General features: G+C 68.4%; 105 protein-coding genes, 1 rRNA gene and 1 pseudogene (2 of these 107 running past the window's edge). 46 read left to right on the forward strand and 61 right to left on the reverse strand.

Features of this window, described 5'->3' with window-relative positions:
* The 4 genes from JL101_RS14935 to JL101_RS14950 all read right to left on the reverse strand — a co-directional run.
* Positions 1 to 112, reverse strand: a 16S ribosomal RNA gene (locus JL101_RS14935); it reaches 1375 nt to the left of the window's first position.
* A 368-nt stretch (positions 113 to 480) separates the two neighbouring features.
* Positions 481 to 4005, reverse strand: coding sequence for an ATP-binding protein (locus JL101_RS14940; RefSeq protein WP_203100379.1), 3525 nt, complete (start codon positions 4003 to 4005; stop codon positions 481 to 483).
* Complete coding sequence (locus JL101_RS14945) at positions 4002 to 5267, reverse strand: metallophosphoesterase family protein (protein ID WP_203100380.1); 1266 nt, start codon at positions 5265 to 5267, stop codon at positions 4002 to 4004. Before JL101_RS14945 ends, JL101_RS14940 begins: the two co-directional genes overlap by 4 nt.
* A gap of 145 nt (positions 5268 to 5412) precedes the next feature.
* A complete protein-coding gene (locus JL101_RS14950) occupies positions 5413 to 7395 on the reverse strand; it encodes a protein meaA (protein WP_203100381.1) in 1983 nt (660 codons plus the stop codon).
* 397 nt (positions 7396 to 7792) lie between these two features.
* On the opposite strand from JL101_RS14950, the gene ccrA reads away from it, so the two are divergent.
* Positions 7793 to 9076 carry a crotonyl-CoA carboxylase/reductase gene (gene ccrA / locus JL101_RS14955; RefSeq protein ID WP_203100385.1) on the forward strand — a complete coding sequence of 428 codons (1284 nt, stop codon included), beginning with the start codon at positions 7793 to 7795 and terminating at the stop codon, positions 9074 to 9076.
* A gap of 51 nt (positions 9077 to 9127) precedes the next feature.
* Here ccrA and JL101_RS14960 read toward each other — a convergent pair whose 3' ends face one another.
* Entirely contained in the window at positions 9128 to 10582 is a 1455-nt protein-coding gene (locus JL101_RS14960; protein WP_203100386.1) for a GH1 family beta-glucosidase, read from the reverse strand.
* A 111-nt stretch (positions 10583 to 10693) separates the two neighbouring features.
* On the opposite strand from JL101_RS14960, the gene JL101_RS14965 reads away from it, so the two are divergent.
* The 6 genes from JL101_RS14965 (at position 10694) to JL101_RS14990 (ending at position 16046) form a co-directional block, all read left to right on the forward strand.
* Positions 10694 to 12391, forward strand: coding sequence for an acyl-CoA dehydrogenase family protein (locus JL101_RS14965; RefSeq protein ID WP_203100387.1), 1698 nt, complete (start codon positions 10694 to 10696; stop codon positions 12389 to 12391).
* Between the two features lie 67 nt (positions 12392 to 12458).
* Positions 12459 to 12656, forward strand: a complete 198-nt coding sequence (locus tag JL101_RS14970) for a twin transmembrane helix small protein (protein WP_203100388.1) — start codon at positions 12459 to 12461, stop codon at positions 12654 to 12656.
* 49 nt (positions 12657 to 12705) lie between these two features.
* The gene (locus tag JL101_RS14975) at positions 12706 to 13275 is read left to right on the forward strand and encodes a cob(I)yrinic acid a,c-diamide adenosyltransferase (RefSeq protein WP_203100389.1); all 570 of its coding nucleotides are present in this window, start codon (positions 12706 to 12708) and stop codon (positions 13273 to 13275) included.
* Between the two features lie 172 nt (positions 13276 to 13447).
* On the forward strand, positions 13448 to 14197 hold the full coding sequence (locus JL101_RS14980; protein WP_201079738.1) for an electron transfer flavoprotein subunit beta/FixA family protein: 750 nt from the start codon (positions 13448 to 13450) through the stop codon (positions 14195 to 14197).
* A gap of 1 nt (position 14198) precedes the next feature.
* Positions 14199 to 15140 (forward strand): electron transfer flavoprotein subunit alpha/FixB family protein, encoded by a 942-nt coding sequence (locus JL101_RS14985; protein WP_203100390.1) that lies wholly within the window; start codon positions 14199 to 14201, stop codon positions 15138 to 15140.
* Between the two features lie 33 nt (positions 15141 to 15173).
* Positions 15174 to 16046: a 3-hydroxybutyryl-CoA dehydrogenase gene (locus JL101_RS14990; protein WP_203100392.1), complete on the forward strand. Its 873-nt coding sequence runs from the start codon at positions 15174 to 15176 to the stop codon at positions 16044 to 16046.
* Positions 16047 to 16166: 120 nt separating this feature from the next.
* On the opposite strand, the gene JL101_RS14995 is transcribed toward JL101_RS14990, so the two are convergent.
* The 9 genes from JL101_RS14995 to JL101_RS15035 form a co-directional block, all read right to left on the reverse strand.
* A complete protein-coding gene (locus JL101_RS14995; protein WP_203100395.1) occupies positions 16167 to 17801 on the reverse strand; it encodes an electron transfer flavoprotein-ubiquinone oxidoreductase in 1635 nt (544 codons plus the stop codon).
* A 22-nt stretch (positions 17802 to 17823) separates the two neighbouring features.
* Complete coding sequence (locus JL101_RS15000; protein WP_228434845.1) at positions 17824 to 18555, reverse strand: ABC transporter ATP-binding protein; 732 nt, start codon at positions 18553 to 18555, stop codon at positions 17824 to 17826.
* Positions 18548 to 19270: an ABC transporter ATP-binding protein gene (locus JL101_RS15005; RefSeq protein WP_203100397.1), complete on the reverse strand. Its 723-nt coding sequence runs from the start codon at positions 19268 to 19270 to the stop codon at positions 18548 to 18550. The genes JL101_RS15000 and JL101_RS15005 overlap by 8 nt, the downstream gene beginning before the upstream one ends.
* Positions 19254 to 20243, reverse strand: coding sequence for a branched-chain amino acid ABC transporter permease (locus tag JL101_RS15010; protein ID WP_203100399.1), 990 nt, complete (start codon positions 20241 to 20243; stop codon positions 19254 to 19256). The genes JL101_RS15005 and JL101_RS15010 overlap by 17 nt, the downstream gene beginning before the upstream one ends.
* A complete protein-coding gene (locus tag JL101_RS15015) occupies positions 20243 to 21118 on the reverse strand; it encodes a branched-chain amino acid ABC transporter permease (protein WP_202683403.1) in 876 nt (291 codons plus the stop codon). Before JL101_RS15015 ends, JL101_RS15010 begins: the two co-directional genes overlap by 1 nt.
* Before the next feature lie 28 nt (positions 21119 to 21146).
* Positions 21147 to 22346: an ABC transporter substrate-binding protein gene (locus JL101_RS15020; RefSeq protein ID WP_203100400.1), complete on the reverse strand. Its 1200-nt coding sequence runs from the start codon at positions 22344 to 22346 to the stop codon at positions 21147 to 21149.
* Between the two features lie 140 nt (positions 22347 to 22486).
* Positions 22487 to 24064, reverse strand: coding sequence for a class I adenylate-forming enzyme family protein (locus JL101_RS15025; protein WP_203100402.1), 1578 nt, complete (start codon positions 24062 to 24064; stop codon positions 22487 to 22489).
* Position 24065: 1 nt separating this feature from the next.
* Positions 24066 to 25217 carry an acyl-CoA dehydrogenase family protein gene (locus JL101_RS15030; protein WP_203100404.1) on the reverse strand — a complete coding sequence of 384 codons (1152 nt, stop codon included), beginning with the start codon at positions 25215 to 25217 and terminating at the stop codon, positions 24066 to 24068.
* 32 nt (positions 25218 to 25249) lie between these two features.
* On the reverse strand, positions 25250 to 26101 hold the full coding sequence (locus tag JL101_RS15035) for an IclR family transcriptional regulator (protein ID WP_203100406.1): 852 nt from the start codon (positions 26099 to 26101) through the stop codon (positions 25250 to 25252).
* Between the two features lie 138 nt (positions 26102 to 26239).
* Here JL101_RS15035 and JL101_RS15040 point away from each other — a divergent pair, with 138 nt between their 5' ends.
* The 5 genes and pseudogenes from JL101_RS15040 (at position 26240) to JL101_RS15055 (ending at position 29460) form a co-directional block, all read left to right on the forward strand.
* Positions 26240 to 27439: a 3-oxoadipyl-CoA thiolase gene (locus JL101_RS15040; RefSeq protein WP_203100408.1), complete on the forward strand. Its 1200-nt coding sequence runs from the start codon at positions 26240 to 26242 to the stop codon at positions 27437 to 27439.
* A gap of 5 nt (positions 27440 to 27444) precedes the next feature.
* Positions 27445 to 28665: an acyl-CoA dehydrogenase gene (locus JL101_RS15045; RefSeq protein WP_203100410.1), complete on the forward strand. Its 1221-nt coding sequence runs from the start codon at positions 27445 to 27447 to the stop codon at positions 28663 to 28665.
* Between the two features lie 114 nt (positions 28666 to 28779).
* Positions 28780 to 28842 (forward strand): annotated as a pseudogene (locus JL101_RS36895) (FitA-like ribbon-helix-helix domain-containing protein); the annotation flags it as partial.
* Between the two features lie 18 nt (positions 28843 to 28860).
* On the forward strand, positions 28861 to 29025 hold the full coding sequence (locus JL101_RS15050; protein WP_323374661.1) for a hypothetical protein: 165 nt from the start codon (positions 28861 to 28863) through the stop codon (positions 29023 to 29025).
* Positions 29026 to 29040: 15 nt separating this feature from the next.
* A complete protein-coding gene (locus JL101_RS15055) occupies positions 29041 to 29460 on the forward strand; it encodes a type II toxin-antitoxin system VapC family toxin (protein ID WP_203100413.1) in 420 nt (139 codons plus the stop codon).
* Positions 29461 to 29487: 27 nt separating this feature from the next.
* On the opposite strand, the gene JL101_RS15060 is transcribed toward JL101_RS15055, so the two are convergent.
* Genes JL101_RS15060 through coxB form a run of 4 tightly spaced genes read right to left on the reverse strand, consistent with a single transcriptional unit; the run spans position 29488 to position 34230 of the window.
* The gene (locus JL101_RS15060; RefSeq protein WP_203100414.1) at positions 29488 to 30543 is read right to left on the reverse strand and encodes an AI-2E family transporter; all 1056 of its coding nucleotides are present in this window, start codon (positions 30541 to 30543) and stop codon (positions 29488 to 29490) included.
* Positions 30544 to 30570: 27 nt separating this feature from the next.
* Entirely contained in the window at positions 30571 to 30918 is a 348-nt protein-coding gene (locus tag JL101_RS15065; RefSeq protein WP_203100415.1) for a hypothetical protein, read from the reverse strand.
* Entirely contained in the window at positions 30915 to 33500 is a 2586-nt protein-coding gene (gene ctaD, locus JL101_RS15070) for a cytochrome c oxidase subunit I (RefSeq protein WP_228434846.1), read from the reverse strand. Before ctaD ends, JL101_RS15065 begins: the two co-directional genes overlap by 4 nt.
* A complete protein-coding gene (gene coxB / locus JL101_RS15075) occupies positions 33493 to 34230 on the reverse strand; it encodes a cytochrome c oxidase subunit II (protein ID WP_203100416.1) in 738 nt (245 codons plus the stop codon). The genes ctaD and coxB overlap by 8 nt, the downstream gene beginning before the upstream one ends.
* A 21-nt stretch (positions 34231 to 34251) precedes the next feature.
* Here coxB and JL101_RS15080 point away from each other — a divergent pair, with 21 nt between their 5' ends.
* On the forward strand, positions 34252 to 34755 hold the full coding sequence (locus JL101_RS15080; protein ID WP_203100417.1) for a DUF2231 domain-containing protein: 504 nt from the start codon (positions 34252 to 34254) through the stop codon (positions 34753 to 34755).
* Here JL101_RS15080 and JL101_RS15085 read toward each other — a convergent pair.
* The 5 genes from JL101_RS15085 to JL101_RS15105 all read right to left on the reverse strand — a co-directional run bounded on the left by JL101_RS15085 (position 34733) and on the right by JL101_RS15105 (position 39458).
* On the reverse strand, positions 34733 to 35239 hold the full coding sequence (locus tag JL101_RS15085) for a CopD family protein (RefSeq protein ID WP_203100419.1): 507 nt from the start codon (positions 35237 to 35239) through the stop codon (positions 34733 to 34735). The two genes, JL101_RS15080 and JL101_RS15085, sit on opposite strands and share 23 nt — an antisense overlap.
* 183 nt (positions 35240 to 35422) lie before the next feature.
* Entirely contained in the window at positions 35423 to 36202 is a 780-nt protein-coding gene (locus JL101_RS15090; RefSeq protein ID WP_203100421.1) for an SDR family oxidoreductase, read from the reverse strand.
* 101 nt (positions 36203 to 36303) lie between these two features.
* Positions 36304 to 37485: an MFS transporter gene (locus JL101_RS15095; RefSeq protein WP_203100423.1), complete on the reverse strand. Its 1182-nt coding sequence runs from the start codon at positions 37483 to 37485 to the stop codon at positions 36304 to 36306.
* A gap of 125 nt (positions 37486 to 37610) precedes the next feature.
* Positions 37611 to 38531, reverse strand: a complete 921-nt coding sequence (locus tag JL101_RS15100) for a LysR family transcriptional regulator (protein WP_203100425.1) — start codon at positions 38529 to 38531, stop codon at positions 37611 to 37613.
* A 15-nt stretch (positions 38532 to 38546) separates the two neighbouring features.
* A complete protein-coding gene (locus JL101_RS15105; protein WP_203100427.1) occupies positions 38547 to 39458 on the reverse strand; it encodes a LysR family transcriptional regulator in 912 nt (303 codons plus the stop codon).
* Between the two features lie 121 nt (positions 39459 to 39579).
* Here JL101_RS15105 and JL101_RS15110 point away from each other — a divergent pair, with 121 nt between their 5' ends.
* Positions 39580 to 40575: an aldo/keto reductase gene (locus tag JL101_RS15110; RefSeq protein ID WP_203100429.1), complete on the forward strand. Its 996-nt coding sequence runs from the start codon at positions 39580 to 39582 to the stop codon at positions 40573 to 40575.
* Positions 40576 to 40656: 81 nt separating this feature from the next.
* Here JL101_RS15110 and JL101_RS15115 read toward each other — a convergent pair whose 3' ends face one another.
* The 3 genes from JL101_RS15115 to JL101_RS15125 form a co-directional block, all read right to left on the reverse strand.
* Complete coding sequence (locus JL101_RS15115) at positions 40657 to 40908, reverse strand: toxin-antitoxin system HicB family antitoxin (protein WP_203100432.1); 252 nt, start codon at positions 40906 to 40908, stop codon at positions 40657 to 40659.
* A 99-nt stretch (positions 40909 to 41007) separates the two neighbouring features.
* Entirely contained in the window at positions 41008 to 42408 is a 1401-nt protein-coding gene (gene ppsR / locus JL101_RS15120; RefSeq protein WP_203100434.1) for a transcriptional regulator PpsR, read from the reverse strand.
* Positions 42409 to 42655: 247 nt separating this feature from the next.
* On the reverse strand, positions 42656 to 43591 hold the full coding sequence (locus JL101_RS15125) for a cobalamin B12-binding domain-containing protein (RefSeq protein ID WP_203100436.1): 936 nt from the start codon (positions 43589 to 43591) through the stop codon (positions 42656 to 42658).
* A gap of 252 nt (positions 43592 to 43843) precedes the next feature.
* Here JL101_RS15125 and bchF point away from each other — a divergent pair, with 252 nt between their 5' ends.
* The 14 genes from bchF to hemA are packed head-to-tail and all read left to right on the forward strand — an operon-like array spanning position 43844 to position 59224.
* Complete coding sequence (gene bchF / locus JL101_RS15130; RefSeq protein WP_203100438.1) at positions 43844 to 44383, forward strand: 2-vinyl bacteriochlorophyllide hydratase; 540 nt, start codon at positions 43844 to 43846, stop codon at positions 44381 to 44383.
* Entirely contained in the window at positions 44380 to 45654 is a 1275-nt protein-coding gene (locus JL101_RS15135; protein ID WP_203100440.1) for a ferredoxin:protochlorophyllide reductase (ATP-dependent) subunit N, read from the forward strand. Before bchF ends, JL101_RS15135 begins: the two co-directional genes overlap by 4 nt.
* The gene (gene bchB / locus JL101_RS15140) at positions 45645 to 47171 is read left to right on the forward strand and encodes a ferredoxin:protochlorophyllide reductase (ATP-dependent) subunit B (RefSeq protein WP_203100442.1); all 1527 of its coding nucleotides are present in this window, start codon (positions 45645 to 45647) and stop codon (positions 47169 to 47171) included. Before JL101_RS15135 ends, bchB begins: the two co-directional genes overlap by 10 nt.
* The gene (locus JL101_RS15145; protein WP_203100444.1) at positions 47146 to 50838 is read left to right on the forward strand and encodes a magnesium chelatase subunit H; all 3693 of its coding nucleotides are present in this window, start codon (positions 47146 to 47148) and stop codon (positions 50836 to 50838) included. Before bchB ends, JL101_RS15145 begins: the two co-directional genes overlap by 26 nt.
* On the forward strand, positions 50835 to 51719 hold the full coding sequence (bchL, locus tag JL101_RS15150) for a ferredoxin:protochlorophyllide reductase (ATP-dependent) iron-sulfur ATP-binding protein (RefSeq protein ID WP_203100446.1): 885 nt from the start codon (positions 50835 to 50837) through the stop codon (positions 51717 to 51719). The genes JL101_RS15145 and bchL overlap by 4 nt, the downstream gene beginning before the upstream one ends.
* Positions 51719 to 52411, forward strand: a complete 693-nt coding sequence (bchM, locus tag JL101_RS15155) for a magnesium protoporphyrin IX methyltransferase (protein WP_203100448.1) — start codon at positions 51719 to 51721, stop codon at positions 52409 to 52411. The genes bchL and bchM overlap by 1 nt, the downstream gene beginning before the upstream one ends.
* Entirely contained in the window at positions 52401 to 53828 is a 1428-nt protein-coding gene (locus tag JL101_RS15160) for a BCD family MFS transporter (RefSeq protein ID WP_203100450.1), read from the forward strand. Before bchM ends, JL101_RS15160 begins: the two co-directional genes overlap by 11 nt.
* Before the next feature lie 39 nt (positions 53829 to 53867).
* A complete protein-coding gene (gene puhA / locus JL101_RS15165; protein WP_203100452.1) occupies positions 53868 to 54653 on the forward strand; it encodes a photosynthetic reaction center subunit H in 786 nt (261 codons plus the stop codon).
* On the forward strand, positions 54650 to 55339 hold the full coding sequence (gene puhB, locus JL101_RS15170; RefSeq protein ID WP_203100454.1) for a photosynthetic complex putative assembly protein PuhB: 690 nt from the start codon (positions 54650 to 54652) through the stop codon (positions 55337 to 55339). Before puhA ends, puhB begins: the two co-directional genes overlap by 4 nt.
* On the forward strand, positions 55336 to 55809 hold the full coding sequence (gene puhC, locus JL101_RS15175; RefSeq protein ID WP_203100456.1) for a photosynthetic complex assembly protein PuhC: 474 nt from the start codon (positions 55336 to 55338) through the stop codon (positions 55807 to 55809). The genes puhB and puhC overlap by 4 nt, the downstream gene beginning before the upstream one ends.
* Positions 55806 to 56108, forward strand: coding sequence for a hypothetical protein (locus JL101_RS15180; protein ID WP_203100458.1), 303 nt, complete (start codon positions 55806 to 55808; stop codon positions 56106 to 56108). Before puhC ends, JL101_RS15180 begins: the two co-directional genes overlap by 4 nt.
* Positions 56105 to 57169 carry a magnesium-protoporphyrin IX monomethyl ester (oxidative) cyclase gene (gene acsF / locus JL101_RS15185; RefSeq protein WP_228434847.1) on the forward strand — a complete coding sequence of 355 codons (1065 nt, stop codon included), beginning with the start codon at positions 56105 to 56107 and terminating at the stop codon, positions 57167 to 57169. The genes JL101_RS15180 and acsF overlap by 4 nt, the downstream gene beginning before the upstream one ends.
* 16 nt (positions 57170 to 57185) lie before the next feature.
* On the forward strand, positions 57186 to 58004 hold the full coding sequence (puhE, locus tag JL101_RS15190; protein ID WP_203100460.1) for a putative photosynthetic complex assembly protein PuhE: 819 nt from the start codon (positions 57186 to 57188) through the stop codon (positions 58002 to 58004).
* Positions 58001 to 59224, forward strand: a complete 1224-nt coding sequence (hemA, locus tag JL101_RS15195) for a 5-aminolevulinate synthase (protein ID WP_323374662.1) — start codon at positions 58001 to 58003, stop codon at positions 59222 to 59224. The genes puhE and hemA overlap by 4 nt, the downstream gene beginning before the upstream one ends.
* 120 nt (positions 59225 to 59344) lie before the next feature.
* Here the strand turns inward: hemA and JL101_RS15200 are convergent, their stop codons facing one another.
* Positions 59345 to 59668, reverse strand: a complete 324-nt coding sequence (locus tag JL101_RS15200) for a GxxExxY protein (protein ID WP_228434848.1) — start codon at positions 59666 to 59668, stop codon at positions 59345 to 59347.
* A 144-nt stretch (positions 59669 to 59812) separates the two neighbouring features.
* On the opposite strand from JL101_RS15200, the gene JL101_RS15205 reads away from it, so the two are divergent.
* The 3 genes from JL101_RS15205 to JL101_RS15215 all read left to right on the forward strand — a co-directional run bounded on the left by JL101_RS15205 (position 59813) and on the right by JL101_RS15215 (position 62622).
* Entirely contained in the window at positions 59813 to 61891 is a 2079-nt protein-coding gene (locus tag JL101_RS15205; protein ID WP_203100461.1) for a prolyl oligopeptidase family serine peptidase, read from the forward strand.
* A gap of 87 nt (positions 61892 to 61978) precedes the next feature.
* A complete protein-coding gene (locus tag JL101_RS15210; RefSeq protein WP_203100462.1) occupies positions 61979 to 62233 on the forward strand; it encodes a type II toxin-antitoxin system VapB family antitoxin in 255 nt (84 codons plus the stop codon).
* Positions 62233 to 62622, forward strand: a complete 390-nt coding sequence (locus JL101_RS15215) for a type II toxin-antitoxin system VapC family toxin (RefSeq protein WP_203100463.1) — start codon at positions 62233 to 62235, stop codon at positions 62620 to 62622. Before JL101_RS15210 ends, JL101_RS15215 begins: the two co-directional genes overlap by 1 nt.
* A gap of 60 nt (positions 62623 to 62682) precedes the next feature.
* Here JL101_RS15215 and pufC read toward each other — a convergent pair whose 3' ends face one another.
* The 11 genes from pufC to JL101_RS15270 form a co-directional block, all read right to left on the reverse strand.
* On the reverse strand, positions 62683 to 63831 hold the full coding sequence (pufC, locus tag JL101_RS15220; protein ID WP_203100464.1) for a photosynthetic reaction center cytochrome PufC: 1149 nt from the start codon (positions 63829 to 63831) through the stop codon (positions 62683 to 62685).
* On the reverse strand, positions 63828 to 64805 hold the full coding sequence (gene pufM / locus JL101_RS15225; protein ID WP_203100465.1) for a photosynthetic reaction center subunit M: 978 nt from the start codon (positions 64803 to 64805) through the stop codon (positions 63828 to 63830). Before pufM ends, pufC begins: the two co-directional genes overlap by 4 nt.
* A gap of 10 nt (positions 64806 to 64815) precedes the next feature.
* Positions 64816 to 65640 carry a photosynthetic reaction center subunit L gene (gene pufL / locus JL101_RS15230; protein WP_202683445.1) on the reverse strand — a complete coding sequence of 275 codons (825 nt, stop codon included), beginning with the start codon at positions 65638 to 65640 and terminating at the stop codon, positions 64816 to 64818.
* Positions 65641 to 65752: 112 nt separating this feature from the next.
* The gene (pufA, locus tag JL101_RS15235) at positions 65753 to 65941 is read right to left on the reverse strand and encodes a light-harvesting antenna LH1, alpha subunit (RefSeq protein WP_203100466.1); all 189 of its coding nucleotides are present in this window, start codon (positions 65939 to 65941) and stop codon (positions 65753 to 65755) included.
* Positions 65942 to 65950: 9 nt separating this feature from the next.
* Positions 65951 to 66229, reverse strand: a complete 279-nt coding sequence (gene pufB, locus JL101_RS15240) for a light-harvesting antenna LH1, beta subunit (protein WP_323374663.1) — start codon at positions 66227 to 66229, stop codon at positions 65951 to 65953.
* The gene (gene bchZ / locus JL101_RS15245; protein WP_203100467.1) at positions 66230 to 67807 is read right to left on the reverse strand and encodes a chlorophyllide a reductase subunit Z; all 1578 of its coding nucleotides are present in this window, start codon (positions 67805 to 67807) and stop codon (positions 66230 to 66232) included.
* On the reverse strand, positions 67801 to 69180 hold the full coding sequence (gene bchY / locus JL101_RS15250) for a chlorophyllide a reductase subunit Y (protein WP_203100469.1): 1380 nt from the start codon (positions 69178 to 69180) through the stop codon (positions 67801 to 67803). Before bchY ends, bchZ begins: the two co-directional genes overlap by 7 nt.
* A 138-nt stretch (positions 69181 to 69318) precedes the next feature.
* Positions 69319 to 70305 carry a chlorophyllide a reductase iron protein subunit X gene (locus tag JL101_RS15255; protein ID WP_203100471.1) on the reverse strand — a complete coding sequence of 329 codons (987 nt, stop codon included), beginning with the start codon at positions 70303 to 70305 and terminating at the stop codon, positions 69319 to 69321.
* Positions 70302 to 71237: a chlorophyll synthesis pathway protein BchC gene (gene bchC / locus JL101_RS15260; RefSeq protein ID WP_203100473.1), complete on the reverse strand. Its 936-nt coding sequence runs from the start codon at positions 71235 to 71237 to the stop codon at positions 70302 to 70304. The genes JL101_RS15255 and bchC overlap by 4 nt, the downstream gene beginning before the upstream one ends.
* Before the next feature lie 98 nt (positions 71238 to 71335).
* The gene (locus JL101_RS15265) at positions 71336 to 72556 is read right to left on the reverse strand and encodes an acetylserotonin O-methyltransferase (RefSeq protein ID WP_228434849.1); all 1221 of its coding nucleotides are present in this window, start codon (positions 72554 to 72556) and stop codon (positions 71336 to 71338) included.
* The gene (locus tag JL101_RS15270; protein WP_203100475.1) at positions 72553 to 73422 is read right to left on the reverse strand and encodes a polyprenyl synthetase family protein; all 870 of its coding nucleotides are present in this window, start codon (positions 73420 to 73422) and stop codon (positions 72553 to 72555) included. The genes JL101_RS15265 and JL101_RS15270 overlap by 4 nt, the downstream gene beginning before the upstream one ends.
* 125 nt (positions 73423 to 73547) lie before the next feature.
* Between JL101_RS15270 and crtD the strand changes: the two genes are divergently transcribed.
* Positions 73548 to 75104 (forward strand): 1-hydroxycarotenoid 3,4-desaturase CrtD, encoded by a 1557-nt coding sequence (gene crtD, locus JL101_RS15275; RefSeq protein ID WP_203100477.1) that lies wholly within the window; start codon positions 73548 to 73550, stop codon positions 75102 to 75104.
* A 26-nt stretch (positions 75105 to 75130) separates the two neighbouring features.
* The gene (locus tag JL101_RS15280) at positions 75131 to 75970 is read left to right on the forward strand and encodes a carotenoid 1,2-hydratase (RefSeq protein ID WP_228434850.1); all 840 of its coding nucleotides are present in this window, start codon (positions 75131 to 75133) and stop codon (positions 75968 to 75970) included.
* A 3-nt stretch (positions 75971 to 75973) separates the two neighbouring features.
* On the opposite strand, the gene JL101_RS15285 is transcribed toward JL101_RS15280, so the two are convergent.
* From JL101_RS15285 to chlG, 14 genes are all read right to left on the reverse strand, one after another.
* A complete protein-coding gene (locus JL101_RS15285) occupies positions 75974 to 76147 on the reverse strand; it encodes a hypothetical protein (protein ID WP_203100479.1) in 174 nt (57 codons plus the stop codon).
* A 235-nt stretch (positions 76148 to 76382) separates the two neighbouring features.
* Positions 76383 to 77432: a phytoene/squalene synthase family protein gene (locus JL101_RS15290; RefSeq protein WP_203100481.1), complete on the reverse strand. Its 1050-nt coding sequence runs from the start codon at positions 77430 to 77432 to the stop codon at positions 76383 to 76385.
* Complete coding sequence (locus JL101_RS15295) at positions 77413 to 78915, reverse strand: phytoene desaturase (RefSeq protein ID WP_228434851.1); 1503 nt, start codon at positions 78913 to 78915, stop codon at positions 77413 to 77415. The genes JL101_RS15290 and JL101_RS15295 overlap by 20 nt, the downstream gene beginning before the upstream one ends.
* A gap of 246 nt (positions 78916 to 79161) precedes the next feature.
* Positions 79162 to 80505 carry a PQQ-dependent sugar dehydrogenase gene (locus JL101_RS15300; RefSeq protein WP_203100486.1) on the reverse strand — a complete coding sequence of 448 codons (1344 nt, stop codon included), beginning with the start codon at positions 80503 to 80505 and terminating at the stop codon, positions 79162 to 79164.
* A complete protein-coding gene (locus tag JL101_RS15305) occupies positions 80502 to 80930 on the reverse strand; it encodes a DUF2231 domain-containing protein (protein WP_203100488.1) in 429 nt (142 codons plus the stop codon). The genes JL101_RS15300 and JL101_RS15305 overlap by 4 nt, the downstream gene beginning before the upstream one ends.
* A 267-nt stretch (positions 80931 to 81197) precedes the next feature.
* Positions 81198 to 82400 (reverse strand): MFS transporter, encoded by a 1203-nt coding sequence (locus tag JL101_RS15310; protein ID WP_203100490.1) that lies wholly within the window; start codon positions 82398 to 82400, stop codon positions 81198 to 81200.
* A 176-nt stretch (positions 82401 to 82576) separates the two neighbouring features.
* Entirely contained in the window at positions 82577 to 82798 is a 222-nt protein-coding gene (locus tag JL101_RS15315; protein WP_203100492.1) for a hypothetical protein, read from the reverse strand.
* Positions 82799 to 82807: 9 nt separating this feature from the next.
* Positions 82808 to 83833: a chymotrypsin family serine protease gene (locus JL101_RS15320; RefSeq protein ID WP_203100494.1), complete on the reverse strand. Its 1026-nt coding sequence runs from the start codon at positions 83831 to 83833 to the stop codon at positions 82808 to 82810.
* Positions 83834 to 83885: 52 nt separating this feature from the next.
* Positions 83886 to 84800: an alpha/beta fold hydrolase gene (locus JL101_RS15325; RefSeq protein ID WP_203100496.1), complete on the reverse strand. Its 915-nt coding sequence runs from the start codon at positions 84798 to 84800 to the stop codon at positions 83886 to 83888.
* Positions 84801 to 84910: 110 nt separating this feature from the next.
* Entirely contained in the window at positions 84911 to 85771 is an 861-nt protein-coding gene (gene bchO / locus JL101_RS15330) for an alpha/beta fold hydrolase BchO (protein ID WP_203100497.1), read from the reverse strand.
* Positions 85768 to 87513 carry a magnesium chelatase subunit D gene (locus JL101_RS15335; protein ID WP_203100498.1) on the reverse strand — a complete coding sequence of 582 codons (1746 nt, stop codon included), beginning with the start codon at positions 87511 to 87513 and terminating at the stop codon, positions 85768 to 85770. Before JL101_RS15335 ends, bchO begins: the two co-directional genes overlap by 4 nt.
* Positions 87510 to 88610 carry a magnesium chelatase ATPase subunit I gene (bchI, locus tag JL101_RS15340; RefSeq protein WP_203100499.1) on the reverse strand — a complete coding sequence of 367 codons (1101 nt, stop codon included), beginning with the start codon at positions 88608 to 88610 and terminating at the stop codon, positions 87510 to 87512. The genes JL101_RS15335 and bchI overlap by 4 nt, the downstream gene beginning before the upstream one ends.
* Positions 88611 to 88647: 37 nt before the next feature.
* Entirely contained in the window at positions 88648 to 89844 is a 1197-nt protein-coding gene (locus JL101_RS15345; protein ID WP_203100500.1) for a geranylgeranyl diphosphate reductase, read from the reverse strand.
* Positions 89841 to 90725, reverse strand: coding sequence for a chlorophyll synthase ChlG (chlG, locus tag JL101_RS15350; RefSeq protein ID WP_203100501.1), 885 nt, complete (start codon positions 90723 to 90725; stop codon positions 89841 to 89843). The genes JL101_RS15345 and chlG overlap by 4 nt, the downstream gene beginning before the upstream one ends.
* Positions 90726 to 91093: 368 nt before the next feature.
* Here chlG and JL101_RS15355 point away from each other — a divergent pair, with 368 nt between their 5' ends.
* From JL101_RS15355 to JL101_RS15370, 4 genes are all read left to right on the forward strand, one after another.
* Positions 91094 to 92545: a hypothetical protein gene (locus JL101_RS15355; protein ID WP_203100502.1), complete on the forward strand. Its 1452-nt coding sequence runs from the start codon at positions 91094 to 91096 to the stop codon at positions 92543 to 92545.
* A 205-nt stretch (positions 92546 to 92750) separates the two neighbouring features.
* Positions 92751 to 93035 carry a toxin-antitoxin system TumE family protein gene (locus JL101_RS15360; RefSeq protein WP_203100503.1) on the forward strand — a complete coding sequence of 95 codons (285 nt, stop codon included), beginning with the start codon at positions 92751 to 92753 and terminating at the stop codon, positions 93033 to 93035.
* A complete protein-coding gene (locus tag JL101_RS15365) occupies positions 93032 to 93376 on the forward strand; it encodes an HVO_A0114 family putative DNA-binding protein (protein WP_228434852.1) in 345 nt (114 codons plus the stop codon). Before JL101_RS15360 ends, JL101_RS15365 begins: the two co-directional genes overlap by 4 nt.
* Positions 93377 to 93657: 281 nt before the next feature.
* Positions 93658 to 94122, forward strand: coding sequence for a peroxiredoxin (locus JL101_RS15370; protein ID WP_203100507.1), 465 nt, complete (start codon positions 93658 to 93660; stop codon positions 94120 to 94122).
* Positions 94123 to 94132: 10 nt separating this feature from the next.
* On the opposite strand, the gene parA is transcribed toward JL101_RS15370, so the two are convergent.
* Positions 94133 to 94771 carry a ParA family partition ATPase gene (parA, locus tag JL101_RS15375; RefSeq protein ID WP_203100509.1) on the reverse strand — a complete coding sequence of 213 codons (639 nt, stop codon included), beginning with the start codon at positions 94769 to 94771 and terminating at the stop codon, positions 94133 to 94135.
* Positions 94772 to 94919: 148 nt separating this feature from the next.
* Here parA and JL101_RS15380 point away from each other — a divergent pair, with 148 nt between their 5' ends.
* Positions 94920 to 95975 (forward strand): L-threonylcarbamoyladenylate synthase, encoded by a 1056-nt coding sequence (locus JL101_RS15380; protein ID WP_203100511.1) that lies wholly within the window; start codon positions 94920 to 94922, stop codon positions 95973 to 95975.
* A 7-nt stretch (positions 95976 to 95982) separates the two neighbouring features.
* Positions 95983 to 97395 carry an FAD-binding oxidoreductase gene (locus JL101_RS15385; RefSeq protein WP_203100513.1) on the forward strand — a complete coding sequence of 471 codons (1413 nt, stop codon included), beginning with the start codon at positions 95983 to 95985 and terminating at the stop codon, positions 97393 to 97395.
* 27 nt (positions 97396 to 97422) lie between these two features.
* On the opposite strand, the gene JL101_RS15390 is transcribed toward JL101_RS15385, so the two are convergent.
* The gene (locus JL101_RS15390) at positions 97423 to 98931 is read right to left on the reverse strand and encodes a hypothetical protein (protein WP_203100515.1); all 1509 of its coding nucleotides are present in this window, start codon (positions 98929 to 98931) and stop codon (positions 97423 to 97425) included.
* 585 nt (positions 98932 to 99516) lie between these two features.
* Here JL101_RS15390 and JL101_RS15395 point away from each other — a divergent pair.
* The gene (locus JL101_RS15395) at positions 99517 to 101319 is read left to right on the forward strand and encodes a DUF7024 domain-containing protein (protein ID WP_203100517.1); all 1803 of its coding nucleotides are present in this window, start codon (positions 99517 to 99519) and stop codon (positions 101317 to 101319) included.
* A gap of 5 nt (positions 101320 to 101324) precedes the next feature.
* Here the strand turns inward: JL101_RS15395 and JL101_RS15400 are convergent, their stop codons facing one another.
* Together JL101_RS15400 and JL101_RS15405 are read right to left on the reverse strand one after the other, a co-directional pair.
* Positions 101325 to 101780 (reverse strand): GtrA family protein, encoded by a 456-nt coding sequence (locus tag JL101_RS15400; protein WP_203100519.1) that lies wholly within the window; start codon positions 101778 to 101780, stop codon positions 101325 to 101327.
* A gap of 2 nt (positions 101781 to 101782) precedes the next feature.
* Positions 101783 to 102490 (reverse strand): glycosyltransferase family 2 protein, encoded by a 708-nt coding sequence (locus tag JL101_RS15405; RefSeq protein WP_203100521.1) that lies wholly within the window; start codon positions 102488 to 102490, stop codon positions 101783 to 101785.
* Positions 102491 to 102834: 344 nt separating this feature from the next.
* Between JL101_RS15405 and JL101_RS15410 the strand changes: the two genes are divergently transcribed.
* Positions 102835 to 103146 carry a hypothetical protein gene (locus JL101_RS15410; protein WP_203100523.1) on the forward strand — a complete coding sequence of 104 codons (312 nt, stop codon included), beginning with the start codon at positions 102835 to 102837 and terminating at the stop codon, positions 103144 to 103146.
* A gap of 30 nt (positions 103147 to 103176) precedes the next feature.
* On the opposite strand, the gene JL101_RS15415 is transcribed toward JL101_RS15410, so the two are convergent.
* Positions 103177 to 103515, reverse strand: coding sequence for a DUF1491 family protein (locus JL101_RS15415; protein WP_203100525.1), 339 nt, complete (start codon positions 103513 to 103515; stop codon positions 103177 to 103179).
* A gap of 37 nt (positions 103516 to 103552) precedes the next feature.
* The gene (locus tag JL101_RS15420; RefSeq protein ID WP_203100526.1) at positions 103553 to 104470 is read right to left on the reverse strand and encodes a transglycosylase SLT domain-containing protein; all 918 of its coding nucleotides are present in this window, start codon (positions 104468 to 104470) and stop codon (positions 103553 to 103555) included.
* Positions 104471 to 104656: 186 nt separating this feature from the next.
* Here JL101_RS15420 and JL101_RS15425 point away from each other — a divergent pair, with 186 nt between their 5' ends.
* Positions 104657 to 106450 carry an acyl-CoA dehydrogenase gene (locus JL101_RS15425; RefSeq protein ID WP_203100527.1) on the forward strand — a complete coding sequence of 598 codons (1794 nt, stop codon included), beginning with the start codon at positions 104657 to 104659 and terminating at the stop codon, positions 106448 to 106450.
* Between the two features lie 184 nt (positions 106451 to 106634).
* Here JL101_RS15425 and JL101_RS15430 read toward each other — a convergent pair whose 3' ends face one another.
* Positions 106635 to 107882, reverse strand: coding sequence for an adenylate/guanylate cyclase domain-containing protein (locus JL101_RS15430; protein ID WP_203100528.1), 1248 nt, complete (start codon positions 107880 to 107882; stop codon positions 106635 to 106637).
* Positions 107883 to 107977: 95 nt separating this feature from the next.
* Between JL101_RS15430 and JL101_RS15435 the strand changes: the two genes are divergently transcribed.
* Complete coding sequence (locus JL101_RS15435; RefSeq protein ID WP_228434853.1) at positions 107978 to 109006, forward strand: serine hydrolase domain-containing protein; 1029 nt, start codon at positions 107978 to 107980, stop codon at positions 109004 to 109006.
* 21 nt (positions 109007 to 109027) lie between these two features.
* Here the strand turns inward: JL101_RS15435 and JL101_RS15440 are convergent, their stop codons facing one another.
* Both JL101_RS15440 and JL101_RS15445 read right to left on the reverse strand, forming a co-directional pair.
* The gene (locus JL101_RS15440) at positions 109028 to 110035 is read right to left on the reverse strand and encodes an alpha/beta fold hydrolase (RefSeq protein WP_228434854.1); all 1008 of its coding nucleotides are present in this window, start codon (positions 110033 to 110035) and stop codon (positions 109028 to 109030) included.
* 95 nt (positions 110036 to 110130) lie between these two features.
* Positions 110131 to 110730: a TlpA family protein disulfide reductase gene (locus JL101_RS15445; RefSeq protein ID WP_228434855.1), complete on the reverse strand. Its 600-nt coding sequence runs from the start codon at positions 110728 to 110730 to the stop codon at positions 110131 to 110133.
* 61 nt (positions 110731 to 110791) lie between these two features.
* On the opposite strand from JL101_RS15445, the gene argH reads away from it, so the two are divergent.
* The 3 genes in view from argH to lysA are tightly spaced (each overlapping or abutting the next) and all read left to right on the forward strand, a layout consistent with a single transcriptional unit that may run on beyond the window.
* Positions 110792 to 112207, forward strand: coding sequence for an argininosuccinate lyase (gene argH / locus JL101_RS15450; RefSeq protein WP_203100530.1), 1416 nt, complete (start codon positions 110792 to 110794; stop codon positions 112205 to 112207).
* Positions 112204 to 112422 carry a hypothetical protein gene (locus tag JL101_RS15455; protein WP_203100532.1) on the forward strand — a complete coding sequence of 73 codons (219 nt, stop codon included), beginning with the start codon at positions 112204 to 112206 and terminating at the stop codon, positions 112420 to 112422. Before argH ends, JL101_RS15455 begins: the two co-directional genes overlap by 4 nt.
* On the forward strand, positions 112419 to 113579 hold the 5' portion of the coding sequence (lysA, locus tag JL101_RS15460; RefSeq protein ID WP_203100535.1) for a diaminopimelate decarboxylase. 108 nt of this gene lie beyond the right edge of the window; only the first 1161 of its 1269 coding nucleotides appear in the window; it begins with the start codon at positions 112419 to 112421; its stop codon lies beyond the right edge, outside the window. Before JL101_RS15455 ends, lysA begins: the two co-directional genes overlap by 4 nt.

Consider the following 113579-nt stretch of genomic DNA (forward strand, 5'->3'; position numbering starts at 1 on the left):
TTCCCACGCGTTACTCACCCGTGCGCCACTAGGGCCGAAGCCCTCGTTCGACTTGCATGTGTTAGGCATGCCGCCAGCGTTCGTTCTGAGCCAGGATCAAACTCTCAGGTTGAAGTCACCACCACTGCCAGGACCGAAGCCCGGACACCGGCGATGATCAACGGGAACCGTCACCCAAGACAGTCCCGAGAACCTAAGCTTTGAACCATGTGATTCTCTGCGTAGCTTCCAGGATGTCAGACTGACAGTTCCGATTTGTGCCCCGAACCGGGCCAAACCGCGCCGCCGCCTGCGCATCCCTTCTCTCATACGATCAACTTGTCAAAGATCCGCGAAACCGAAGGCCGCGTGCAGGACACGCTGGCTTGATTTCTCACCGTTTTCTGGTGTCCCCGACCGCCTCAGCGCGTCGGGAGGCCGTATATAGGGCGGCGCGAGCACCCCTGTAAAGGGCCTTTTTCCGCCTCTTCGCATTTTTCTTCAGGCGGGCACGACCTGATCCAGCGCATGCACCTTGAGCGCCCCGGTGCCGAGCCGGCGCTTCGCCACGTCGCACAGATGGGAGTGGTGGGTGAAGAACAGCACCTGTGTCTGCCGGCTGAGGTCGTGCAGGACCGACAGGGCCGCGGCAGCCCGGTCGTCGTCGTAATTGACCAGCAGGTCGTCGGCGACGAACGGGATCGGTTCGGCCCCCGCCACATAGAGTTCGATCGCGGCCACCCGCAGGGCCAGGAAAAGCTGGTCCCGGGTACCGTCGCTCATGCCGGAGACATCGACCAGCGCGCCGGTCCGCCGCTCCCCCTTCAGGATCGCCTGGTCCCGGTCGTCGAACTCGACCTTGAGGCCGGTATAGTTGCCGAGCGTCAGCGTACCGAACAGCTCGGCAGCCCGGCGCAGCAGCGGCCCCTGCTGTTCCTGGCGGTATCGGTCCACCGCCCGGCGGAGCAGCAGGGCGGCGGTCCGCACGCGGGCGTAACTCTCCGCCGTTTCGCGCAGGTCGGCCAGTGCCTCCTGCGCCTCCTGGGCGGCCGTTCCGCCGCCCCTGCCCCGCTCCATCTCGCCGAGGCGCTGGCGCAGCCGCTGCTGCTCGCCGCCGAGTTCGGTTCCCTGGGTTTGAAGGTCGGCGATCTCGGCGGAAATGCGCTGGAGATCCCCGGCGAGCTGGTCGGGATCGCATTCCGCCACTTCGGCCATGAGCTGCGTGGCGCCCAATCCATCCCCGGCGGCGAGGAGCTGATGGCGGAGCTCCGCCAGGCGCCGCTCCGCGTCCCGCCGCTGGTTCGACCGCCGGATCGCCTCGGCAAGCGCGCCGTCGTCCGTGCTGCCGGCTTCCGCCCTGAGGCGCTCCAGCGCCGCCTCGGCATCCCGCACGGCCTGCTCGGCCGAGGCGACCTCGCCCCGCGCGTTCCCGAGCCGGGCCGCCAGATCCTGATGCCGCTCGAGATCACGCCGCGCCTGCTGGAGCTGGGCGAGCAGGATGCCCGCAAGCTCGATCGCATCACCGTCGGCCGCAAGACCCAGCGCGGCGGCGAGCCGGACGGCTTCGGCCTCGAACTGGCCGACATTGTCGCGGATCCGTTCGACGCGATGGGTCAGTTCCTTGATCGCGTCAAGCCGGCGTCCGAGTTCCTCCAAGGCGCCCAGGGTCTCCTCGATGCCGGCGGGGGTGGCGGTGGTCTCCCGCCCGAGCCGCTCGACCAGCTTTCCCCAACCCTGCTGCCAAACGCCGAAGGCCTGCGCGCAGGCGTCGGCCTGGCGTTCGGCCTCTGCCACCTTGACCCGCTGCTCGACGAGACGGTCCATGCATCCCCGACGCTGGAGCGCCGCCTCGGTCAGCCGCTGCGCCAAGCCGTCGGCCTGCCGCAGCAGGATGCCCAGGCCGGTCTGCGGCGACACGAGCGAGCCGTGGGCGGACAGCGCCGCCACCAGCTGCGCATGGGCGCCGGAGAGGTCCCGCTCCATGCGCCGGCAGCTCGCTTCCAGGTCACGGGCCGAGTCGGCGTCGCGGACCAGGGCGGCGACGCGGGCGAGCCAGGCCGACATCTCCCGCGGTGACGCAGGGGCAAGCCCGGCCGGCCGCCACGCCGCGGCCCAGGCCGCTTCCAGTTCCGCACGGCTCCGTTCGCAGGCCGAAGCCTCGTGTGCGGCGGAGGTCAGGCGCCGGACCGTATCCTGGTGGCGCGAGGTGAGCTGGACATAGTTGGCGACCCGGTGGGCCTCCGCCTCCTTGCGATCGACCAGATCGTCGGCGGCACGGACGGTCTGCTCGAAGAGACCCGGCAGGTCATGGGTCGAGTCGAACAGCTCGGCCTCGTCGGTGGACAGGGGCGGCGGGTCACGGTCGATGAAGGTCCGGCGAACGACCCGCCAGCCGGCATCACGCCGGCGGCGGGCCTCGGCGATGGCCTCGGCCGTGGGAATCTCGCTGGTTCCCTTGAGGGCCGCCAATTCCGCGTCGAGCTGGCTGAGCTGGCCCCGAAGCTCGTCGGCCTTCTCGCGCGCCCGCGTCGAGCGCGCTTCGAGGTCGGCGAATTCCTTCTCGAACCGGGTGACGGTGCTGTCGTCCGGCACCTTGGCCTGGAGCAGGCCATCGAGCGATCCCTGCCACAGGGGTAGTGCCGCGACCTGGGCGGCGATCCGTTCCTTGAGGCGGTGAAGCCGCGCCTGACCCTCGGCCAGGGTCTGTTCCAGGGTTCCGCGCGCCTTCACCTCGGCGATGGCGGCGGTCAGGACGGCGGCGTCGGCGGGCGAGCCGATCGCTTCGAGCTGCGCTTCCAAGCGGGCCGCCTCCACCCTGCATGTCGCGAGCTGGTCGGCGGCGGCGTCGGACCGGGCGCGCAGCCTGCCCTCCTCCGCGATCAGGGCGCGCACGTCGGCAAGCACGGATCTGGGCGGGATCGCTTCCGCCGCCCGGTCGATCGGCAGGGACGAACCGAGCCGGCGCAGCAGGTCGGCGACCTGGTCGCGCAACTGGCGCAGCTCGCTTTCCCGCTTGGGCAGGTCGGCGCGCTGGTCCCGGATCGCTCCCCGCTGCTCGTGCAGGGCCTCGATCGCGGCCCCGCTCGCCAGGATCGCCTCGGGGACGGTGAGGCCGTCCAATTCCTCGGCCAGCTTGGCGGCGACGGCGCCGCAGCGTTCGACGTCGCGGGAGGCCTCGTCGCGCTGCCGCAGGGCGGCCTGCCGCCGGTCGGCCGCATCCTCCGCCAGCACGAGGGCGTCGGCGAGCGCACCGAGGGAGTCCTCCAGCTCCGCGATCTGGCTGACCAGGTGGCGGGTGCGGCGGATGCGCTCCGCCTTGGCGCGGGCGGCTTCCAGGTGGTTGAGGCGTTCGCGGCAGTCGCGGATCCTAGCCTCGGCGGCCTCGGCGTCAGCGTGGACCTGGCGCCACTCGTCGCCGCTCACCGCGGCCTCGCGCAGCCGCTTGCGCGCGTCGGCGTGGCGGTCCAGCGCCTGATAGAACGGCTTCGACGCGACGCGGCGGGAGGAGAACAGCGCGTTCGCCTCGGCATCCAGCTCGGCAAGCACCTGGGAGATGCCCATCACGCCGGCCCCGGCGCCGAACAGGCTCTGCCCGACATCGCCGCGGGCGGCCAGGATATCCTCGCCGCCCCGGCGCAGCCGGTTATGGTCCAGCCCGAACATGCCCTCGAAGAAGTCGCGGTCGATCGGCCCCAGGAACGCGGCCAGGGCGGTATCGGGAAGGCTGCCCGAGCCGTCGGCGTCCAGCAGGGTGTTCTGCCGGCCCTTGCGCCGCTGGAAGGCGAGACGCCTTCCGTCCGCCGCCTCGATCTCCGCGGTCAGGCGCAGGTCGGCATAGTCATGCTTGAAATTGTAGGGCGACCGCGTCTCGATCCCGAAGAACAGGTCGCTCAGCGCCCGGAGCGTGGTCGTCTTTCCCGCCTCGTTGCTGCCGCAGACGATATGGAAGTCCGGCCGCGCGCCGAGATCGATCCCGCCGTCCGTGAAATGGCCGAAGCGGTCGAGGCCCAGGCGGATCAGTCTCATCGGTCGAGCTCCCGGTCGAGCAGGCGTGACAATACGATCGCCCTGGCGTCGGCGATCAGCGCGGCGGGGTCCTTCAAGGCGGCGAACTCCTCGCCCTGGTCGTGCTGGCGGTCCAGTTCGCGCGGCATCTTGCCCATCAGCTCCTCCAGCTCGGACCGGACCGTCTCCTGAAGCTCCGGGTCGGCGGCGAGGCTATCCAGGGAGCGCAGCAGGCTGCCGACCGCGTCCTGGCGCAGGCTGAGGGTGACGAGGTCGCGCATCGGCCGGGTGGCGCCGATGATCTTCTCGATCCAGACGGCATCCGCCCCCAGGTCGAGCGCCACCGCCCGCACCTCCGCCATGAAGGAGTCCTGCCGGGACAGCAGCCCGCCATGGAGCGGCGTCGCACCGGTCAGCCTCAGCCGCGCGGCCAGCGGCCGGCCCTCGCACCCGTCGGCCGCCGCTTCGAGCGCGCCGCGGACCCGGGCCAGCGCCTCGCCGGGCGACTCGCAGCCGGTCAGGTCGGTCTCGACCATGGCCCAGCGGAGCACGTCCACCGGGCGGTGGTCGAGCCGGGTCACGTGTCCGTCCTCGACCGTGACCATCATGCAGCCCTTGGCCCCGGTCTCCCGGATGTTGCGGCCCTGGAGGTTGCCGGGGAAGACGATGTACGGGTGCTCGTTCAGGACCTCGCGGGTATGGACATGGCCGAGCGCCCAGTAGTCGTAGCCATGGCGGGCGAGGTCGGCCGGATCGCACGGCGCGTAGCCGGCATGGCCTTCGCGCCCGTCCGCCGAGGTGTGCAGCAGGCCTATGTTGAAATGCCCCGGCACCGGCGGCTTGTACCCGGCCGCCAGGTTGTCGGTCACTTCCCGCTGCTTGAAGCTCTGGCCGTGCAGGGCGACCTTCAGGCCGGGAAGCAGGTGCGTTTCCGGCTTGCGGGAGGAGAATACCGTGACGTTCTCCGGCAGCGGCAGCTTGCGGGTGATCTGGCTTTCCGCGTCGTGGTTTCCGTGGATCAGGAAGACGGGGATGCCGGCCTGGCGCAGGCGCGCCATCTGCTGGACGAAGAACAGGCCGGTATTGAAGTCGCGCCAGTCGCCGTCATACAGGTCGCCGGCGATCACCAGGAAATCGACCGCTTCCTCCTGCGCCAGATCGACCATCGCCTGGAAGGCGCGGCGCGTGGCGCCCCGCAGCAGGTCGACCGGCGCGCCATCGTAGGCGGCCAGCCCGACCAGCGGGCTGTCGAGATGGATATCGGCGGCGTGGATGAACTTCATGGCTGCCTCGGACCCTGCTCAATACGACAGGTAGTATCCCGAACAGCCGAAAGACGCAAGGCGTTGGGGTTCCTTGGCCACAGATGGACGGCGATGGAATCAGATATCCCTGTCCATCGCCGTCCATCTGCGGCCGGACCTTGACTTACGCCGCCTGTTCCCCGCGTTCGTCCACCAGGGTGACAATGTCGTCCATGATGGCGGTCAGGTCGTAGTCCTTGGGGGTGTAGACCCGGGCCACGCCGGCGGCCTTCAGGGTGCGCTCGTCCTCCGGCGGGATGATGCCGCCGACGACGACCGGGATCTCGCCCAGGCCCAGGCGGCGCATGCGGTCGAGAACGTCTGTCACCAGGGCCACGTGGCTGCCGGACAGGATCGACAGGCCGACGACATGGACGCCCTCCTCCAGGGCGGCGTTGACGATCTGCGCCGGAGTCAGCCGGATGCCCTCGTACACCACTTCCATGCCGGCATCGCGGGCGCGCACCGCGATCTGCTCCGCCCCGTTGGAATGGCCGTCGAGCCCCGGCTTGCCGACCAGCATCTTGATCCGCCGGCCGAGCCGCTCCGACACCTGGGTGACCCGCTCGCGCACGGTGGCCAAGCTGTCCGCGCCGCCGGCGGTGGCCGCCTTGCCGACGCCCGTGGGGGCGCGGTACTCGCCGAAGACGCCGCGCAGGACGGCGGACCATTCGCCCGTGGTGACGCCGGCATGGGCGCAGCGGATGCTCGGCTCCATGATGTTGCGCCCCTCGCGGGCGGCGGCGCCGAGATCCACCAGGGCCGCTTCCACGTCGGAAGCGTTGCGGGCGGCGCGCCAGGCTTCGAGCCGGGCGAGCTGGTCCGCCTCCGCCTGGGGATCGACGGCCAGGAAGCCGCCGTCGTCGCCGGCGGTCAGCGGCGAGGGCGCCGACTCGGTGAACTTGTTGACGCCGACCACGATCTGCTCGCCGGCCTCGATCGCCGCGAGTCGCCGGGTGTTCGACTCGACCAGACGCTGCTTCATGTAGGACGACTCGACGGCGGCGATGGCGCCGCCCATGGCGTCGATCCGGGCCAGCTCGTCCAGGGCCTCGGCCATCAGCTCCTCGACCTTGGCGTCGATCACGTGGCTGCCGTTGAACAGGTCGCCGTATTCGAGCAGGTCGGTCTCGAACGCGACGATCTGCTGGAGGCGCAGGCTCCATTGCTGGTCCCACGGCCGCGGCAGGCCCAGCGCCTCGTTCCAGGCGGGAAGCTGGACCGCGCGGGCGCGGGCGTCCTTGGACAGGACGACGGCCAGCATCTCGATCAGGATGCGGTAGACGTTGTTTTCCGGCTGCGGCTCGGTCAGGCCCAGGCTGTTGACCTGGACGCCGTAGCGGAACCGGCGGAACTGCTGGTCCTCGATGCCGTAGCGGTCGCGGGTGATCTGGTCCCACAGGTAGGTGAACGCCCGCATCTTGCACAGCTCGGTGATGAACCGGATGCCGGCATTGACGAAGAAGCTGATCCGCCCGACCACCTGGGGGAAGTCCTCCGCCGGGACCTGCCCCGACGCCTTGACGGCGTCGAGCACCGCGCAGGCGGTCGCAAGCGCGAAGGCCAGCTCCTGCACCGGAGTCGCCCCCGCCTCCTGCAGGTGGTAGGAGCAGACGTTCATGGGGTTCCACTTCGGCACTTCACGGTAGGTGAAGGCGATCATGTCCGTGGTCAGCCGCATCGACGGTTCGGGCGGGAAGATGTAGGTGCCGCGGCTGAGATATTCCTTGATGATGTCGTTCTGGGTCGTCCCGGCGAGTTGCGCCCGGCCGGCGCCCTGCTGCTCCGCGGCGGCGATATAGAGCGCCAGCAGCCACGGCGCCGTCGCGTTGATCGTCATGGAGGTGTTCATCTCGCCCAGCGGGATGCCGTCGAACAGCGTCTTCATGTCGCCGAGATGGCAGACGGGAACGCCGACCTTGCCGACTTCGCCCCTGGCCAGCGGATGGTCGCTGTCGTAGCCGGTCTGGGTCGGCAGGTCGAAGGCGACGGAAAGGCCGGTCTGCCCCCGCTTCAGGTTCGTCCGGTACAGCGCATTGGACGCGGCGGCGGTCGAATGGCCGGAATAGGTCCGGATCAGCCAGGGCTTGTCGCGATGTCCACTCATTACGGCGCTATCCCCTTCGCACGGTTCATGTCATCCCGGTCACCGCCAGCCGGCGGGCGGCTCGTCTCCGCTAACACCGCCGGACGCCGGCCCGCAAGCGGCACGATCTCGTCCGATGGAACACCTTCCCAGGGTGCCGACCTGTGCTGCGGATGCGAATGGCCTTTTTCCAACTGATAGTGCTTTCGACTGATTGTTTCAGTGACCGGGTGACCGGTGAAACAATTTACCGTATTGTGCGTTGCATCGGAAGGATCATCCTGTTTAGACTGCGCAAACTCTACGATCCATAGGGTTTTAAGCTTCAGGGCGTCTCGACATCGACGCATATGCAGCGAAGTTCGATACGGCCGTATCGGGGTATCCTGCGGCAGAAAAAGGTTTTGAGGAACAAGGCATGACCGAGGCAGCGAACGTCATCACCCGCCCGGCCGGTCCGGCGGTCAAGGACCTCTACGACGTGGGCGAGATCCCGCCGCTGGGCCATGTGCCGGCGAAGATGCACGCCTGGGCGATCCGTCGGGAGCGTCACGGCGAGCCCGAGAAGGCCATGCAGCTCGAAGTCGTCGCGACTCCGGAGATCGGCCAGGACGAGGTCCTGGTCATGGTCATGGCGGCGGGCGTCAACTACAACGGCATCTGGGCCGGCCTGGGCAAGCCGATCTCGCCGTTCGACGTGCACAAGGCCGAGTACCACATCGCCGGTTCCGACGCGTCGGGCATCGTCTGGGCCGTCGGCAGCAAGGTCAAGCGGTTCAAGGTCGGCGACGAGGTCGTGGTCCACTGCAATCAGGATGACGGCGACGACGAGGAGTGCAACGGCGGCGACCCGATGTTCTCGACCTCCCAGCGGATCTGGGGCTACGAGACGCCGGACGGCTCCTTCGCCCAGTTCTGCCGCGTGCAGGCCCGCCAGCTGATGGCCCGGCCGAAGCACCTGACCTGGGAAGAGAGCGCCTGCTACACGCTGACGCTGGCGACCGCCTACCGCATGCTGTTCGGCCACCGCCCGCACATCCTGCGGCCCGGCCACAACGTGCTGGTCTGGGGCGCCTCGGGCGGCCTGGGCTCCATGGCGATCCAGCTGATCGCGACGGCCGGCGCCAACGCGATCGGCGTCATCTCGGACGAGACCAAGCGCGACTTCGTGCTGTCGCTGGGCGCCAAGGGCGTGCTGAACCGCAAGGACTTCGACTGCTGGGGCCAGCTGCCGGACGTCGACGACAGCGCCGCCTATGCCGAGTACATGAAGCGGGTCCGCCCCTTCGGCAAGGCGATCTGGGACATCACCGGCAAGGGCAACGACGTCGACTTCGTGTTCGAGCATCCGGGCGAGCAGACCTTCCCGGTCTCCTGCTTCGTGGTCAAGCGCGGCGGCATGGTGGTGTTCTGCGCCGGCACGTCGGGCTTCAACCTGACCTTCGACGCGCGGTTCGTGTGGATGCGCCAGAAGCGTATCCAGGGCAGCCACTTCGCCAACCTGCTCCAAGCCAGCCAGGCCAACCAGCTGGTGATCGAGCGGCGCCTGGACCCCTGCATGTCGGAGGTCTTCTCGTGGGAGGACATCCCGCGCGCCCACACCAAGATGCTCCGCAACGAGCACAAGCCGGGCAACATGGCCGTGCTGGTGAACGCGCGGAAGCCGGGCCTGCGGACCCTGGAGGACGTGGCGGAGGCGTAAGGCGGGGGCTGATCCGAGGCCGCCGGGGAGGTCTTCCCCGGCGGCCCGTCTTCACAGCGGCACCGCGTTCGCCTTCGCCACGTCGCCGTACCAGTAGTAGCTGGCTTTCGGGCGGCGCTGCATCGTCTCCCGGTCGACCTGCACCAAGCCGAAATGCTGGGTGTAGCCGTAGCCCCATTCGAAGTTGTCGAGCAGGGTCCAGACGAAATATCCCCGCAGGTTGGCGCCGTCCCGGATCGCGCGGTGGCAGGCCAGCAAGTGGTCGCGGATGAAGAAGATCCGGGCGCCGTCCTCGGCCTTGCCGCTGGGACCTACCCAGTCGCCATAGGACGCGCCGTTCTCCGTCACATAGACCGGCGGGTTGCCATAGCGGTCGCGGAACTCGATCAACTGTTCGTACAACCCGTCCGGCTCGATCGGCCAGCCCATGTCGGTGTGCTTCGTCCCGTCCGGCGAGGGGCCGAAATTGGTGCCGAACAGGCCGCCGGGATCGACCACCTGATGCATGCGGCTGTAATAGTTGAGTCCGAGGAAATCGACCGGCTGGCGGATCGTCTCCATGTCGCCCGGCTTGACCAGCGGCTTGAAATCGGCGACCAGGCTGTCGGGATACTCGCCCTTGAACAGCGGGTCCAGGCAGGCACGGTTCCAGACCGCATCCCACTGCGCCGCCGCGTGGCGGTTGGAGTCGGGTCCGGGGGCCGGCTTGACCGGCTGGACGCTGAGCACGGTGCCGAGTTGCCAGTCCTTGCCGCCGGCGGCGCGCAATGCCGCGAGCGCCCTGCCCTGGGCGAGGTTCTGGTGGTGGATCGCGGCGCAATAGCTGGCGCGGCCGCGCAGGTCCGGGGCGTGGCCGCCGACGCCGTGACCGAAGATCGCGACCACCGAGGGCTCGTTCAGCATGACCCAGTGCTTTGCCCGGTCGCCGATCCGGCCTGCGACGATCCCGGCATAGTCGGCGAACCAGGACGCTATGTCGCGGTTGCCCCACCCGCCCCGGTCCTGGAGCGCCTGGGGCAGGTCCCAGTGGTAAAGGCACGGCCAGGGCTGGATCCCACGCCGGAGGAGCGCGTCGGTGAGCCGGTCGTAGAAGTCCAATCCCCTGGCGTTGGCCGGGCCGGTGCCGGTGGGCTGGATCCGGGGCCAGGCGACGGAGAAGCGGTAGGCCTTCAGCCCCGCGTCGGCCATCAGTGCTACGTCCTCCAGGTAGCGGTTGTAGTGGTCTGCCGCGACGTCGCCGGTGTCGCCGTTCAGCACCTTCCCCGGCGTGCGGCTGAAGGTATCCCAGACACTGGGGCCGCGGCCATCGGCGTCGACGGCGCCCTCGATCTGATAGGAGGAGGTCGACGTGCCCCACACGAACCCGTCAGGAAACCGGACCGCCTGTTCGGCCGCCCCCGGAGCAGCGTTGGAGACGATATCGGCGCCGGCCAGCGCCGCCCCCGCCGCAACCCCCAGGAACTCCCGGCGACCAAGAGTTACACCCGCACCCTCTTTCGCGAACATTGCTTGGCAGCCTCTCGGATCGTTCCATTGTTTCATTGACGCAGTGCACACCATCCCGCATTTTGCAGAACAACACGCAGCCCGGCCTGCATTTAGTACACGGAGCCCGTTATGACCAGCGTCGCCGTCAAGCTCGATCCCGCCCCGTCCAAAGCGTTGCTGCTCGACGATCTGCTGCCGCTCTGCGCCGAGGCCCTGCCCGCCGCGGAACGGCTGGTGGAGAGTGCTCGCGCATCGGTGCTGGGGATCGTCACCGCCCCCGGCGGCAAGATCGACGCCGACCTGCTGGAAGCGAATCAGACCGCGGCCCATGGCTATGCCTGGATGGCCACATATGTCGAGGGCCTGCGCCAGATGCTCGGCTGGGCGACCCGCCTGGATGCTGCCGGCGAGCTGGGCGAACTGGAAGCGCTGATGCTCCAGGCGGCCTTCGGGGAATACCTGGCGCAGCTGGTCGGCGGCGTTCCGCTGAGCCAGGTCGAGATCGTCCGCCCCGGCGACCTGGGCGTCTCGGCCGAGGCGCTGGCCGAGTACCGCACCGGCGCCGTCGCGACGCTGATCGACCAGGGTGCCGCGGCCCCGGTGCGGCTGCGCATCGCCGAACTGGTTGCCGACCACCACAGCTTCGGCAAGCTGGCGCTGGAGGACGAGACGCTGGACATGGTGCGCGACCAGTTCAGCCGATTCGCCGCCGACATGGTCGTGCCGCACGCCCACGGCTGGCACGAGCGCGACGAGCTGATCCCGCTGGAAGTGGTCGAGCAGATGGCCGAGCTGGGCGTCTTCGGCCTGACCGTGCCGGAGGAGTTCGGCGGCCTGGGCATGGGCAAGACCGCCATGTGCGTGGTGTCGGAAGTGCTGAGCCAGGCCTATATCGGCGTCGGCTCGCTGGGCACCCGGTCGGAGATCGCGGCCGAGCTGATCCGGCTGGGCGGCACCCAGGAGCAGAAGGAGAAGTGGCTGCCCAAGCTGGCCAGCGGCGAGATCCTGCCGACCGCCGTCTTCACCGAGCCGAACACCGGGTCGGACCTGGGATCGCTGCGCACCCGCGCGATGCGTGAGGGCGACACCTATAAGGTGATGGGCAACAAGACCTGGATCACCCACGCCGCGCGCAGCGACCTTATGACGCTGCTGGTCCGCACCGACCCGAACACAACGGATTACCGAGGTTTGTCGATGCTGCTGGCCGAGAAGCCGCGCGGCACGGTGGAGGATCCGTTCCCCGCCGAGGGCATGACCGGCGGCGAGATCGAGGTGCTGGGCTATCGCGGCATGAAGGAGTACGAGATCGGCTTCGACGGCTTCGAGGTCCCGGCGGAGAACCTGCTGGGCGGCGTCGAGGGCCAGGGCTTCAAGCAGCTGATGGAGACCTTCGAGAGCGCCCGCATCCAGACCGCCGCGCGCGCCACCGGCGTCGCGCAGAACGCCATGGAGCTGGGGCTCCAGTACGCCACCGACCGGGTGCAGTTCGGCAAGCCGCTGATCAAGTTCCCCCGGGTCGCGGCCAAGATCGGCTGGATGGCGGTCGAGACCATGCTGGTCCGGCAGCTCACATACTTCGCCGCGCGCGAGAAGGACCAGGACCGCCGCTGCGACATCGAGGCCGGCATGGCGAAGCTGCTGGCCGCCCGCGTCGCCTGGTCGAACGCCGACAACGCGCTGCAGATCCACGGCGGCAACGGCTACGCGACCGAGTACCAGATCAGCCGCGTGCTGTGCGACGCCCGCATCCTCAACATCTTCGAGGGTGCGGCGGAGATCCAGGCCCAGGTGATCGCGCGCGGCCTGCTCGGCCGGCGGAACTGACGGGCGGAACGGCGGCACGGCCGATACGGGGCTGTGCGGCGGGACGGCGGCACACTATATCCAGGGGATGAGCGGAATTCTGACATTTCTCCTGGTCGTGGCGATGCTCGCCGTCCTCGGCGCGCTGTTCGTCGGTCTGTTCGCCATGGTCCGTGGCGGCGAGTTCAACGACAAGTACGGCAACCGCATGATGCGGCTGCGCGTGATCCTCCAGGGGGTCGCCCTGGTGCTTTTCGTCCTCGTCGTCATCGCCTCGTCGGCCTGAGGCCTCACGGAGCAAGACGGCAACAACCGGTACCAGGAGGGCACACCGCATGGTGCAGCTGACGCGGATCTATACCCGAGGCGGCGACAAGGGACAGACCTCCCTCGGCGACGGCAAGCGCGTCGCCAAGCATGACCTGCGCGTCGCGTCCTACGGCACGGTGGACGAGGCGAACAGCGTGATCGGGCTGGCGCGCCTGTCCACGGCCGACGATCCCGGGATCGACGCCATGCTGTCGCGAATCCAGAACGATCTGTTCGACCTCGGCGCCGACCTGTGCACGCCGGAGCAGGAGAATCCGGCCTACCCGCCGCTGCGCATCGCCGAAGCGCAGGTGGAGCGGCTGGAGCGCGAGATCGACGCCATGAACGCGGAACTCAGTCCGCTCAAAAGCTTCGTCCTGCCCGGCGGCACGCCCGCCGCGGCGCACCTGCACCTCGCCCGCACCGTCGCGCGGCGGGCGGAGCGGCTGATGACGGAACTGGCGGAGCACGAGCCCGTGGGCGGGCCGGCGTTGAAATACATCAACCGGCTGTCGGATCACCTCTTCGTCCTCAGCCGTTATGTGAACGACAAAGGCGCGCTTGACGTACTGTGGGTGCCGGGCGCCAACCGCTGATCGACCCTGGAGGCCGGCGCTGCCGCGTCATGACTTCGGCCATGCCTTCAGATTGACACGGTTGATGCCAAATCCTATGGTTCGCCACCGCTCGCGGTGTATTTTGTGCACTGCGGTCATGCCGTCGCGCGGGCATGAGCCACTGTCGTGTACCGATAACTAAGGATTTGAAATGAAAGTCCTCGTCCCGGTTAAGCGGGTGGTCGACTATAACGTGAAGATCCGCGTCAAAGCGGACGGCTCGGGAGTCGAGACTGCCAACGTTAAGATGTCGATGAACCCGTTTGATGAAATCGCGGTTGAAGAAGCGGTTCGTCTCAAGGAATCGAAGGCGGCGACCGAAGTGATCGCCGTCAGCCTGGGTGTCCAGGCCTGCCAGGAAACCCTGCGCACCGCGCTCGCGATGGGGGCCGACCGGGCCATCCATGTGCTGACCGATGCCGACCTGCAGCCGCTGGCCGTCGCCAAGGCGCTCAAGGCCGTCGTCGAGAAGGAACAGCCGCAGCTGGTCATCATGGGCAAGCAGGCGATCGACGACGACGCCAACCAGACCGGCCAGATGCTGGCGGCCCTGCTCGGCTGGGCCCAGGGGACTTTCGCATCCAAGGTGGTGCCCGGCGGCGAGACCGTGACCGTGACCCGCGAAGTGGACGGCGGCCTGGAGACGGTCGAGCTGAAGCTGCCCGCGGTGGTGACGACCGACCTGCGCCTCAACGAGCCGCGCTATGCGTCGCTGCCGAACATCATGAAGGCGAAGAAGAAGCCGATCGAGACGGTTTCGCCGGCCGATCTCGGCGTCGATCCCGCACCGCGCCTGAAGACCCTGAAGGTCGTCGAGCCGCCCAAGCGCTCGGCCGGGGTCAAGGTCAAGACGGTGCAGGAACTGGTCGACAAGCTGAAGAACGAAGCCAAGGTGATCTGATATGAGCGTCCTCGTCATCGCGGAAAACGCCGAAGGCGCGATCAAGCCCGCCACCCTCAACACCGTGACCGCCGCCGCCAAGCTGGGCGGAGACGTCCACGTCCTGGTCGCCGGCGCGAACGCCAAGGGCGCCGCCGAAGCCGCCGCGAAGATCGCCGGCGTGTCGAAGGTGCTGGTCGCGGACGCCGAGCCCTACGCCCACGGACTGGCGGAGAACGTCGCACCGCTGATCGTCGACCTGGCGAAGGGCTACAGCCACGTGCTGGCCCCGGCGACGAGCTTCGGCAAGAACGTCATGCCGCGCGTCGCGGCCCTGCTCGACGTGGCCCAGATCTCCGAGATCGTGGGCGTGAACGACGCCGACACCTTCGACCGGCCGATCTATGCCGGCAATGCGATCGCGACCGTCCAGTCGTCCGATCCGATCAAGGTCATCACCGTGCGCGGCACGGCGTTCGACGCGGCGGCGGCCGAAGGCGGCAGCGCCACGATCGAGGATGCGGCGGCCGGTGCGGATGCAGGCCTGTCCAGGTTCGTCGGTCAGGAGCTGTCCAAGTCCGAGCGCCCGGAACTGACCAGCGCCAAGACGATCGTGTCGGGCGGCCGGGGCATGCAGTCCGGCGAGAATTTCCATATGCTGGAAACCCTGGCCGACAAGCTGGGCGCCGCGGTCGGCGCGAGCCGTGCGGCGGTGGATGCCGGCTACGTTCCCAACGACTACCAGGTCGGCCAGACCGGCAAGATCGTGGCACCCGAGCTCTACATTGCGGTCGGCATTTCCGGTGCCATCCAGCACCTGGCCGGGATGAAGGACTCCAAGGTCATCGTGGCCATAAACAAAGATGAGGAAGCGCCGATTTTCCAGGTCGCCGATTACGGCCTCGTGGGGGACCTGTTCAAGGTCGTTCCCGAGCTGACGGAGGAACTGGACAAGGTGCGATAACCCCTTCCTCCAACGTCGCCGCAAGGAACATAAATGATTCAGAAGATCGGTGTCATCGGAGCCGGGCAGATGGGTGCGGGTATCGCCCATGTCTGCGCAGTGTCAGGCTTCGACGTCAAACTGTCCGACATCAGTGCCGATGCGCTGAACAAGGCGGTGAGCAATATCGACAGGAACCTGGAACGCCAGGTCGCCAAGGGCAAGGTGAGCGAAGCCGACCGGCACATGGCCGTCGAGCGCATCACCACCGGCACCGATCTGGCGATGTTCGGGGACTGCGACCTCGTCATCGAGGCGGCGACGGAAGCCGAGGAAGTCAAACGGGAAATCTTCAAGCGTCTGGTCCCCAACCTCAAGGCCGACGCGTTGATCGCGAGCAACACCTCGTCGATCTCGATCACGCGGCTTGCCGCGGTGACCGACCGGCCGGCCAAGTTCATGGGCATGCACTTCATGAACCCGGTGCCGGTGATGCAGCTCGTCGAGCTGATCCGCGGCATCGCGACCGACGAGGAGACGTTCCAGGCGGTCAGGGACCTGACGCAGAAGCTGGGCAAGAAGGCCGCCGTGGCGGAGGACTTCCCGGCCTTCATCGTCAACCGCATCCTGCTGCCGATGATCAACGAGGCGGTCTACACCCTCTACGAGGGCGTGGGCTCGGTCGAGGCGATCGACACCGCGCTGAAGCTGGGCGCCAACCACCCGATGGGGCCGCTGGAACTGGCGGACTTCATCGGCCTGGACACCTGCCTTGCGATCATGCACGTGCTCTATGACGGGTTGGCCGACAGCAAGTACCGTCCCTGCCCGCTGTTGGTGAAGTATGTCGAGGCCGGCTGGGTCGGTCGCAAGGCCGGCCGCGGCTTCTACGACTACAGCAAGGAAGTGCCGGTTCCGACGCGCTGAGCGTCTGGTACCGCCAAGGGCACTCCAATGAGGGTCCCGCCTCCCGGCGGGCCCTTTGTTGTCTGGGTGCCTGCTTCCGCAGTGCCACCCCGCGCGAGAGGACCGTTCCTCCCCAGCGGCCTACATGTTCGGGTAGTTGGGCCCGCCGCCGCCCTCCGGGACGACCCAGTTGATGTTCTGGGTCGGGTCCTTGATGTCGCAGGTCTTGCAGTGGACGCAGTTCTGCGCGTTGATCTGGAGCCTCGGGTTGGCGCCCGAGTCGTCCCGCACGATCTCGTACACCCCGGCCGGGCAGTAGCGCTGCTCCGGCGCGTCATAGTCCGGCAGGTTGATCCGGATCGGGATCGTCGGGTCCTTCAGCGTCAGGTGCGCCGGCTGGTTCTCCTCGTGGTTGGTGTTCGAGATGAACACCGACGACAGACGGTCGAAGGTCAGCACCCCGTCCGGCTTGGGGTACTGGATCTTCGGCATCTCGCTCGCCTTCTTCAGCTGGAGATGGTCGGCGTGGTTGTGGAACGTCCACGGCGCCTTGCCCCGCATCACGAACGTGTCGAACGCCGAGTACGCGATCCCGCCCCACAGCCCCCGCCGGAACGACGGCCGGATGTTGCGGACGTGGTACAGCTCCGCCCACAGCCAGCTTTCCTTCAGCCGCTCCGGATAGGCCGTCGCCTCGACCCCGCCGGCCTCCGACCTCAGCAGGTCGAACACCGCCTCGGCGCACACCATGCCGCTCTTCATCGCGGTGTGGTTGCCCTTGATCTTCGGCACGTTGAGGAAGCCCGCGCTGTCGCCGACCAGGCAGCCGCCCGGGAAGGTCAGCTTCGGGATCGACTGGAAGCCGCCCTCGCTCAGCGCCCGCGCGCCGTAGGAGATCCGCCGCCCGCCCTCCAGGTACTTGCGGATGTCGGGGTGCAGCTTGAAGCGCTGGAACTCGTCGAACGGCGACAGGTGCGGGTTCTCGTAGTCCAGCCCGATGACGAAGCCGATCGAGACCTGGTTGCCCGCCATGTGGTACATCCACGAGCCGCCATAGGTCTTCTCGTCCATCGGCCAGCCGATGGTGTGGACCACCAGGCCTTCCTTGTGCCTGGCCGGATCGATCTCCCACAGCTCCTTGATGCCGATGCCGTAGGTCTGCGGGTCGCAATCCTTGCGCAGGTCGAAGCGCTCCATCAGCCCCTTGGCCAGCGAGCCGCGGCAGCCCTCGGCGAAGAGGGTCTGGCGGGCGTGCAGCTCCATGCCCGGCGTGTAGGCGTCGGTCTTCTGGCCGTCCTTGCCGATGCCCATGTCGCCGGTGGCGACACCCTTGACCGAGCCGTCCTCGCGGTACAGCACCTCGGCCGCCGCGAAGCCCGGATAGATCTCGACGCCCAGTTCCTCGGCCTGGGCCGCGAGCCAGCGGCCGAACTCGCCGAGGCTGATGATGTAGTTGCCGTGGTTGTTCATCTGCGGCGGCGTCTTGAGCCGGCGCGAGCGCGTCTCGGTCAGGTGGAGGAAGTGGTCCTCGGTGGCCGGCGTGTTGAGCGGCGCCCCCCTGTCCTTCCAGTCCGGGATCAGCTCGTCCAGCGCCCGCGGCTCCAGCACGGCTCCGGAGAGCAGGTGGGCGCCGACCTCGGAGCCCTTCTCCAGGATGCAGACCGACACGTCGTGTTCCTGCTCCGATGCCAGCTGCTTCAGCCGGATCGCGGCACTCAGGCCCGATGGCCCGGCCCCGACGATCACGACGTCGTATTCCATTACTTCTCGGGACATGAAGAGATCCTGGGTCGGCGGGTCAGGCGGGCGCGGCTTCGGCGGCGAAATAGAGGTCGTGCAGGCGGTCGAGGTTCACGGCGGAGGCCGGCTCCGACAGCGCGACGCGGCCGCCCTGCATCAGGTAGACATGGTCGGCCACGGCCAGGGCGCGGTGGGTGTTCTGCTCCACCAGGACGATCGTCCGGCCTTCCTGCTTGAGGCGGGCGATGATCCTGAAGATCTCGTCCACGATGACCGGGGCGAGGCCCAGCGAGGGCTCGTCGATCAGGACGACCTTGGGTTCCTCCATCAGGCCGCGGCCCATGGCGACCATCTGCGCCTCCCCGCCCGACAGCGACCCGGCGGGCTGGTTGCGGCGCTCGGCCAAGCGGGGGAACAGGTCGAACACCATCGCCAGGTTCTGTTTGGCGCGGGCGCGGCACGGGCGGGGGAAGGCGCCCATCAGCAGGTTGTCCTCCACCGTCATGTCGCGGAAGACCATCCGGCCTTCCGGGATCATGACGACGCCGTCATGCACGATGTCCCAGGTGGGCCGGCCGGCGGTGGACCTGCCCTGGAGGCGGATGTCGCCCTTGGTCGGCTTGACCAGGCCCATGACGGCGCGCAGCAGCGTCGTCTTGCCGGCGCCGTTGGGGCCGACGATGACGGTGGTCCGGCCCTCGGGAACGGTCAGGGACAGGTCCCACAGGATATTGATGGCGCCGTAGCCGGCGCGGAGGTTCTCGACTTCGAGCATGTTGGTGTCAGGCATGGTCGGCTCCGGTTCCGGTATAGCTGCGGCGGACTTCCGCGTCGCGGAAGACGGCGTCCGGCGTGCCGTCGGCGATCACCTTGCCGAAGTTCAGCACGACGCAGCGCTGGCACAGGCGGGAGATCGTCTCGATGTCGTGCTCGATCACGATCATGGCGAGGCGCCATTCCCGGTGCAGGCGGGCCAGCATCCCCATGAAGGCGCGCTTGCCGCTGGTCTCCAGCCCGGCCAGGACCTCGTCCAGCATCAGCAGCTTAGGCTCGGTGGCGAGCGCCTTGCCGACCTCCAGCGCCTTCTGCTCGCTCAGCGCCAGGTCGGTGGCGGCGTGGGCGTCGGCCTTGTGGGTCAGGTTCAGGAAATCCAGGATCTCCGCGATGCGCGCCGGGTCGGACTTGCCGGCGCCGAAGCGCTGGGCGACCACCAGGTTCTCGCGCACCGTCAGCTCGTGCAGCGGCTGCGGGATCTGGAAGGTGCGGCCGATGCCGGCGCGGGCGCGCTCGTGGATCCTGCCCTTGACCAAGTCGGTGTCGCCGAAGCGGGCGGTGCCCCCGGTCGGGCGGACCAGGCCGGAGATCACGTTGAACAGGGTGGTCTTGCCGGCGCCGTTGGGGCCGACCAGGCCGACGACGCTGTTGTCCTCGACCTGGAGATTGACCCCGGTCAGGGCGGTGATGCCGCCGAAGCGGACGGTGATGTCCTCAAGCCGCAGCAGCATGGCGCTTCTCCGAGGTGGGGGTGGTGGTGGCCTTGCTCCGGGAGCGGGCGAAGGGGCGCGTCAGGAGCGGCAGCAGGCCGGACGGGCTGAACAGGATCATGGCGCCCAGCAGCACGCCGAACATGATCTGGTGGCCCTGGGGCATCAGGTTCTTGAACAGCAGCTGGTCCAGCAGATAGATCACCAGCGCTCCCAGGATCGGGCCGGACAGGGTGCGGTAACCGCCGAAGATCGCGGCCACCACGGGGATGACCGACCAGGTGCCCGCGAAGGCGTAGTCGGGTTCCAGGAAGCCGATGACATGGGCGTTGAAGGCGCCGACCACGCCGGCCATGAAGGCGGAGACCACCAGCATCGCGGCCTTCAGCAGGGTGCTGGGAACGCCGATCACGCGGGTCGCGTCCTCGCTGTCGTGCATCGCCTTCAGCGCCAGGCCCCAGTAACTGTCGCGGATCAGCTTGTAGGCCAGAACGCCCAGGACCAGCAGCGTCAGGATCACCAGATAGGCGCCGGTCTTGCCGGAGAAGTCGAAGCCGAAGACGGTGGGCAGCGGCGGGATGCTGAGGATGCCCCCCGCCCCGCCGGTCAGCCAGGTCATCTCGTTCGCCAGGATCCGGAAGATCTGGGCATAGGCCAGGATCGCCAGCGCGAAGTAAGGGCCGCGCAGCCGCAGCGCCGGCATGGTCACGACGGAGACCAGGGCGGCACCGATGCCGCCCGCCAGCATCGCCAGGAAGACCGGCATCCCCATATCCTTGGCGAGGATGGCCGAGGTATAGGCGCCGACGCCGAAGAAGGCGGCGTGCCCGAAGCTGACCATGCCGCCCAGGTTGCCGAGCAGCGCCCAGGACAGGGCGATGCCGGCCAGGGTCAATGCCGCCACCACGAGGCTCATGATATAGTCGTTGCCGCCCAGGGCGAACGGGACGACCGCGTAGCAGGCCGCGATGACGACGTAAGGAAGTGCGCGCATCAGCCGACCCTCCCGCGGGAACCGAACAGGCCCGAGGGCCGGATGAACAGGACGAGCAGGAACAGCACCATGCCGGTCAGTTCCTGCAAGGCGGAGCTGGCGAGGGTGATGGTCAGGTACTCCGCGACGCCGATCAGCATGGCGCCCAGCAGCACGCCGGGGATCGAGCCCAGGCCGGCCAGCACGGTGATGACGAAGGCCTTGATGGTCAGGTGGTGACCCAGGTCGGGATGGATCACCGTGACGGTGTAGATCGCGATTCCGGCGATGCCCGCCAGCAGGCCGGCGATCACGAAGGAGATCACCTCGGTCGTGCGCGGGTTGACGCCCATCAGCATGGCGGCGTTGCGGTTGGACGCGACGGCGCGGAGCGACCGGCCGTACCAGCTCCGGTTCAGCCACCACCACAGGGCGGCGGTCAGGGCCACGCCGGACAGGAAGAACAGCACCTGCGCGCTGGTGCTGTAGAGCGTGCCCGCGATCACCACGGGTTCGTTGAACCAGGGCACGTTGGTCGAGCGGATGTCGGCCGACCAGACCATCAGGACGAAGTTGGTCAGCACGATGCCGATGCCGAACGTCAGGATCAGCGAGTTCAGCTCCCGGTCCTGGCGGATGCGGCTGACCAGCCCGTAGACCGCGACGGAGGTGAGCACGACGACCAGGACCGCGAAAGGGATCGCGATGACCGGGTTCATGCCGTAGACGCTCTCGGCGGTATAGGCGATGTAGGCGGCCAGCAGCACCATCTCGCCGTGGGCGAGGTTGATCACCTTCATGGTGCCGAAGATCAGGGTGAGGCCGAGGGCAATCAGGGCGTAATAGCCCCCGGCAAGCAATCCCGCATAGAGGGATTGCAGGACGAGTTCGAACATGGATTTCCGCTCGCGTGTTTGGGGCTGCTTACTCGGAGGCGACCCGGGGCGTGGTCCAGGGCGTCGCGGGGAACTTCACCGGGCCGGTCGCGGCCTTCTCCGGCCAGACCAGGACGACCTGCTTGCCCTGGTGCTGGCCCATGCGGTGGGTGAATTCCGGGTTGTCTCCCGTCTCGTCGAAACGGACCGGACCGATCAGCGTGTCGTTCAGGGGCTTCCGCAGTTCCGCCGCGACGGCGCCGGGCTGGTCCAGGGTGCCGGCCTCCTCGGCGCGCAGCATGGCGTCGAGCAGCAGCCGGGTCTGGACATAGCCGAAGACGCCGAGATAGTCGGGCGACTTCTTGTAGAGGTCCCTGTAGACCTTGGCGAACTCCTGCGCCTCCGGGTCGGTGAAGGCGACCGGGTACGGCAGGGTCGAGGTGCCGACGACGTTCTGCATCAGCTCGGGGAAGTCGTTCGCCATCTTGCCCGTGGCAAGCGACCAGACGCCGGCGATCAGCTTGACGCCGGGCTGCATGACGCGGGCGGCGCGCAGGATGCCGACATAGTCGTTCTCGTACCCGACCATCACGATCGCGTCCGGCTTGTCCAGGACCTTGACCTTGTGCAGGATCGGCTTGAAGTCGCTGATCGCAGGGTCGAAGGCGTGGAAGCTGACCTTGGTGCCGTTGGCGACCAGTCCCTCCTCGACCTGGTGGGCGACCTCCTGGGTCGCGTCCTTGGTGGAATGCAGGATCGCGACCGACCTGATATCGAGGTCGTTCAGCATTCCGACCAGGGCGCGGGAATAGCCCTCGCCGTTGTTGATTCGGAAGAAGTTGGTCAGGCCGCGCTTGACCAGTTCGGACGCGACGCCGCCCGAGGTCATGTAGACCTTGCCCGCCCGTTCGGCGGTCTCGGACGCGGGACCGATGATGTTGGAGCCGTAGCCGCCGGAGAAGGCCTGGACCTGGGGGGCCATCTGCTCGATCGCGGCGACCGCCTTGGCCGGGTTGGACTCGTCGTCAACCGTGATCAGGCTGGCGGTGTGCCTGCCCTGGTGGGCGCGGTTGAACATCTCGACCGCGACGTTGACGCCCTCGTTGGTCGCCATGCCGACGCGGGCCAGCGCGCCGCTCATGGCGATCTGGGAGCCGAGCCTGAACTCGGCGGCGGACAGGTCCGCGGATGGGAGCAGCAGGGCCAGGGCCGCCGCGGCGCAGGCGAGATGCCGGGCTGGATGGTTCATGGGGTCTCCTCCGGTATGTTCTTTTCGGCCAGTTTTGCCTGGACTTTGCCGTAGGTCGGGTAGAGCGAAGCGGCACCCGACGGAAGCCGGAGAGTGGGTGTCGGGTGCCGCTTCGCTCTACCCGACCTACATTTTTCGGGTTACCTGCTTCCCGCTTGGGCCAGTTCCGCGAGGCGGCTTTTCATCACCTTGCCGGTCGAGCTTGCCGGCAGGGTTTCGAGCAGCACGACCTCGGACGGGCGCTTGTACGGGGCCAGGCGCTCCGCGGCGAAGGCAGATATCGCTTCCGGGGTCACCTTGGCGCCGGGCTGGAGCTGGACGAAGGCGACCACCTCCTCGTTGCCGGCGACGCTGCGGCCGACCACGGCGGACTGGGTGACCAGCGGGTGCGCGTTCAGCACGGCCTCGACCTCCGGCGGGTAGACGTTGAAGCCGGAGCGGATGATCAGCTCCTTCGAGCGGCCGACCATGTGGAGGTTGCCGTCCTCGAACCGGGCGAGGTCGCGGGTGTTGAACCAGCGGTCCGGGGTCAGCACCTCGGCGGTCTCGGCAGGGGCTTGGTAATAGCCCTTCATCACGGTCGGGCCGCGGACCCACAGCTCGCCGATGCCGCCGGGCTGGACGGGGGAACCGTCGGTGCCGACCAGCTTCGCCTCGATCCCGGTCAGGATCGGGCCGACCGAGCAGTCCGCGCAGGGCTTCTCGACCAGGGTCTGGGCGATGGTCGGCGCGCACTCGGTCAGGCCGTAGCCGTTGTTGAGCGGCAGGCCGAACACCGCTTCCACGTCGGCCTTGATCGCGGGGTCCAGCGGCGAGCCGCCGGCGGACAGGAAACGGAGCGCCGGATGGGGCACGGTCTCCTGGCCGGTGATCCGCAGATGCTCGATCAGCCGGGCGAACATGGCCGGGACGCCCTGGAGGACGGTCAGCCGGTCCTTCTCCAGGGACTCGACGACGGCGGCGGGGTCGAACCGGGGGGTCAGGAACAGCGTGGCGCCGTGGAACAGCGTGCCCAGGAAGACCGAGGCGAAGCCGAACACGTGGGTGATCGGGAGCACGCCATAGACGCGGTCGTCCCAGTCCAGCCTGCGCATCCCGCCGGAGATCGCGGCGATGTACAGCACGTTGCGGTGGGTCAGCATGACGCCCTTGGGATGCCCGGTGGTGCCCGAGGTGTAGATCAGCACCGCGACTTGGTCGGCGCCGTCGGCGTGGACCGGCTCCGGCAGCGGTTCGGCGATCAGCGGGCCGACCGCGACGGCGCCGGCCAGTCCGGCGATCTCGACCGGCTTGGCGCCGTGGCGTTCCGCATGGGCGGCCGCCGGGCCGGAGACGCCGACCGTGTAGAACACCCGGCGGGCGCCGCTATGGTCGCGGATCTGGTCGATCTCCCGGGCGGACAGGCGGGAATTGACGATAACGCCCCAGGCGTCCATCTCGGCGGCGGCCAGCAGAAGCACGGCCTGAGCCAGGCTGTTCTCGCTGACGATCATGACCCGGTCGCCGGGCTGCACGCCGAGCCCGGCGAGCGTCGCCCGGGTCGAGGCGATGTGGGCCGCGAGTTGGCCGTAGGTCCAGATCGTGCCGCCCTCCACCAGGGCCGGATGGTCGGGCGCCGTCTCGGCCCAGGGGCGGATGATGTGGCTGATCCGGTGGGGCACCCGCGACAGCGCCTGGGCGGCGCGCTCGGGCGTCCATTCCTTCTCGGCGGCCCGCATGTCAGCTCGCCTCCCGGACCATGTTGCGGGCGATGACGATCTGCTGGATCTGGCTGGTGCCCTCGTACAGGCGGAACAGCCGGACGTCGCGGTAGAAGCGCTCGACGCCGTAGTCGGCGATGTAGCCGGCTCCGCCGTGGATCTGCACCGCGCGATCGGCGACCCGGCCGACCATCTCGCTGGCGAACAGCTTGCAGCACGACGCCTCGGTGCTCACCACCTCGCCGGCGTCCTTGCGGCGGGCGGCGTCTAGGACCATGCAGCGGGCGGCGTAGGATTCCGCCTTGCTGTCGGCCAGCATCGCCTGGATCAGCTGGAAGTCGGAGATCGGCTTGCCGAACTGCTGGCGCTCCATGGCGTAGCGCAGGCTGTCGCGGATCAGACGCTCGGAGACGCCGACGCAGACCGCGGCGATGTGCAGGCGTCCGCGGTCCAGTACCTTCATGGCGGTCTTGAAGCCCTGCCCCTCGCGGCCGCCGATGATGGCGGAGGCCGGCACGCGGCAGTCCTCGAAGATCACGTCGGCGGTGTGGCTGCCCTTTTGGCCCATCTTCCTGTCGTGCGGGCCGATATGGAGGCCCTGGGTGCCGGCCTCGACCAGGAAGGCGGTGATGCCCCCTGCCCCCTTGTCCTGCGGGTCGGTGCGGGCCATCACGGTGAACAAGCCGGCTTCCGGCGCGTTGGTGATGTAGCGCTTGGTGCCGTTCAGGACATAGTCGTCGCCGTCGCGCCGCGCCGAGGTGCGCAGGCTGGCGGCGTCGGAGCCGGAGCCCGGCTCGGTCAGGGCGAAGGAGCCGATGATCTCGCCCGACGCCAAGCGCGGCAGGTACTTGCGCTTCTGCTCCTCGGTACCGTCGATCACGATGCCCTGGGAGCCGATGCCGTTGTTGGTGCCGATCAGCGAACGGAAGGCCGGCGAGGTCTGGCCCAGCTCGAAGGCGACCTGGACCTCCTCGGTCATGTTGAGGCCGAGGCCGCCATATTCCTCCGGGACGGACAGGCCGAACAGGCCCAGTTCGCGCATTTCGGTGACGATGTCGGCCGGGATCGAGTCCTCCTCGGCGATGCGCTCCTCGTTCGGGACGAGGCGTTCGCGCACGAAGCGGCCGACGGTGTCGATCAACTGGCTGAGGGTATCCTGGTCCAGTGCCATTCTGAGCTGTTTCCCTTGAAGAATTTTCTTGGTTAGCGGCGCAGCAGGGCCGCTTCGACGTTCCGGACGAGATTGACCAGGCGGGGGCCGAGATCGTCGGTCAGGCGCCGGCGATCGAACAGGAAGGCCGGGCCGCCGCAGTTGAAGGCGAGAATCGGCGAGCCGTCGGGCGGGATCAGCGGCACGCCCACGGCGTGGACGTCGGACTGCCAGTCCCCGGCGGAGATCACGAAGCCCCGGGTGCGATAGTCCTCCACCGCCTGCTCGATCCCGTCCCGGACGCGCGGCCAGTTCGCCGGGTCGTGACGGGCGGCGCGGTCCATCAGGTAGCGGCGCTCGCTGTCCGGCAGGGCCGCCAGGAGGGCGCGGCCCATGGCGGTGGTCTCCACCGGGATGCGGGAGCCCAGGTCGAGGCGCAGCGTCACGGTCGCGTCGGACCGGCAATGCTCCACATAGACCATGCTGAGGCGGTCGCGGCTGCCGAGCGAGACGGACGCCCCGGCGTAGTCCGCCAGTTCCTGCATGAACGGCCGGGCGATCTGGCGGACGCCCACATTGGCCAGCGCCGCGTAGCCCAGCGACAGGACGGCGGTGCCGAGCTGGTACTTGCCGAGCCGTTCCGAGTAGGACAGATAGCCCAGGCGCGTCAGCGTGTGGGTCAGCCGGGAGACGGTCGGCTTCGGCAGCCCGGTAATGGCCGCGATGTTCTGATTGCCCAGAACGCTGTCCTTTTGTGTAAAAGCTCGAAGAACCTCAAGACCCCGCGCAAGGGCGACGACGAACTGGCGGTCCTTTATCTCGTCAGATGCCAGCTGATCGGCCGCTTCGACATCGGCGACGGGCACCGATACCGGACTATCCAGGTCCTCCACATCGCTGACCATGAACTTCATCTCCCTTACGCGCTTTACACGGACCATACGCTCGTATTATGGTCAGGTCAAGAATGCAAAATTGAGTTCCGCGGTGCGAAACTTCCGGGGTGCGCGGCGGAGCGAAAACTGCTGAGGGGGAGTGAGCCGATGCTCGAAGCCTACATCTACGACGGCCTGCGGACGCCGTTCGGCCGCCATGCGGGATCGCTCGCGGGCGTGCGTCCCGACGACCTGCTGGCCGGCGTCATCAAGGCCGTGGTCGAGCGCGGGCCGTTCAAGCCGCAGGACATCGAGGACGTCATCGCCGGCTGCACCAACCAGGCGGGCGAGGACAGCCGCAACGTGGCGCGGCACGCCGGGCTGCTGGCGGGGCTGCCGTTCCAGGTGCCGGGACTGACGGTCAACCGCCTGTGCGGCAGCGGCCTGTCGGCCGTCCTGGACGCGTCGCGCGCGGTGACGGTCGGCCAGGGCGACCTGATCGTGGCCGGCGGCGTCGAGAGCATGAGCCGGGCGCCCTTCGTGATCGGCAAGTCGGAATTGGCCTATTCCCGCGAGATCAAGGCGTTCGACACCACCATGGGCGCCCGCTTCACCAATGCCCGCATCGTCGAGGAGCACGGCAACCATTCCATGCCGGAGACGGCCGACAATATCGGCCACGATCTGGGCATCACCCGCGAGGCGAGCGACCGCTTCGCCCTGGAGTCCCAGCGGAAATACGCGGCGGCGCTGGCCGACGGCTATTACGATGGCGAACTGGTGCCGGTCGGGGTTCCGGGCAGGCGGGGCGCGGTCGAGACGGTCGCGGCCGACGAGCATCCCCGGCCCGAGACCACGATGGAACGGCTCGCCAAGCTGAAGCCGCTGTTCCGCGACGGCGTGGTGACGGCCGGCAACGCGTCGGGCATCAACGACGGGGCCGCGGCCCTGCTGATCGGAAGCCGCGAGGCCGGCGAGCGCGCCGGGGCCAAGCCGCTGTCCCGGATCGTGTCGGGCGCCGTCGCCGGGGTCGAGCCGCGCGTCATGGGCCTTGGGCCGGTGCCGGCCATCAGGAAGGCCCTGGACCGCGCCGGGCTGAGCCTGGGCGAGGTCGACGTGATCGAGATCAACGAGGCTTTCGCGACCCAGGTGCTGGGCTGCCTGCATGGGCTGGGACTGTCGGCCGACGACAGCCGGCTCAATGTCAATGGCGGCGCCATCGCGGTCGGGCATCCGCTCGGCGCGTCCGGCGCGCGGCTCGCTTTGACGGCGACCCGGCAACTCCATCGCAGCGGCGGCCGTTATGCCGTCGTGTCCATGTGCATCGGCGTCGGCCAGGGAATCGCCGCCGTCCTAGAACGGGTGTAACCGATATGACCGGAGATACCATCACCATCGCCGAAACGAAGTCCAAGGCTTCCGGCCCCGCGGCCTTCCAGTGGGAAGACCCGCTGCTGCTGGAGGAGGAGCTTTCCGAGGAAGAGCGCATGGTCCGCGACAGCGCGCGGAGCTATTGCCAGGACAAGCTGATGACGCGCGTGCTGGAGGCGAACCGGCACGAGCACTTCCACCGCGAGATCATGACCGAGATGGGCGCACTCGGCCTGCTCGGGCCGACCATCGAGGGCTATGGCTGCGCCGGCGTCGGCTATGTCAGCTACGGCCTGATCGCCCGCGAGGTCGAGCGGGTGGACTCGGGCTACCGCTCCGCCATGTCGGTCCAGTCCTCGCTGGTCATGCACCCGATCCACGCCTACGGCACCGAGGAGCAGCGACAGAAATACCTGCCGAAGCTGGCCAGCGGCGAGTGGGTGGGCTGTTTCGGCCTGACCGAGCCGGACGCCGGCTCCGATCCCGGCTCCATGAAGACCCGGGCGCGCAAGGTGGACGGCGGCTACTCGGTCAGCGGCTCCAAGCAGTGGATCACCAATTCGCCGATCGCCGACGTGTTCGTGGTGTGGGCCAAGGACGATGCCGGCGACATCCGCGGCTTCGTGCTGGAGAAGGGCATGAAGGGGCTGAGCGCCCCCAAGATCGAGGGCAAGTTCAGCCTGCGCGCCTCGATCACCGGCGGCATCGCGATGGACGAGGTGTTCGTTCCCGACGACAACCTGCTGCCCAACGTCAAGGGGCTGAAGGGGCCGTTCGGCTGCCTGAACAACGCGCGCTACGGCATCGCCTGGGGCGCCATGGGAGCGGCGGAGTTCTGCTGGCATCAGGCGCGCGACTACGTGCTGGAGCGCAGGATGTTCGGCCGGCCGCTGGCGGCCAACCAGCTGATCCAGAAGAAGCTGGCGGACATGCAGACGGAGATCACGCTGGGGCTGCACGCCGCGCTGCGGCTGGGCCGGCTGAAGGACGCGCACCGCGCCCCGCCGGAGGCGATCAGCCTGATGAAGCGCAACAACTGCGGCAAGGCGCTGGACGTCGCCCGGGTCGCCCGCGACATGCTGGGCGGCAACGGCATCTCGGACGAGTACCACGTGATCCGCCACGTCATGAATCTGGAGGCAGTCAACACCTACGAGGGCACCCACGACATCCACGCCCTCATCCTGGGCCGCGCCCAGACCGGCATCCAGGCCTTCGGCTGAGGCAAGGCCGCGGGGATCGGTCGCCTTGCCGGCGAGCGATCCCCGATCATGCGTCCATTGATACGGACCCGATCATCGCTATTCTACCCCCGCCGACACTGATGCGAGGTCGTCGTGGCCAGTATAACGATCCGGAACCTGGATGATTCCCTCAAGGCACGGCTGCGGGTCCGCGCGGCTCAGCATGGACGCTCCATGGAGGAGGAAGCCAGTCACATCCTGCATTCTGTCCTGACGGAGGAGCGTCCGATGCCGGTGCATCTCGGCGACACCATCCGACGGCGGTTCGCCCCTTTCGGCGGCATCGAATTGCCTGAACCGGACGGGGATCCTCTTCGCGATCCACCCTCGTTCGAATGATTCCGGTTTCGAACGATGGTCGTGCTGGACACCAACGTGCTGTCGAAACTGATGAGACCTGCGCCTTCCGAGGCTGTGGTCCGCTGGGTGGCCGGGCGGAATGGAGCCAGCCTTTACACGACGACGGTCACGCAAGCAGAAATCCTGTTCGGCCTTGCCCTGCTCCCGGAGGGACGCCGCCGAAATGACCTTATGGCGGCAGCCGAAATGATGTTCGAGGAGGATTTCTTCGGGCGGGTTCTGACATTCGACGGTACGGCGGCAGTCATGTTCGCATCCATCGCGGCCGGAAGGCACCGGAAAGGCAAGCCGACCAGTACTTTCGATGCACAGATCGCCGCGATTTGCCGAGCGCAAGGCGCCGTGCTGGCGACGCGAAATACAGCCGACTTCCAGGATTGTGGGATCGCCCTCATGAATCCTTGGGAAGCATGAGGTCAATGCGTTCGCGCCGACCCCTTTTCACGCCGGCGGCTGCGCCCTCGGCCAGGCGTTCAGGACGGCGTGGACCAGGGACGCCAGCGGGATCGCGAAGAAGATGCCCCAGAAGCCCCAGATGCTGCCGAACACCAGCAGGGCCACGATGACGGCGGTGGGGTGCAGGTTGACGACTTCGGACAGCAGCAGCGGGGCGAGGATGTTGCCGTCGATCAGCTGGATCACGGCATAAGCGCCCATCACCCACAGAAATTCCGGCCCGGTCCCCCACTGGGCATAGGCGATGACGGCGATCGGCACCGCCGCCAGCACGACGCCGATATAGGGGATGAGGGTGGACAGGCCGGTCGTGATCGCCAGCAGGGCGCTGAACTGGAGGTCAAGCACGAGGAAGGCGATATAGGTGACCACCGCGACGATCAGGAACTCGTAGATCTTGCCGCGGACATAGCCGCCGATTTCGGCGTCCACTTCCCGCCAGACCTGTTCCGCCAGCGGCCGCTCGGGCGGCAGGAAGCTGAGCACCCAGGCCAGGATGCGCTCCTTGTCCTTGAGGAAGAAGAACACCAGCATCGGCATCAGGACGAGATAGACAACCAAATTGACCAGGGCCGGCAGCCAGGCGACCGAGGCGCCGAGGATCTGCTGCCCGATCAGGATCAGGTCGTTGCGCAGGCTCGCCAGGAAATCGAGGATCTGCTGGTCCTCGAAGATCTCGGGATAGCGCTCGGGCAGGCCCAGGATCAGATCCTGGGTCCGCGCGAGGATCGCCGGAAGCTGCTGGATCAGCTGGGCGATCTGGCTGAGCAGCAAGGGCAGCAGGACCAGGAATATTCCGAGCAGCACGGCGAGGAAGAGGCTGAAGACCAGGACCATCGCCACGCCCCGCGGGATCCGGTGGCGCTCCATCATGGTGATCAGGCCGTCCAGCAGATAGGCTATCACGATGCTGGCGATCAGCGGCGCCAGGACGTCCGCCGCCAGCGCCAGCGTTCCGAAGCCCGCGATCAGCAGGCCGGCGAGAAGCACCACTTGCGGGTTGGCGAAGTTCCGGCGGAACCAGGCGGTGACGATGTTCATGTCGGTCCAACAGCCAAACCCTGGCCTTCAGCTACAGGTCGATCCCGTGGTGAGGATCGGTATCCCGGTCCAGATGGTCGCCACCAACGCGCAGAAGGTCAAGGCCAGTCCCGCCCGGTCGAGGAACGCGGTCCCGCGGCCATGGGAACGTCGGCGCGCCAGGACCGCGGCGAGGAAGCCGATCAGGCCCAGGTGAACGGCCCAGGCCGCCAGCAGGGCGCCGCGGTTCAGGGAGACCGGGCCCAGGCCCACGGCGTCCCAGCCGAGGCGGCAGCCGAGCCCCTGGAGCCCGTAGAGCACCACGAAGGCCGAGCTCCACAGGAGGAATCCTGCGACCAGGAGCAGCAGCTTGCCGGGTTTCGCGGTCCCGTTCATGGCGTCACCAGCCAAGCCAGCACGGCGACCAGGAGCAGCCCGGCCGCTCCCGTCACCGCGGTATAGCCGTGCCACAGGCTGCCGATGCGGAGGTCCAGGCTCCGGGCGGCCGAGACATGGCCGGTGCGCGACCGCCAGAGGCCGAACAGGGCGAACACGCATCCCAGGGCGGCGTGGAAGCCGGCATAGGCCAGCAGGGCCACGGTGGCGGCACCATAGGCGTGCCGCGTCGGGTCGGGCGTCCCGAGGGCGAGCACGACCAGCCAGGCCAGGGCGAACGCGTGGCCCGCGGCGGCGAGCAGGAGCCAGAAGTCGCGGCCGGCCGACCGGGAGGCACCGGAGCTTCCGTTCACCGCGACGGCGCGCAGGCCCGCGACGGCGGCCACCGCCAGCCCGGCCACCGTCAAGGCGGGAACCCACCAGCCGGAATCCAGGACCTGCGGCGGCGGCCAAGCCGGAGCCGACACCCACAGGAACAGCGCTCCGAACGCCAGGGAGGAGAACAGCACCCCGTCGGCGACCAGCGTGAAGACCATGGCCCACCAGGACGGCGCCCCGGCGGCTTCGGAATGGACCGGCGCGGAGGCTCCGCGGCCGATCGGCAGCGGTCCGCCGTCGCGGCGCTGGCCGGTGCTCCGCGTCCAGAGCATGAACATCGCCAGCATCAGGACCGCACCGACCGGCACCAGCCAGTAGACCTTGAACAGCAGGCCCAGGAAGACGATGCCAGTCGCCAGGGCCGTGAACAGCGGCAGGTATGTCGGTCCCGGCAGGACGATGACCTGGTCGGGCGTCGCCGCCGTCATGTGGATGCCCAGCGTTTCCTGCCGCCCCTCGCGGGCGAAGCCCAGGTATCCCCTGCCCCCAGCCAGATCGCTCGGCAGCTCCGGCGCATCCCGCAGGGGATGGCGGCCCGAGACCGTCGGCAGCGAGGCGAAGTTGTAGGGTGCCGGCGGCGTCGCCGTCGCCCATTCCAGGGTGCTGGCGCCCCACGGATTGCGCGGCGCGGTCCGGCCGAAGCGGACATGCAGCGTCACGTCCACGACGAACAGGGCGAAGCCGATCGTCATCAGGAAGCCCCCGAAGGAGGAGACCAGGTTGGGCAGGTCCCAGCCCCATCCCGGCTCGTAGCTGAAGACCCGGCGCGGCATCCCCAGCAGGCCGGTCAGGTGCATGATGAAGAAGGTCAGGTTGAAGCCGATGAAGATCAGCCAGAAGGCGGCGTGGCCCAGGGGGTATCGCGCGACCTTGCCGGAGACGTGCGGCAGCCAGTAATAGGCCGCGGCCAGCAGCGGGAAAACGAAGCCGCCGACCAGCACGTAATGCATGTGCGCCACGACGAAATGGGTGTCGTGGACCTGCCAGTCGAACGGCACCACCGCGACCATCACGCCGGTCAGCCCGCCGGCGACGAACACGACGAAGAAGCCGAACAGGTACAGCATCGGCAGCTTCCACTGCGGCCGCCCGTCGATCAGCGTCGCCAGCCAGGAGAAGATCTGCACGCCGGTCGGGATCGCGACCAGCGTGCTGGCGGCGGAGAAGAACCCCAGCGCCAGGTGCGGGATGCCGGTCGTGAACATGTGGTGGACCCACAGGCCGAAGCTGAGGAAGCCCACCGCGACGACCGAGACCACGATCCAGGTGTAGCCGACGATCTCCCGCCGGGCCATGACGGGAAGGATGGTCGAGACCATGCCGGCGCCGGGCAGGAAGATGATGTAGACCTCGGGATGGCCGAACAGCCAGAACAGGTGCTGCCACAGCAGCGGGTCGCCGCCCCGGGCCGGGTCGAAGAACGGCAGGTCGAAGGCGCGCTCGACCTCCAGCAGGATCGAGCCCAGGATCAGCGGCGGGAACCCGGCCAGCATCATGCCGGCGGTGACCAGGATGTACCAGGCGAACAGCGGCATCCGGTCGATGGTCATGCCGGGTGCCCGCATCTTCAGGATCGTGACCGTGATCTCGACCGCGGCGCAGATCGCCGAGATCTCGACGAAGGTGATGCCGAGCAGCCAGACGTCGGCGTTGATCCCGGGGGAATAGGTATTCGAGGACAGCGGCGTGTACATGAACCAGCCGCCATCCGGGGCGACGCCCAGCAGCATGGCCACGACCAGGATCGAGCCGCCGAACACGTAGCACCAGAAGCCGTAAGCGGTCAGCCGTGGGAAGGCCAGGTCGCGCGCGCCCAGCAGCTTGGGCAGCATGTAGATCGCGACCCCCTCGAACATCGGGATCGCGAACAGGAACATCATCACCGAGCCGTGCATGGTGAAGATCTGGTTGTACAGCTCCGGCCCGACGAAGGCGCCGTGCGGCGTCGCCAGCTGCGCCCGGATCAGCATCGCCAGCAGCCCGCCGATGGTGAAGAAGACGAAGGCCGCGACGATGAAGCGCCGCCCGACGATGGTGTGGTTGACCGCCGACAGGCGGCCGATGCCGGGTGGCGTGCTCCAGATCCGGTCGAGGTCCCGATGCAGGCGCATCGCGAGGTCGGAGGACGGGGCACCGGCGGCGGGTCCGTCGGGGGCATGGTCCGGGTTCGCCGGAAAGCCCCGGGTTTCTCGGATATCAGTCACTGGCGGTCCTGCGGGGCTGGTCTTGCGGGGCTGTGAGGCGCGCGGGATAGCCGGCGGCGTCGTGCGCCTCCACGGTGAAACCCATCATGGCGTGGCCGGTGCCGCAGAATTCGGAGCACTTGCCATGGTAGATGCCGGGCCGGTCGGCGAACAGGCGGATGACGTTCGTGTGGCCGGGAATGGCGTCGATCTTGCCGCCGAGCCGGGGCGCCCAGAAGCTGTGGATCACGTCGCCGCTGGTGACGTGGATATCGACCGGGCGGCCGGCCGGGATGTGCAGGACGTCGATCGTACTGGCGGCCCCCGGCGCGTCGGGATAGGCGAATTCCCATTGCCACTGGCGCGCATGGGCGTCGATGCGGAGCGCGCCGTCGCCCTGGCGCGGAACCAGTCGCTCGCCGGTGAACAGCGCATAGCCGAGCAGCGCCGACAGCACGGCGACGGGCATTACCAGCCCACCCCACAGCACGAAGGCCTGCCCCACCGGCCGGTCGGAATTCCCGGACGGATGCCGGCGCAGGAAGGCGAAGCCGAACAGCGCCATCACCAGGGCGAACAGCACGACGGAGCCGGCCAGCATCACCCACCAGAGCGTCGCGATGCTCTGTGCCGCCGGTCCGGCGGGGTCGAGGGTCGAGAACGGACCGCCGCAGCCGCCCAGCAATGCGGCGGCGGCCAGTCCCTTGAACGGCCGGGGTGCCGGGTTACCTGTCGGGAAAGGTGTCTTCACGATGGAAATGGAACTCGAAGCATGGCGAACCCGGTCGAAGAGAACAATCCGGTGCTCAGCCAGGTCGCGGAAAAGGGCACGGAGTCCCTGGTGGCCGTGGCGGGGCACCCGATCCATGCCATGATGGTGGCCTTCCCGATCGCCCTGACCATGGCGACGCTGGGCAGCGACGTCTTCTACTGGTGGAGCGGCGACGCCTTCTGGGCGAGGACCAGCCTGTGGGCCTGCGGCGCCGCGTTCTGGCTGGGCGTCGCGGCGGGGATCGCCGGCACGGCGGAACTGCTGTTCGTGCCGGGCATCCGCAACCGAGCGGCAAGCTGGACCCACGCCGTGGCGGCGATGATGCTGCTGTCCATCCTGGGGATGAACTGGGGACTCCGCCTGTACGCCGACGAGACAGTGATCCTGCCGCTCGGCTTGGCGCTGTCCGGCCTGAGCGCCATCTTCGTCGGAATCGCCGGCTGGCACGGCGGCAAGCTGGTGTTCGATCATGGCATCGGCCTCATGATATCCAGTGACGGATGAGGTCTTCGACCATGGTGCGCAACCCGCCGGGCTGGTGGAGCCAGTCCGGCAGGAGAGCCAAGTCGACCGCCGGCTTTTCGAGGACCAGCCACAGGATCGCCCCGATCAGCCCGAGCGTCAGGCCGGTCGCGGCGACCTTGCGCCACGGCCGGTAGGTGCCGGACGGCTGGAAGACCTGAAGGACCACGAAGCCGTGGCGGACATGCATCGCCGCCAGACCGCCGACCACCAGCAGCTTCAGCGCGAACCAGGCGGTGAACACCTCGCGGACGAAGATCAGCGCGGTTCCCGTCCCGATCGCCACGAAGGCCGCGGGGGAGGCGATGGTGACGAACAGGAAGCGGGTCAGCCGCTGCAGGTCGAACCGCGTCGGATCATGGGAAATCCCCTGGCGTTGGGCGAACAGGCCCGGGATGACGAGCAGGCAGCCGCACCAGACGACCAGGGACGCGATATGGGCGGTCTTGAGCCAGACGACCGTCATGGAGCCGGCTGGACGGGATCGGTACTCATGGGAGGCCCCGTTTTGCTTCGAATACGCACTGTTCCAATGCGTACGAACCGCCTCCCGTTCTCATCCCGGAAAAATAAAGAAAGTGACGGGCCGGCAGGGCGCTGCTCCTGGGGAGGGGCCGCGCCCCGCCGCCCCATGCCCTGAATTCACAGGTCAGAGGATGCCGTGGTAGGCGCCTCCGTCGATCAGCAGGCTCTGGCCGGTGATGTAGCCGGCATGGGCGGAGCACAGGAAGGCGCAGGCCTTGCCGAATTCCGACGGATCGCCGAACCGGCGGGCCGGGATCTCGGCGCGGCGCTGGTCGGCGAACTCCTCCACGGCGACGCCCTGGGCCTTCGCCCCGCCTTCAAGACCGGTGCGGAGCCGGCGGGTGTCGAACGAGCCCGGCAGCACGAAATTGATCGTCACGTTGGCGTGGGCGACCGACCGGGCGACGCCGGCCAGGAAACCGGTCAGGCCGGCGCGGGCGCCGCTCGACAGGTCCAGCCCGGTCAGCGGCATCTTGACGGACGCCGAGGTGATGTTGACGATCCGGCCGAACTTCCGCTCGACCATGCCGTCGATCACCCGCTGGACCAGTTCGATCGGGGTCACCATGTTGCCGACGACCCCGGTGACCATGGCGTCGCGGTCGATCTCGCGGAAGTCGCGGCGCGGCGGGCCGCCGTTGTTGTTGACCAGGATGTCAACGGCCGGCACCGCGGCGAGCAGGGCGTCCTGCCCCTCCCGGGTGCTGACGTCGGCGGCGACGGCGATGACCGTGGCGCCGGTTTCCTTCCGGATCTCCTCGGCGGTCCTGTCCAGGACCGCCTGGTCGCGGCCGTTCACCACGACGGTGCATCCGGCGCGCGCCAGTTCCAGGGCGCAGGCGCGGCCGAGGCCCTGGCTGGACGCGCACACGATGGCGTTCCGTCCGCTGAGTCCGAGATCCATGGCAAGTCTCCTCCTTTTTTGAATGCTCGGGCTCCGGCCCGAGGCGACGAGGGTGTTGGACGCGGAGAGGATTTTCAAGCCATGGTTCGGTATCGCAGGGATCAGGCAGTCTGGAGAGCCTGCCGGGGCCGCCGGTCGAGCGCGCCGCTCCAGACGGTCAGGCCCAGGGCGCCGGCGACCAGGACGGCTCCGACCCAGGGGGTCGCCGGAAGGCCGAGGGGAGAATCGACGACGAGCCCGCCGATCCAGGCCCCGGCCGCGATGCCCAGGTTGAAGGCCGCGATGTTCAGCGCCGAGGCCACGTCCACCGCGCCGGGCCGGTGCAGGCGGGCGAGTTGGACCACATAGAGCTGGAGGCCGGGCACGTTGGCGAACTGGAGGAAACCGAGGGCCGCAAGCGTGATCAGGGCCCAGGCCGGCGAGATCATGGTGAAGCTGAACAGCACCAGCACGGCCGTCTGGAGGGCGAACAGGACCGTCAGCGCCCTGACAGGGTCGCGGTCGGCGATCCGGCCGCCGGCGATGTTGCCGGCCGCGATCGCGAGGCCGTAGAGGATCAGGATCAGGCTGACGCTGGAGGCGTCGAAGCCGGAGACCTGCTGTAGCACCTGGGCCAGGAAGGTGAAGGTCACGAAGGTGCCGCCGTAGCCCAGCGCCGTCATGGCGAAGACGATCAGCAGCCGGGTGCTGCCGAGGACCCGCACCTGGTCCATGACGGAGGCCGGGGGAGCCTTGCTCAGGTTGGACGGCAGCAGGGCCGCGATGCCGGCCAAGGCGACGGCGCCCAATCCCGCGACGCCCCAGAAGGTGGCGCGCCAGCCGAAGGTCTGGCCGATGAAGGTGCCGAGCGGCACGCCGGTCACGATCGCGACGGTCAGGCCGGCGAACATCATGGCGATGGCCGAGGCGCGCCGGTTCTCCGGCACCAGGTCGGCGGCGATGGTCGAGCCGACGGAGAAGAAGACGCCGTGGGCGAAGGCGGACAGCACGCGCGCCGCCAGCAGCAGTTCATAGCCGGGGCTGAGCGCCGCGGCGGCGTTGCCCACGACGAACAGGCCCATGAGGCCGAGCAACAGGGGCTTGCGGTCGATGCGGCCTGTGAGGGCGGTCAGGACCGGGGCGCCGAAGGTGACGCCGAGGGCATAGGCGCTGACGATCAGGCCGGCGAGCGGCAGGGTGATCCCCAGGTCGATGGCGACGGTCGGCAGCAGGCCGACGATCACGAATTCGGTGGTGCCGATCGCGTAGGCCGCGATCGTCAGGGCTAACAAGGCTAATGGCATTGGATGTCCCTTCCCTCCCCGGGTGGCGGGGCGGGCGCTGGGTTGATCAGGTTTCGGCCCGGAATATGAGGCAACGGGACGGGTGCGATAATCCGGGCATTACGCTCAGGACTTGTGAATTCGTTTCATGGATCGCGCTTCATGAAGGCCTGGAGCCTGGGCACCATGAAGTCCAGGAAGGCGCGGACCCGCCGGGGCACCCGCTGGCCGCCGAGATAGAGCGCGTGGACGTCCTCGGCATCGCCCGGCAGGCCGCTGCCCTGGCTGCCGGCCAGCACTTCGACCAGCCGGCCGGCGGCTATGTCGGGATCGACATGGAAGTCGGCGAGCCGGGCGAGGCCGACGCCGCGGACCGCCATCTCGCGTACCGTCTCGCCGTTGTTGGCGATCAGGCTGCCATGGACGACGCGGTCCACGACCCGGCCGCCCTCCCGCATGGGCCAGACCGGCGCCGCACGGCGGAAGTTGAAGCTTAGGCAGTTATGGTGCGCCAGGTCCTCGAAGGTCTCCGGCGTGCCGTGGCGGTCCAGGTAGCTTGGCGATCCCACGATCTTGCGCCGGGCAGAGCCGATCTTGCGGGCGACGAGGGTCGAGCTGGCGAGTTCGCCGACCCGGAACGCGATGTCGGTGCGGTCGAGATAGAGGTCCACGATCTCGTCGGACAGCGAGAGATCGACGGTGACGTTGGGGTGCGCCGCCCAGAAGTCGGGGAGCAGCGGCACGATGCCGTGGGTCCCGAACGCGACCGAGGCGTTGACCCGCAGGGTGCCGCGCGCGCTCCCGGCGCCTTGGGCCAGTTCGCGCTCGACGTCGTCCAGCTCGGCCAGCAGCGCGCCGCTCCGCTCGTAGTAGAGCCGGCCCTCGTCGGTCAGGGACAGGCGGCGGGTCGATCGCTCCATCAGGCGGACGCCCAGCCGCTCCTCGATGCGGACGATCAGCTTGCTGACGGTGGACGGCGTCATCATGAGCTGGCGCGCCGCCTCGGAGAAGCTGCCCGCCTCGACCACGCGCACGAACACCTGCATCTCTCCCGCCCGGTTGTCCAAGGCCGGCTCCTTCCGTCAGTTCGGGTCCATTCCCCTACGCCGCCATTCCCGGACGAAGCCCAGGAAGGCTTCGAGCGCGGAGGGAGGCCGGCGGCGGCTGGGATAGTAGAGAAAAGGCCCGGGGAAGTCGGGACACCAGTCGTCCAGCACCCGGACCAGCCGCCCCTGTCCCACCGCCTCCTCCACATAGCCCTCGAAGGTCAGCATGAAGCCGAGCCCGTCCAGCGCCGCCTGGAGCTGGATCCCCACATGGGAGGAGGTGAAGCGGCAGTCCGGCACGATCCTGACGGCGCGCCCGTCCTTCTCGAACTCCCAGGGCAGCATCATGCCGCTGGGAAATCGGGTCGAGATCGCAGGCGCGCCGAGCAGATCCTCGGGCTTCTCCGGAACGCCGTGGGCGGCGAGCAGTTCGGGCGCAGCGACGACGGCGTAGCGCTGCGGCGGCCCGAGCGATACCGCGACCATGTCGAGCGCCAGATTCTCCTCGAACCGGACGCCGGCGTCGAAGCCCTCGGCCACGATGTCGATCAGCGCGGTGTCGGTGACGATCTCCAGGTCGATGCCGGGATGGCGCTTCAGGAACGGCGCCACCATGGGGGCGAGGACAAGCTGGGCGGCGGGGGCGGACGCGTTGATCCGCAGCCGGCCCGTGGGGCGCCCCTGCCGGCCACGCGCCTCGGCCACGGCGTCGGCGATCTCCGTCAGGGCCGGACCGATCCGGCGCAGCAGGTTCTCGCCCGCCTCGGTGGGAGCGACGCTGCGGGTCGTGCGGTTGAGAAGACGGACGCCGAGCCGTTCCTCCAGGTCGCGCAGGCGCTGGCTGAGGCTGGAAACGGAGATCCGCTGCTCCAGGGCGGCGCGGCGGAAGTTCCGGTGGCGCGCCACGGCGGCCAGGGCGTGGAGATCGCGGAGATCCGACTCGTCCATTGTTCATCCCATCGAACAAGCCATGCGGGATTATCCAGCTTATCGGATGGATGGTATCGAGTCACCCTACGGGCCACGGTGATGCACGGCGAACGCCGCCGAATCGTAAAAGGAGACAGTCATGGAACACCGCACCCTGGGGACCACCGGTCCCGACACCGCGATGATCGGACTCGGCTGCATGGGCATGTCCGATTTCTACGGTCCGGCCGACCGGGCGGAGAGCATCGCGACGATCCACGCGGCGCTGGACGCCGGGATCACGCTGCTGGACACCGGCGACTTCTACGGCATGGGGCACAACGAACTGCTGATCGCCGAGGCGCTGAAGGGGCGTGACCGCGACAGGGTCCTGATCAGCGTCAAGTTCGGCGCGCTGCGCGGGCCGCAGGGGGAGTGGTTCGGCTACGACTCGCGGCCGATCGCGGTGAAGAACTTCGTGACCTACTCGCTGCGCCGGCTGGGGACCGACCATATCGACATCTACCGCCCGGCCCGCCTCGACCCGGACGTTCCGATCGAGGACACGGTCGGGGCCATCGCCGACCTGGTGAAGGCCGGATATGTCCGCCATGTCGGGCTGTCGGAGGTGGGGCCCGACACGATCCGGCGCGCCGCCGCGGTCCACCCGATCAGCGATCTCCAGATCGAGTATTCGCTGATCTCCCGCGGGATCGAGGAGAAGATCCTGCCGGCCTGCCGGGAACTGGGCATCGGGATCACCGCCTACGGCGTGCTGTCGCGCGGCCTGATCAGCGGCCACTGGTCGAAGGACCGCGCCGTCGGCAGGGATTTCCGGGCCATCAGCCCTCGCTTCCAAAGTGAAAACCTTGAAGCCAACCTTGAACTGGTGGAGCGGCTGCGCGGGATCTCGGAACGGATCGGCGCCTCGGTGGCGCAGGTCGCGATCGCCTGGGTCGCGGCCCAGGGCAAGGATATCGTCCCGCTGGTCGGCGCCCGGCGGCGCGACAGGCTGGATGAGGCGCTGGGTGCCACGGGGCTGACGCTGTCGGCGGAGGACCTGAAGTCCCTGGCGGAAGCCCTGCCGCCCGGCGCCGCGGCGGGCGACCGCTATCCGAGCGAGCAGCTCGCCCACATGGACAGCGAGAAGGCCTGATCGCTTGCGACGCCCACATCCTTTCCCCCGGCCCCTCTTCCCGAGAGAAGGGCTGCGGCAGGAGGGGCAAGCCGGGCTCGATCAAGCAGGATCGAATCGGTTGTCGTCGCGGGGCTGGTTTCCGACACCGGAGCGAGCCAGGATCTCCTTGGCCCCGCCGCGTTCGGCACGGGAACCGCGGGCAGCGAAGTAACGCGCTGCCTCGGCTTGAGCCCCGACCCGCAACGCCAGCGCCGTCGCGATATACTGGTTGAGGCTGACGCCGGCGACTTCCGCCTGGGCCTCGGCCTCCTTCTTCAGGTCTTCGGGAATGCACAGTGTGAAGCTGCTCATGGACCGATCCCCTGAGTACGTTCACCGGACGCTCGTCGGCGATCCCGACTCGGCCACACCCGCAGCCAAGTGGGCAATATCGAAGTTGGGTTCCGGCGATCACTCCCCGCCTTCCAGGTCTCCCAGCCCGTACCGGCGCAGCTTGACGTAAAGACTCTGGCGGCTGAGGCCGAGGATCTCGGCGGCCGACGCGCGGTTGTCGCCGGTCAGCTCCAGGGCGGCCTCGATGCACAGCCGCTCGATCACGTCGGTCGTCTCGCGCACAAGGTCCTTGAGCGGCACCCGGCCGACCAGCTCGGTCAGTTGCTCGACGGCGCGGGGCAGTTCCTTCTTCCGGGTCTCGGTCGCCAGCCGCCGGCCGACGTCGCGGATGGCGAAGCCGAAGCAGGGCTGGCCGGAGCCGGGCACCGTGCCGGCCGAGACCTCGATCTCGGTTCCGGCGCCGTACTCGCCGTGGAAGGTGGTGGCGTACAGGCGGACGGAGCCGTGCTGGCGCAGGTTCGCCATCAGCACGCCGAGATCGACGCCGGGCCGCCCGAGCCAGCGCTCCAGCGACTGCCCGCGCGCCTGCTCCTCCGCGGCCAACTGGGCGAGGTCGAGGAAGGCGGCGTTGGCGTCGATGATCCGGCCTTCGGCGTCGGTCACGACGAAGCCGTCGGGCATGCTTTCGACGACCTGAAGATGGTGCGGCTGGATCTCCGTCGCGGCGGCCCGGTCGGCCGTCAAGGGGATCAGCCGCACGAGGAAAAGCGACGCGGCATCCTGGCGGAACAGCGAGCAGGTCACCTGGAGCTCCCTGCCGAAGCCGGTCCTGGCCTGTCCCTCGTCCGCCCGGCCGGTCGCGCGCACGCCGGCCAGCAGAAGCTGGAGCGCCGGCGCGTCGGCGGGATCGAGGGCTTCGGTCAGCGTGCGGCCGGCCACCCCGCCGACCGCGTGGCCCAGCAAGGCGTCGGCGGCGGGGTTCGCCTCGACGATCTTGTAGGTATTGGCGTCGACGATGACGATCGCCTCGTGCGTCATCTGGAACAGCAGGCGATAGCGCATCTCGACGTGGCGCAGGCGGGCATAGTCCCGCTCCATGGATTGCTGCGCCTCGACCAGGCGCTGCTGGAGGGCGGCCGACGGGCGGAGATCGCGGCCGATCGCCACCATCCTGCCCTCGGCGCCGATCTGGACGACGGAATACTGGATCGGGATGTCGGCGCTGCGCGGCAGCGGATGGTTGACGTGGCGCCAGCGCGGCGTGACGCCGGCTTGCGCGTCGCGCAGCATGGCCTCGACCTTGATCCGGCTTTCGACGGTCACCGTGTCGAGCCAGGAACGGCCGATCCACTGGTCCGCCCAGTCGCGCGGCAGGTCGTCGTTGCCGTAGGTCAGGTCATGGATCACACCCTTGGAGTCGAGGACCAGCGCGATGTCCCCGGCAGACGCCACGAGGGCCGCCACGGCCTCGGCGTCCAGCTTCTCGAACGACTCCTTTGGAGCTTTGAAGTGCTTCACGGGAGGCGAGACCTTCGGGCCCGAAGGATTGAAGTCAGCGCCTGCGGGCTTGAGGCCGGCTTGGGTGTCAAGCGGCCCGGCGAGTTCGGCTGACGCCTTGGATCTCACCATTTAGGGCATCCCGACGAAAATTGTCAAGTAAGGTTGACGTAAAAAAATATTGACAGTCGAAACCACAATCGCGCCCCGCACGTCATACAAAATGACTCAGACCCGTTCCCTTAACGGTCTGACCATAAAAAGAGTTTCAGCTTTGTTTTGTGACGAGCGCAAGGAGATTTTCGGCCTGCAGCGGCGCCTCGCGGGCGTCCAGGGCGGTGACATCGGCACCGACCAGGGTCACCAGTTCGGGATGCGTGACAAAAACAGGCCCCCCGACCATGATGCCGACGGCGGGGTTGCGTGACGCGCGGCGGATCAGCCGGATGGTGGAGGCGAGGACTTCGACCTGGACCTCGCAGCTCACCGACAGGCCGACGACGGAGAACCACTGGCTGCGCACGGTCCTGATCAGCTCGTCGCGCGCGACCGGCGCACCGGTGGTGACATCCCACCGCGCCCGCCGGAAGAACTCGGCGACCATCGAAATGCCGAAGGTGTGCTGGCCGCCCGGCACGCTCATCAGCAGCGCCCGGCGCCCGTCGTCGCGGGTGGAAGCCTCGTTCAGGAAGGCCGGGCTGAAGTCGCGCAGCACCTGCTGGAGACGGCAGAGGCCGATGGTCACGTCGCCGAAATGGCAAATGTCGTTGGTCCAGAGATCGCCCAGATGGCGCGCCGCCGGGGCCAGCAGGTCGAGATAAAGCGATTCCAGCGGAACGCCGCGGGACTGGACCAACTGCACGAAGCTCGACGCGACCCGGAACTGGTCCTTCAGCAGCAGCGACGACAGCTCCAGCACGTCATCGACGCACGGCGCCGGCTCAAAGCCCGCCGAAAGCGGCGCCGGAACCACCAGCGGTTCCGGAGGCGACCGGTGAGCCAGGATGAGGCGCGGAACAATTTCCGCCTCGACAGTGTCAATCAAACCGGCCATCAACTGGCCGGGCCGGCCGTGCCCCGCGACGACCCGAGTGTCGATTTCCGTGCTCTCCGTTACGGGAACACCTTCGACCTCTTCCCAGGCCCTCCCTGAAACGACCCGTTCGAGCGAGTCATTCATTTTTTGCTCCCTGAGGATCGGCATGAGCCTACGCTCATGCTTAATACCCCTCAACCACAATTCCAGTAAGGTTATTATCCTCGATATAGATCATGGGTCAGGTGAATACCCTAGGCGGGTGGTGGCCGTTAATAGTGTCAACTCGAATTGACGTATATCTCTGTTGACGGTGTCAATGATAAGGTTTAGCGTTTCGATCCAAGCAAGGAAGCAGGTCGAGGGCGGGCGAAAACCCGCTCCGGGCGTCAGCCGGCCGGCTCCAGTGGGAGAAACGCCATGCACCATCCCGGGCACGATCCTGGGCAGGCCTCTCGGACCCGGCACGGTCAAAGGCAGCCCCTCTACACCGCCGAAGAACGGCTGAAACGGGACGCGTCCCCCTGGACGCTGGTCCAGGGCATCCTGGCTCCGGTTCAGTTCGTGGTCTTCCTGGTCAGCCTGGCCCTGGTGCTTCGCTATCTCTCCACCGGCGAGGGCGAGGGGGTGGCTTCCGCCTCCATCGTCGTCAAGACGCTGACGCTCTACGCGATCATGATCACCGGCTCGATCTGGGAACGGGAAGTGTTCGGGCGCTACCTGTTCGCACCGGCCTTCTACTGGGAGGACGTGTTCAGCATCCTGGTGCTGGCGCTCCATACCGCCTACCTCGCGGCCCTGGTGACCGGGGCGCTCGACGTTCGCGGGCAGATGTTCCTGGCTCTGGCGGCCTATGCGACTTACGTGATCAACGCGACCCAGTTCCTGCTGAAGCTCCGCGCCGCCCGGCGCGACGAGGCGGCGGGCGCCGGGTTCGGCCAGGCGGGAGCTGCGTCATGACGGCGGCCGTGGCTGACGCGATGCCGGTGCTTCGCGAGCGCGGCCAGCGGGAAGTGTTCTGCGGGCTGACCGGGATCGTCTGGCTGCACCGCAAGATCCAGGACGCCTTCTTCCTGGTGGTCGGGTCCCGGACCTGCGCGCACCTGATCCAGTCCGCCGCCGGCGTCATGATCTTCGCCGAGCCGCGGTTCGCGACCGCGATCATCGAGGAACGGGACCTCGCCGGCCTGGCCGACATGAACGAGGAGCTTGACCGGGTGGTGGACCAGCTCCTGGCACGGCGGCCCGACATCCGGCTGCTGTTCCTGGTCGGATCCTGCCCGTCGGAAGTGATCAAGCTGGACCTCGGCCGGGCGGCAGCCCGCCTGTCGCTCCGGCACCGGCCGGCGGTGCGCATCCTCAGCTATTCCGGCAGCGGGATCGAGACGACCTTCACCCAGGGCGAGGACGCCTGCTTGGCGGCCCTGGTCCCGGAGCTTCCCCGGCAGGACGGACGGTCGCTGCTGGTGGTGGGCGCGCTGGCGGAGGTGGTCGAGGACCAGTTCAGGCGGATCTTCGAGGATCTGGGCATCGGTCCGGTCCGCTTCCTGCCGCCCCGGAGCGCCGAAGACCTGCCGCCGGTCGGGCCGGGCACCTCCTTCCTTCTGGCGCAGCCTTTTCTCGGAGAAACCGCGCGAGCTCTCGAAGAGCGCGGTGCGACCAGGCTCGAAGCCCCCTTCCCGCTTGGTGCCGAAGGCACCACGGGGTGGCTCGCCGCCGCGGCGGCCGCGTGGCAGGTCGAGCCCAGCCGTTTCCGGGACGTGATCTCCCCCTGCCGCGAAAGGTCGCGGAACGCGCTTGCCCGCTACCGTGCCGAGCTGGCGGGCAAGCGCGTTTTCTTTTTTCCGGACAGCCAGCTCGAAGTGCCGCTTGCCCGCTTCCTGTCGACCGAACTGGGGATGGAGCTGGTCGAGGTCGGCACCCCCTATCTGCACCGCCGGCACCTGGCGGAGGAACTGGCGCTGCTGCCCCCCGGCACCATGCTGAGCGAGGGCCAGCACGTGGAACGCCAGCTCGACCGCTGCCGGGCGGCCAAGCCGGACATCACCGTCTGCGGCCTCGGCCTCGCCAACCCGCTGGAGGCGGAGGGGCTGACCACGAAGTGGTCGATCGAACTGGTCTTCACCCCGATCCAGGGGTACGAGCAGGCCGCCGACCTGGCCGGACTGTTCGCCCGGCCGCTGCGCCGCCGGACCGCCCTGGCAGCCGGAGGAGTCGCGGCATGCAGCTGACGCTCTGGACCTACGAGGCTCCCCCCCATGTGGGTGCCATGCGGATCGCCACGGCGATGGAAGGCGTCCACTACGTGCTCCACGCGCCGCAGGGCGACACCTACGCCGACCTGCTGTTCACCATGATCGAGCGGCAGGCCAAGCGCCCGCCAGTGACCTACACGACCTTCCAGGCGCGCGACCTGGGCGGCGACACCGCCGAGCTGTTCAAGACGGCGGTCGCCGATGCCTACGAGCGGTTCCGTCCGCAGGCGCTGATCGTCGGCGCCTCCTGCACGGCCGAGCTGATCCAGGACGATCCGGGCGGCCTCGCCCGCGCGCTGGACCTGCCGGTGCCGGTGGTCCCGCTTGAGCTGCCGGCCTACCAGAAGAAGGAGAACTGGGGAGCGGCGGAAACCTTCTACCGGCTGGTCCGGGCGCTGGCCGACCCGGCCTGCCCGCGCCATGCCGGAGGGCGTCCGCGCTGCAACCTGCTGGGTCCGGCGGCGCTGGGCTTCCGGCATCGCGACGATGTGACCGAGGTCGCCGCCCTGCTCGACAGGATCGGCGTCGATGTCGGGGTGGTGGCACCGCTGGGCGCGTCGCCCGCCGACATGGCGCGGCTGGGCGAGGCGGACTTCAACGTCGTCCTGTATCCCGAGATCGCGTCCACCGCCGCCCGGTGGCTTCAGAAGAGTTTCGGCCAGCCGATCGTGGCGACGGTGCCGATCGGCGTCGGCGCCACCCGCGACTTCGTCGCCGAGGTGGCGAAGGTGGCCGGCATCGAGGTTCCGGCTGATGTGGCGGCGGGAGCGTCGCGGCTGCCCTGGTACTCCCACTCGGTGGACAGCACCTACCTGACCGGCAAGCGGGTCTTCGTCTTCGGCGACGCCACCCACGCGATCGCGGCGGCCCGGATCGCCCGCGACGAGCTGGGCTTCACGGTAGCCGGTCTCGGCACCTACAGCCGGGAGTTCGCCCGCGAGGTGCGCGAGGCGGCGGCGCGGTACGGCGTCGAGGCGCTGGTGACCGACGACTACCTGGAGGTCGAGGCCAAGGTCGCGGAGCTTCAGCCCGACCTGGTGCTTGGAACCCAGATGGAGCGGCACATTGCCAAGCGGCTGGGCGTCCCCTGCGCCGTCATCTCCGCCCCCGTCCATGTCCAGGACTTCCCGGCGCGCCACTCCCCCCAGATGGGGTTCGAGGGCGCCAACGTGATCTTCGACACCTGGGTCCATCCCCTGATGATGGGCCTGGAGGAGCATCTGCTGACGATGTTCCGCGAGGACTTCGAGTTCCATGGCGAGGCGGCCCCGTCCCATCTCGGCACCGCCGCAACTCCTGATCGGGGGCCGGAGCCGGAACCCGCCCCGCAATCCTCCGGCTGGGCTCCCGACGCCGAGCGGGAGCTTCGAAAGGTGCCGTTCTTCGTCCGCGGCAAGGCCCGCCGCAACACCGAACGCTTCGCCCGCGAGCAGGGCATAGCGCTCATCACCGTCGAGACGCTGTACCATGCCAAAGCCCATTTCAGCTCCTGACCCCGTTCCCGTCCGCATCGTGATCGTCACGCTGGACAACCACCTGGCGGGAGCGACCGAGCGAGCGCGGCAAAGCGTGGCGCGCGAAGTCCCCGGCCTGGAGGTGACCCTGCATGCCGCGGCGGAATGGGGCACCGATCCCGGTTCGGTCGAGCGGTGCCGGGCCGACATCGCCGAAGCCGACATCGTGATCGCCAACATGCTGTTCATGGAGGACCATATCCAGGCGGTCCTCCCCGCCCTTCAGGCCCGGCGCGACCAGTGCGACGCCATGGTGGTCTGCATGTCGGCGGGCGAGGTGATCCGGCTGACCCGGATCGGCCGCTTCACCATGACCGGCAACGAGCGCGGGCCGCTGGCTTTCCTGAAGCGCCTGCGCGGCGCCAAGAAAGAGGGCGGCAGCTCGGGCGCCAAGCAGATGGCGATGCTCCGGCGGATCCCGAAGATCCTGCGGTTCATCCCGGGCGCCGCCCAGGACGTGCGGGCCTATTTCCTGACGCTGCAATACTGGCTGTGCGGGTCGGACGAGAACGTGGCGCAGATGCTGCGCTTCCTGGTGGACCGCTACGCCGACGGCGAACGCCGGCACCTGCGCGGCACGTTGAAGGCGGCCCCGCCGGTCGAGTATCCGGACGTCGGCGTCTATCACCCCGCCATGAGGCCGCAGATGGCGGACAGCGTCGCCAAGCTGCCCGCCGCGACGGCCGGCTGCCGGGGCACCGTCGGGCTGCTGGTGATGCGCTCCTACCTGCTGCCGGGCAACACCGCCCACTATGACGGCGTGATCGCGGCGCTGGAAGCGCGGGGGCTGCGGGTGATCCCGGCCTTCGCCAGCGGCCTCGACGCCCGGCCGGCGGTCGAGCTGTTCTTCCTGAAGGACGGCAAGCCGGTGGTCGACGCGGTCGTGTCGATGACCGGATTCTCCCTGGTCGGCGGCCCCGCCTACAACGACGCCAAGGCGGCCGAGGCCATGCTGGCGGGGCTGGACGTGCCCTATGTCGCGGCCCACGCGGTGGAGTTCCAGACCCTGGAGCAGTGGGAAGCGTCGGACCGGGGGCTGATGCCGGTCGAGGCGACCATGATGGTCGCGATCCCGGAACTGGACGGAGGCACCGGCGCCATGCTGTTCGGCGGGCGATCGGCCGCCGCGCCCCTGGAGAAGGCGCGCGACATGCAGGTCCATGAGGAGCGGGCCGCGGCGCTTGCGGCCCGGGTCGAGCGGCTGGTGACCCTGCGCCGGACGCCGGCGGCGGAGCGCCGCATCGCCGTGGTGCTGTTCAACTTCCCGCCCAACGCCGGGGCGGTCGGCACCGCAGCCTATCTCGGCGTCTTCGAATCCCTGCACAACACGCTGAAAGGGCTGGCCCGGGCCGGCTACACGGTCGAGGTGCCGGAGACGGTCGATGCGCTGCGGGACCGGATCATCCTGGGCAATTCGGCGCGGTTCGGCGCCGACGCCAACGTGCAGGCGCGCATCCCCGTGGACGACCATGTCCGGCGGGAACGCTGGCTGGGCGAGATCGAGGCCCAGTGGGGGCCGGCGCCGGGACGGCAGCAGACCGACGGGTCCAGCCTGATGGTCCTCGGCGAGCGGTTCGGCAACGTGCTGGTCGGTTTGCAGCCGGGCTTCGGCTACGAGGGCGACCCGATGCGGCTGCTGTTCGAGAAGGGCTTCGCGCCGACCCACGCCTTCTCCGCCTTCTACCGCTACCTGCGGGAGGACTTCGCGGCCCATGCGGTGCTTCATTTCGGAACCCACGGCGCGCTGGAGTTCATGCCGGGCAAGCAGACCGCGCTCTCATCCGGGTGCTGGCCGGACCGGCTGCTCGGCGAACTGCCGAACTTCTACCTGTACGCCGCCAACAACCCGTCGGAAGGCACGATCGCCAAGCGCAGGACGGCGGCGACCCTGATCAGCTACCTGACGCCGCCGATCGCCCAGGCCGGCCTCTATCGCGGGCTGCTGGAGCTGAAATCCTCGATCGATAGCTGGCGGGCGCTGACTCCGGAGATCCAGGCCGACCGGGGGCACCTGGCCGGGGTTATCCATGCGCAGGCCGCCGCCGTGGACCTCGCCCAGGCGGAACCGGCCTGGACCGATCCGGAGCGGGACATCGCGGCGCTGACCCACGCGATCCTGGAGATGGAATATACCCTGATCCCCTACGGCCTCCACGTGGTGGGCGAGCCTCCGTCGGCCTCCGAGCGGGTGGACCTGCTGCTCGCCATGGCGGAATCGGCCCACGGCGCCAACCCGGCCCGCGCCGACATCGAGGCGCTGGTGGCGGGACGGCCGCCGGAGGAGATCACGGCGGACCAGACCGCGCTGGCGCTGTACCGCGACCTGGCGGCGAGCGACCTGCTGCTGGCGGAAGACCATGAGCTCGCCTCGATCCTGCACGCGCTGGACGGCGGGTTCATCCGGCCGACGCCGGGCGGCGACCTGCTTCGGACCCCGGCGATCCTGCCGACCGGCCGCAACATCCACGGCTTCGATCCCTACCGCATCCCCAGCGCCTTCGCGGTGGCCGACGGCGCCCGGCAGGCGGCCCGCCTGCTCGCCCGCCACCAGGCGGAGGGCAACGGCTTCCCGGAAACCGTCGCCTTCGTGCTGTGGGGAACGGACAACCTGAAGAGCGAGGGCGGCCCGATCGCCCAGGTGCTGGCGCTGATCGGCGCGCGGCCCCGGTTCGACAGCTACGGTCGCCTGTGCGGCGCCGAGTTGATCCCGCTCGACGAGCTGGGCCGGCCCCGGGTGGACGTGGTGCTGACCCTGTCCGGCATCTTCCGCGACCTGCTGCCCCTGCAGATCAAGCTGCTGGCCGAAGCCTGCTTCCTGGCGGCCGGCGCCGACGAGCCGCCGCACCTGAACTTCGTGCGGAAGCATACCCTGGAGCATCAGCGGACCCACGGCTGCGACTTCGAGACGGCGGCGCTCCGGGTCTTCAGCAATGCCGACGGCACCTACGGCTCCAACCTGAACCACATGGTGGACAGCGGCTGCTGGACCGAGGAGGACGAGCTGGCCGAAGCCTTCACCCGGCGGAAATGCTTCGCCTACGGCCGGTCGGGCATCCCGGTCAAACAGGCGGAGCTGATGCAGACGCTGCTGGCCGGGGTCGATCTCGCCTACCAGAACCTGGAATCGGTCGAGCTGGGCGTCACCACGATCGACCACTATTTCGACAATCTCGGCGGCATCAGCCGGGCGGTCGGGCGGGCCACCGGAACGACGGTGCCGGTCTATATCGGCGACCAGACCCGCGGCGAAGGCACCGTGCGCACCCTGTCCGAACAGGTGGCGCTGGAGGTCAGGACCCGCGTGCTGAACCCCAAATGGTACGAGGGCATGCTGAAGCACGGCTTCGAGGGCGTGCGCCAGATCGAGGCCCATGTGACCAACACCCTGGGCTGGTCGGCGACGACGGGACAGGTGGCGCCGTGGGTCTACCAGCAGCTCACCCAGACCTACCTGCTCGACGAGGAGATGCGCGATCGCCTCGCCGAATTGAACCCCAAGGCGTCGGCGCGGGTCGCCAACCGCCTGATCGAGGCGCACGAGCGGCGCTACTGGTCGCCGGACGAAACCATGCTGGCGGCCCTGCGGCAGGCCGGCGAGACCCTGGAAGACCGGCTCGAAGGCATCAGCGAAAAGGCAGCGGCATGACAACCACTCTTCTAAGACGCCCGGACGGCGAAGGCAGCGTCCAGGTCAAGCTGGACCCGAGCGTCAGGATCGAGGGGGCGAAAGTCTTCGCGGTCTACGGCAAGGGCGGCATCGGCAAGAGCACGACCTCGTCCAACCTGTCCGTAGCATTCTCCAAGCTGGGCAAGCGGGTGCTCCAGATCGGCTGCGATCCCAAGCATGACAGCACCTTCACCCTGACCAAGCGGCTGGTCCCCACGGTGATCGACATCCTGGAGACGGTGAACTTCCATTCGGAGGAGCTTCGGCCCGAGGATTTCGTGTTCGAGGGCTACAACGGCGTGATGTGCGTCGAGGCCGGCGGGCCGCCGGCGGGTACCGGCTGCGGCGGCTACGTGGTCGGCCAGACGGTCAAGCTCCTGAAGGAGCATCACCTGCTCGACGACACCGACGTGGTGATCTTCGACGTGCTGGGCGACGTGGTGTGCGGCGGCTTCGCGGCCCCGCTCCAGCATGCCGACCGGGCGCTGATCGTCACCGCCAACGATTTCGACAGCATCTTCGCGATGAACCGCATCGTCGCGGCGATCCACGCCAAGGCACGCAACTACGATGTCCGGCTGGGCGGCGTGATCGCCAACCGGAGCGCCGGGACCGACCAGATCGACCGCTTCAACGGTGTCGTCGGGCTGGAGACCCTGGCCCGCTTCCCCGACCTGGACGCGATCCGGCGCAGCCGCCTGAAGAAGGCGACCCTTTTCGAGATGGAGCCGTCGCCCGAGCTGGAGGCGGTCCAGGCGGAGTATCTGCGGCTTGCCGCCACGCTGTGGGCCGGAACCGAGCCGCTGGCGCCGAAGCCCATGAAGGACCGGGACATCTTCGACCTGCTGGGGTTCGACTGATGCACAGCGTCTCCTACATCGAACGCCGCGACCGGCTGGAAACCTATTTCGACCGCACCGCCGTGGAGGCCTGGTCCCGCCTGACCTCCGACGCGCCGGTCGGCCGCATCCGGGCGACCGTGCGGAAGGGCCGCGACGGTATGCGGAACACGCTGCTGGGCTGGCTGCCGGAGGATTTGACGGGGTGCCGGCTGCTGGATGCCGGCTGCGGCACCGGCATGCTGGCGCTGGAGGCGGCCCGGCGGGGCGCCGAGGTGGTCGCGATCGACCTGTCGCCGACGCTGGTCGGGCTGGCGCGGGAGCGGATGCCGGCGGGGCTTGATGTGGATTTCCGGGTCGGCGACATGCTGGACCCCGGCCTGGGCCGGTTCGACCATGTAGTGGCGATGGACTCGCTGATCCACTACCGGGCGCCCGACATGGCGCGGGCGGTGAAGGCGCTGGCCGAGCGGACGCGGGCGTCGGTGCTGTTCACCTTCGCGCCGCAGACCCCGGCACTGGCGGCGATGCATGCCGTGGGCAAATTGTTTCCCCGGGGAAACAGGGCGCCGGCGATCGAGCCGGTGCGCGAAGCGGGGTTGCGGCGCCTGCTGGCGTCGGAAGTCGGCCGCTGGCGGCCGTCGCGGACCGAGCGGGTGGCGTGCGGGTTCTACACCTCCCAGGCGCTGGAGCTGGTGCCCCATGATCATTAAGCGCCAACACCGCGTCTGGACATTCCTGACACCGCGCCTCCTGCCGTTCGCGGACGCCGCGACGCCGGAACTGCCGCTGGGGCGGCTGCTGCGGCTGTCGCTGTTCCAGGTGTCGGTGGGCATGGCGATCGTGCTGCTGAACGGCACGCTGAACCGGGTCATGGTGGTGGAACTGGGCGTCGCGACCTGGCTGGTCGCGGTCATGGTGGCACTGCCCCTGGTCTTCGCGCCGCTGCGGGCGCTGGTGGGCTTCCGCTCGGACAATCACAGCTCCGTGCTGGGATGGCGGCGGGTGCCCTATATCTGGTTCGGCACGCTGATCCAGTTCGGCGGCTTCGCGATCATGCCGTTCGCCCTGATCATCCTGTCGGGCGACAGCACCACCCCGACCTATGCCGGCCATGCCGGAGCGGCGCTGGCCTTCCTGATGGTCGGCGCGGGGCTGCACACGACCCAGACCGCCGGGCTGGCGCTGGCGACCGACCTTGCCACTCCCGAGACCCGGCCGCGCGTGGTGGCCCTGCTCTACGTGATGCTGCTGGCCGGGATGGTCGCGAGCGCGCTGGTGTTCGGCTGGCTGCTGGCGGAATTCTCCCAGCTCCGCCTGATCCAGGTGATCCAGGGCGCCGCCGTCACGACCATGGTCCTGAACGTGATCGCGCTGTGGAAACAGGAGCCGCGCAATCCGGCGGCCACGGCGCCGGACCGCCCCCGCCCCGGCTTCGCCGAATCCTGGCGGACCTTTCGGCAGGCGGGCCGCGCCGGGCGGGTGCTGGTGGCGGTCGGACTGGGGACGGCGGCCTTCAGCATGCAGGACATCCTGCTGGAGCCCTATGGCGGCCAGATCCTGAACCTGAGCGTCGGCGAGACCACCGCGCTGACCGCGCTGCTGGCGGGCGGCACGCTGGGCGGCTTCGCCCTCGCGGCCCGGCGGCTGAACCGGGGTGCCGATCCCTACCGGCTGGCCGCGCTGGGCGTGCTGGTCGGGCTCGCCGCCTTCTCCTGCATCATCTTCTCCGCCCCCCTGGAATCGCCGCTGCTGGTCCGGATCGGCGCCGTGCTGATCGGCTTCGGCAGCGGGCTGTTCGTGGTCGGCACGCTGACCGCCGCCATGGCGCTGGCGCGCGAGGGCGAGAGCGGGCTGGCGCTGGGCGCCTGGGGAGCGGTCCAGGCGACCGCGGCCGGCGTCGCGATCGCGGCGGGCGGCGGCATCCGCGACCTGGTGTCGAGCCTCGGCACCCAGGGACTGCTGGGTCCCGCCCTGACCGACCCGTCCGTCGGCTACGGCGCCGTCTATTACCTGGAGATCATCCTGCTGTTCGCCACCCTGGCCGCCATCGGACCGCTGGTCCGCAGCACCGCGCAGGCCAGACCCCAACCACCCGCGGCATTCGGCCTCGCCGAATTCCCCGGTTAACCCGTCCCGGTCAACAACTTAAACGTGCGGAGGTCACCGATGGAAACAGGAGCCATCACGAGCTACATCGACGTGGCCCAGGTCGTCCTGTACGCGTTCTGGATCTTCTTCGCCGGCCTGATCTATTACCTGCACCAGGAGGACAAGCGGGAAGGCTACCCGCTGGTGTCCGACCGGTCGGAGCGGTCGCCCCGGGTGAAGGTCCAGGGCTACCCGCCGATCCCGGCTCCCAAGATCTTCACGATGCGCGACGGCTCGACCTATTCGGCGCCGCCGGGCAATCCGGACGAGCGCGAGATCGCCGCCCTCCCCTCGGGTCTGTGGCCGGGAGCGCCCCTGGTGCCGACCGGCAACCCGATGGTCGACGGCGTCGGCCCCGCGGCCTGGGCGATGCGCGAGGACAAGCCGGAACTGACGGCCGAGGACGAGAACCGCATCGTCCCGCTGCGGGTCGCCCCCGACTTCTTCATCCCGACCCGCGATCCCAACCCGATCGGCATGGAAGTGGTCGCGGCCGACGGCTACGTGGCCGGCGACGTGCGCGAGGCCTGGGTGGACCGGTCGGAGCCGGCGATCCACTACCTCGAGGTCGAGATCCCCTCCGCGACCGGGAGAAGGATCGTCCTGCTGCCCATGCGGTTCTGCCGGATCGATACCTGGAACCGCAAGGTCAAGGTCAAGTCAATCCTGTCCCACCAGTTCGCCGACGTGCCCGCGATCAGGAACCCGAACCAGATCACCAAGCTGGAGGAGGACAAGATCACGGCCTACTACGCCAGCGGGCATCTCTACGCCACGCCCCAGCGCCAGGAGCCGCTGATATGAACACGGAATACGACACCGAGCCGGTGCCGGGCCTGCCCGAACCGCTGCCGGCCGGGGAGAGGATGCTGTGGCAGGGCCGGCCGGACTGGAAGTCGCTGGCCCGCCGGGGGCTCCATGTCAACAAGCTGGCGGCCTACTTCGGCGTGCTGCTGGTCTGGCGCGGCGTGGTCCAGGTCCATGACGGTGCTGCTCCCCTGGATGCTGTTCTGTCCACGCTGGGCTTCGTGCCTTGGGCGGCCTGCGCGCTGGGGCTGGTGCTGCTGTTCGCCTGGGGATCGGCGCGCTCCACGATGTATACCGTGACCGACAGGCGGATCGTGATGCGGTTCGGCATCGCGCTGCCGATGGCGCTGAACATACCGTTCCGGCTGGTCGGCTCCGCCGGGCTGAAGGTCCATGCCGACGGCAGCGGCGACATCCCGCTGGCACTGACCGAGGGCAACCGGATCGCCTGGCTCCTGCTGTGGCCGCACGCCCGCCCGTGGCGGGTCAGCCGTCCCGAGCCGATGCTGCGCGCGATCCCCGAGGCATCCCGCGTCGCCGGCATCCTGGCCGACGCGCTGACCGCAGCGACCGCGGGCGCCCCCGCCGCCAACACGGCGGCCCCGCTTCCGGCCCCCCTTCCGACCGTCGCCCGGCGCCGCAAGGCCCAGCGGGTCGGCGCGCTGGGGAGTGCATCGACATGAGATCCCGGGGCATGGACACCGGCCCGGCCGATCCCGTCTTCCCGCGCGGGGCGCTGATCGGGGCCGCCGCCCTGCTCGCCTTCACCGTGTCGGCGGCGACCGTGGCGCGGGTGAGCGGGCTGGGAACCGTGCAGATGCCCGAGGCGGCCTCGGTCGAAAGCCGGCAGCTCCGCTTCGAGGACAGGACTGACGGTTCCATCGCCATCACCGACGCGCGGACCGGCCGGATCGCCGGCGTCGTGGAACCCGGCACCAACGGTTTCGTGCGCGGCGCGCTGCGCGGCCTCGCCCGCGAACGCAAGCGCCAGGGCGTCGGGATCGAGCCGCCCTTCGTGCTGACCCGCTGGGCCGACGGGCGCCTGTCCCTGGACGATCCCGCGACCGGCAGGGTGATCAACCTGGAAGCCTTCGGCCCGACCAACGCCGAGGCTTTCGCCACCATGATGAACACCGGAGGGAACGGGCCATGACGATAGCCTGGAGCGGCAGTCCCCGCACCGTCGAGGTGCCCTGCACCGTCGATATCGAGATCACCCCCGACAGCGTCCACGCCTATGTGGAGTTGGACGGGATCGAGGTGGGTCCGGGCGACGAGGTGATCGTCCACGACGCGCCGGCCATGGTCCCATTCGGCACCCAGCATTTCTACTACCGCCGGGCCACGGTGGTGCGCGCCGGCCCGATGGAACGCCTGCGCGCCCGGCTCGCGGGATATCTCGAACTGACCGAACTCTACGAAGTCGGATTTTCCGAAGGGAGGACGCAATGATCCCCATGGAAGGCGGCGGTGCGCCCAACACCAGCACGCGCATGGCCCAGGAAGACACGATGCTGAGCCCGCGCTTCTACACGACCGACTACGAGGCGATGGACAAGCTGGACGTCGACGCCGTCCGCGCCGAGTGGGACACGGTCATGGCCGAGCTGCGCCGCGACGACAACAAGAAGCATTTCACCCGGACGCCGGAGTTCACCAACAACCTCGACGAGATGCCGGAGGGGTTGCGGAAGGAGTTCGTCGATTTCCTGGTCAGCTCGCTGACGGCGGAGTTCTCCGGCTGCGTGCTCTACGCCGAGACCAAGAAGCGGGTGAAGAACCCGGACATCCAGGAACTGTTCGCCTTCATGGCCCGGGACGAATCCCGGCACGCCGGCTTCATCAACGACACGCTCAAGGATTTCGGCATCGGCGTGGACATGAGCTTCCTGACCAAGGCCAAGAAATACACCTACTTCAAGCCGAAGTTCATCTTCTACGCCACGTACCTGTCGGAGAAGATCGGCTATGCCCGCTACATCACGATCTATCGCCAGCTGGAGCGCAACCCGGACCGGCGGTTCCACCCGATCTTCAAGTTCTTCGAGAAGTGGTGCAACGACGAGTTCCGCCACGGAGAGGCCTTCGCCCTGCTGATGCGGGCCAACCCGTCGCTGCTGAGCGGCGGCAACAAGCTGTGGATCAAGTTCTTCCTGCTGGCGGTCTTCGCGACGATGTTCGTCCGGGACCATATGCGGCCGGAATTCCACAAGGCCCTGGGCCTCGATCCGACCGAGTACGACTTCACGGTGTTCCGGATCACGACGGAGATTTCCAAGCAGGTCTTCCCGCTGACCCTGGACATCGACAATCCGAAGTTCCGCGCGGGATTGGAGCGGCTGATCGAGATCTCGAACGCCCGCGCCGCTGCGGCGCGGCAGGGCGGCGTCGGCGGCAAGCTGAAGCGGGCGGCGCTGGGACTGGCGGGGGCGGCGACCTTCGCCCGGCTCTACATGCTGCCGGCCCGGTCGAACACGCTGCCGCGGGACATCCACCTGGCGCCGGCCTGGTAGAGCGGAGGCATCGCCCGTGTCCGAACATGCGCTTCCGGTGCTCTACACGCTGTTCCTGTGGTGGTTCAGCACGGGGCTGATCGTCTATCTAGACGGCCTGCACCCCCGGACCTTCCGCTGGAGTCTGGCGGGCGCCGGGGCGCTGGCGGTGCTGGCGCTGTACGGGCTGGCGGAGGGGCGGTCGGACACCAGCGTTTCCGGCGCCTTCATCGCTTTCACCTGCGCTCTGGCGGTCTGGGGCTGGAACGAGATCAGCTTCCTGATGGGGCTGGTCACGGGACCGCGCCGGATCGCGAGCCCGCCCGGGGCGACCGGCTGGCGGCACCTGCGGAACGCCATCGCCGTGGTGGCATACCACGAGGTCTCCATCGCGGCGTCGGCGGCCCTGATCGCGGCCCTGACCTGGGGCGGGGAGAACCAGGTCGGGCTTTGGACCTTCCTGCTGCTGTGGGTCCTGCGGCTGAGCGCCAAGCTCAACGTCTTCCTGGGCGTGCCGAACCTGGGCCAGGAGTTCCTGCCCGACCACCTGAAGTACCTGGCAACATATTTCCGCAAGCGGCCGATGAACGTCTTCTTCCCGGTGTCGGTGACGGGTGCGACCGTCGCCATGCTGCTGCTGATCCAGGCGGCGGGCGCGCCGGATGCCGACGGCTTCACCGCGGCGGGATTCACCTTCCTCGCGACCCTGATGGCGCTGGCGCTGCTGGAGCACTGGCTGCTCGTGCTGCCGCTGCCCGCGGCGGCGCTGTGGTCCTGGTACCTGTCGGCCCGCGAGAGCGGCGTCACCCTGCCATCTGCGATCACGACCCAGATTTCGACAAACCGGAGGCAATGATGAGTTTCGAATTCGAAGGCTATTTCCGCGACCAGCTCGACGGCCTCCGGGACGAGGGACGTTATCGTATCTTCGCCGAGCTGGAGCGGCGGGCCGGCGAGTTCCCCAAGGCGGCGCATTACGTCGACGGCGAGCGGGCCGGCACCGTGACCATCTGGTGCTCCAACGACTATCTCGGCATGGGCCAGCACCCCGCCGTGCTGTCCGCGATGCACGAGGCGATCGACCGCTGCGGGGCGGGTGCCGGCGGGACCCGCAACATCTCGGGCACGACCCATTACCACGTGCTGCTGGAGCGCGAGTTGGCCGACCTGCACGGCAAGGAGGCGGCGCTGCTGTTCACCTCGGGCTATGTCTCCAACTGGGCAGCGCTGGGCACACTGGCGTCGCGCATTCCCGACTGCGTCGTGCTGTCCGACGCCGGCAACCATGCCTCCATGATCGAGGGCATCCGGCACAGCCGCGCCGAGCGGCACATCTTCGCCCACAACGATCCGGACGACCTGGATCGCAGGCTGTCGGCCCTGGACCCTGACGTGCCGAAGCTGGTGGCGTTCGAATCCGTCTATTCCATGGACGGCGACGTCGCCCCGATCGCAGAACTGTGCGACGTGGCCGACGCCCACGGCGCCATGACCTACCTGGACGAGGTCCACGCGGTGGGGCTGTACGGGCCGCGTGGCGGCGGCATCGCGGAGCGCGAAGGCATCGCGCACCGGCTGACGGTGATCGAGGGAACGCTCGGCAAGGCCTTCGGCGTGGTCGGCGGCTACATCACCGCGTCGGCCTCGCTGTGCGACTTCGTCCGGAGCTTCTCCTCGGGCTTCATCTTCACCACGTCCCTGCCCCCGGCGGTGACTGCGGGAGCGCTCGCCAGCATCCGGCACCTGAAGGCCAGCGCCGCGGAGCGCCGGCGCCACCAGGACCGCGTAGCGACCGTGCGTCGGAAGCTGGACGCCGCCGGAATCCCGATGCTGGACAACCCGAGCCACATCGTGCCGGTGATGGTGCGCGACCCCGTCCTGTGCAAGCTGATCAGCGACATGCTGCTGGACCGGTACGGCATCTATGTCCAGCCGATCAACTACCCTACCGTGGCCCGCGGCACGGAGCGCCTGCGCATCACCCCCTCGCCGCTGCACACCGACGCCGACATCGACCACCTGGTCAATGCGCTGTCGGCGATCTGGGCGGAGATCGGGTTGCGGCAGGCGGCTTGAGCGAGTGGTTTGGTGACGCTCAGGATCACGGATGAACACGGATATCCACGGATGGACACGGATTCTACAGAAGCAGACGCTTGAACTCGAGTCTCGGTTTTCCAAAGTTGAACAGGAGACCTACTGGAGATTGCTGGCTTTCAAATAGTTCAATACTTGTGATGTGTGGGACTGGGTCAGCGCATCGACGGCCTTCAATTCGACGATCACGATGTTCTCGACGACAAGATCGGCGATGTAGAATCCGACCCTCTTTTCACGATAGTGAACGGGGAAAGATTGTTCCTTCGCGACCGACAAGCCGCGGAATTCCAGTTCGACGGCCAGGGCGTTCCTGTATACGGCTTCAAGAAAGCCGTGCCCCAGATTGTTTGACACGTCAAAAGCCCCAGCGATGATCTGTTCAGTCAGCCCGCTCGCGGCTGCATCGACTGTTCCCGCCATCCGTGCCTATCCCGTTCATCCGTGATCCTTAAACCTTCGCATCAGAAGATAGAACGGCTTTGTCCCAACTCTTATCAGTTGCACCCGCTAGCCGTCCTGCCGGATGCTCTCGGCCTCCGACGAACCGATGCGAGAGTGACCGTCATGGCTGTTACCGATCCGCGCCCGACCCTCGACGCGCCCGACGACGACCCGTACCTGTGGCTCGAAGAGGTCGACGGCCCCCGCGCGGTCGAGTGGGTGGAAGCACGGAACGCCGAGATCCTGGGGCGGTTCGGCGATGCAGCGTTCGAGCGGGACCGCGACGCGCTGGCGGCGATCCTGGACCGGCCGGACAATATCCCGTTCGTCGCGCGGCGCGGCGACAGGCTGTTCAATTTTTGGAAGGATGCCGCGAACCCGCGCGGGCTCTGGCGGGCCACCAGCCTGGAGAGCTACCGGACCGAAAAGCCCGAGTGGGACGTGCTGCTCGACCTCGACGAACTGTCGGAAGCCGAGGGCGAGGACTGGGTGTGGGGCGCGCCGGTCACCCTGCCCGGCAGCCATGACCTGGCGATCCTCAGCCTGTCGCGGGGCGGCGGCGATGCGACGGTGCTGCGGGAGTTCGACCTGGCGACCCGGAGCTTCGTAGCCGGCGGCTTCCACCTGGACGAGGCCAAGAGCGGGGCCGCCTGGCTCGACCGGGACACGCTGCTGATCTTCTCCTCCCTGGGCGAGGGCATGGCGACCCGCTCCGGCTATGGCAGGACTGTGCGGCTGTGGCGGCGCGGCACCGATCCCCTCGCGGCGCCGGTGATCTTTGAGACGACCGAGGACCGCATGAGCGTCTGGGGCGACGTCGAACGCGACACCGGGACGGAAACCCTCTGGTTCACCGAGCAGGTCGATTTCTTTAACGCGACCCAATGGAAGGGCGACCGCGCCGGCGCGAAAACGCGGCTCGACCTGCCGACCGACGCCTGGATCCAGTGGCACCGCGGCTGGCTCGTGGTGAAGCCGAGGGTTCCCTGGGAGGTCGGCGGCGCGACCCACGAGGCGGACAGCGTGCTTGCGATCCGGCTCAGTGACTTCCTCGGCGGCGGCAGGGAGTTCACGACCCTCTTCACCCCGGCGCCGCGCCGCTCGCTCCAGGGATATTTCATGCCCGCCGGGCGGCTGGTGCTGTCGATCCTGGACGACCTGCGCCCGGTATTCGAAGTGTGGACGCCCCCTGCCCCACCGGCTTCGGCCTCATGGACCCACACGCGCATCACGGGGCTGCCCGATATGGGCGTCGCCAGCGTCTGGCCCCTGGACGTGGAGGAGGATGAGTCCAACGGCGACCTGCTGGCCAACGCCCAAGATCCGCTGACGCCGCAGTCCCTCTATCTCATCCGGCCGGACAAGGCGCCAGAGTTGCTGAAGCGGGCGCCGCGCGCGTTCGATCCGGCGGGACTGGTGGTGACCCGCCACGAGGCGGCGTCCGGCGACGGCACCCTGATCCCCTATTTCCAGGTCGGCCCGGCCGGCCAAACCGGGGAAGCGCCGGTTCATCTCTACGGGTACGGCGGGTTCGCCATCTCCATGCTGCCGTCCTACAATTCCGCCATCGGCAAGCTGTGGCTGGAGCGCGGGGGCACCAGCGTGATCGCCTGCATCCGCGGCGGCGGGGAGTTCGGCACGGCCTGGCACGAGGCCGGCCGGCGCGAGGGCAAGCGGCTGTCCCACGACGACTTCGCGGCGGTCGCGCAAGACCTGGTCCGGCGCGGCGTCACCCGGCCGGACCGCATCGCGGCGGAGGGCGGATCGAACGGCGGCATCCTGATCACCAACATGCTGACCCGCTACCCGGAGCGCTTCGGCGCCCTCTTCTGCACGATCCCGCTGATCGACATGCGGCGCTATTCGAAGCTGCTGGCCGGGGCGAGCTGGGTGGCCGAGTACGGCGACCCCGACGATCCGGCGGACTGGGAATTCCTCGGCCCCCTGTCGGCCTATCACACCGCCGAGCCGGGCAAGCCCTATCCGCCGATCCTGATCGCGACCAGCCGGCGCGACGACCGCGTCCACCCCGGCCACGCTCGCAAGATGGCGGCGAAGCTGCTGGCCATGGGCTACGACGCCCATTTCTACGAGCCGGCCGCCGGCGGCCACGGCTACGGCAAGGACAACTCGGAACGGGCATCCTTCACGGCGCTGGGCTACCGTTTCCTGCGCGACGCGATCGGCTGGGACGCGGCGTGACCGGAGGGCGACGGCGTATGCGCCGTTGCCTTCTCCACGAACCCAATTTATCTTTATGGGAAGAGAAAATCTGCCTGGATTTCCGCAATGCCGTTGAACATCAAGGATCCGAGTACCGAAAAGATCGTTCGTGAACTCGCTGCGGTCACGGGTGAAGCTGTGACTACCGCGGTGCGCAAAGCGGCCGAGGAACGGCTTCAACGCGTTCGAAACGACAGGTTCGGCAATAGACTGGCGGATGAGTTGATGGAGATCGGCGCACGCTGCAGCGCTCTGCCGGACCTCGATACGAGAAGTGCCGACGAGATCCTTGGCTATGATGAACACGGATTGCCGCGCTGATGGTCATCGACACGTCGGCCATCCTCGCCGTCCTCTTGGGAGAGCCCGAAGCCGCCCGAATATCGGAGGAAATCGGACTTGGAACGCCCAGGCTGTTGTCCGCGGCAAATCTCCTGGAAGCTTCGATGGTCATAGAGACCCGCAAAGGCGAGGCGGCGGGACGTGAACTGGATCTCTTCCTCTACCGCGCCCGCATAGAAATCGTGCCTGTCGATCAAGAACAGGCTGAGATTGCCCGCATAGCGTGGCGCAGATATGGGAAAGGGCGTCATCCCGCCGGATTGAATTACGGTGATTGTTTCGCCTATGCTCTGGCCAAATCCCGGAATGCACCTTTGCTCTTCAAGGGGAACGACTTTGCAAAGACGGATATCGGTCAGTTAAACTGATCGTGGGTCAGGTGAAGCCAGGTAGCACCCGAACCACGATCAATTCAGTCCGTCAGCCTTTTACTGCGCCGGCTGATCGGCGGGCGGCGCCGGCTGGCCGTCCGTCTCGGGCACCGGGATCAGCGCCGGGGCGGGTTCCATCGGTGCGGCGGTGATGCCGGCCGCGACGTCGAGTTCGGGATAATCCTTGACCATGCCGGCTCCGAAGAAGGGCTTGTAGACGCCGGCGTGGCAGGTCGTGCAGTTCACCTTCAGCGGGTCGCCCAGCGGCCCAAGGCGGTGGCTGGGGAAGATGCTCTGAAGGGGATCGATGTACTGGTCGTTGAGCTCGCGGACCATCTGGATGCCGTGCCAGGCGGTCACGCGAACCGGCGAGCTCTGCTCCCAGTCGCGGAAGGAGCGGCTGTTGTGGCAGTAGGTGCAGTTGACCCCCAATGATTCCGACATGTGGATCATCAGGCCGTAGGTCCATTCGGTCTGCTTGATCGAGCTGCGGTTTCCGGTCGGCAGCGCCGTGTCGGCCCGGGCGCGGATGTCGGCGTCTGTGCCGCCGCCCGACAGGAACGGCGTGAAGGGATCGAACGGCAGCGAGGTCAGGCCGGCGGCATAGGACACGCCGTTCTGCCCGCCGTTGTTGCCCAGCACGCCCGCCGCGTGGGGCGGACCCGGATTATTGTACCAGACGTTGGCGGGCACCGGCTGGCCGCGGTGGCAGGTGTAGCAGGTGACGCCGGTCTGGGCGACATGGGGTTCCCAGTTGACGTTGATGTCCCGCGTCATCTGGAGCATGCGGCGGGCCACCACCTTGGTATAGAGGCTGTCGGACGACAGCGGCTCGCCCTCGGCATGACAGTAGGCGCAGCCCTGCTCCGGGGACACCCACTCGGTGATGGCGCTCATCACCCGGATGAACTGCGCGTCGGTCAGGTCGCGCAGCACCTGGACGTTCTCGTAGATCTCGGTCGCCGGGACGCTGTCCGGGTCGGCCGGCTCCAGCGGTTCCGGCACCTGGTTGGCGGCCAGCTGGGCCTGGACGGTCTCGGGCTGGAAAGTCTGCACGATGCCGACCCCCCGGAAACCCTGCTGCACGCTGTCCACCGGCGGGTACTCGATGGTGAACAGCATGCCCGCGCCGAACACCGCGACCGCGACGAGGCCGATGCGCAGGATCAGGTCCCAGAACGCTTCCTTGTCGGTGAGCTTGTTCATGGCTGCCCCCCGGTCACGAGCGCGGGATCGACGACCGGCGGGAAGACCTGGGGATACATCGGCGCCAGCCCGTGCTTGACGCCCCACAGGTACCAGTTGTCGACGACGGTGCCGGTCAGCAGGATGCCGATGCCGCCGGTCAGCGGGCACAGCACCGCGAACCACCAGGCCCAGCGATGGATCGACTCGGCCGTGGCGTTGAAGCCCATGGTCCAGCGCCAGAACAGCGCGCCGCGCTCGAACGCGGTGCCGCGGTCGGTGATCTGCTCGACTTCCCGCTCGCCGCCGAACCGGCTGATCGCCAGCACGGTGGCGCCGTGCATCGCGAACAGCAGCGTCGATCCATAGAGGAAGACGATCGAGAGCATGTGGAACGGGTTGTAGAACAGGTTGCCGTAGCGGATCGAGAAGGCCGCCGTCCAGTCCAGGTGGGGGAAGATCCCGAACGGTACCGCCTCTCCCCAGCTTCCCATCAGCACGGGGCGGATCAGCCCGAGCACCAGGTACAGCCAGATCGCCGCCGCGAAGGCCCAGGACACGTGGGTCCCCATGCCCAGCGCCCGCGCCCTGCGGTAGGTCCGGAGCCACCACAGCAGGATCGAGGTGGTCAGGAAGAAGCCGGTCATGATCCACCAGCCGCCCTGGGCCAGCGGCGGTATCCGCAGCCCGTATCCCGGGGCCGGCGGCTCCAGCGCCAGCCAGGGCAGCTGCCGGACGAACTGCACCGGGTCCCAGTTGACCGAGGCCCACATGTTCAGCCCGATGATCTCGATCGCGATGATGCCGCACAGGATCGAGGCGAGCCCCGTCCAGCCCAGGTAGACCGGGCCGACCTGCGCGTCGCCGAAACGGCCGAGCAGGTGGATGAAGCGTGGTTTCCAGGCCCGGACCCAGGGCCCGCGGGTCAGCGGCACGCCCGCATAGGCCGGGCCGCGGACCTGCACCTGGGTGAAGATGTTCTGATATTCCGCCATCGCGGCCTCCTTAGCGCCAGATCGGCAGGTCGAGCCACCAACTCCACCATTCCGGCCAGCCACGGGTCCAGAAGGGGCCGCTGATGATGATGCACACGGCGCTCCAGAACCCGGCGCTGAGCGCCAGGAACAATCCCAGCCTGTGGATGCCCAGCGTTCCGATCGACCAGCCGATGGTGTCGCGGAAGAAGGTGTTCTCGTGCTCGGCGGTCTTGACGCGGTCGCCCTTGGGAGGGTTGGCCGCGGCCAGCACCAGGGAGCCGTGGAGCGACAGCGCGAAGGTGGTCGTGAAGAAGAAGGTCACGGCCAGCATGTGCGCCGGGTTGTAGTGGAAATGCAGGTACTGGTATCCCACGTTCGACACCCAGTCCAAGTGGCTCAGGATGCCGTAGGGGAAGCCGTGCCCCCAGGCGCCCAGCAGGACGGGGCGGATCACGACGAGCGAGATATAGGCGAACACCGCGACGCCGAAGGCGACCGGCACATGCAGGCCCATGCCCAGCTTGCGCGCGATCTCGGCCTGGCGCAGCGCCCACGAGACGAAGGCGCCGATGGCGCAGATCGTGATGATCTGCCACAAGCCTCCTTCGCGCAGCGGTGCCGCTCCCAGCCCGTATTTCAGGTCCGGCGGCGCTATGTTGATCTGCCAGACGTTCCAGGTCGGCCCGATGGCCGCTCCGTAGAGGATCAGGCCCGTGCCGAGGATCGAAAAGAAGATCGTCGTGACACCGAAGAAGCCGACATAGAACGGCCCGACCCAGAAGTCGAAAAGATCGCCTCCGATCAGCGTCCCGCCGCGGACGCGGTACTTTTTCTCGAAATTCAGCATGGCCATGGTCGGATCCCCTGTCAGGCGCCCCGGTCAGGAGGCGCCAGCTCCACCCGCGGCGGGCGGGGCCGGGCGGCAGCCCGGTCCCACGCGCCGCTCCAGTCGATCGCCGAGGGCGTCAATTGGATCGTGGGAGGGGAGCCATCTGACCCACGGCGCCGGCGCGGGCGGCGCCGGGGCCATCCAGCCAGTTGAACCGGTCAGTGCTGAGCAGGATGAAGTGGATCAGCAGGGCCAGGGCGAACAGGAACGTGAACAGGGCGATCAGCGTCCTGCGCGGATCGAAAAGCAACCATACGCGCCACATGTCGGTCTCCTATGCGACGAAGGTCTTGAAGGATTCGAGCGCGACGGTCACGCCGTCGCGCAAGGTCCCGTCGATCAGGGACGAGTAGCCCTGCTCTCCGGGCATCCAGGGACGCCACAGCCAGACGAGGATGTGGGCCAGCACGGCCACGCCGACGAAGATGGCGAAGCTCTGCATGAAGATCTTGTGGAACTCCCTCGCTTCCGGGTCTGTCAGCCCGGACAGCGACGCGTCGGGGGTTCCCCTCTCGCTGGGCGTGCGTCGTTCACCCATCGTGGTGTCGGACATTTATCTACCTCCTGATGAAAGCCGTTCGGCCGGTTCTGCGCGAGGACCGCGCGGCGGTCGCCGGACGTCTTGGGCGCCGGCGAATTCGGGCTCCCTCCGGGCGGAGGGAGCGGTCGAGGGGGAAATCGGCTGGACGAACTGCTCGTCCAGGGCGGCCTCGGCGACGCGCACCGCCGTGACGCGGTCCTCGGCGCGTCGGCGGGCATTGCGTTCGGCGGCGTCGCGCAGGCGCTTCGCGGCGGAGATGCGGACCAGGACGGGCTGCGCCTCGACCAGCCGGTCGAGGTCCGCCTTGGCGTCGTCGTCCCAGGGAAGCTCGGCCTCCAGCCTGGACGGCGTCGCCTCCACCCGGTCCATCTCGGCCGCGAGCGGCAGGATGTGGAAGAGCGCGTCGAACAGCGCGTTGCACACTTCCTGCACCAGCCAAGTGGCGCCGGCATAGCCCATGAAGGGCGTGCCGGTGTGCCGGCGGATCACGGCGCCGGGGAAGGAGGCCGGGATATAGACCGCCCTGCCCCCCGCCTCGCTGAGATACATGCGCTCGTTGTAGCTGCCGAACAGGACCAGCGGCGGGCGCGTCCGGACCAGGTCGCGGACCTCCTCGTTGTCGGTTTTGGCCCCGGCGCGCCTCGCCACCGCGAAGGTGCAGGGCAGCCCCATCTCCTCCTCCAGGAAATGCCGGACGCCTCTCGCATAGGTCTCGTTCGCGACGATCCCAAAGCTGGCGGTACCGAAGAAGTCCTGGGTGACCGAGCGCCACAGGTCCCAGACCGGCTTGATGGTGGTCAGCTTCTCCCGCTCGATGAAGGGTTCAGGGTCGATCTCCAGGATCTCGCCCAGCTTGCGGAGGAACCGGGTGGTCGAGTGCAGCCCGATCGGCGCCTGGAGATAGGGCCGGTCCAGCGTCTCGCACAGCAGCCGGCCGAACTCGCGGTAGAGGCAGACATTGGCGTCGGCCCGGGCCAGCTTGGGCACGTCGTCCAGGTGGCTGCCGAGCGGGAAGGTCAGGTTGACCTCGGCCCCGATGCCCTCGACCAGCCGGCGGATCTCGGCCAAGTCCGACCACATGTTGAAGGTGCCGTAGATCGGGCCGATGATGTTGACCCGGGGCTTCTCGCCCGGCTTGCGCGGCTTCGGCTTGGGCACGGCGCCGCGCTTCGGGCCGAACTCGGTCCACAGCCAGTTCAGCGCGCGGTCGGCGCTCTGCCACTGGTCCTCGTCGATGGTGCGCGGCAGGAAGCGCTGGATGCCGGTGCCCTCGGGCGTCACGCCGCCGCCGATCATCTCGGCGATCGAGCCGGTGACGACGACGCTGGGCCGCTTGGGGTCCAGCGTGCCGTGCGCCCGCTTCATGGCGCCCTCGGTGCCGTGGCGGCCAAGCTCCTCCTCCGCCAGGCCGGTCACGACGATCGGCAGCTCGTGCGGCGGCAAGGCGTCGGTATAGTGCAGGACCGCCGTGACCGGCAGGTTCTCGCAGCCGACGGGGCCGTCGATGATCACCTGCAATCCCTTGATCGCGGTGAAGGCGTAGACGGCGCCCCAGTAGCCGCCGGCCCGGTCGTGGTCGAGGATCAGCATGAGGCGGGCTCCCCGAAGAAGGCCCGCATCTCGTCGAAGCGCGCGGTGTTGGCCAGGGCGGCGTTGACCACCTGGGCCAAGGCGCCGGCGCCCGCGACGCCCATCAGCGGGCGGGCCGAGATCAGGTTGGTGAAGTAGAGCGCCGGGATCGCCATCTCCTTGGCGCGCTGGACCACCGGCGTGGTGCCGATCGCCAGGTCGGGGCGGAATTCCTTGAGGGCGGCCAAGTCGTGCTCCAGCGAGGCGCGGTACTGGACCATCACGCCACGGGATTCCAGCCAGTCGCGGTCGGCCGCCGACCAGGGGGTGCGCGGACAGGCGGTCCCGACATAGCGGACGTCGGCGCCGCTCTCGACCAGCAGGCGGGCGACCAGAAGCTCGGAGCCCTCGTATCCGGACAGCGTGATGCGGCCCTTGACGGGCGCGCGTTCGAAGGCGCCGCGGATCGGCGGCAGGGCCTTGTCCTTGGCGGCGTCCAGCATGGCGCGGGGCACGGCGAAGGCCGAGCCGATCGCCTCCAGCCAGGCGGCCGTCCCCTCGTAGCCGACCGGGGCGGAGCCCAGGACGGTGCGGCCCGCCGACTCGAACTCGCGGATCGACGCGGTGTAGAACGGGTGGATCGCGGCCGCCGCCGGACAGTCCAGGGCGGCATACAGCTCGCGCCACTCCCGTGTCGGCACGACCGGACCGGCGGCGAGGCCCATCGGCTCCAGCATCATGCCGATGCCGACGGGGTCGGCGGGGAACATCTCGCCCAGCAGGGCAAGCGCCGGCCGTTCCGTCCTGCCGGCGCGGGGCGCCTGGACGGGGCCCTGCTCCGCCTCCCGCCGCGCATAGGCCAGCATGGCGCCGGCCAGCACGTCCTTGGCCTCCGCATGGGTCGGGACGCCGAAGCCCGGCACGTCGATGCCGATGATCCGGACGCCGTCGATCTCCTTCGGCAGCAGCCGCAGCGGCACGCCCGACGCGGTCGGGACGCACAGGTTGATGATCACGACGGCGTCGTAGAGTTCGGGATCGGCCAGCTTGAACACCGCCTCGCGGATGTCCTCGAACAGCTTGCCGGTGACCAGCGTCTCGGAATTGAACGGCACGTAGCCGACCGTCCGGCGGGCGCCGTAGAAGTGGGAGGTGAAGGTCAGGCCGTAGACGCAGCAGGCCGAACCGGACAGCACGGTGGCCGTCCTGCGCATCCGCAGTCCGACGCGCAGCGACCCGAAGGCCGGGCACATGCTCTGAGGCTGGTCGTGCGGCCCCACGGGATAGTCGGCGGCATAGCGCTCGATGGTCTCGTTCATCCCGGCGGCGCGGGCGGCCTCGCGGAGTTCCGCCTTGCCGCCGTGGCAGCCGGCCTCGATGGGAGCGGCGGTCATGGTGCGGTACCCTTGAAGACTATGGGCCGGGACCGGGGAACTGGGGTCGGACCACCATTTCCCACCCGGTCTTGCCGGTGGAGAGGTTCGGGGGAAATGGTGGTCCGACCCCAGTTCCCCTCGCAGGCGGGTGCGCTCCTAGACATCATCGTAGATCACTTCGAGGGACGGCTTGGTAACCGCCTCGACGCCGCACATGTCCTCCAGCGTCGCCGGTTCCAGCACAACGCCGCGGCCGACCGCGTCGCCCTTGAACAGTCCCAGCAGGCCGTCCTGGGTCAGGGGCTTGGGCCACTCGGGCGGCGCCCAGGCGACGTTGCGGGCCAGTTCCTCGAACAGCGGTCCCCAGCGGTCGCCCGGCCGGCCGACGATCTGGTAGTTGGCGCTCTTGCGCCTTATGTCGTCGTCCGCAGGGATGGAGGCGAGCACCTGGATGCCGACCGCCTCGGCGAAGGCCCGGGCCTCGCCGGTGCCGTCATCCTTGTTGATCACCATGCCGGCGACGCCGACATTGCCGCCCATCTTGCGGAAATACTCGACCGCCGAGCAGACATTGTTGGCGACGTAGAGCGACTGCAGGTCGTTGGAGCCGACGACGATCACCTTCTGGCACATGTCGCGGGCGATCGGCAGGCCGAAGCCGCCGCACACCACGTCTCCCAGGAAGTCCAGCAGGACGTAGTCGAAGCCCCAGTCGTGGAAGCCCAGCTTCTCCAGCAGCTCGAAGCCGTGGATGATGCCCCGGCCGCCGCAGCCGCGCCCGACCTCCGGTCCGCCCAGCTCCATCGCGTAGACGCCATCGCGCTTGAAGCAGACGTCGCCGACCTGGACCGGCTCGCCGCTCAGCTTCTTGCGGGTCGAGGTTTCCAGGATGGTCGGGCAGGCCCGGCCGCCGAACAGCAGTGAGGTGGTGTCGCTCTTGGGATCGCAGCCGATCAGAAGGATCTTCTTGCCCTGCTGGGCGAACATGTAGGACAGGTTCGCCAGGGTGAAGCTCTTGCCGATGCCGCCCTTGCCGTAGATCGCGATGATCTGCGTCTCCTTGGTGGGCGGCGCCGTCGGAACCGGGTCGGGCTCGATCGAGGCCTCGGCCCGCAGGCGTTCCATCAGGGTCGTCTCGGTCATGAACGGCTTCTCCAATCCAGGATCATCTTCAGGCAGGCCGGATCGCCGAAGGCCGTCCGGTAGGCCTCGCCGGCCCGGCCGGCGTCCAGGCGGTGGGTGATCAGCCCGTCGAGCGGCAGTCGGCCGGTTTCGATCAAGTCCCTGACCGCCGGCAGGTCCGGCGGGGTCCATTCGGCGGCGATGCGGATGCGGGCCTCCCGCATGAAGGCGGGCGGGAAGGCGAAGGACAGCGGGGCGGCGTAGAAGCCGGCCAGGATGACCTCTCCGCCGCGGGCCAAGCGGCCGATCAGGGCGTCGAGCAGAGCTCCGTCGCCGCTGACGTCGCAGACCGCCCGATAATCGTGGCGCGGGTCCTCCTCCGGATGGATCACCCGGTAGCCCTCGGCGCCGGGGCAGCGGGTCGGGTTGCGCTCCCACACGGTCGGCGGCTCGCCGCCGTTCGCCAGGACCAGCCGGGCGAGCAGCCGGCCAAGAACGCCGTGGCCGACGATCAGGTCCGGCAGGCGGTGGCCGTCGAGGGCATGGTAGGCGGTGGCGGCCAGCGCCAGCAGGACGGCCTGGTCTCCAAGCGATTCGTCCACCGGCAGGACCCTTTCGCCCGCCACGACCACCCGCGCTGCGGCGCCGCCGAACAGCCCGCGGACCGGGCCGAAGCACCGGGCGCCCGGCACGAACACGAACTCGCCCTCCCGCCGGCCGGAGGTGGCGCCCGCCTGGACGACGCGGCCCACGGACTCGTATCCGGGGACCAGCGGATAGCCCAGGCCGGGAAAGGCCGGCATGCGGCCCAGCCAGAGCAGGCGTTCCGTACCCGTGCTGATGCCGCTCCACATCACGTCCACCACGACGTCACCGGCTTCGGGCGGCGTGAGGTCGAGCCTCCGCAGAGCGAGCCGTTCCGGCTCCTCGATCACGACTGCGAGCGTTTCCATCCCCGATCCCCGGCAAAGGGTTCTGTTTCGGCACGCTGAGTGCCTTTGCTTAAGTGTCAGTCTATATTGACATACCAGAACGTCAATAAAAACTTACGTCAATCCGCCGGACGGGCAGTAATGACGCCGGTCAGCAACGGCATCGCCGTCCCGTGACGCCGGACGCCGCCGAAGCCGGCGCGGTGCAGCAGGGCCGTGATCTCGCGCGGCGATCGGGCATGGCCCCGCCCCATGGCGAGCAGGTAGAAGCCGAAATAGGCATCGCCGACCGGCTCGGCCCCGGCGGCCTCCGCCATCGGCTCCGCGATCAGCAGGGTACCGTCCCTCCCGAGCGCCTGCCGGACCGCCCGCAGGATCGCGAGCGCTCCCGCGTCGTCATGGTCGTGGAGCACCCGGACCAGCGAGACGACGTCCGCCCCCGAAGGAAGGGGGTCGGACAGGAAGTCGCCGCCCGCCACGGATGCCCGCGGGTCGAGGCCGTCCGCCCGGAACCGTTCCCTGGCCCGCTGCGCCACGGCCGGGAGATCGAACAGGACGGCCCGCAGCTTGGGGAACCGGGACGCCGCGGCGCTCACGAAGGCGCCCTCGCCGCCGCCGACATCCATCAGGCAGCGGTGGCGGTCCAGCGGATAGGCCGCCAGCACCTCCTCCGCGATCAGCGGCTGCGAGGCCGCCATCAGGGCGCTGTAGGCCGCCACCTGGGGACCGGTCAGGTCGGCCGGCCGCTCGGCCCCGGCATAGGGCCAATAGCCGGACAGCTCCGTCCGGCGGCATTCCCCGCGCAGCAGAGCGACCGGATCCCGCAGGTCGTCGTAGAGCATCGCATGGTGCTCGACCATGGCGGTCAGGCCGGGGTTGCCGACCAGCGCCGCCCCCAGGGGGCCGAGGCCGAAACGGTCCTCGCCGCGCCGGGCCAGCAGGCGGAGCGAGACTGCGGCGCGCAGCAGCCTTTCGGCCGCCTCGTCCGCCATGCCCAGCCGGCGCGACACCTCGTGCGCGGTCATCGACCGTTCCGACAGGATGTCGAACAGTCGAAGCCGGACGCAGGCCAGCAGCACCTGGGAATAGACGAAGCCGGCGCATAGGTCGAACAGGTCGCGGCTGCGCCGCCGGGCGACCGGGCGGGTCAGCGGAAAGGCTGCGGCCCAGTGGCGGAAGCGGGGACTCGCCATCAGCCGATCGCGCGCCGACCACAGGCGATCCATCCAGACGTCGACCCGGGGCAGCCCCCAGCCGATCTGGGCCAGGCCGACCCGCGGCGTGCAGACCTGCGAAAGCCGGCGGGCGTGGCCGGCGTGATGCATATCGCTCTGGCTCATGCTGCAACCCTCACCAGTTCCTTGGGCAGGAAGCGCTCGGCTTCCAGTCGAATCAGCGCCCGAAGCTCGGCGGCGCCCGGACAGCGCGGGATCGCTTCGGCGGCCTCCCCGATCAGGAGGTCGAGGCGGTCGAGGGCGCCGTCGATGCCCAGTTCGCGCGCGGCGCTCATCCGCCCCAGGGCGGCATCGCGCCCGACCGGCTTGCCCAGTTCGTCGGGATCGCCGGCGACGTCGCGGATATCGTCCGCGACCTGGAACGCCTCGCCGATCTTCTCGCCCAGGGACCGCCAGGGCGCCGACTCGACGCCCGCCGCCGCGGCGCCGCCGACCGTCGCCGCCGCGAACAGCGCGCCGGTCTTGGCCCTGTGATAGCGGGCGAGGTCGACCCGCGGCTCGCTCTCCCAGGCCTGCCCCGCGACGATGCCGAACGGCATGCCGACCGACCGGCCAACGCAGAGCAGCAGCGTCGCCAGGCGGTCGGGACAGGCCGCGGCCTCGCGCGCCAGCGTCTCGAACGCCAGCACGATCAGCGCGTCGCCGGCCAGCACCGCCAGGGGTTCGCCGAAGGCGCGGTGGACGGAGGGCTTGCCGCGCCGGACCGGCGCGTCATCGAAGCAGGGCAGATCGTCGTGGACCAGCGACGCGCAGTGCAGAAGCTCGATCGAGGCCGCGGTGGCCGCGGCGGCCGCGAAGTCCTCCGCCCCGCAGGCCCGGGCCACCGCCAGGCAGAGCCGGGGCCTGATCCGGGCGCCGCCTGGGAAGACGGCGTGCCGCATCGCCGCCGCCAGTCCGGGCGGAGCGCCCGCCCCTTCCGCCTCGCTCAAGGCTCCGTCCAGGGTCTGCTCGATCCGCATGACGACATCCATGGGCAACCTCCCGCCGCGCCGCGTTGTAATGGTAGATTGTCGCGCGTTACTGTCATATATTGTTGACACGAGCAGTAGTCAGGTTCAACGACATTCTTCACGTCAAGCAGGAAGGGCCGGGGACATTGTTCGGGAACCGTATCATCGTGGTCGGCGCAGGCATCGGCGGCCTGACCGCGGCCCTGACGCTGGCGAGCCGGGGCATGGCCGTGACGGTCCTGGAAAAGGCGGACAATTCCGGCGGCAAGATGCGGGAGGTCGCGGTCGGCGGAGCCCGCCTGGACGCGGGTCCGACGGTCTTCACCCTGCCCCGCATCTTCGAGGAGATCTTCGCCGACGCCGGGAGCAGCCTGCACGACCATGTCACCTTGAAGCCGGCGGAGATCCTGGCGCGGCATGCCTGGACGGACGGATCGCGGCTGGACCTGTTCGCCGACCCGGAGCGGTCGGCCGTCGCGATCGCCGCCTTCGCGGGCCGCCGCGAGGCCGAAGGATATCGCCGCTTCCAGGCCGAGGCCCGGCGCACCTGGCGCACCCTCCAGGACTCGTTCGTCCGCAGCGCGGAGCCCAGCGTCAAGGGGCTGGTCGGATCGGTCGGCCTGAGGGGCCTTGGCGACCTCTGGCGCATCCGGCCGTTCGACACCCTGTGGAAGGCGCTGGGCGACTATTTCCACGATCGCCGCCTGCGCCAGCTGTTCGGTCGCTACGCCACTTATTGCGGCTCCTCCCCCTTCCTGGCACCGGCTACCCTGATGCTGGTGGCCCATGTGGAACAGGAGGGGGTCTGGCTGGTCGAGGGCGGAATGGCCCGTCTGGCCGAAGCCCTGGCGCGCCTGGCCGAGCGGCACGGCGCCGTTTTCCGTTACGGCACCGAGGTCTGGAGGATCGACGCGGCCGGCGGCCGGGCTTCCGGCGTCACGCTCGCCGGCGGGGAACGGATCGAGGCAGACGCCGTCATCGTCAACGCCGACTCCGGCGCGCTGGCCGGCGGATTGCTGGGTCCGGCCGCCGTTCGGGCCGTCCCGCCGGCCGATCCGGCGCAGCGATCATTGTCGGCGGTGACCTGGAGCCTCCTCGCGGAAGCCGGGGACTTCCCGCTGGCGCGGCATACCGTCTTCTTCTCCGACGACTATGCCGCCGAGTTCGACGACATCTTCGGCCGCTCCCGCCTGCCCCGGTCCCCCACCGTCTATGTCTGCGCCCAGGACCGGGAAACCGGTCACGGCGTTCCGGCCGGCGGCCCCGAGCGCCTGTTCTGCCTGGTCAACGCCCCACCGACCGGCGACATCCATTCCTTCGACCCGACGGAGATCGAGCAATGCGCGAACAGCACATTCGGCATCCTGGAACGTTGCGGCCTGCGCCTCCGGACATCGCCGGAGCACACCATGGTGACGACGCCGCGGGACTGGGAGCGGCTGTTCCCGGCGACGGGAGGAGCGCTCTACGGCCCGGCGTCGCACGGCTGGAAAGCTTCGTTCAGCCGTCCGACGGCGCGCAGCCGCATGCCCGGCCTCTACCTGGCGGGGGGCAGCATCCATCCCGGGCCGGGGGTGCCGATGGTGGCCTTGTCCGGCCGGATGGCGGCGCGGGCGGTGCTGCGCGACCTGGGTTCGCGACGCTCCGCTTCGACCGTCCTGTCACCCGCGACGGCTATGCCTGGTGGTACGTCGACGCGCTGAGCGACGACGGAAAACACGGCCTGACGGTGATCGCCTTCATCGGCAGCGTCTTCTCGCCCTATTACGCGTGGGCACGCCGCCGCGGCCGGGGCGACCCGCTGAACCATTGCTCGGTCAACGTTGTGCTGACGGGTGCCGGCGGCAACCGCTGGTGCATGACGGAGCGGGGCCGCAGCCGGCTGGATCGCGACCAGCGCTCGCTCTCCATCGGGCCGAGTTCGCTGGAATGGGACGGGACGGCGCTGACGATCCGCATCGACGAAACCACCATGCCGGTTCCCAGGCGGGTCGGCGGAACCATCCGCATCCATCCCCATGCCCTGACGGAGCGTTCCTTCACCCTGGACGCCGCCGGCCGGCACCGCTGGTGGCCGATCTCCCCCCGCTCCCGGGTGGAGGTGGAACTGGACCGGCCCGGTCTGCGCTGGAGCGGCACCGGATATTTCGACACCAACGCGGGCGACGAGGCGCTGGAGGACGCCTTCAGCCAGTGGGACTGGTGCCGGGCAGACCTGGGGGACGGTGCCGCCATACTGTACAACGTGGATCGCCGCGCAGCGCCGCCGCTGGCCCTGTCCCTGCGGATCGACCCGACGGGCGCCGTCGAGATGGGCGACCCGCTGCCGCCGGCCCGGCTCCCCCCTACGAAATGGTGGCGCATCCCGCGCGCAACCCGCGCCGACCCGGAACACGCGGTGACGGTCAGGGAGACGCTGGTGGACGCGCCGTTCTATGCGCGATCGGTGCTGGAGACCAGCATCGGGTCCCGGCCGGCGACGGCCGTCCACGAGAGCCTGTCGCTCGACCGGTTCCGGATGCCATGGGTCCAGGCGCTGCTGCCCTTCAGGATGCCGCGCCTGCCCTGAGGCTCAGGGGCGGCGATCCTCGCCCGGCATGCGGACATTGCTGCCGGGCCCGTCCTCACCCAGTGCATGCTGCTTCCGCTTGGTCCTAACGAACTGATAAACAACGACAATGAGAACAATCACCAATGTCATGCCGGCGAGGGCCCAGATCAGGCCGCCATCGCTGCCGTCTTCCATTTCCCGTCTCCTCAGGTTTGTCTGAATGGCAATTGCCTGAGAACCGAAGGAACGGATGGTTAGTTCCGAATGCTTAGACTCATAATGATGCCTCGTCATCGTTTCGCTTGGGTCTCTTGGCGTCCTCCTCCGATGCCCGGCTCACGGATCTTATCTGGTAGATCGCCCAGCCGAGGACGCCGCCGAAGACCAGAAGCATCTCCACCAGGGCGAACCATCCCGCGGACATCGCCGGTCAGCCCTGGCGCTTCAGCGCCACGCGCTGGCCGCGCTCCAGCCGTTCGAACAGGAGGAGCAGCCACACCACCGGGTCGTCCCGTACCGCCTCGGGCACCGTCGTGGCGGCCACGGCCTCGACCAGGAAGCGGGACTCCTCGACGCTCCGGAGCCCACCGCCCTCTCCAGCACCAGCCAGGGCGGCGGCCGATGCCCGGGCCAGCAGCAACGCCTTGCGGCGCGCCGGGACGACGGCCCGGCGCGACACCGAGTCCCCGCCGGCCCGTTCTACCTCGCGGCCGATCTCGGCATAGAGGTGGCGGGCCGCCTGGATGCCGGGGCGGCACGCGGGCGGCAGGCAGGCGATGCCGGGATCGGCCTGGCGGTAGAACTCGTCGGCCACGACCAGCAGCCGCCCGACCACGGTGCCCAGCGGCGGGCTGAACACCGGGCAGGCCAGCCAGGCGTCGGGGTCGATGCCCGCGTCCCGCAGCCACTCCAGCGGCAGGTAGAGGCGACCGGCCCGCGCGTCCTCGCCGACGTCGCGGGCGATGTTGGAAAGCTGCATCGCCATGCCCAGGTCGCAGGCGCGCGCCACCACGTCGCCGTCGCGCACGCCCATCAGCACGGCCATCATGGCGCCGACGGTCCCGGCGACGCGGGCGGCATAGGCGTTCAGTTCCCCGAGATCGGCGTAACGCCGGCCGGCCAGATCCCACTCGAACCCTTCGAACAGCGCTTCCGGCAGGGCGCGGGGAATCGCGAAGCGGTCCACCACATCGGCGAAGGACCTGTCCACCGGATGGTCCAGCGGACGGCCGGCATAGGCACGCTCCAGCCGCCGCCGCATCCGGTCCAGCGCGGCGTGGGCGTCCCCGGCAAGATCGGCCGCGTCGTCGGCCAGCCGGCAGAAGGCGTAGAGCGCGGAGGCCGGCTGCCGCACCCGGGACGGCAGCAGGAGCGAGGCGGCATGGAAGGTCCGCGACGCGTTCCTCAGCATCCCGCGGCAGGCCGCGAAATCCTCGGCCGTGGCCGGCCGGGTCCCGCGGCTAGGCCAAAACTGCTGCATGCGGCACCACCTTGTCCAGGACCCTTGCCGACGACAGCACGCCCGGCAGCCCCGCGCCGGGATGGGTCCCGGCCCCGACTAGGTAAAGCCGCTCAATATCCTCGCTCCTGTTGTGCGGGCGGAACCAGGCGCTCTGGGTCAACACCGGCTCCAGCCCGAAGGCGGCGCCGCGCACCGAGAGCAGGCGGTCCTGGAAATCCTGGGGCGTCAGCATGCGGGACGTGACGATCTGATCCTTGAGGCCGGGCAGCAGCGTTTCGCCCAGGTGGCGTTCGATGGCGCGGCGGTAACTCTCCGCCGTCTCGTCCCAGCGGGTGCCGCTGTCCAAATGGGGAACGGGGGACAGCACGTAGAAGGTGTCGCAGCCGTCGGGGGCGAGCGACGGGTCGGTCGCGGTCGGCCGGTGCAGGTAAAGGCTGAAGTCGGGCGCAAGAACCTTCCGCCGGAAGATGTCGTCGAGCAGTTCCCGGTAGCGCGGGCCGAGCAGGATCGTGTGGTGGGCGACATCCTCGTAGCGGCGTCGGGTGCCGAAATACCAGACGAACAGGCTCATGGAATAGCGGGCGCGGTCGATCCGGCGATCGGTCCAGCGCTTGCGCGCTTCCGGTGCGATCAGGTGGCGATAGGTCCAGGCGCTGTCGGCGTTGGACACCACGATGTCGGCGGGGATCTCCTGCCCCGAGGCCAGCCGGACTCCGGTGGCCCGTCCGTCGCGCACGGTGATCCGGGCAACCTCGGCGTTGCAGCGGACCACGCCGCCCTGCCCCTCGATCAGGCCGACCAGCCCGCGGACCAGCCGTCCCGTGCCGCCCATGGCGAAGTGGACGCCCCAGCGCCGCTCCAGGAAGGCGATCAGGCTGTAGATCGAGGTGGTGGCGAAAGGATTGCCGCCGACCAGCAGGGGATGGAAGCTCAGCACGGTGCGGAGCCTGGAATCGCGCACGTGCCGGCAGACCAAGTCGTAGACCGAGCGGTGCCCCGCCAGCCGGACCAGATCGGGAAGCACCCGCGCCATGTCGGTCCAGCTGCTGAACGGCACGTCGCCCAACTGCTCGAAGCCGATCCTGAAGCGCGCCTCGCTGGCCTTCAGGAAGCTCTCGTAACCCGCGATGTCGGCGGGCGAGAATTTCGCGACCTCCGCCCGCATCGCCGCGTCGTCGCCGGAATACTCGAACACCTCGCCGTCGTCGAACCGTATCCGGTAGAATGGCGAGATCGCCCGCAGCTCCACGTCGTCGGCCAGCCGCTTGCCGCAGAGCTGCCACAGCTCTTCCAGCAGGAACGGCGCCGTGACGATAGTGGGGCCGGCGTCGAAGGTGAAGCCGTCCTGCCGGTAGACGTAAGCCCGCCCGCCCGGCGCATCGAGCCGTTCCAGGACCGTCACCCTGTAGCCGCGCGCTCCCAGCCGGACCGCGGCGGCCAACCCGCCGAAACCGCTGCCGATGACCACGGCATGGGGTGGAACAGGAATGTCGCGTGTCATCTTGTTCATACGCCGAAGCGTAACACGAAGTTGACACTCTGGATAGGGCTCAGGTTCGGTCAGGGATGAAAGGCGATGGGCACCGGTCACGGCCCGAACGCCGTCTGCGCACAATCCGGCGCGCCTTGGGGAGTGTTGTCGCCCCGCCGTTCATCAGCAACGATATGAGTGCGTCAGATTTGGCGCACGAGACTGCGGCTCGGCGCCAACCTGACGATGCCGGTCAACCTCCACCGGCCAACTCGGTCATCCCTGCCTATCTGCACCATTGCCGCGCAGAGGCGCTTCGGCAGCGGGGGATGGGTTCGAAGGGGTTACGCGCCAGATCGTGTTCGAAAGGTCGTCTGCGACGATCAGGGCGCCCTCCGGATCAACCGTGACGCCGACAGGCCGACCGTAGGTCTTGCCGTCCTCGCCGTAGAACCCGGTCACGAACTCCGTCGGAGGACCGGCAGGGCGACCGTCGCGGAACGGTACGAAGATCACCTTGTATCCACTGGGAACGCTTCGGTTCCAACTGCCATGTTCCCCGACAAACACGCCGTCGGTGAACTGGTCGCCCATCGCGGGAGTGGAGAAGGCCAGGCCAAGCGCGGCGACATGCGATCCCAGGCTATAATCGGGCCGGATCGCCGAGGCGACCTTCTGCGGATCTTGCGGCCGAACGCGCGGATCCACGTTCTGGCCCCAATAGCTGTAGGGCCAGCCGTAAAAGCCGCCTTCGCGGACCGACGTCAGGTAATCGGGGACAAGGTTCGGGCCAAGCTCGTCGCGTTCGTTCACCACCGCCCATAGCTCGCCCGATCCCGGCTGGATGGCGAGGGCGGTAGGATTGCGGAGGCCGGTGGCGTACGGCTTGTGCGCTCCCGTCTGGGCATCCACTTGCCACACCATCGCGCGGTCAACCTCGGCAGCCATCCCGCGTTCCGTGATGTTGCTGTTGGAGCCGATGCCGACATAGAGGAAGCGTCCGTCAGGACTGGCGGTCAACGCCTTCGTCCAGTGATGATTGATCTCGGATGGCAGGTCGGTGACCTTGACCGGCGGTCCGTCGGCTCGCGTCTGTCCCTGACGGTAGGCGAACCGCACCAGAGCATCCTGATTGGCAACGTAAAGCTGATCGTCGACCAGCGCGAGGCCGTAGGGCGCGTTCAGATTGTCGGCGAAGACGGTGCGTTCTTCGTAGACGCCGTCACCGTCGCCGTCCCGCAGCAAGGTCAAGCGATTGCCGCTCTCGACCGAAGTCGTTCCCTTGGCCTTGATGACGCCCGCGATGATGTCCTTCGGCCGTAGCGCCGGCGCCGAGCCGCCCCTCCCTTCGGCAACGAGGATATCGCCGTTGGGCAAGACGAGGGTCTGGCGCGGAATGCCGAGGTCGGTGGCGATGGGTGTGATCGTATAGCCTTCCGGCACGACCGGTCGCCGATCGCCCCACAGCGCGGGATCGGCGATGTTCATGCTGGGAAGCAGCCCGCGTTGTTGCTCGGGGAGCTGTGGATTGGAGCCGTACTCCGGCGGGGCTGGATCGCCATCGCAGGCGGTCAGCAGGGCCGTGAGCGCGGTCGCGGCCAGCAAGCTGGAATATCTCATTTCATCCCTCCCACGCGAAGGCTGGAGAAGCCGAGCCAAGTCGCCAGAATGGCGAGCACGGTAACGATCGCCGAAAGGATGAGCCCTTCCGGCATCGTTGCCCAAGCGTCGCGCGCATGGACGAACGAGTTGATGAGGCCGAGCCCGAAAGTGGCAAGCAGCAGGAGAAAGTAGATGAGGGGTCGCCCTCGGCGCCGGTCTGCGCGGATCAAATCGATGAAAGCCCACAGGAGCGCGAAACCGGTGAAAGCCTCGCCACCCGCAATCAGCCAGGAGGCGAAATTGCTCCACTGGATCTGGTAAGTCGAGGTATAGGCAATGTCGCTGAGCAGGCCACCCAGGAACAGCGGGATAGTGGCGGCGAGCAGCACCGCATGAAAGGGCTGAATCGCCCTTGCCGGTCTTTCATCATAAGCAACAGCCACAGCGTCTTCTCCTTGCCCGACCAGACTTTGCGCCGATGCACCGAGCGAGATGCATCAGGGAAAGCCCGAATACGAGGCCAACAGTACCAGCGCCCAAAATCTGTACTGAACGCAGTGTGCGAAACGCGAGCGCACGAACCTTGTTCCGGGCAGCTATCCGGCTTTGGCGGAGGCCCCTGGATGATCACCGGAGCGATGAACCGCACCCTCCACGCTGTCGGCCTTCGGCCGAGGCCGAGCTACGGTACTCAGGTTCGGGCATGAGAATCAGGACGGGCTCGGTTGGATGCGCTTCAGCCGTGCGCCGAACCACAGCGCCGTGGCAAGCGGCGGCGTGGCGGCGGCCAGGAACATGGGCAGGGGACCCTGAGCAGCTGCCAGCAGCCCTGCGAGCGCCGGACCGAGCACACTGCCGGCCGCCATGCAGAGCAGCGCCGCCGTGAAACCGAGAGTGCTGCGCCCCGGAAACAGCCGCACGCTCCAGAACGAGAACACCGCGCTCACCATCATGATCGCCGCACCGTGCAGCCCGGAGGCTGCGATCACCGCGATCCACGACGTCGGCGCGACCGCGATCAGCATGAGCGACAGAGCCGCTGCGGTGAAGATCAGGCAAAGCAGCGGCGCAAGCCCGATCCGGGCTTCGATCCGCCCGGTCGCGAGGCCGAGCACGCCGAACATCCCGTAGGCGAGAAAGATCACGACCGAGGCCACCTCGTCCGAAAGGCCAGGCAGGCCGCCGGCCGCCACGACCCGGTCGGCCGCGAAGGACAGGAAGATCGCGTTCGTTATCCCGAAGCAGAGCGCAGCACCATACAGGGGAATGGCAGCGCGCCGGGTAAGGCCGCCCGCTGCCGCGCGCGTGTCGGGGGAACCCTCCGGGGTCGGCTTCCGGCCCCGGCTCGACGGCAGCCCGACCTGTGCGATCGCGGCAAGGGCAAGCCCGCTGAGCGCGAAGCCAATCCAGGCTCCCCGCCAGTCCAGGGCTCCTTCCGTCACGGCGAGCGCGAGCCCGGCGGCGGCCGCGACTCCGAAGGTGGTTCCGGTCGATACCACGGAGAGCGCGGTGGCGCGCGCCTCGCTGGGCACCACGCGCTCGGCCGCGTCGTTGAACGGCGCCCAGCAAAGGCCCGCACTGGTTCCGGCGAGGGCGATGCCCAGTGCAAGGATGCCGGAGCTCCCGGCCGCCGCCACGGTCGCGAAACCGATCGACGCCGCCACGGCGCCCGTGGTGACCGCGACGCGCTCGCCAAATCGCCGGCCGATCCAGGCGCTCGCCAGAAGCGCCACGAGGAAGGCCAGGAATCCCGAGCTCGCGATCATTCCGGCCATGGACGTCGAAAGCGCGAACTCTTCCCGGAAGGCAGGCAGGAAGAGGCCGAATCCCATGCGGGCGGGACCGAAGGCCACGGCCGTGGCGATCAAACCGGCGGTCGTCAGCCGGATGGTCGGAGTGAATAGTGTCCTCATGCGTTGCCGTCCTCCAGCACTCCCGTCCCCCTCGCCATTCTGCGAGGATGGGAAGAAGACACGCGCTCCGCGCATGTTCTCCTTCCATGGCGATCGTGCATCGAGCGGAATTGTTTCAGCCCGACACCGGCAATTTTCGCTGGATCTTTCGAATGCCCTTCAATCCGGAGGGCCCGCTACCGCGCCGCGGTCCTGCCCAGGACTTCGTAGACCACCTTCACGCCGTCGATGGCGTCGGGAAGCGATGCCTTGGGCACCGGCTCGCACAGGTTGACCTTCACCGCATAGGAGTCGCCGACCTTGGTGATGCCGACCCCGGTCACGGTCCCGCAGCGGCGGGCGGCTTCGCCCGCCTTGGGTTTCACCCGTCTGGCCTGGTCTATCGACACGTTCGACATGGTCTCAATTTAAGCAATAAGCTGTTCGACTGCCAGTTCCAAATTCAGAGTTTCCATGACAAGGGTTAAATCATTGGCATTGGTCACGCCCTTGCCGTTGCTTCCGCCATGGTCGCTGCCGGCGAACAGCAGCGCGCAGGCGTCGCCCTCGCGGTCGAGGATCAGGGCGCCGCTGTCGCCGCCGCTGCTGAATGCGCCGTCGCCCGCTCCCTCGATCTCGATCTGCCGGTCGAAACGGATCTGGCCCCGGTCGTAATCGACCACCACGTCATCCAGTTCGATGGCGGTCACCACGCCGCGGGTCAGGCCGGTGGTCCGGCCGATCTTGACGACCTCGTCGCCCGGTTCGACCGGCCGGTCTCGCAGGCCGCGCAGCAGGCCGAAGCCGGTCACCGAACGGGGATCGAAGGGGACCCCTTCGGCCATGACGGCGCATGCCGCGTCCATCAGGTTGGAACCCTCGGTCTTCATCGGAACGGTGCCGGCCAGCGTGCCGATGCGGTCCTTGAAGCGCCGCCCGCCGTCGAACCGCCCGGGCTGGAGCACGGCGTCGCCCGCCTTGGCCAAGTCCTCGTTCGCCAGCACATGGTTGTTGCTCAGCAGGACGGTCCGCCCGGTCTCCCGATGCCTGAAGAATCCGCCCAGGCTGCCGGCGGTGACGGCATGGTGCCCGACCGAGCAGCCGATCAGCAGCGGCCTCTGGCGCAGGCGGAACCAGGGCGGCATAGGACCGTGGACGGCTGAATCGGCCGTGGTCCGCTTGGCGATGCGCCCGACATAGCGGATATCCACCTCGCTGTGCGCCGCGGATTCGAGCCGGCGCCGCAAATCGCCGTCATCCTCGAAGGTGCGGCGCTGGAGACGGACCGCGAGACGGTACTGGTCCGGGCCGGGTCCCCGGGCGATGCCGAGGGCGACGCCCCTCTCCGGCTTCACCGCACGCCGGATCGGGCCGGCGGCCAGCCCGAAGCTGCGTGCTTCCCGAGCCTCTCTCAGCAGCGGTCCGAGGATGTCCGCGGAAACTTCGGCCTTCAACGCCCTTACCGAACTCAACTCCAATCCATCACCCCATCTTTGTCCATCGCCGTCATCTGTGGCCAAGAAAGTCCAGGCCAAGAAAGTCCAGATATGAGGACACGAACTCGTCGGGCCACTCGAAATGGACCAGCGCCCCGGCGTCGAACGGCTGGGGCCGCCAGTTCGGCTTGTCCTTCAGCCAATCCACGCCACTGAAATCCTTGAAGTCGCCCCGCGTGCCGTGGGGCATCCAGACCGGCACGGACAGCCGCGCATAGAGATCCCGCACGTCCCTGCTGAACAGCCGCCCCGACAGGAAGGCGAAGGGCGCGAAGCGGGCGCCGGGCTGGTGCGCGGTGAGGTAGTCGTAATCGACCATGCCGTCGTCGACACCCTTGGAACCCCAGGTCCGCTCCAGGAAGTACCGGATGCTCTGCCGGCTGACCAGAAGGTCGTAGAGCTTCGGCCCCCACAGCGGAAAGCTGACGAACCGGTAGACCCCCGGCACCTCGCGCGAGGCCTTCGTCCTGATCCCGCCATGGGCCTTGGTCGATCCCTTGCTGAAGCCGGTCGGGGTGACGAAGGCGAGCGTGCGGATGCGCTCCGGCCGCTCGACGGCGGCGCGCGCCAGGAACTCGGACGAGAGCGACAGCGCCAGCGCATCGACCGGTTCGGCTCCCATATCCTCGGCGATCACGTCCAGCATGTCGTGGGTCGCATCGGTGAACAGCCGGATGTCGTAATGGCGGCCCGACCGGTCCGAATGGCCGTAGCCAGGCAGATCGACCGCGTAGACGCGGCGGTGCGCCACCATGCGCTCGAAGATCGGCTTCACCTCGTAGGCGGAGGCCGCGGCGTTGATGCTGTGGACCAGCAGCAGGGGCGGTCCGTCGCCGGCCACATAGTAGGCCAGACGCCCCGCGCGCCGGCTGGTCTCCCGCAGGTCGCCGGCGAGCGCGGGGGGAAGGGTTGGGGCGCGCATCATCAAGGACTCCTGCCGTCGTGCTCCAGGAGAGCACTCTTCTCGATTGCTCGCCAGCGGATCAACACCTTGGGGATGAAAAGGTGCCTCGCCCACCCTCAGCGGAGCGGCCCTCAGCGGGAATGGCGCAGGATCAGGTCGGCGGTCAGGTCGGGCCGCTCCTCGTGGGCCAGATGACCCAGGCGCCCGAGCGTATCGATCACTGCCGAGGGCAGCAATCCGCGCACCCGCTCCGCCTGTTCCGGCGGAACAGCGGTATCTCCGGACGAAACGGCCAGGACCAGCCTGGGCTCCAGCCGGCGCAGGTCGCGGACCAGGGGATGCAGGTCCCAGTTCGCCATCATGCCCAGCGCCGCCGACACGTGTCCCGGGCAGCGGATCAGCCGGCCATAGAATTCCATCCCGGCACGGTCCGGGACCGAGCCGGTGTTGCGGATCAGCCGTTCGACCGCGCGCGCGTCGGCGGTCCAGGAGAAGACCCGGGGCGCCAGCGGGTTGAGGACCAGCAGCTTCGCCAGCGGCATGAAAAGATGGCCGGCCGCCCCCCGGAACGGCAGGAAGGCGCCGTTGAGCGCGACGATCACGCGCGGGCGGATCAAATGGTCGAGCGCCATGCGGGCCAGGATGGCGGCGCCTGCGGAATGGCCGGCCGCGACATCCGGCGAGACCTGAAGAGTTTCGAGCAGGGCCGCGACCGCCCGCGCCATGCCCGGAAGCGACAGGCGATGACCCGGCAAGGGGTCGGTGAAGCCGTGGCCCGGCAGGTCGGGGGCCACCACGGTGAAGTCCCGGGCCAGAAGCGGCATCAGGCCGCGCCAGGAATGGGTCGCGGCCCCGGTGCCGTGGAGCAGCAGGATGACGGGACCCTCCCCCATCCGCTGGACGTGCCAGCGCAGGCCGGCGGCGGTGACGAAGCTGCTGGTCTCGCGGTGGGGCCAGCCGCGCCCTTCCCGCTCCCAGGCCGGCCGCCTCATGAAGCGGGTTGCGGTGCCGCCATTCGGACGGCTCGGGAGATCGCGGCGGCGTCGGCCCTGGGCAACGGCAGATAGGGTGCCCGCATGCCGTCGGCCAGCCGCCGCGCCGCCGGTTCCGGATGGGCGGAGGTATCGACCAGCAGCGCCCGCAGCCCGGCGGCGGCGACCCGGCGGGCGGCGATGAGCGCGTCGCCCTCGGCGGCGGCGCGCCCCGTCGAGCCGTCGCGGCAGACATTGGCCCGGCCGTCGGTCAGCAGCACCAGCGCCGGGGTTCCGCCCCGGCGTTTCACGGAGTCCGCCAGGGCGGAGGCGGCGTCGATCCCGGCCGCCAGCGGCGTGCCGCCTCCCCCCGGCAGGGCGGCGAGGCAGCGCTTCGCCCGGGCCAGCGAGCGGGTCGGCGGCAGCAGGAGCTCCGCCTCCCTGCCCCGGAACGCCACCAGCGCCACCTCGTCCCGCCGGACATAGCAGTCGGCCAGCAGCAGTTCGACGGCGCCCTTGGCCTCCGCCAGCCGGTGGAAGGCGGAGGAGCCGGAGGCGTCCACCACGAAGATGGTCGTCGTCCGGCTCCGCCTTTTCAGCCGCGCGATCCGGAAATCCTCCGGCCTGACCTGGATGCGCGGAGCGGTCCCGGAAACTGTCCCGGGAGCGGAATCGAGCGCATCGGCGCGCAGGCGCTGCCAGGGCGCCGCCGCCCGTAGGGTCTCGATGACGTTGAGCCGCGCTCCCGCCCGGGCGGGGCCGCGACGGAGGCCGGCCGGGCGTCCACCCGCGGCCTGGGCGACGGCGCCAGCCTTGCCGGCCGGCTGGGCACGGCGGCCGGCATTGGCGAGGCTTCCCAGTCGCTTGAGGAGGTCTTCCGGAATGGCGGCCCGCGCCGCCTCCAGCACGACATCCTCCAGAGGTTCACTCTCGCGCTCGGAAACAGGGTCGGGGTTCTTTTCCGGCTCCTGAGGTTGCTCCGGTTCCTGCTCCGGCGGCGCCGGAAGGCACGTCGCGCGCGGCGCCAGGACCAGGCGTGCCGCCAACGCGGCGTCCGCCTCCGCGATTTCGCTTCGGCCTTCCAGGGCGGCGGCGGCCCGCGAGGCGGAGAGGGCCTGCAAGGCGGCTCGGATCGAGCCGATCCCCAGGGCTGCCGCCGTGCCGCACAAGGCCTCGACCACCGCGCCGGATGCCGCGACCTGGCCGATGCGCCGCCGTGCCTCGGCGATATCGGCGGCGGAGCGGTACGGCGTTCCGACCTGCCCGATGGCAATGGCACCGAGATCGAGGTGGAAGGCGAGGCGTTCGGTCAGCACCGCCGCCGGCTGCTCGTCGGCATCGCCCTCGTCAAGGGCGACAAGCCCGAAGCGGGCATCAAGGCTGCGGGCGAAACCGTCGCGCTCCAGCCGGACCTCGCCCCGGTCGAGGACGGCGGCCAGCCGGGCCGCCATGGCCGGCGGCAGCCGCTCCGCCATGGCCAGCAGGACGACACCTCCGCCGGACCGCGCCAGGATGCCCTGCTCGACCACGGGCCGCCCGGCCCGGAGGGTCGCCGCGAGGTCCAGGCCGCCCAGCAGCCGGTCGTCCGTGACATGGCAGGGCACGCGGAGGAACGGCGCGGTTCCCGGCAGCAGACCGCGCAGCAGGTCCAGCCAGCGGTCCCGCACCGGGCCGGGAGCGGCCCGAACCGAGACACCGCCGAGCCCCGCCGGATCGACCGCGAACAGCACCGCGGCGGCTGCGGCATCCTCCCAGGAACTCATGCGTCGAACAGGTCGGCGACGGCCCGCTCGACCCGCGCGGTCGATCCCGCCTCGTCCAGGGGATTGCGCCGCAGGCGATGCCGCAGCGCCGGCAGGGACACTTGGCGGAGATGCCGGTCCAGCACCTCGCCGGCGCCGTCCAGCGCGGCCATGGCGCGGGCGGCCCGGACGAGGGTCAGTTCGCCGCGCAGCCCGTCGGCGCCCAGAGCCATGCACAGGCGGGCCGCCCGCTCGATCGCGGCGTCGGGCACCTGGACCAGCGGCAGCCGGATCCGGGCAGCCTCGATGCTCCGGCGAAGGCGGGTCTCCTCCCGCTTCCATTTCGCCATGAAGCCGGTGGGATCCCGCTCGAACACGTCGCGCCGGCGAACCACCTCGATGCGCTCCGCCAGGTCGGTGGGCGTCCTCACCTCGACCGACAGGCCGAAGCGGTCGAGGAGCTGCGGCCGAAGCTCGCCCTCCTCCGGATTGCCGCTGCCGACCAGCACGAAGCGGGCGGGATGCCGCACGCTCAGCCCCTCGCGCTCCACCACGTTCTCGCCCGACGCCGCCACGTCGAGCAGCAGGTCGACCAGATGGTCCTCCAGCAGGTTGACCTCGTCGATATAGAGGAAGCCGCGATGCGCCCGGGCCAGCAATCCCGGCTCGAAGCGCTTCTCGCCCCGGGTCAGCGCCCGCTCCAGGTCGAGCGCCCCGACCACGCGGTCCTCGGTGGCGCCCAGCGGCAGGTCGACCACGGGGACCGGCACCCGCCTGCTCTTCAGCGCCCCGCCGGCGCGGGCGGCCCTGCACTCGGCGCACAGCGAGGCGGGATGCGCGGGATCGCAGTTGTAGGCGCAGCCCGCCACCGCGCGCATCGGCGGCAGCAAGGCCGCCAGCGCGCGGACCGCCGTGGACTTGCCCGTGCCGCGGTCGCCGAACACCATCACGCCGCCCAGGCTGGGATCGACCGCGGCGGCGAGCAGGGCCAGCTTCATCTCCTCCTGGCCGACGATCGCGGAGAACGGGAACAGCGGGCGCGACGACCGGCGTTCCGGCACCGCCCGCGGCACGGCCGGGGCTTCCGCGACGGGATGGACGAGCGCGACAGAGGCCATGGTCAACTCCCGGACTGAAAGCCGTTCAGGCTTTACCTTATGGTCGGACGACACCCAGCAGGTGCGCCAGATCCTTGAAGAAGATCCGCACATGCGCGGCCGGCTTGGCGCGCACCAATTCCTTGTTCATGTAGGCGTCCCAGGTCAGCTTCTGGACGTCGGGATCGCGGCAGATGCCGACGAAACGCTCGCGCCGCTTGTCGCTGCTGTACCAGAAATGCTGCATCATCCCGAGGATCCAGAAGACCCGGCCATGGGCCTTCATGAAGCGCTTGCGGGCACCCGCCAGCGCCCGGGCGTCTCCCGTGGAGAGGAAGGCTTCGACCGCTTCCGCCGCGAAGCGCCCGCCCGCCATGGCGTAGTAGATGCCCTCGCCCGAGGCCGGCGCCACGACCCCGGCGGCGTCTCCGGCCAGGACCACGTCGCGGCCGTTGTCCCACCGCTTGAGCGGCTTCATCGGGATCGGCGCGCCTTCCCGGCGGATCGTCTCGACCGCGTCCAGCCCCGTGGCGACCCGCAGGTCGCCGACCGACCGGCGCAGCGCGAAGCCCTTGCGGGCGGAGCCGGTTCCGATGCTGGTCGTGTCGCCGTGGGGGAAGATCCAGGCGTAGAAGTCGGGCGACAACCGGCCCTGGTAGAAGACGTCGCAGCGCGACCCGTCGAAATCGGCGGCGCCTTCCCGGGGCGACCTCACGATCTCGTGGTAGGCGAAGACGCACCGCATCCTGTCCGATCCGGGGACCTCCTGCCGGGCCACGGCGGAGACGGCGCCGTCCGCCCCGATCACCGCGCGGGTGCGGGCCATGCCCGGACCGTCGGCGGCCGCGTAACGGACGGTGGCGACGCCGCCGGGATCGCGCGTGACGGCCGTGAAGCTGCCGGTCCGCCGCTCGGCCCCCGCCAGGGCGGCCCGGTCGCGCAGGTACTCGTCGAACACCTCGCGGTCCACCATGCCGACGAAGCCGCCGTCGATCGGCATGTCCACCCGCCGCTCCGACGGGGAGATCATCCGCGCCGACCGCGCCCGGGCGACCAGCAGGTAGTCGGGGATCGCGAACTCCCGGATCAGCCGGGGCGGGATGGCGCCGCCGCACGGCTTGATCCGGCCCGCCTTGTCCAGCAGCAGGACGGAACGGCCGAGCCGCGCCAGGTCCTCCGCCGCCGTCGCCCCGGCCGGCCCGCCGCCGACCACCACCGCGTCGAAGATCTTGTCAGTCAGGTTCTGGGCAGTCATGGGACCTCCGGGAAGGTCTGGCGCAGCGCGAAGGCGCCCACCAGCATGCCGATGACATAGAGGCTGGTCCCCGTGGCGTTGTACCAGGGAGCGCGCTCGCGCGGGCTTTCCAGCAGGCGGAACATCAGGAAGATCTGGACGCCCAGCAGCAGCGCCACGACCACCGCATGGATCGGGCGCTGCCACAGCGCCAGCATCGCCACCACCGCAACCTGCGGCACGACCATCACGGCGCAGGCCAGCCGCGCCGCCCGCTCGATCCCCAGGCTGGCCGGCAGCGAGGCGATCCCCATGCGCCGGTCGCCCTCGACCGACTTGAAATCGTTGAGCGTCATGATGCCGTGGGCGCCGACGCTGTAGAGCCCGGCCAGCGCCAGGATGCGCCAGTCCGGCCGGGCCGCCATCATGACAGCCGCCCCGGTGAACCAGGGCAGGCCCTCGTAGCAGGCCCCTACCGCTGCGTTGCCCCACCAGCCGTTCCGCTTCAGCCGGATCGGCGGCGCGCTGTAGGCCCAGGCGAGCGCCAGCCCGACCACGGCGGCCCCCATCCCCCACGGCCCCAGCGCGCTGGCGACCAGCAGGGACAGGGCGGTCCAGCCCAGCGCGATGTAGAAGCCCCAGCGCCCCGGCAGCCGGCCGGAGGGGATCGGCCGGTCCGGCTCGTTGATGGCGTCCACGTCGCGGTCGTACCAGTCGTTGACCGCTTGGCTGGTGGCGCAGATCAGCGGCCCGGCCAGCACGATGCCGGCGATCACCAGCGGCCAGCGGTCACCTGCCGGAACTCCCGACGACACCACCCCGCAGCCATAGGCCCACATGGGGGCGAACCACGTGATGGGCTTCAAGAGTTCCAGGACGGCGGAGGGGGTCGGGTATGCCATGCCCTAAGTATGATTGTTTACACATTCTAATGTCAACTCTCATTGACATAGAGCGCCGCGCCGGCTGCCGCTTTCCCCTTCGAAACCGCACGCCCCGATATGGGACCAAGATCGAAATGGAATCCCTGCTTGACGGAAGAGTTTCCGCGGAATTCCGGCTTGTTTCGATCGTTGCGGCAAGCGTATCCCCAAGCCGGTTTGATTTGTCGGACCCGTCTATGTTACACAATCATCGGCCCTGAACTCGGTCTCGAAGATTTTTGAGCGGAACAATAGTATACTTCCTAGGGATTCGCAGGACCTCTGTTCATACCATGGCATGCTTTTCTCATGCGTCCTGTTGCTGACCAGACGGTAAGGAGGCGACGATGGGTGACCCGGTTACGACGATGTCCTCATTCCAGGAGATGGTCTCCCTCACCTTCCGCTACGGCGTCTTCGCTTTCTCGGTCATAGTCCTGTTTTTCCTCACCAACAAAACCCACGCACAGCTCGAAGCCGCGAGGAACTCGCCCAACCCCGACCCGTGGCAGACGAGGATTTACCTGGCCATCCATGGCGTGATCTGGATCTGCGGCATCAGCCTGATCTTCTTCGCCTCATATTTCTGGTGGATGGACCAGCCGCAGCGGAAGATTTACCAGTTCAGCGTCGTCAATGTCGCGCCCCACGAGTTCGTGGTGAACCAGGATCTCTATGTCCGATCCCTGGACAAGCCCGGCCCGGTCCCCGACGCTCCCAGGAGGCGCGACCTTCACTTCGTCGTCGTCAGCGACGGGTCCTTCGGCCCGGGTCACAGCTTCGAGCTTGAATATTTCAAGAACGAGGAGAAGAAATACCGGACCTTCCGGATCCCCTATGTGCCCGAGAAGAACCTTCGGTACCAGATCCAGTATGACGCGGAGGGTGACAGCTATTCGTTGCAGACCATCGCCGACGCCTCTGGCCCAGGCTTGAACCTGGTCTCGAGCGCGCTGGCCCAGATGAGCACCGGGGAGGAGTCCCCGAGCGAGAGGCTGGGCAGGAGCCGGATCCTGAATGATCTCGGGAAATCGGAGAACCTGGCCCCGCTTCCCAACATCGACAACCCGTACTGCACCGACGGTATCTTCCAGAACATCGTCCAATGCGCCCCGAAGCCATCTCCGCCGGGTCCAGGCGGGGTGCCGGCCGTCGATTCCCTGATTCCCGAGATCGGGATCCTGCAGGTCGAAAGATCCTCGGTCCCCAGCAAGATCAACGCCATCGAAACCCTGGCGGGCTTGCCCCCGGACACCCGGATGGCAGTCTTCCAATCCATCGCCGAACCCGAGCCGATGATCCTCACGCTGCTGGACCTTGTGCGCCACAGCGATCCGGAACTCGCCAGCAAGGCGAAGCGGCTGCTGTCCCAGACGGACGTGGAGTCCGCGCTGAGCGCGGCAGTGTCGCGGTTGGCTGCCGAGCCGGACAACGCCGCATCGATCCTGGCCCGCGTGGAACCTGCCCTGGCGCTCCGCGTGCTCGCCCGTTCGCCGATGCCAGAGCTCGATCCGGCGCGGATCACGGCGCAACCGCAGCTGCTCGTCCCCACGGCGTCCTCCAGCGGCGACCGCTACTATGTGAGGGCCATCTGGACTCCGGGCGACAGGGAAGCCCAGGCCTGCCTGACCGCACTCTTCAACCGGTCCCTGATCAGCAACCGCACCCCTGATCAGGAAGCCGAGATGATGTCCCAGCGCTCCCAGCGGATCGTCTACTGGTACTCCAAGGAATGGGTGCTGGATATCGCGAACCGGATCCGCAGTTGCGGCGCCCAGGCCGATTTCATCGGCTTCTGATGCCCGGCACCGATTGCTACCGTCAACTGGGGGAACGCACCCTTGGCCGCCTGCCAAAGGGACTCCCCGACAGCATGCTGGAGGAGAATCCGTATCTGCGGGCTTCCGCCGGAATGTCATTCCCGCTCATCACTTGCAATCCCTAATCTCCTCCAATGTGTTGGAGTGATTGACAACACCTAGAAATGTTGTTTCAAACTCCAACATGAGTGCCGAAGCGCTGCTCCGCGAGCGACACCAGATCAGGACCGATGTCTTCGTGGAACTGCGTATCTGGCGGGTCCCGGAACCCGTGCGGGGTTCGGCGCACGACCACGAATATGCATTGGCCTATGTCGTCGCCGGGCAGTGCGTAATCCGATACGACAACGAAGCTGGCAAGGGCGACCACAAGCATTTAGGTGACGTCGAGATATCCTATGCGTTTACGACACCGGCAAAGCTGCTGGCGGATTTCTGGTTTGATGTGGATCAATGGAGGCTTGCATGAACACCGTGACACTCTCGATCGCTTCCCGCGAAGATGTGACGCGGCGGGCCTTGGCAGCGTTCGGCGGTGAACGGCAAGATACACATATTTCTTTCGAGTCAGTCGAACTCCTGTGGCGGACCTTGACCCGCAAGCGCTGGGAACTGCTGAAGTCGATGACCGGCGAGGGTGCCATGACGATCCGCGAGGCAGCCCGGCGCGTCGGCCGCGATGTCAAGGCGGTGCATGGAGATGTGCAGGCGCTGCTCAACGCCGGTATTCTCGACCGTACCGCCGATGGCCGCGTCGTCTTCCCCTACGACGCCGTTCATGTCGATTTCACGCTGACCAAGGCGGCGTGACATCCACGGGCGCCCGTGCCGGCGCGCAGGCCGAAGAGGCCGCGCCGGTTGAAACCACCGGACCGGTCGGCGCCCGCACCTGGATGCGTGCTCGTCATGGCGGAATCGCGTCCGTTCAGGGAGGCCAGTAGCCGCCGACGCCGGGAGAACCCCTGCGGCCGGATTCCGGTCACGACGGTTCGATGCCCGGTTTCGTCACTCCCCGTTTGACTTCCGCGCCGGCGCACCCAAGATCGCACCCGATCGATTCAATTTGCCCAAAAACAGTTGAGGAGCATCCCATGAGCGTCGAGGTAGGTACCCCCGCTCCCGACTTCACCATGCCGACCGATGGCGGCGGCGAGATCAGCCTGTCGGCCCTGCGCGGCAAGAAGGTCGTGCTGTATTTCTATCCGAAGGACGACACCAGCGGATGCACCAAGCAGGCCTGCGGCTTCCGCGACAGCCTGCCCGACTTCACCGGCATCGACGCCGTCGTGATCGGCGTGTCCAAGGACAGCGTCGCCAGCCACGACAAGTTCAAGAAGAAGTACGAGCTGCCCTTCGTCCTGGCGTCCGACCAGGGCTCCGACACCGCCGAGAAATACGACGTGTGGAAGGAGAAGAGCATGTACGGCAAGAAGTACATGGGCATCGAGCGCTCGACCTTCCTGATCGACGGCGACGGCGTGGTCCGCGGCGCCTGGCGGAAGGTCAAGGTCGACGGCCACGCCGACGAGGTGCTGAAGGCGGCGAAGGCGCTCTGAGCACCCGGGCCTAGCGCTTGCCTCGCTTCAGGATCTCAGCCGCCAGTTCCTGGATCTCCTCGGCGGCGCGGGTCTTGCGGGCCGATTCGGTGACGCTGCGGCCTTCGAACAGGGCCGCGGCGAACTGGACGCGGTTGCCGATCTGGGTGTGGGCGACGTCGGCGCCCATGCCCTTGATCCGCTCGATCAGGTCGTCGGCCAGCTTGGCGCGCGGCGGAACCCGGTTGATCACCAGCAGGACCGGCACGTTCTCGGACCGCGCCAGGTCCAGCGTCGGCTGGGTCGCCCACATGTCCATCGGGCTGGGCTGGACGGGCACGATGACGAGGTTGGCGGAACGCACCGCGATGCGGGCCTCGGTCTCGGCGTGGGGCGGGCTGTCGATCACGACGATGTCGTTCTCCTGCGCCAGCCGCTCGACCTCGCGCTGGGTGCGCCAGCCGTTGATCTGGACATGCTGAAGGCCGGCCCTGCCGTCCATCGCTTCCTGCCGGGTCTGGAACCAGCGCGACAGGCTGCCCTGGGGGTCGATGTCGACGACAGCGACGCGCAGGTCCACCTCGGACCAGGCGATCGCCAGATGCGCCGCCAGGGTCGTCTTTCCGGCGCCCCCCTTCTGTTGTGCCACGGTGTAGATCTTGCCCGCCATGCCCGCTCCGCTCATCGGCTATGCCGCCGATTGTCATTGAAAAAGTGCCCCGACCGCCGCAGCAACGGCATAGTGCATCCACATCGGTAACACGCCAAGGGTGGTGTTTGGCTTTCGCGCACCGCGACAACACTTTAAAACGATGACCATGAACAGCACAGACAGCCCGCAGAGAGACAGCCCGCAGAGAGCACCCGAACTGGTCCCGCCCAGCGACGCCAACATCGCGCGCGCGGCCGGCCTGCTGCGCGCCGGGGAGCTTGTGGCGTTTCCGACGGAGACTGTCTACGGGCTGGGCGCCGATGCGACCGATGACCGCGCCGTCGCCCGGATCTTCGAGGCCAAGGGCAGGCCGCGCTTCAACCCGCTGATCGTCCACGTCCCCGACCAGGACTCGGCCGAGGCAATCGTCCGGTTCGACGCGCGCGCCGAGCGGCTGGCCGAGACCCTGTGGCCCGGGCCGCTGACGCTGGTGCTGCCGCGCCGGCCGGACAGCCCGCTGTCGCTGCTGGTCAGCGCCGGCCTGGACAGCGTCGCGGTCCGGTTCCCGGCCCATCCGGTAGCCCGCGCGCTCCTGAAGGCGGCCGGGGTGCCGGTGGCCGCCCCCAGCGCCAACCGGTCGGGCGCCGTTAGCCCGACCACGCCGCTGCACGTGGCCGAGAGCCTGGGCGCCCGCGTCGGCCTGATCCTGGCCGCCGGCCGTTGCGCGGTGGGCGTCGAGTCGACCGTGCTCGACCTGACCGGGGAGGCACCGGTGCTGCTGCGCCCCGGCGGCGTTACCGCGGAGGACCTGGAGGCGCTGCTGGGCGTGCCGGTCCTGCGCCCGTCACAGGCGGAGGCGGCGGGCGACCCGGCGGCGCCGAAATCGCCCGGCCAGCTCGCCAGCCACTATGCCCCGGGCCGGCCGGTCCGGTTGGGGGCGAACGGCGCCGCCCCGGACGAGGCCCTGCTCGCCTTCGGCCCCGACACCTTCATCCGCGGCGGCGCCACGCGCCTGAACCTGAGCCCCCAGGGCGACCTGCACGAGGCCGCCGCCAACCTGTTCGCCATGCTGCGCGCCCTCGACCGGCCGGAGCATGCCGCGATCGCCGTCATGCCGGTCCCCGAACAGGGGCTGGGCGTGGCGATCAACGACCGCCTGCGCCGGGCCGCGGCTCCCCGCGGGCCAGCGCCCTTCCCTTCCGAAACGCCGACACAAGACTGACAAAGCCATGATCGACGCAGCCTTCCTCGACCGTCTCCGCAGCATCGTCGGCCCGGCCGGCCATATCGACGCCCCCGGCGACATGGAGCCCTATGTCGCGGAATGGCGCGGCCGATATCGGGGGACGACGCCGCTGGTGCTGCGTCCCGCCACCACGCGGGAGCTGTCCGAGCTGGTGAAGGCCTGCCACGAGGCCGGCGTGCCGATCGTGCCCCAGGGCGGCAACACCAGCCTGGTCGGCGGCTCGATCCCGTCGGAGGACGGCAGCGAGGTGCTGGTCAGCCTGTCGCGGATGAACAAGGTTCGGAACGTCGACCCGCTGAACTACACCATCACGGTGGAGGCCGGCTGCGTGCTGCAGGCGATCCAGGAGGCCGCGGCCGAGGTGGACCGGCTGTTCCCGCTCAGCCTGGGCGCCGAAGGCACCTGCCAGATCGGCGGCAACATCTCGTCCAACGCCGGCGGCACCATGACGCTGCGCTACGGCAACATGCGCGACCTCGTGCTGGGGCTGGAAGTCGTCATGCCGGACGGGCAGGTCTGGGACGGCATGCGGCGGCTGCGCAAGAACAACACCGGCTACGACCTGAAGCACCTGTTCATCGGGGCGGAGGGCACGCTGGGCATCGTCACCGCCGCGGTGCTGAAGCTGTTCCCCCGGCCCAAGCAGGTGGAGACCGGCTTCCTCGCCGTCCGCGACCCGGACGCCGCGATCGAGCTGCTGGCCAGCCTGCGGTCGGCCAGCGGCGACGCGCTGAGCGCCTTCGAGCTGATGCCGCGCATCGCGATCGACTTCGCCCTGAAGCATGTGGCCGGCACGATCGATCCGCTGGAGGAGAGCCATCCCTGGTACGTGCTGCTGGAGTTCGCGACCGGCAGCGGCGGCGACGCCTTCCGCGACACGATCGAGGCGACGCTGGGCGAGGCCATGGAGGCCGGCCTGGTCATGGACGCAGTGCTGGCATCCAGCGAGAGCCAGGCCAAGCAGCTCTGGTTCATCCGTGAGGCGATCGTCGAGGCCCAGAAATTCGCGGGCGGCTCGATCAAGCACGACATCTCGATCCCGGTGTCCTGCGTCGGCACCTTCATCCGGGAGGCGACCGAGGCGGTCGAGCGGACCATTCCCGGTGCGCGGCCCGTGCCGTTCGGCCATGTCGGCGACGGCAACATCCACTTCAACGTGACCCAGCCGGAAGGCGCCGACACGGAGGACTATCTGGCCCAGTGGGACAAGCTGAACACCGTGGTCCACGACATCGTGCTGGGCATGGACGGCTCGATCAGCGCCGAGCACGGCATCGGCACCTTCAAGCGCGAGGAGCTGAAGCGCGTCAAGTCGCCGGTCGAGCTGGAGCTGATGCGCAAGGTCAAGGCGGCGCTGGACCCCGAGGGGCTGATGAACCCCGGCAAGGTGCTGTGAGGAAAGGCTCCGGCGGGAGCCTTTCCCTCAGGGAGCGGTCGAACGCGCGAACCGCAGTCCGAAGGTCCCGAGCGTGCCGTCCGCCTCCCCCTGCCCATCCCCGCCGCCGGCGCTCACGGTCAGGACCGGGGTTCCCGGCGGGGTGGTCGGCGGACAGCGCAGGGCTTCGGTGAACAGGATGTGCCAAGTGGCGCGCACGCAGTAGGCCGGCGGGCCGAGGCGCTTGGCATAGGCGAGCAGGCCGGCCGTCCTGCTCCAGACCGCGACCCAGTCCCCGCCGCTGTCCAAGTCCAGCACGGCGGGGCCGGGCTGGAACCGGACCAGATCCTGGAACGCGGCGGGAATGCCCGCCTCGGTATGGTGCTGAGGGCGCTCGCCCTTGATCAGCAGGAAGGCGACCGCCGCGATCCCGGCGCCGGCCAGGCACCGCCGGGCGAGGTTCCAGCCGAGGGAGCGATAGACCGCGACCGCGACCATCGCCGCCAGCAGCGCCGGAACCGCGCGATAGAAGTAGATGATGTAGGCTTCGCTGAGAAAATCGACCCCGAAGACCGTATAGAACAGGACCGCCAGGGAGGCGGCGCCGGCGGAGATCAGGAAGCCCAGGCGCGGGGGAAGCGCCGACGGTTCGTCGCGCCCGGCGGGCCGCAGCAGGAGGACCGGCAGCAAGGCCGCCGGAATCAGCGCGGCGCCGCTCCAGCAGGCCAGGACATAGGCCAGGCTGGCACCCAGCGGATTGGCATGGTGCCCCGCGCCATAGCCGGCATACTGGCCGAGCGGGCCGGGGAAATGCAGGATCGTCTGGACGGCGGGCGGCAGCAGGAAAGCGGCCATGACGACCGCGGCGCCGGCGATATGTCCGCGCCCCCGGCGAAGGGTTTCCGGGGACGCCAGCCTGGGCCAGGCATCCGGCGGCAGCCAGCGGGCTGCCAAGAAATGCGCCGCGATCGCGACGGCCCCGGTGAGGCCTGCGATGCCGATGAAGGAGGCATGGCCATGCAGCAGGAATCCGGTCGAGAGTGCCAGCGGGACCAGACCGTCGAGCCGCCCCGCCGCCACTCTCGCAAGCGCCAGGGTGAAAACCGCGAAGGTCGGGAAGTACAGGAACGGCATCCAGAACCCGAACAGGAAATCCGGGTCCGTGAGGACCGCCTGCACCACGAAGGCGCCAAGCCCGAAGGCCGCCGCCCCCGCCGACCGCGACATGCGGGCCAGAAGGAACCAGAGCAGCGCCAGCCAGCCCGCGTTGAGGACGGCCGCCCCCAGGACCTGTCCCCCGAAGGGGGTTGCCGTCACGCGCAGGAGATCGTGGAAGACGGCTTCGCCCACGGCCATGACATACAGGTATGCCGGGCCGGGATGGTTGAAGCCTATGCGCGAATAGTTGCCCTTCAGCAGGATGTCGTGCTTGGCGTCCAGGATCAGCAGGGTATTGGCCGCCGCGTCGCCCAGTTCGAACATGAGGTCCCGGGCGGCGGGCACCGACCCGACCAGCATCAGGGCGGCAGCTGCAAGGAAGACCTGGAATGCCAGCATCAATCCAGGTTCCCGGTTCATTTCGGGACGGTCATTCCGAGGGGTCATGGTGAGGCTTCGATCAAATGGATGATGGCTATCTGCATTTCATTCGGCAATTCGTTGCGCCGGGTCGGCTTGGTGCGGGTACGGCCGCTCCCGGGATCTCCGAAGGGCGGGAAGACCTGCCGGAAGCGACCCGTATGTCCTATGTGTTTCAACTTGACGCAAGTCTAATCCACTCGATTCCGATTCGGACCTCATCATCCGCTCTCTCGATGGGGAGACCCGACCACGATCCCCTTAAACAAGTCTTATCACCATAGTCATAGAAACAGTTCCGAACGATAGGCGCCTTTCCGCTTGCAGGACTACACAATGCCATCAGCATTAATCAACCGACCATCAAAGATTGCCGAAACAACCTGGATAGTCGTTGTCCTCGCGGCCGTTTTCTCGATCTACGCCTACTCATACTCCACGCACCCGGCCCGGCCCGACGGGGCAGATTTCGCGGGCTGGTGGAACTGGTGGGATCAGAGCCGGTATTTTATCTCCGCCAACGCTTTCCACCGGGGAGACCTTGATCCGGCCCAGCACTGGTATTTGCCCGGCTACGGCCTGCTGGGGGCAGCCTTCCAGTTCATCTCCACCGATCACGCGTTCTTCCTGGCGAATGTCATCCTGTTATTGATAAGCTCCGCATGCTTCATCGATACCTGCCGATTTTTCGGGGTCAATCGCTATGCCGGCTCGCTGATCTTCCTGCTGAGCACGGTCCTGAACGCGAACATCTTGGAACAGTTCGTGATTCCCTGGAGCAGTACGCCGACCTGCGCGATCATTCACATCCTGATCTGGCTGTTTCTCAAGCGATCGCCCAGGCCTTCGGCGTCCTTTGCCGTCGGGATCCTGGGAAGCGCCATTATCCTGTTCCGCCCGACCGATATCGTTTCCATCTCGCCGGTCTTCATCCATATCGCCCTGCTGGGTGCCCGGGGATTTTCAGCCGGGCGGAAAGCCCCGGCGCACCTCGATGCCCAACAGCAATTCATGTTCACGCTGGCGGGAGGGATCGTGGGCGCGGCGGCCGTGACGGCGATCTATCTCGCCATCCATGGCTTCACCCTGTCCGAGTACCTGAAGATATCGAATGATATCGGATTCACCTTCACCTCCTTTCCGATCAAGTTCCATGTCCTGTTCGTGAACCCCTTGGCTCTTTACGGGCAAGGGACCGCGATCCTGAAACTGTACCCGTGGCTTTTCCTCTCCTTCGTCGGTGCCGTCTGCCTGCTGTTCGACAGGTCCCGCCTGGCGACGGTTTCGGCCTGCGTCCTGCTGCACATCGCCTTCTATTCCTGCTACGCCGACCTGCTGCCGACCAACATCCTGCATTTCAAGCTTATCCATTATCTCAAATGGACCTTCCCTTTCCTGGGTCTCTTCGCATGGCTCGCGGCAAGGGACATGCTGGGGGGCCGGCGCGCCGTTCCGGTCATGGGATGCGCCGTCGTGCTGTTCGTTCTCCTGTCCGTCCGCATCGACCTGGAGAAGATCGCCTTGCCCGGCGCCGCACTGGAGCCTCCCCAGCGTTTCCACGCGTCGTTCGAGGATATGCGGCCGATCGCCGCGATCGACCTTCCCGTCGGACCAATGCGGATCGACGGTTTGGGAAGCTGGCCGCTGAGCCTGGAAGCCGACGGAAGAAGCCTGCGACGCTACGCCGAGTTCCTGTCGATCCCGCAGCCCTATGGCCTCAGGCTGCTTTTCGCCCGTCCTATCGATGCCCGGCGACTCGACGGCGTGCTTGAGCGGCCGTTCCGGATGTCGCCGGGCACGTGGGAGCCGGTCGGGCAGAGATACGCCTATGGATTTGGCTGGCCTTGCTGGCTTCCACCCTACGGGTGCGAGACGCGGACCCCGGTGCAAGGCTTCCATTTTCCGGAGGGAGCCGAATTCTCCTTCGAGCACGGCGGCAACGGCACCTCGCTCCAGGCTCGGGGACTGAGCGGGCAGGAACCCTGGGGCACCTGGACGGAAGGCGACGAAGTGACCATGGAAATCCCGTTCGATGTCGAGGCCATGCCGCCCGGCCGGGACTTCGGCATCACCCTGGAGGCTAACGCCTTCACGAACGGCAATCATCGGCGCCAGTCGGCCGATGTGGTGGTCAACGACGAGTTCCTGACGACTTTCTCGGTCGATGGCGACGAAGGCATCAAGACGGTGTCGATCACGGTCCCCCGCGCGATCGCGGCGAAGCGGCGGCCGATCGCCGTCGTCCTTCGGCTCAGGAACGCGATTTCGCCCATGGACCTGGGGGTTTCCGAGGACGGCCGAAAACTCGGCCTCGGGTTGCGGAGGCTGGTGATCGGGTCGGTCCCCTCCGGCACCCCTGCCCGGTGACCGCCCTAGGCCTCCGGGATCGTCGCTTCCCGCTTGCCGCCCATCGCCCAGCGCGGCTCCTTGTCGAAGACGCAGAACTGGCGGGCCGCGAAGTTCCAGATGAAGGCGATTCCGGTGCCCCCGACTTTGCCGAGCATCACGGGCAATGCGGTCAGTTCCATGACCGCGACCATCACGAGTATGTTGATCACCAGCCCGACGGCGCTGACGCCATAGACCAGCGCGATTTCCGACCATGCCGACCGCCGGCCCCTCCGGAAGCCGATCCGCGCCGACAGGACGTAATTGACATAGGTCGCCGTCGCGAAGCCGCAGATCGATGCCGGAACGTAGTGGAGAGTGAAGCTGGACAGGGCGACGTAGAACGAAGCCCACTCCACCAGGGCGGCCGTCCCGCCGATCAGGACATAGACCGCGAAGCTGGCGCCGTACCGCTGACCAAGGGAGATCGCCTTCCGCATGATCATCTCGCGAACGAGTATTTCAGGATTACGTAGAGCGCCCTGAAGGCGTCCTTCAGCCCGATCTTCTTGCCTTCCTCGTAGGTGCGGCCGTAATAGGAGATGCCCACCTCGTAGAAGACGCAGTGCCGCTTGGCCAGCTTGGCGGTGATCTCGGGCTCGAACCCGAAACGGTCCTCGTCGATCCTGACCGACTGTATCAGTTCGCGCCGGAAGACCTTGTAGCAGGTTTCCATGTCCGTGAGATTGATGTTGGTCGCGAAGTTCGAGCAGAGCGTCAGGACGCGGTTGGCGACCATGTGCCAGAAATAGACGACCCGGTGGGCGTCGCCGCCCGCGAACCTCGACCCGTAAACCACGTCGGCCCCGTGGTTCAGGATCGGGTCGACCAGGCGAGGATATTCCTTCGGGTCGTATTCCAGGTCGGCGTCCTGCACCAGGACGATGTCGCCGGTGGCATGCGCGAAGCCGGTGCGGAGCGCCGCCCCCTTCCCCTGGTTCCGCTCGTGATAGATGATCCGGTCGACCAGGGGGGCGATCTCGGATTTGAGCAGGTCGCGCGTGCCGTCGGTGGAGCAGTCATCGACGACGATGATCTCCATCTTGGGGATGTCGGCGGCCCGGACCCGATCCACGATGGCCCTGATCGTCTTGATTTCATTGTAACAGGGGATGATCACCGACAGCGTGAAGTCGTCTTTATCGATCATTATAAGGTCCGCGGTCCTGAATACGGGGTGCCGACATCGACTGACGGTCTGGTGTGTGCCGGCCAGCGCCCACGCCCGTCCGGGACATGAAGGCGTGGCCGATCCCGGACCAGACCAGAATTCGCCCCTAAGTATTACATCTTCCGTTTGGGCTGAAGCGGAACCACCCCCTCTGCGGACCGGGCGCGTCAATTTGCCCAGCGAATAATCGGCAAGGGGCCACGACCGGACCGCCACGCGGCCCGGCCGGGCGAAGCCGGTTACCCCGCCTGGACCCGGTGACAAATGCTGCCACCGGTTGTTGAATGGCCGACTGAAATCATCGTTTTACAGTGGAGGGCGCCATGCCGCGTTGTGTGAGAGTTGCCGTTGCCGGTCTGGCCCTCCTGTCCCTGGCAGCCTGCGAGAACATGGGCTGGGGCGGCAGCCGGGGCGGCGGTCCCACCCCGTCCAGCACCACGAACACCCTCGGCCCCGGCGGGGCCGGCTATTCCGGCACCAACAGCCAGATGGGGACCGGCGGCTCGGGTGGCGGCACCAGCGACCGCGACACTGGCCGCTCCTCCGACTTCGTCACCGGCCGCAGCCGCTCCGGCCCGATCGGCACGGGCGGAGCCGGCGTGTCGGACTCGCCGATCCCCGAATACCGGCCCTGATCGCGGGATAGGGCCTCGAGGATCGGGCGTTCAGATCAGCTTTCCCTCGAAAGGATGGCGGCCGGCCCGGTCCTCGATCTCGATCACCCACAGGTCGGGATCGCGCTTGACCGCGCGCTCGATATAGGCGTCGGCGTCGGCTTCCGGCATCAGGGCGTTCTCCCTGGCGGCAAGCCAGGCCGTCCTGCCGTCCATGTCGCGCGTCTGGGTCAGCACCCGGCAGCCCTGCTCCAGCTGGTTCAGCTTCAGCATGACGAGGCCGCCGTAAGGGGAACCCTTGCGCACGACGTAGGCCGGAATCGCCTCGGCGACGCAGCGGCGCACATGCGCCTTGACCCAGAGCTCGGTGGGAATGCGATCATCGTCCATCCGGCCACCCTAGCCTGCCCGATGGCCGGGCGCCACTTCAGACCGCGCCCAGGCCCGGCATCGGCGCGCTGATCGCCTTGGCCGCCCCCCGCGCCCCGTTCTTCGACCCGTCGGCGGCGCCCTCGTCCTTCGGCGTGCCCAGTTGGGACAGCACCATGACCGTGAACAGCGAGGTCGGCTCGGAAGTCGGCGCGGCCGCCCGGCCGAAGGGCGACCGGAACCCTCCGTCGCTGCTCCAGGCCGACCGGCTGGACGGCATGCCGATGGCGCCGGCCGACGCCGTCATGGAGTTTCCTTCCATCCCGTCGAACTTCGCGGCGAACCGGTCGTAGATCTGGCCGACCGACAGCGCCTTGCCCGACTTGTCGTAGAACACGCCGCGGTTGGCCGCCGCCGCTTCGGGCAGCAGGGCGGCGGCCGGCTGGTCCGGGTTCTGGCGCATGCCGTTGAGGAACCTCGACGCGCCGCCCGCCCCCAGGAAATGGGCCATGTAGAGTTCGGTCGCCCCGATCCGTCCCCCGACGCTCTGTTCGAGCTGCGTCTGGTTGTCGCGGGCGAACTCCGCCGCCAGGTACGACGACACCTTCGGATCCTTCCGCAGGTCGAGGATGTCGCGCCGCGCCTGCGGATCCTGCACGTAGGGGGTGCCGTCGGACCGGCGCTGGACCTGGGCGGCCTCCCGGCCCAGGCCGTACTTGGCTCCGTGCTGTTCGACCATGTTCAGCCAGGTGCTCTCGATGAACTGGTAAAGCCCAGTGGCGCTGCTGGTCGCGGCCTTCGCTTCCGGGTCGAAACTGCTCTCCTGGGCAGCTTTTGCCATGAGGTAGGAAAAATCTACCCCCGTCCGGTCGCTCGCTTGGCGCACCGCCGCCTGGATCGCCTGGGGGGCGGCCCCCGCCGCGGCGCGGTACTGCTGGGGATCGGATGCGCGCATCAGGTTTGCAGGGTTCGACATGACGGCCTCTACCAACGGGTTCCACCCTCCCTTCAGCAATCCCCGTGCCAGCACATTGCTTCTCGCGTTACCGTGTCGCAAGGCTCGCAAGCCGCATGCGCCCGCGCTATCTTGCCCTTCGGGATGCCGCCGGAACCGCCGGCATCCCCGACCAAAGCTCACGGTTTCGGGAGGACCCTGCCTACCATGATCCCCTACTCCGCCCCTATCCAGGATATGCGCTTCGTGCTGAACGAGGTGGTCGGCATGGACCGCATCACCAGCCTGCCCGGCTATGCCGATGCGACGCCCGACATGGTCGACGCGATCCTCGACGAAGCCGGCAAGCTGGCTTCCAACGTGCTGGCGCCGATCAACTTCTCCGGCGACCAGGAAGGGGCTGTGCTGGAGAACGGCGTCGTCCGCACCCCCAAGGGCTTCAGGGAGGCGTACCGCCAGTACCAGGAAGGCGGCTGGAACAGCGTACCGTTCGACCCCGGGCACGGCGGTCAGGGGCTCCCCTGGACCCTTGCCATGGCGGTGCAGGAGATGTGGCAGGCAGCCAACATGTCCTTCGCGCTGTGCCCCATGCTGAACCAGGGCGCCGTCGAGGCGCTGACCGAGCACGGCAGCGACGAGCTGAAGGAGATCTATCTCGGCAAGCTGATCTCGGGCGAATGGACCGGCACCATGAACCTGACCGAGCCGCAGGCGGGCAGCGACCTCGCCGCGATCCGGACCCGGGCGGTGCGCGAGGACGGCCATTACCGGATCTCCGGCCAGAAGATCTACATCACCTACGGCGAGCATGATTTCACCGAGAACATCATCCACATGGTGCTGGCCCGGCTTAACGACGCGCCCCCCGGCATCAAGGGCATCTCGCTGTTCGTCGTGCCGAAGTTCCTGGTCAATCCCGACGGCTCGCTGGGCGACCGCAACGACCTGCGCTGCGTCAGCCTGGAGCACAAGCTGGGCATCCACGCCAGCCCGACCGCCGTCATGGCGTTCGGCGACAACGACGGCGCCGTGGGATATCTGGTCGGCGAGGAGAACCGCGGCATCGAGTACATGTTCACCATGATGAACAACGCCCGCATGGGCGTCGGGCTCCAGGGCGTCGCGATCTCCGAACGTGCCTACCAGCAGGCCCGCGACTATGCCCGCACGCGGGTGCAGAGCCGCGACATGACCGACGCCAAGGGCGAGCCGGTCTCGATCATCCGGCATCCCGACGTCCGCCGCATGCTGATGACCATGCGCTCGCAGACGGAAGCGGCGCGCGCCCTGACCTATTACGCGGTGGCCGCCCTCGACATCGCGAAGAAGCATGCCGACCCCGCCGAGGCCGCCAAGGGCCAGGCCATGGCCGACCTGCTGACCCCCGTGGTCAAGGCTTGGTGCACCGACCTGGGCGTGGAGAACGCCTCGATCGGCATCCAGATCCATGGGGGCATGGGCTTCATCGAGGAGACCGGCGCCGCCCAGCACCTGCGCGACGCCCGGATCACCCCGATCTACGAAGGCACCAACGGGATCCAGGCCAACGACTTGGTGTTCCGCAAGGTGATCCGCGACGGCGGTGCCGCCGCCGGCGTCCTGTTCGCCGAGATGCGCGAGACGGTGGAGACGCTGAAGCACCTGCCGGGCGACGATATGGCGGCGATCTCCATCGGCCTGGGCAAGGCGGTGGACGCGCTGGACAAGGCCACAGCCTGGCTGGTCGAACACGGCAAGCGCATGCCCCAGGCCGCGGCGGCGGGTGCCGCCAGCTATCTGCGCATGTTCGGCATCACCACCGGCGGGTTCCTGATGGCCAGGGCCGCGATGGCCGCCCAGCAGGGCCAGACCGACCCGGACGCCGACCAGCGCTTCCTGGACGCCAAGCTGATCACCGCCCGCTTCTTCGCCGACCAGTTCCTGCCCCAGGCGGTCAGCCTGCTGACCCCCATCACAGAGGGCCACCGCACAGTGATGGCGCTGTCGGAGGACCAGTTCTAAAGCGGTTTCCGGCCGGGTCAAGCTGATCGGGCACCGCTCCAGCGGGAGCGACGCAAGCGTAATTCAGGTTTTGGCCACAGATTACGGCGATGGACAAAGATACGAACCGTGTCATCTGAGGAAATCGCCGTAATCTGTGGCCAATTTTCTTCATTCCATAGAGGCTTCGAACAAGGCATGCCCATCACCTTTGCAAGGCGCAGGCTCCCGTGCCACCCGCCACCGCCTCCGGGTCTAGGGTGAACAGCTCCTGCGGGCGGCCGACGCCGCGGAGAGCGTAGCGGCCGACCGACACCAGCCGAGCGGCACAGGTCTCGGCGGAACCGGCGAAGGCGGAGGAGAGCAGCACGTCCTGGTCCAGGGACCGGCACATGGCGGCGATCCGGGCGACCTCGTTGACCGCGGGGCCGATCACCGTGAAGTCCAGCCGGTCCTCGCTGCCGATGTTGCCGTAGAAGACCTCGCCGACGTTCAGGCCCAGGTAGAAACGCGTCCAGGGCAGCCCCTCGGCCTTGCGCCGCTTGTTCAACGCTGCGACGCGGCGGCGGGCTTCCTCGGCGGCGTCGAGCGACCGGTTGCACAGTTCGCCATCGCCGGCGCCGCTGAAGATCGCCATGATGCCGTCGCCCATGAACTTCATCACCTGCCCCTGGTGATCGTGTATCGAGGAGACGATCGCGTCGGCATAATCGTTCAGCAGCGGGATCACCTGCTCCGGATCGACCGTGTCGGTGATCCGGGTGAAACCCTGGAGGTCGCTGAACCACAGCACGGCGCTCATCCGCTCGGTCACGCCGCGCTCGATATAGCCGCCCAGCACGCGCCGTCCGGCGTCGCGGCCCAGATAGGTCTCGACCAGCGTCTCGGCGATTCGCCCCACCGACACGTCGCGGATCGCCAGCGCCAGGAACGGCAGGCTGCGCTCCATGATCGTGATGTGGGTTTCGTCGAACCCGTCGGGCCCGTCGGTCGACCAGGACGACACCAGGCTGTCCATCATCCCGATCGTGATCGGCTTGCCGAACATGGTGCTGACCGCCAGGTAATCGGTGATCCCCTCGTCCCGCAATTCGCCCATCACGGGGAAGCGGTCGGACGGGCAGTCGCCGTCGATGAACCGGCAGCGCAGGGACTTCCCGCCGCTTTCCATCAGGTAGTGGAACGGGCTTTTCAGCCACTTGTCCTCGTTCTCGCGGGCCACCGAGCGGGCGTACTCCGATGCCGTGGTCTCGTTCTTCATCCGGTGCCAATGGAAGGTGCGGGCTTCCAGAACGGGATGAAGGGTATCGATCAGGGCCACCACCCGCGTCAGCGGAACGCCGTACTCGACCAGCCGGCGGCAGAACCCATCGACCAGTTCGGTTTCCGAGGCTCCGGCAAGCCCGGCCTCGGCGACCCATTCGGAAATCTCCAGTATAAGCCGGTCTTCCATCCCCGCTCCCGTCGTCAACGCGCTCAACCGGCCGAAGAAGAGGCCGACCCGCCTTCCATCTTGTAGCACCCGGGCCGAGCGGCAATACTTCCCGAATGATGGAAGCGGCCCTGGCGGAGATATCGTCCCGGTTCGTCACGGACGAAGGCCGGGCAGGCGTGGCGATCATCCACGGTGCCGACCGATGGTCCGGAACGGTCGGCCGGGACGGCGCCGTCCTGGGGGAGTCGGGCCGGTACCTGCTCTACAGCTTCACGAAGACACTGATGGCCGCGGCGGCGCTCCGCTTGGTGGACAGGGGGCGGCTCGATCTCGATCACCCCCTGGACGAGGCCGCCGCGCCGGGGCCGGTCGGCGGCCGGATCACGCTGCGCCAGCTTCTCCACCACGACGCCGGGCTGGCCGACTATGGCGGCATTCCCGCATACCATGCGGCGGTGAGAGCCGGGCAGGAACCCTGGACCGATGACGAGTTCTGGGACCGGACGGGCGCCGGACGCCTTCAGTTCGAACCCGGCCGGGGCTGGGCCTATTCCAACATCGGCTACATGCTGGTCCGCCGGATCCTGTGCCGGGAAACCGGCGCCGGGTTCGCCGACACGCTGGCGGACCTCGTCTTAGATCCGCTCGGGGTCGCCGACGCCTTCGTGCCCGTGACCCGAGCGGACCTGGAGATGCTGGAGTCGGGTCCGAGCCGATATCTCGGGAACGGCGGGCCGCCAGTGCCGGTCGCCGCCCGCTATCATCCCGGCTGGGTATCCCATGGCGTCGTCGCCGCGACGCCGGATGCCGCCGCGACATTGCTCCACGGCATCATGACCGGCGCGCTGCTGCCCCCTTCCCTTCTGGCGCAGATGACGGCGGCCCGGCGGGTCGCCGATCCGATGCCGGGCCGACCCTGGATCGAGCCCGGCTATGGCTTGGGGCTGATGGCCGATATGGCCCCCGGCGGCTCCGGCGCGGCCGGGCATACCGGAGGCGGTCCCGGATGCAGTCCCGCCGTCTTCCATTTCCGCGGGAAGAAACGTCAGCCGCTGACCATCTGCGTCGTCACCAACGGGGAGGACGTCGGCCAAGCCGAAACCATGGCCGTGGCCGCGTCCATCCGGCTTCCGCAGGATTGATAACTGAATTTTGACCTTAGGCTACGAGTGCGCAGAGAGGCCGGGGACCCGCGGGGCGGCGACCCGGTCGGCCCGGGCCGTCTGCTCGATGGCGTCTGCGACCTCGTCGGGCGCCGCGTAGTGGACCATGTGGCCGGCTCCCGGCACCAAGCGGAGGTCGCTGGTCGGGATAGCGTCGTGCAGCCAGACGGCATGGGTCTCGTGGTCGACCACACGATCCTCGGTACCGGCGACGATGGTGACCGGCATGTGCAGGTCGCGGACGCGCTCCTCCATCCCGTACACGGCCGGCACCATGGTGACCGCGTCCTGGGCCTCGGCCCGGATCTGCCCGGGCCGGACGGGAAAGACGCGGGGGAATTCCCGGTCGAAAAGCTCGGGAATCGGCAGCGGCGCGAACATCGCCTTCAAGGTGGGCGTCATCAGCGCCGATCCCACGAGCGGCGACACCGTATAGCGCAACACGTCCCCGAAGACGGGAACGGCGGGTGCGGCGACCAGCGGCACGTCGGCCCGGACGGTCGTCTGGTAGTAGCCGGCCAGCAGGACGAGGCCGCTCACCGCGTCCGGGTGGCTCAACGCGAGTTCCATGGCGACGAGGGCGCCCCAGGAATGACCGACCACGACGGCACGGTCGATGCCGAGTTCGGAGAACGCGTCGCGCAGCAGGTCCGCCTGCTCCCGCGCCGTCCACATCGGCCCGTACGGCCGGTCGCTGTAGCCGAAGCCGGGACGGTCGATGGAGATCACGCGGTGATTGGCAGCCAGGCGGTGGAACACGCCGCTCCAGACATAATCCTCGGCGGTGACGATGTTGCCGTGGAGCAGGACGACCGGCGTGCCCTCGCCCCGCTCGATATAGTGGAGGCGCACACCGTCCACCGTGACGAACCGGCCGGAGGGCGGGTGCTCGCGTTCCGCCTTGCGCGACCGCCAGGTATTGAAGAGCGCCGCTGCCGCAAGGGCCGCCGCCGACGCGGCAATGATCGTTCCGGTGCGCGATGCCCGGGGTGGTCTGTAGCCGTACACTCGGTCCTCCGGAATGGTCCGTGGCCGCGGCGCATCATCCTGCACCGCGGCAATCTTGACTCAGGGAACCGGACGCCCCGGAAAATGTTCCGGCGTCAGCCGCCGGTCTTCATCATCCGGGGCGGGCGCACGCCCTCGTCGATGAAATGACGGAGCATGCGGACCGCCTCCTCGCTGTCCCATTCCGCGTCGCCTTCGAGCCGGCCGAGTTCGAAGCCGTCGCGGTCGATCACCAGGGTGGTCGGCAGGCCGCGCGGCTTCAGCGTGCCCATCGCGGTGCTCTGCGGGTCCAGGTACATGGCCAGGTTGCGGACCCCGACCCGGTCGAAGAACGGCTGGACCACGTTCCTGCCGCCGCGGTCGAGAGACAGGGCCACGACCTCGAAATCCTCCCCGCCCAGCCGGCCCTGCAGGGCGTCGAGCGACGGCATCTCCCGCACGCAGGGGGCGCACCATGTCGCCCACAGGTTCAGCAGGACGACCTTGCCCTTGAAGTCGGACAGATCGCCGCGGGCGCCGTCCGCGGTGATGAAGCTCAGCTCCGGGACCGGCCGGGGCTGGTCGGCCGGCTTGAACTTTTCCATGGTGCCTTCGAGCGGCGGACGGGCCGCGTTCGCCTGCCCTGCGTCGCTTGCGATCCACCATCCGGCGGCGCAGACGATGCCGAGCATTGCGGCGGCGATTAAATTACGCATACTGACCACCTTTTTCATATCCCGTCCCGTAGCTTCCCTGGCCCCGAACAAACCGCATCCCATGACCGACCAAGCAACATCCAAGAACGCCGGCAGCGCCGCCAACCAGCTTTGGGGCGGACGCTTCGCAAGCGGACCCTCCTCGATCATGGAACGCATCAACGTGTCGATCGGATTCGATCAGCGTCTGGCGGTCCAGGACATCGCGGGCTCCAAGGCCCATGCCGCCATGCTCGCCCGGCAAGGCATCATCGGCAAGGACGATGCGTCCAGGATCATCGAAGGCCTCGACCGCATCGCCAATGAGATTGCCGACGGCGGCTTCACGTTCAAGACCGAACTGGAAGACATCCACATGAACGTGGAGGCGCGGCTCGCCGAGCTGATCGGCGAACCGGCCGGCCGGCTGCACACCGCGCGGTCCCGCAACGATCAGGTGGCGACCGATTTCCGCCTGTGGGTGCGCGACGCGCTGGACCGGCTGGACGCCGGGCTGAAGGACCTGCAATCCGCCATGATCGACCTGGCGGAACGGCATGCCGACACGGTGATGCCCGGCTTCACCCACCTCCAGACGGCGCAGCCGGTGACCTTCGGGCACCATCTGTTGGCCTATGTGGAGATGCTGGGCCGCGACCGGGGCCGCATGCGCGACGCCCGCGCGCGGCTGAACGAATGCCCGTTGGGATCGGCGGCGCTGGCCGGCACGTCGTTCCCGATCGACCGCCACGGCGTGGCCGAGGCGCTGGGCTTCGACCGGCCGACCGCCAACTCGCTGGACGCCGTGTCCGACCGGGACTTCGCGCTGGAGTACCTGGGCGCCGCCGCGATCTGCGCGGTCCATCTCTCCCGCCTGGCGGAGGAGATCGTGATCTGGTGCAGCGACGCCTTCCGCTTCGTCAGGCTGACCGACGCCTTCACCACCGGCAGCTCGATCATGCCGCAGAAGAAGAACCCGGACGCGGCGGAACTGGTCCGCGCCAAGTCGGGCCGCGTGATCGGCGCGCTGGGCGGGCTGCTGATCGTCATGAAGGGGCTGCCGCTGGCCTATTCCAAGGACATGCAGGAAGACAAGGAACCTGTGTTCGAGACCGACGACACGCTCGGGCTGTGCGTCGCCGCGATGGCGGGCATGGTCCGAGACATGACGCCGGACGCCGGCCGGATGCGGGCCGCGACGGAAGCCGGCTTCATCACCGCGACCGACCTCGCAGACTGGCTGGTGCGGGTGCTCGGGCTGCCGTTCCGCCAGGCCCACCACGTCACCGGGCGGATCGTCAAGCTGGCCGAGGACAGGAACGCCAAACTGGCCGAACTGAGCCTCGCCGACCTCCAGACGGTCGAGCCGCGCATCACCCAGGCCGTCTTCGACGTGCTGACCGTGGACGCCTCGGTCGCCAGCCGGACCAGCTACGGCGGCACCGCGCCGGAAACGGTACGCAAGGCGGCGGCGGCGGCCCGGGAGCGCTTCCTGTGAGCCGGCCCGCATCGCTCCGCCTGGCGGCGGCCGGCCTGGCCATACTGGCATTGGCCGGCTGCGGCAAGAAGCCCGGCTATGTAGAGCCGCCCCAGGGCCGCGCCGCCGACCGCTTCCCCGGCGTCTATCCCAACCCAGCCCTCGACCCGCAGCCGCTGCCGCAACCGCAGCGGCAGGCTCCTGCCCCGACGCCCACCCAGCCGACCACGCCATGAACCCTTATTTCACCTATCGCGACGGCGTGCTGCATGCCGAGAATGTGGCGCTGCCCGCCCTCGCGGCGGAAGTCGGCACGCCCTTCTACTGCTATTCCTTGGCGGCGCTCGAAGCGAACTACCGGGCCTTCGCCACGGCCTTCGAAGGCACCGACACCGGCATCTGCTACGCCCTGAAGGCGAACTCCAACCTCGCCGTGATCCGCACGCTGGCCCGCCTCGGCGCCGGCGCCGACGTGGTGTCGGAAGGCGAGATGCGCCGGGCGCTCGCCGGCGGCGTGCCGGCGGACCGGATCGTCTTCTCCGGCGTCGGCAAGACCCGCGGGGAGATGCGGGCGGCCCTGGAAGCCGGCATCTTCCAGCTCAACGTCGAATCGATCCCCGAACTGGAAGCCCTGAGCGAGGTCGCCGCCTCCCTGGGCCGGACCGCCTCCATCGCGATCCGGGTCAACCCGGACGTGGACGCCCAAACCCACGCCAAGATCGCGACAGGCAAGAAGGAGAACAAGTTCGGCATCGACATCGACCACGCGCGCGAGATCTATGCCCGCGCCGCCGCGCTGCCGGGGATCGCCCCCGTGGCCGTCGCGGTGCATATCGGGTCGCAGCTGACCAGCCTGGAGCCTTTCCGCGCCGCCTTCGAGCGGGTGGTCGAACTGGTCCACGCGCTCCGTGCCGACGGGCACGACATCAAGCGCCTGGACCTGGGCGGCGGCCTCGGCATCCTGTATCGGGACGAGGAGGTGCCGGCGGTCGACGCCTATGCCGGGATGGTCAGGAGCATCACCGGCAATCTGGGCTGCCACGTGACGCTGGAGCCCGGCCGGGCGCTGGTCGGCAACGCCGGCATCCTGGTGACCCGGGTGATCTTCCGGAAGACCGGGCTACACCGGGAGTTCCTGATCGTCGACGCGGCGATGAACGACCTGATCAGGCCCTCGCTTTACGACGCCTGGCACACCATCCTTCCTGTAATCGAACCGTCGTCCGACGCGCCGAGGTCGCCGATCGACGTGGTCGGCCCGGTCTGCGAGTCGGGGGATACTTTCGCGGTCCAGCGGGTCCTGCCACATTTGGACCAAGAAGATCTGGTGGCATTCCTGTCGGCGGGAGCCTACGGCGCGGTGATGTCGTCCAGCTACAACACCCGCCCGCTG

Origin of the sequence: Skermanella rosea, from assembly GCF_016806835.2 — a bacterium.
GTDB lineage: Bacteria > Pseudomonadota > Alphaproteobacteria > Azospirillales > Azospirillaceae > Skermanella > Skermanella rosea.

Coding starts and splice junctions, on each gene's coding strand:
- JL101_RS14980 (WP_201079738.1), top strand. CDS start 13,448: ATGAAAGTCCTCGTCCCGGTTAAGCGGGTGGTCGACTATAACGTGAAG.
- JL101_RS15270 (WP_203100475.1), bottom strand. CDS start 73,422: ATGGATGTCGTCATGCGGATCGAGCAGACCCTGGACGGAGCCTTGAGC.
- JL101_RS14950 (WP_203100381.1), bottom strand. CDS start 7,395: ATGAGTGGACATCGCGACAAGCCCTGGCTGATCCGGACCTATTCCGGC.
- JL101_RS15105 (WP_203100427.1), bottom strand. CDS start 39,458: ATGGACGAGTCGGATCTCCGCGATCTCCACGCCCTGGCCGCCGTGGCG.
- JL101_RS15290 (WP_203100481.1), bottom strand. CDS start 77,432: ATGCAGCAGTTTTGGCCTAGCCGCGGGACCCGGCCGGCCACGGCCGAG.
- JL101_RS15200 (WP_228434848.1), bottom strand. CDS start 59,668: ATGGCGGGAACAGTCGATGCAGCCGCGAGCGGGCTGACTGAACAGATC.
- bchM (WP_203100448.1), top strand. CDS start 51,719: ATGCACAGCGTCTCCTACATCGAACGCCGCGACCGGCTGGAAACCTAT.
- JL101_RS15215 (WP_203100463.1), top strand. CDS start 62,233: ATGGTCATCGACACGTCGGCCATCCTCGCCGTCCTCTTGGGAGAGCCC.
- JL101_RS15380 (WP_203100511.1), top strand. CDS start 94,920: ATGAACAGCACAGACAGCCCGCAGAGAGACAGCCCGCAGAGAGCACCC.
- JL101_RS14975 (WP_203100389.1), top strand. CDS start 12,706: ATGGTGCAGCTGACGCGGATCTATACCCGAGGCGGCGACAAGGGACAG.
- bchB (WP_203100442.1), top strand. CDS start 45,645: ATGCAGCTGACGCTCTGGACCTACGAGGCTCCCCCCCATGTGGGTGCC.
- ccrA (WP_203100385.1), top strand. CDS start 7,793: ATGACCGAGGCAGCGAACGTCATCACCCGCCCGGCCGGTCCGGCGGTC.
- JL101_RS15180 (WP_203100458.1), top strand. CDS start 55,806: ATGACGATAGCCTGGAGCGGCAGTCCCCGCACCGTCGAGGTGCCCTGC.
- JL101_RS15365 (WP_228434852.1), top strand. CDS start 93,032: ATGAACACCGTGACACTCTCGATCGCTTCCCGCGAAGATGTGACGCGG.
- JL101_RS14995 (WP_203100395.1), bottom strand. CDS start 17,801: ATGTCCCGAGAAGTAATGGAATACGACGTCGTGATCGTCGGGGCCGGG.
- JL101_RS15210 (WP_203100462.1), top strand. CDS start 61,979: ATGCCGTTGAACATCAAGGATCCGAGTACCGAAAAGATCGTTCGTGAA.
- JL101_RS15355 (WP_203100502.1), top strand. CDS start 91,094: ATGGGTGACCCGGTTACGACGATGTCCTCATTCCAGGAGATGGTCTCC.
- JL101_RS15010 (WP_203100399.1), bottom strand. CDS start 20,243: ATGCGCGCACTTCCTTACGTCGTCATCGCGGCCTGCTACGCGGTCGTC.
- JL101_RS15090 (WP_203100421.1), bottom strand. CDS start 36,202: ATGGATCTCGGACTCAGCGGACGGAACGCCATCGTGTGCGCGTCCAGC.
- JL101_RS15050 (WP_323374661.1), top strand. CDS start 28,861: ATGGAGGAGGAAGCCAGTCACATCCTGCATTCTGTCCTGACGGAGGAG.
- acsF (WP_228434847.1), top strand. CDS start 56,105: ATGATCCCCATGGAAGGCGGCGGTGCGCCCAACACCAGCACGCGCATG.
- JL101_RS14965 (WP_203100387.1), top strand. CDS start 10,694: ATGACCAGCGTCGCCGTCAAGCTCGATCCCGCCCCGTCCAAAGCGTTG.
- JL101_RS15025 (WP_203100402.1), bottom strand. CDS start 24,064: ATGCGGGCCGCCGAGAAGGAATGGACGCCCGAGCGCGCCGCCCAGGCG.
- JL101_RS15015 (WP_202683403.1), bottom strand. CDS start 21,118: ATGTTCGAACTCGTCCTGCAATCCCTCTATGCGGGATTGCTTGCCGGG.
- pufL (WP_202683445.1), bottom strand. CDS start 65,640: ATGGCCATGCTGAATTTCGAGAAAAAGTACCGCGTCCGCGGCGGGACG.
- JL101_RS15335 (WP_203100498.1), bottom strand. CDS start 87,513: ATGAGTTCCTGGGAGGATGCCGCAGCCGCCGCGGTGCTGTTCGCGGTC.
- JL101_RS15040 (WP_203100408.1), top strand. CDS start 26,240: ATGCTCGAAGCCTACATCTACGACGGCCTGCGGACGCCGTTCGGCCGC.
- pufC (WP_203100464.1), bottom strand. CDS start 63,831: ATGAACAAGCTCACCGACAAGGAAGCGTTCTGGGACCTGATCCTGCGC.
- JL101_RS15030 (WP_203100404.1), bottom strand. CDS start 25,217: ATGGCACTGGACCAGGATACCCTCAGCCAGTTGATCGACACCGTCGGC.
- JL101_RS14970 (WP_203100388.1), top strand. CDS start 12,459: ATGAGCGGAATTCTGACATTTCTCCTGGTCGTGGCGATGCTCGCCGTC.
- JL101_RS15385 (WP_203100513.1), top strand. CDS start 95,983: ATGATCGACGCAGCCTTCCTCGACCGTCTCCGCAGCATCGTCGGCCCG.
- JL101_RS15420 (WP_203100526.1), bottom strand. CDS start 104,470: ATGTCGAACCCTGCAAACCTGATGCGCGCATCCGATCCCCAGCAGTAC.
- pufM (WP_203100465.1), bottom strand. CDS start 64,805: ATGGCGGAATATCAGAACATCTTCACCCAGGTGCAGGTCCGCGGCCCG.
- JL101_RS14960 (WP_203100386.1), bottom strand. CDS start 10,582: ATGTTCGCGAAAGAGGGTGCGGGTGTAACTCTTGGTCGCCGGGAGTTC.
- JL101_RS14945 (WP_203100380.1), bottom strand. CDS start 5,267: ATGAAGTTCATCCACGCCGCCGATATCCATCTCGACAGCCCGCTGGTC.
- JL101_RS15315 (WP_203100492.1), bottom strand. CDS start 82,798: ATGTCGAACGTGTCGATAGACCAGGCCAGACGGGTGAAACCCAAGGCG.
- puhC (WP_203100456.1), top strand. CDS start 55,336: ATGAGATCCCGGGGCATGGACACCGGCCCGGCCGATCCCGTCTTCCCG.
- JL101_RS15360 (WP_203100503.1), top strand. CDS start 92,751: ATGAGTGCCGAAGCGCTGCTCCGCGAGCGACACCAGATCAGGACCGAT.
- bchL (WP_203100446.1), top strand. CDS start 50,835: ATGACAACCACTCTTCTAAGACGCCCGGACGGCGAAGGCAGCGTCCAG.
- JL101_RS15370 (WP_203100507.1), top strand. CDS start 93,658: ATGAGCGTCGAGGTAGGTACCCCCGCTCCCGACTTCACCATGCCGACC.
- JL101_RS15095 (WP_203100423.1), bottom strand. CDS start 37,485: ATGCCATTAGCCTTGTTAGCCCTGACGATCGCGGCCTACGCGATCGGC.
- JL101_RS15255 (WP_203100471.1), bottom strand. CDS start 70,305: ATGACCGAGACGACCCTGATGGAACGCCTGCGGGCCGAGGCCTCGATC.
- JL101_RS15000 (WP_228434845.1), bottom strand. CDS start 18,555: ATGCCTGACACCAACATGCTCGAAGTCGAGAACCTCCGCGCCGGCTAC.
- bchY (WP_203100469.1), bottom strand. CDS start 69,180: ATGACCGCCGCTCCCATCGAGGCCGGCTGCCACGGCGGCAAGGCGGAA.
- JL101_RS15135 (WP_203100440.1), top strand. CDS start 44,380: ATGACGGCGGCCGTGGCTGACGCGATGCCGGTGCTTCGCGAGCGCGGC.
- JL101_RS15310 (WP_203100490.1), bottom strand. CDS start 82,400: ATGAGGACACTATTCACTCCGACCATCCGGCTGACGACCGCCGGTTTG.
- JL101_RS15115 (WP_203100432.1), bottom strand. CDS start 40,908: ATGAGCAGCTTCACACTGTGCATTCCCGAAGACCTGAAGAAGGAGGCC.
- JL101_RS15060 (WP_203100414.1), bottom strand. CDS start 30,543: ATGAACATCGTCACCGCCTGGTTCCGCCGGAACTTCGCCAACCCGCAA.
- bchI (WP_203100499.1), bottom strand. CDS start 88,610: ATGGCCTCTGTCGCGCTCGTCCATCCCGTCGCGGAAGCCCCGGCCGTG.
- argH (WP_203100530.1), top strand. CDS start 110,792: ATGACCGACCAAGCAACATCCAAGAACGCCGGCAGCGCCGCCAACCAG.
- puhA (WP_203100452.1), top strand. CDS start 53,868: ATGGAAACAGGAGCCATCACGAGCTACATCGACGTGGCCCAGGTCGTC.
- JL101_RS15110 (WP_203100429.1), top strand. CDS start 39,580: ATGGAACACCGCACCCTGGGGACCACCGGTCCCGACACCGCGATGATC.
- JL101_RS15425 (WP_203100527.1), top strand. CDS start 104,657: ATGATCCCCTACTCCGCCCCTATCCAGGATATGCGCTTCGTGCTGAAC.
- JL101_RS15410 (WP_203100523.1), top strand. CDS start 102,835: ATGCCGCGTTGTGTGAGAGTTGCCGTTGCCGGTCTGGCCCTCCTGTCC.
- JL101_RS15205 (WP_203100461.1), top strand. CDS start 59,813: ATGGCTGTTACCGATCCGCGCCCGACCCTCGACGCGCCCGACGACGAC.
- JL101_RS15080 (WP_203100417.1), top strand. CDS start 34,252: ATGGCGAACCCGGTCGAAGAGAACAATCCGGTGCTCAGCCAGGTCGCG.
- JL101_RS15415 (WP_203100525.1), bottom strand. CDS start 103,515: ATGGACGATGATCGCATTCCCACCGAGCTCTGGGTCAAGGCGCATGTG.
- JL101_RS15145 (WP_203100444.1), top strand. CDS start 47,146: ATGCCAAAGCCCATTTCAGCTCCTGACCCCGTTCCCGTCCGCATCGTG.
- JL101_RS15035 (WP_203100406.1), bottom strand. CDS start 26,101: ATGGTCAGCGATGTGGAGGACCTGGATAGTCCGGTATCGGTGCCCGTC.
- JL101_RS15300 (WP_203100486.1), bottom strand. CDS start 80,505: ATGAGATATTCCAGCTTGCTGGCCGCGACCGCGCTCACGGCCCTGCTG.
- parA (WP_203100509.1), bottom strand. CDS start 94,771: ATGGCGGGCAAGATCTACACCGTGGCACAACAGAAGGGGGGCGCCGGA.
- JL101_RS15390 (WP_203100515.1), bottom strand. CDS start 98,931: ATGCTGGCATTCCAGGTCTTCCTTGCAGCTGCCGCCCTGATGCTGGTC.
- JL101_RS15065 (WP_203100415.1), bottom strand. CDS start 30,918: ATGAACGGGACCGCGAAACCCGGCAAGCTGCTGCTCCTGGTCGCAGGA.
- JL101_RS15405 (WP_203100521.1), bottom strand. CDS start 102,490: ATGATCGATAAAGACGACTTCACGCTGTCGGTGATCATCCCCTGTTAC.
- JL101_RS15005 (WP_203100397.1), bottom strand. CDS start 19,270: ATGCTGCTGCGGCTTGAGGACATCACCGTCCGCTTCGGCGGCATCACC.
- JL101_RS15125 (WP_203100436.1), bottom strand. CDS start 43,591: ATGCCGATCCTCAGGGAGCAAAAAATGAATGACTCGCTCGAACGGGTC.
- JL101_RS15055 (WP_203100413.1), top strand. CDS start 29,041: ATGGTCGTGCTGGACACCAACGTGCTGTCGAAACTGATGAGACCTGCG.
- hemA (WP_323374662.1), top strand. CDS start 58,001: ATGATGAGTTTCGAATTCGAAGGCTATTTCCGCGACCAGCTCGACGGC.
- JL101_RS14940 (WP_203100379.1), bottom strand. CDS start 4,005: ATGAGACTGATCCGCCTGGGCCTCGACCGCTTCGGCCATTTCACGGAC.
- bchF (WP_203100438.1), top strand. CDS start 43,844: ATGCACCATCCCGGGCACGATCCTGGGCAGGCCTCTCGGACCCGGCAC.
- JL101_RS14990 (WP_203100392.1), top strand. CDS start 15,174: ATGATTCAGAAGATCGGTGTCATCGGAGCCGGGCAGATGGGTGCGGGT.
- JL101_RS15045 (WP_203100410.1), top strand. CDS start 27,445: ATGACCGGAGATACCATCACCATCGCCGAAACGAAGTCCAAGGCTTCC.
- JL101_RS15445 (WP_228434855.1), bottom strand. CDS start 110,730: ATGCGTAATTTAATCGCCGCCGCAATGCTCGGCATCGTCTGCGCCGCC.
- pufB (WP_323374663.1), bottom strand. CDS start 66,229: ATGTCCGACACCACGATGGGTGAACGACGCACGCCCAGCGAGAGGGGA.
- JL101_RS15160 (WP_203100450.1), top strand. CDS start 52,401: ATGATCATTAAGCGCCAACACCGCGTCTGGACATTCCTGACACCGCGC.
- JL101_RS15435 (WP_228434853.1), top strand. CDS start 107,978: ATGATGGAAGCGGCCCTGGCGGAGATATCGTCCCGGTTCGTCACGGAC.
- JL101_RS14985 (WP_203100390.1), top strand. CDS start 14,199: ATGAGCGTCCTCGTCATCGCGGAAAACGCCGAAGGCGCGATCAAGCCC.
- chlG (WP_203100501.1), bottom strand. CDS start 90,725: ATGGCATACCCGACCCCCTCCGCCGTCCTGGAACTCTTGAAGCCCATC.
- bchO (WP_203100497.1), bottom strand. CDS start 85,771: ATGAGGCGGCCGGCCTGGGAGCGGGAAGGGCGCGGCTGGCCCCACCGC.
- JL101_RS15020 (WP_203100400.1), bottom strand. CDS start 22,346: ATGAACCATCCAGCCCGGCATCTCGCCTGCGCCGCGGCGGCCCTGGCC.
- JL101_RS15285 (WP_203100479.1), bottom strand. CDS start 76,147: ATGGAAGACGGCAGCGATGGCGGCCTGATCTGGGCCCTCGCCGGCATG.
- pufA (WP_203100466.1), bottom strand. CDS start 65,941: ATGTGGCGCGTATGGTTGCTTTTCGATCCGCGCAGGACGCTGATCGCC.
- JL101_RS15430 (WP_203100528.1), bottom strand. CDS start 107,882: ATGGAAGACCGGCTTATACTGGAGATTTCCGAATGGGTCGCCGAGGCC.
- JL101_RS15265 (WP_228434849.1), bottom strand. CDS start 72,556: ATGAGCCAGAGCGATATGCATCACGCCGGCCACGCCCGCCGGCTTTCG.
- puhB (WP_203100454.1), top strand. CDS start 54,650: ATGAACACGGAATACGACACCGAGCCGGTGCCGGGCCTGCCCGAACCG.
- JL101_RS15295 (WP_228434851.1), bottom strand. CDS start 78,915: ATGACACGCGACATTCCTGTTCCACCCCATGCCGTGGTCATCGGCAGC.
- bchC (WP_203100473.1), bottom strand. CDS start 71,237: ATGGAAACGCTCGCAGTCGTGATCGAGGAGCCGGAACGGCTCGCTCTG.
- bchZ (WP_203100467.1), bottom strand. CDS start 67,807: ATGCTGATCCTCGACCACGACCGGGCCGGCGGCTACTGGGGCGCCGTC.
- JL101_RS15085 (WP_203100419.1), bottom strand. CDS start 35,239: ATGACGGTCGTCTGGCTCAAGACCGCCCATATCGCGTCCCTGGTCGTC.
- JL101_RS15400 (WP_203100519.1), bottom strand. CDS start 101,780: ATGCGGAAGGCGATCTCCCTTGGTCAGCGGTACGGCGCCAGCTTCGCG.
- JL101_RS15325 (WP_203100496.1), bottom strand. CDS start 84,800: ATGATGCGCGCCCCAACCCTTCCCCCCGCGCTCGCCGGCGACCTGCGG.
- JL101_RS15345 (WP_203100500.1), bottom strand. CDS start 89,844: ATGACTGCCCAGAACCTGACTGACAAGATCTTCGACGCGGTGGTGGTC.